Origin of the sequence: Actinopolyspora lacussalsi subsp. righensis (genome assembly GCF_900116555.1) — a bacterium.
Taxonomy (GTDB): domain Bacteria; phylum Actinomycetota; class Actinomycetes; order Mycobacteriales; family Pseudonocardiaceae; genus Actinopolyspora; species Actinopolyspora lacussalsi.
Genome location: NZ_FPAT01000002.1, coordinates 1 through 114,046 on the forward strand (window position 1 = coordinate 1; position 114,046 = coordinate 114,046).

Consider the following 114,046-nt stretch of genomic DNA (forward strand, 5'->3'; position numbering starts at 1 on the left):
ACAGCGATGTGTTCAGTGGACGGGTACTAACCCGCCGAACGGCGACACCCCCACAACACACCGCCCACCCGCGCACCGAACCCGCAAGCACACGCGATCTCGCCACCACTATACGGCTCCCAACACAGCCACCAGCCCCTATCAACTAACTACATACCGGCTGACCCAGTCGGCCCCATGGTTGTTTGGGTCGGTGGCCACAGCGGAGGAGACACGCCCGGTATCCATCCCGAACCCGGCAGCTAAGCCCTCCAGCGCCCCAGGTACTGCACCCCCACGGGTGTGGGAGACACGGACACCGCCGACCCATTCCCCCACAGTGTGGCCCGGACACCCCCGTGGTGTCCGGGCCACACAACTATCACCCACCACCCACGTCGCGATTTCGCGCGAAATCGCGACCCGGCCATCGGCACTCACCGACCGGACTCGCCACTACCGCACCGGTTCCGTGCCGTGGACCCCGCTTTTACCGCTGTTCGCATACCATTAACGTCCTTTCCCGAGTCACTTTCGGCGGTGTCGCCGACAGGTGCCGACGTTTCCCCGTGGAATGGCGGAGTTGATGAATCAGGACAGTGACGCGGGTGGTTCAGCGGTCACACCGGAAGTAGGGGAGACCACCGAACCCACCAGAGTTTCCCGGCGTGCCTGGATCGGCCGGTTCCTCGGGCCGCTGCTCGCTATCGCCGTCTACTTCGTACTCCCCGGTGGAGAGAACGGAGTCACCGACGCCGGGCGCGGTGTCGCCGGTGTCGGAGTGCTGATGGCTGTCTGGTGGGTAACCGAGGCACTGCCGCTGGCCGCCACCGCACTGCTGCCGATCGCGCTGTTCCCGCTGTTGGGTGTGGGGGATGTCGAAGCGGCTACCACGCCCTACGCCAACGACATCGTCTTTCTGTTCATGGGCGGTTTCATGCTGGCGTTGGCGATGCAGCGTTGGGGACTGCATCGCAGGATCGCGCTGCGGACCGTGCTGGCGGTCGGCACCCGTCCGGTGCGGGTGGTCGGTGGCTTCATGCTCGCCACCGCGTTTCTGTCGATGTGGGTAAGCAATACGGCGACCACTGTCGTCATGCTCCCGATCGGCATGTCCGTGCTGACCCTGGTGTTCGAGCATCTTCGTGGTGATTCCGGCGACGAAACCGTGCGGCGCGCGATGAACGAGTCGGCGGACGACGGCGCCGGAAGGTTCGCGACCTGCCTGATGCTGGCGATCGCCTACGCGGCCAGCATCGGTTCGCTGGCGACGTTGATCGGGACTCCGCCCAATCTGTTCATGGCCGGTTTTCTGTCCGAGAGCTATGACATCCGGATCGGCTTCGGGCAGTGGATGATCTTCGGGTTGCCGTTGGCGGCTGTGTTGCTGCTCCTCAGCTGGTTCTTGCTGACCAGGGTGGTCTATCCGACGACCATCACCGACATCCCCGGTGGTCGTGAGCTGTTCCGGAACGAGCTCGCCAAGCTCGGCCCGATGAACCGGGGCGAGCGGGTGGTACTCGTGGTGTTCGTGCTCACGGCGTTGCTGTGGATTCTGCGTGAGCCGCTGACGAGTCTGTTGCCGGGGCTCGGCCTCTCCGACGCCGGCATCGCGATATTCGCCTCACTGGTGCTGTTCGCGATTCCGGTCGACGCGCGGCGGGGAGTGTTCACACTGGACTGGGGTTCGGCGCTGAAGCTGCCGTGGGGCGTGCTGCTGTTGTTCGGTGGTGGGCTCTCGCTGGCGTCCGCGGTCGGTTCCAGCGGGCTCGACGCCTTCATCGGCAACCGGGTCGGCGCGCTCGGCTGGATCCCCACGATCCTGCTGGTGCTGGTCACCGTGGCCGCGGTGATCTTTTTGACCGAGATGACCAGCAACACCGCGACCGCGGCGACCTTCCTGCCGATCCTGGCCGGGGTGGCGCTCGGGCTCGACATGGATCCGTTGCTGCTCGTGGTGCCCGCGACGGTGGCGGCGAGCTGCGCGTTCATGCTCCCGGTGGCTACCCCGCCGAACGCCATCGTGTTCGGCTCCGGCTACGTGACCATTCCGCAGATGGTCAAGGCGGGTTGGTGGCTGAACCTCACCGCGATCGTTCTCATCCCGATCGCGCTCTACGGTCTCGGCGCCTGGGCGTTGGGAATCGCCCTCGGCTGACTCCTACCCGTGGGGCCGGGACGACCCGCAGAACCGGCCCCACCGCGCGGCGATTTCGCGAGAAATCGACGCCCATCCGGGCCGCGCCCGATCACCGCAGGCGGCGCGCCCGCAGCACGGTGTCGTGGGTGTGCGGGGTGCCTTCCGGCGGGGGAGTGGTTCGTGGTCGGGTTTCGTTGACCAGCACGATCCAGTCGTCGTCGAGCAGCTCGGCGATGTCGGCGGGTTGGTAGTAGTCGCCCGGATCGAAGCCGTGCTCGTGATCCGGAGGCAGCTCGGACATGTCGTGGCTGCCGTAGAGCAGCGTGCCCCCGGGTGCCACGGCGGCCAGCAGGTCGTGCGGCGTTTCGTGGTCGGGCTGCCGTTCGAGCGGGAAGTACTGCACCGACACCAGGTCGAACGCGCTCGCGGGAGGCGGTGTGCCGGTCGGGTCGCCGTGTTGCCAGGAGATTCGGTCGGCGAGGTCCGGGTCCGTGGCATCGGCGGCGCGTCGCAGCGCGGTGCGCGAGATGTCGATCGCGGTGACCCGCCAGCCACGTCGTGCCAGCCAGCGCGCGTCGGCGCCCTCACCGCATCCCACTTCGAGTGCCTGGCCGGGTGGCAGCTCGGCCGTCTCGGTGACTAGCACTCCGTTCACGTTGCCGCTGAAGAGCTGTGCGGTGCCGCTGTACTTGTCTTCCCAGAACTGTTCGTCCATCGTCGTTGCTTTCGGTAGGGGGTCGGTGATCGGCGACCGCGCTGTCGGTAGCCCAGCGGCGGCCGCGGCGTCCGCTCGTGGTGGTGACCACCGTGCGTCCGCGATCGGAGCATCGGAGAGCCGTGGTCACCTCCGACACCAAGCTGCCCTCACCAGCGGCATGACGACAAAATTATTTGCTGATAACGCAAAGAGCGCGGGGTGAGGAGCCGTCCCTGCCGCCGTTCCCGCGATTTCGCGCGAAATCACCGGTTGCAGCGGGACGGCACCCTGACGTCAAACCCTGCTGCGGTAAGCCCACAGCGCGAGGGGGAAGAACACCACCACCAGTGCGACCATCCACACCAGCGTGGCCGACAGCGGCCCGGCCACCGGTCCGCCGATCATCAGTCCCCTGGCGGTGTCGGCCAGCTTGCTCACCGGGTTCACGCTCACCCAGGCCTGCAGCCATCCCGGCATGGTTTCGGTCGGTGCGAACACGTTGCTGCCCATGGTCAGCGGGAACATGAACGACATCGCCACACCGGGCAGTGCCTGCTGACTCCTGACCAGCATCCCCAGCAGCACCGAGATCCAGCACACGCACAGCGCGAAACCGATGACCAGCACGATCGCCGCTGCCGCCGAGAGCACGTTGGTCTCGATGCGAAAGCCCATCAGCGTGGCCACGATCAGCAGCACCGCTATGGAGACCGCATAGCGAACCACATCACCCAGCACGGCCCCGATCAGCGGAGCCGACCGCGCCACCGGCAGACTCCGGAACCGGTCGAACACGCCCTTGGTGATGTCGTTGTTCAACTGCATCCCGGTGCCGAGGCTGCCGAAGACCATGTTCATGGCCATCACGCCCGGCAGGGTCCGTTGCAGGTATTCCCCGGTGTCCCCGGCGATGGCGCCACCGAGCAGGTAGACGAACATCGCCAGGAAGAGGATCGGCTGCAGGGTGACGTCCAGCAGCCCCTCCGGCGACTTGCGGATCTTGAGGACGCTGCGCCCGGCCAGCGTCAGGCCGTGTTGCATCGTCCGCAGCGGACCGACACGGCGTGGTGCGCCGTGTGGTCGCGGGTCGGCCTGTTCGGCCCGCTCGACGGTCGGCGTGCTCATGCCGCGTCGTCCTCCTCTTCGCCTTCCCGCGCCGAGTCCTCGGCGGTGGCCGGTTTCCCGGTGATGGACAGGAACGCCTCGTCGAGGCTGGGCAGCCGCAGCGACAGCTCGTCGGCGACGATTCCGGCCTCGTCCAGCCTGCGTACCAGCGTCGACATCAGCACCGGATCGTCGGCGGGGGTGGTGAGCAACCCGGTGTCGTGGTTCGCCGCGGGTGCCTGCTCGGTGAGTTCCCGCAGGATGGTCTCGGTGGCGCTGACGTCGTCGGGATCGCTCAGCCGAACCTGCAGCGTCTGGCTTCCGCTGTGGCGCTTCAGTTCGTCGGCGCGTCCCTCCGCGACGACCCTGCCGTGGTCGATCACGCTGATCCGGTCGGCCAGCTGGTCGGCCTCCTCCAGGTACTGCGTGGTCAGCAGCACCGTCACGCCTTCGGAGGTCAGCGCGCCGGCCATGTCCCAGACCTGGTTGCGGCTGCGTGGATCCAGCCCCGTGGTCGGCTCGTCCAGGTACAGCACCTCTGGGCGGCCAACCAGGCTCGCCGCCAGGTCCAGCCGTCGACGCATCCCGCCCGAGTAGGTCTTGATCGCCCGGTTGCCCGCGTCGGTGAGGCCGAAGCGCTCCAGCAGTTCCTTCGCGCGGGACTTCGCGCTGGAGCGCGTCATCTCCAGTAATCGACCGATCAGCACCAGGTTCTCCGTACCGGTGAGTTCCTCGTCCACCGAGGCGTACTGCCCGGTCAGCCCGATCTTGCCGCGCACCCCGACCGGATCGCGCAGCACGTCGTGTCCGGCCACAGTGGCGTGACCACCGTCCGGCTGGAGCAGGGTCGCCAGGATTCGTACGCTGGTCGTCTTGCCCGCGCCGTTCGGCCCCAGTACCCCCAGGATCGAACCCGCCGGTGCGGCCAGGTTCACCCCGTCCAGTGCCTTGGTCGTTCCGAATCGCTTGACCAGGCCCTCGGCCTGGACCGCCAGTGTCATGCGACCTCCTCGTCTCGACACCCCAGCATGACCCGATCCACTGACAAAAGACGCACAATCGTCGCACAACACCGGTGAGGTGCGACACAGCTTCAGTTACCCTTGGTTGTTTTCCGGTAGGTGTGGCGGTATGGGGCGTGAGTCGGCGGATATGCGACAGGGTGATCTCGTAGCGGACGAAGCGATGTCCGAACAGCCGGAGTTCTCGGGTAGGCGGAGAGCTCCCGGTGGGCGTGTCGTCACGCTGCTGTTATTGCTGCTCGCGGCGTTCCTCTGCGGTGTGGCACTGGGCAGGTTCGGCGGGCTGGAACGCGGCCAGATCTCCTCGGCGCTGATCGCGTTGACGCCCTACGTCACGGCGGGCGGAGGAGTGTTGTTGCTGCTCACCCTGGCGCTGCGACGCTGGCTGACCGCGCTGGTGGTGGCCGTGGTGACCGCCGTGCTCGCCGTCAGCGTCGCGCCGCGGGTGCTTCCCGACGAACAGGCAGGCGGTGTGCGGGGGGACTCGTTGAACGTGCTCAGCGCCAACGTGTACTTCGGCGAAGCCGATGCGGATCAGCTGGTGCGGCTGGTGCGGCAGAACGACGTGGACGTGCTGAGCATGCCGGAGCTCGACTCCGGCATGGTGAACGAGCTGCGCCGGGCCGGATTGTTCGAGACGCTGCCGCACCGCGTGCTCACGCCGGAGGGTGATGGTGATGGTTCGGGGATCGTCTCGCGCTATCCGCTGCGTGAGCTCTCGCTGGCTTCGAACACCACCATGCGGCAACCCTCCGCGCTGATCGATATGCCCGGGCAGCGGGACGTGCAGTACGTCGCGGCGCATCCGGTGGTGCCGGTGGGAGGGGACACCACGGCCACGTGGAAGCGTGAGATAACCACACTGCCCGCGCCGACCACCGGTGGGGACCAGCCGGTCCGGATACTGGCCGGTGACTTCAACGCGACCCTGGACCACACGCCGCTGCGGAAACTGCTGGGACGGGGCTACTCGGACGCCGCCGAGACGACCGGCGACGGGCTGGCCCCGACCTGGCCCGAGTTGGGACGGCCCTGGGCGCCGCCGGTCACCCTCGATCACGTGCTGGTCAGTGGTGACACCGCCGTACACGACTACCGCACCTTCAAGGTGGACGGTACCGATCACCGGGCCGTGTTCGCCCAGCTCACGATTCCGTCTTGAGTGAGGCGGCTCGGGCTGCTTGGCGGTGCGGGTGGCGGGTTCTCTCGCGGGCTCTCGCTGCGGTGAGGCCCGACATCGGGTAGGTACTACACAACGTCGGGCCTTCCTCGCGAGAGCACCACGAGAGAACCCGCTGCGGTGTCGGTTGCGGGCGTGGTGGGAGTTCGGCCTGCGTGTTCCGCAGCGGCGCGGCGATTTCGTGGGAGATCGACGTCGCACGAGCGGAGAGCAGCCGACCGCGCCGCTCAGCCGCCTTGGGCGCCGAACGAGGGCCCGGCCCTGCTCACTGCTCGGGGTAGGACTCGGTGACCAGTTCGAACTCGAGCAGGTTGGCCCCGCTGGAGACGGGGTCCTTGCTCTCGGTCTCGTGCGCCGCTTTCGCGGGGCCGTCGGCCCAGGCGCGGAACGCCTCCTCGGACTCCCACTTGGTGTAGACGAAGTAGCGGTTGTCGCCCTTGACCGGGCGCAGCAGCTCGAATCCCAGAAATCCGGGGGTGCCGTCCACGGCGCCGTGGCGCTGCGCGAACCGGCGCTCCAGCTCCTCGCCCTTGCCTTCGGGTACCTCGATAGCGTTGATTTTCACTACGGCCATAACTCCACTCTACGACTCGTCCGGCGGTTTCCGGAGCGGTGAAACCGCTCCGGTCGGCAACGTGGCGTCGGCAACGTGGCGCCGGAACGATCACCGGTTCGTCGCGTCGAACGCGACCGCCGCTGATGCCCTTCGGGCCGTCAATTTCTCGCGAAATCGCCGCGCGGCTCTAAAGCTCCACGGCGGGGTGGAGTCTGGAGATGCTCCAGGTCCGCTGTCGCCACACCACCAAGGTGGTCAGCACCAGCGGTATCACCAGGAAGCCGCCGAGCACGATGAGATCCCGGACCAGGTGCTCGTTCAGACCGCCCGAGATCGTCACGCGCAGCCCGTCCACCAGGTAGGTCATCGGCAGGTAGGGATGCACCGCCTGGAAGGGCGTCGGCGTGGTCTCCATCGGATACAGCCCACCCGATGCGGTCAGCTGCACTATCAGCAGCACCAGCGACAGCCCGTCGCCGATCGCGCCGAAGGCGGTGCGCAACAGATGGTCGATCGCCACGAACGCGGCGGTGGCGAGCGCGAGCAGTCCTACCGTCGGCCACAGCCGCACCGGATCCAGCCCGAGACCGAATCCGACCACGGTCAGCAGCACCCCGGCGCCGAGCATCCCCAGCACTGTGGCGGGCAGCCAACCCGCCAGCGCCACCGTGGCGGCGCGGGGCCTGCCCGCCAGGGCCCGCAGGTTGACGGGTTTGAGCAGCAGGTAGGCGAACAGCCCGAACACCCACAGTGCGATGGCGAAGAAGAACGGCGCCAGCCCCCGCCCGTAGACGTGCGCGGGGTTGAGGTTGCGCTCGGTGATCGTGGTGGGGGAACCGAGCACCTCGGCGGCCTGGGCCACCTGCCGGGGATTGGTGGGCGGAATCCGCGACAGGCTGTCGTCGACCAGGTTCGACAGTTTCGTGGCCCCGTCGTTGAGCTGCCCCGCACCGGTTCGCAGTGTCTGACTGCTGGAGGCGAGGTTGCTCAGGCTGCCGCGCAGCGACTCCGTGCCGTTGGCCAGTTGTGTGGTGCCCGAGGCGAGCTGGTCGGCGGGCTCGGTCACCGCGAGGGTTCGCTGTCGGAGCGTTTCGAGGCTGCCGCGCAGCGCCACCGCCTCGGAGTTGGCCTCGCGGGCCAGGCTCAGCACCTCGTTGGCACGCTGGTCCGCGTTCTCGGTGGTTCCGGACAGCTGTCGCGCGTCGCGCAGGGCGCGCTGGTAGACCGGGTCCCCGGTTAGTGCCGGGTATTCGTCCCCGAGTTCCCGCAGGCTCGCCACGCCTTGATCGGCGCGGTCGGAGATGAAGGCGGTCGCGGTGGCCAGGGTGGTGAGCCCCTGCACCACCGAGCCGCTGGCCTCGGCGGCGCCGTTCACGGCGGTGGGGAGTTGTTCGGCGGTCAGGTTGGTCAGCGCGGTGAGTCGTCGGTCGAGTTGATCGGCCGCGTCGGAGAGTTCGCCGACGCCCCGTGAGATCTCCCCAGTCGACGAGGCGGCGTCCGAGAGCCCGCTGCGCAGCCCTTCCGTGCCCTGTTCGCCGAGTTCCGTGCCCTCGACCAGTTGCCCGGCGGCCTGCGATGCGAGTCGCAGTTTCTCGCGTACCTTGTCCACCTCGTCGTACAGCGCCCGCGCGTAGGCACTGTGCGCGGCCGCGTTGACCTGGTTCTGCAGCTGGGCCTCGACGGTGTCGGCCATGATTCCCGCGATGTAGCCGTTCGCGTCGTTCTTGGTGATGTGCAGCGAGGCCCGTTGCGGGAATCTGCGGGTGGCGGTGGCGAGTTTGCCGCTGAAATCACTCGGAACGGTGATCGTGAAGTAGTAGTCGCCCTCGCGGAGCCCGCGTCGCGCCTCACCTGAGTTCACGAAGTGCCAGTCGAACAGGTCCCGTGCGCGCAGTTGCTCGGTGAACTGCTCGCCCGCGTCGATGAACTGCCCGGATGCGCGCACCGGGCGGTCGTTGTTGACCACGGCCACCGGGACCCGGTCCAGCCTGCCGTAGGGGTCCCAGTTGGACCACAGGTACAGCGAGCCGTAGAGCAGCGGCACGAGTACCAGCGCCACCAGCACCAGCGGGCGCAGCTTTCCGCCTCGGAACCTGCGCAGTTCCAGCAGCGCGAGTTTGACGATTTTCATCGCGGATCTCCGTCGTCCTCGGAGTCCGAATCGGTCGGTTCCGCCTCGGGTGATGTCTCGTTGGTGCCGGAGTCCGTCGAGTCGGTCTCCGCCGTGTCGGGCTCCGGTGGAACCGCGGGAGCGGGCGGTTCGAACAGCGCGAGCTGCGCCGGGTCGGGTGAGAGCACCTCGGTGCCGAAGGTGTGGGGTTCGGTGATCGCGTCCTCACGCGGTGTTCGCGTCGTTTCGGCGTCGAATTCGACCGTGTTCGGTTCCTGGCCGGGCAGCAGAGCGGTTTCCGGTGCGGTTCCCCCGGCGCGGTGGGGTGTCTCCCCGTTCGGCCCGGGCAGTCTGATCACCGGGCCCGCCGCGAACCGGGGCGGGTCGGTGTTGCTGGCCAGCACCGTCGTTCCCGCGTCGGCGATCGCCTCCAGCGCCGCCCACACCCTGGTACGCGCTGCTTCGGGGAGCCCGAGTTCCACGTCGTCGACCAGCAGCCCGGCGGGCAGTGCCGCCATGCCGAGCGCGACGGCCAGCAGCAGCCGCTCGCCGGGATGCAGCGAGTCGATCACGGCTTCGGGTTCGGGGTCTATGCCGACCAGGTCGAACGCGTCCGAGATGTCGTCGTGGTCCACCTTGGTGGTGATGCGCCGCTCGCGTACGGCTTCCCGCACGCGCCAGCGCCCCTCCAGCTCGAACCCGGGGCGCAGCCGTGCCGGTGCGATCAGGGTGCGTGCGCGCTTCGCGCCCTTCGGCAGTGACCGCCCGTCCACCTCGATCGTGCCCGTTATCGGGCGGAGCCTGCCGGACAGCGTCAGCAGCAGTGCGGTTCTGCCGGTTCCGGACGGCCCCGTCACGGTGGCCAGCTCCCCGGGACGGATCTCGGCGTCGACATTGCTGAAGACCGGCCCCAGCGGTCCGCGCACGCTGATCCCGCGTGCGGTGATGGCCACCCCTGCGGTGCTCATCGACCCCCCTGGTGAACGGATCGGCTGCTGATCCAACGTGGACCCCAGCGCGATCCTCGGCAACTCGAGATCCGCCGGATCACGTCCGCGAACCCGTTGCCGGGGTGGTCGTCAGGTCCCGACGCCCCCGGGGCACTTACCTCTCGGAGGGCTCGATCGTCCTTCTGGCCAGCAGGAATGCCTGCCGGGTGTCCTCGGGGAAGTCGCCGTTCTCGTCGGGTTCGCGCAGCAGCCGTGCTCGTGGGGCGAGTCCGGCCCGGCTCAGCAGTTCGGCGACGTGCTCCGGCCGCCGCCGGTGGAAGTCCAGCGAGACCTCGTGGCCGCCCGCCTCGGTACGGTGCTTGATCCGGTCACCGACCTGGAAGGCGAGCTGGATGTACCCACCGGGCGCCAGCACGCGGTGGAACTCGGCGAACACCTCCGGCAGGTGCTCGTCCGGAACGTGGATGATCGAGTACCAGGCCACGATGCCGCCGAGCTCGCCGTCGTCGTGGCCCAGCGCCCGCATCGATCCCTCGGTGAATCGCAGCCCCGGGTGCGTCCGTCGTGCCGCGGCGATCATTCCCGGTGACAGATCCATGCCGGAGACGTTCAGGCCGTGATCGGCCAGGTAGGCGGTCACGCGTCCCGGGCCGCATCCCACGTCCAGCACCGGTCCGCCCGCGCCCCGCGCGAGCTCGGCGAAGCCGTCCAGCATCGCGCGGTCCAGCGGTTTGGCGGCCAGCTCGCCCCGGATCCACTCGGTGTAGGTATCGGCAGCCGCGTCGTAGGACCACCGGGTGCGATGCACGAAGTCGTGATCGGTCATGCCGGAATCGTAGTGGGCGAAGATCGGCGAGCGAGTCGTCCGAGCGATCGTGGCCGATCTCGGTTCGCGGGTGGCGAGGAGTCGTCCCACCATCGCCGGGGCCGCGCGACGACGCGCCGCGCCGTCATTCCTCGCCGGGCAGCCCGAACCTGCCGTCCTCGGTCTGTTCCAGCAGCCCGTCCACCAGCAGCGAGTCCAGCGCCCGATCGCGTTGGGCGGCGTCGTGCCACACCGCGTCCAGCTCGGGGCGTTGCACCGGTCCTTCCGAACGCCGCAGCACGTCCAGCAGCAGTCCGCGCACCTGGCGGTCGGTCCCGGCGAAGCGCTGCACCTTCTTCGGAGGTCCGGCGTAGGCGGGACGACCGGCGTGCTGCCAGGCGCAGTCCGCGACGATGGGGCAGATCTCGCAACCCGGCGACTTCACGGTGCACACGGTCTGTCCGAGTTCCATCAGTGCCGCCGACAGCCGTGCCGCGTCGCGGTCGTCCGAGGGGAGCAGCGCGTCGACATCGGCCAGATCCCGGTTGGGTGAGGGATTGCCCGCGTCGCCCTCCCCGTGCACGGCGCGCGCGACGACCCTGCGCACGTTGGTGTCCACCACCGGGGCCCGCTTGCCGTAGGCGAAGGCGGCCACCGCGCGAGCGGTGTAGGTTCCCACGCCGGGCAGCGCCAGCAGGGTGTCCACATCGGAGGGGACGGTGTCGTCGTGTTCCGATGCGATGGCGCTCGCGGCCTCGTGCAGCCGCATCGCGCGACGCGGATACCCGAGTTTGCCCCAGGCGCGCAGCACTTCGGCCTGGCTAGTCGCCGCGAGGTCGGAGGGCTTGGGCCAGCGCGCCATCCACTCCCGCCAGATCGGCATGACCCTGGCGACGGGGGTCTGTTGCAGCATGGTCTCGCTGACCAGCACGCCCCAGCCGTCGACCTCGGGGCCGCGCCACGGCAGGTCGCGGGCATCGGCGGCGAACCACTCGATCAGATCGTCGGTGTTGATCGTGCTGGTCCGTCCGGGTGCGGCGTTCTTCGCGACGGATTCGGCCGATCGCGCGTTCTGATTAGTCATGACCCCTCGATAGTGCCATGACTCGGATTCCCACCAACCACGCCTCGGCAGCGACAGATCCTCGGCATCGGCGCTGCCCGCCGCCGAATCGCCGTCGGCCACCGCACGGCGGTGGCGCCGTCGATTTCCCACGAAATCGTCGGCCGCTAAGGCGACACGGCCCCTGCCGGCGTCGATTTCTCGCGAAATCGCCGCGCCGCTTCGACGTAGGGCGAACTCCGACCAACCCGGCAGCTGGCGCCGCCGCGGGTTCTCCGGTGCGGCTCTCGCGAGGAAGGCCCGACGTGGCGTAGGTGCCTACTCGATGTCGGGCCTCCCCGCAGCGAGAGCCGTGCCGGAGGTTCCGCCAAGTGAGCACCCAGGCAACCCACTCCGGGCCTCTCCCGATTCAGGAGGCGGTGTCGACTTCCTGCAGCTCGTCGGTGTCGATGTCGTGCACGAACGCGCGCACACTCGTGGTCTCGGTCAGGAAGGGGCTGTTGAGCACCCGCCGGACGGACTGGCGCAGGTCCCGCTCGGTGTCGGTGAAGGTCTCCACCGACCAGCTCGGCCGCTGCCCGGTCGCGTCCTCCAACTCCTGCTTGAAGTCGGCCTCGGCGAACGTCCCCATGCCGCAGCGGGTGTGGTGCATCAGCATCACCTCGGTGGTGCCGAGCTTGCGCTGGCTCACCGACAGCGAGCGGAGCACGTCGTCGGTGACGATCCCGCCCGCGTTGCGCAGTACGTGTGCCTCACCGGAGCTCAACCCCAGGGTGCGGACGGGGTCGATCCGGCAGTCCATACAGGTGACCACCGCGGTGCGCAGCTCGGGAGCTCCGGGGACCTGGCCGTCCCACTTCTCCTCGTGCTTGCTGTTGCGTCGCAGCAGTTCGTCGGTCGCGGTCATCGGGCAGCTCCTCGAACCGGTAACACCGACCCCGGGCGGTCGGCTGTGCGGGAAGTTGTCGCCGCGTACACGCACACGGGCTCTCGCGGTCGAGCATACCCGCCGAGATCGTCCGTGTCCGCGAAGACCTCGATCGGGTCGGTCAGCTCCGCAGTGCCCGCAGCGCGCCACGCAGGTCGCCGACCTCGACGGCCTTGATCCCCGCGGGTGGTTGTCCGCTGTCCGGTGGCACCAGCGCGTACTCGAATCCGAGCCGAGCGGCCTCCGCGAGCCTGCGTCCCACCGCGTTGACCCGGCGCACCTCACCGGCGAGCCCGACCTCGCCCACCGCGATCGTGTTCGCGCGCGGCGGCACGTCCAGTTTCGCGGAGGCCACGGCCAACGCGATGGCCAGGTCGATCGCGGGTTCGGTGATCTTCACGCCGCCGACCGTGGCGGCGTAGACGTCCTGGTCACCGGTCTTGATGTTGCCGCGTTTGTCGAGCACCGCGAGCATCATCGACAACCGGGCCGAGTCCAGCCCGCTCACCGCCCTGCGCGGCATGTTCATCTGGGTGGGGCTGACCAGCGCCTGCACCTCGGCGAGCAGCGGACGTTTGCCCTCCACGACCACCGTCACGGCGGTACCCGGCACCAGGTTCTGCCGTCCGTTGACGAACAGTCCGGACGGGTCGGTCACCTCGGCGATCCCGTCGTCGCCCTGTTCGAAGCAGCCGACCTCGTCGGCGGGGCCGAACCGGTTCTTGACCCCGCGCAGCATCCGCAGCGTGGAGTGCTCGTCCCCCTCGAACTGCAGCACCACGTCGACCAGGTGCTCCAGCACCCGCGGACCGGCCACCGCACCGTCCTTGGTGACGTGCCCCACGAGGATCACCGGCAGGCCGCGCTCCTTCGCCAGCGCCACAAGCGCGGTGGTCACTGCGCGCACCTGGGTGACTCCGCCGGGTGTGCCATCGGTCTCGCCGGACTGCACCGTCTGGATCGAGTCCACGATCAACAGTCCGGGGCGCAGTTGTTCCACGTGCCCGACGACGGCGGAGAGATCGCTCTCGGCTCCCAGGTAGAGCTCGTCGTGCAGCGAGTCGGTGCGTTCGGCGCGCAGCCTCACCTGGCCCGCCGACTCCTCCCCGGTGACGTACAACGAGCGGCCCCCGGAGCCGCCCGCCGCCCAGCGGTACGCGGTCTCCAGCAGGAGTGTGGACTTTCCCACACCGGGCTCGCCCGCGAGCAGGACCACGGCCCCCGGCACGATGCCGCCGCCGAGCACCCGGTCCAGTTCGGCGATCCCGGTGGGGACCGCGCGGGCGGACTCCAGATCCACCTCGGCGATGGGGCGGGCGGGGGAGCCGGGCTCGGCGCTGCCGACTTTGGACAGTGCGGCGGGCTGGACGGAGGCTTCCTCCAGCGTCCCCCAGTTCGCGCAGTCCGGGCACTGGCCGACCCACTTGGTAACCGTGCGGCCACACTCGGTGCACCGATAGCCGTTTCCGGCGCGCGCGTTCTTGGTAGCCACGTGGGCAGACTAACCGGTGGTCACGACACGTTCGGGACGGCCCGCGCGACGCGCGGCAGTCCGCCGCGCGTCGGGGACGTCGAGTCTCACGCGCCGGTGGACTGCCCGGTTTCGGCGTTCTGGTCGGAACCGCTCGAATCGCCGGAGGAGTTCTCGTCGCTCTGGTCGGAGTCGCCGGACTGCTCGGAGCCACTGGACTCGCCGGACCCGCTCGATTCGCCGGACCCGCTCGATTCGCCGGACCCGTGGGACTCACCGGATCCGCTCGACTCACCGGAGTGACCCGACTCGTCGCCGGTGCCCGTGCCACCGCCACCGTGCGGGCTGCCGTACTCCGGCCTCGGCTCGGGGCTGGCGCCGATCGGGACCTGCAGGGTCACCGCGCCCGCGTTGGCGAAGGTGAACTCGACCGGAATCGTCACCCCCGGCCGGATGCCCTGGGTCAGCCCTTCGAGGGAGATTCGTACCGTCTCGCGCTGGTCGCCGCCGGTGGCCTCGGCAGCGGTGAGCTTGCTCGAATCCGCGGTGTCCGACACCGCGTAGAGCCTGGTTCCCGCGGGGATCCGCTGGGTTCCGCTGATCTCTGCCGACCGCGCGTAGCTACTGCTGACACCGACCAGCCTGTCCTGCTGCTCGCCACCGTTGATCAGAACGGTCTCGATCGGTGCGTTCGACCCCTCCGGGTAGACCGCTTCCCCTTCCGGGTAGCTCAGGGTCGCGTCCCGAACGGCCATGGTCTTCGCGTCGGCGCTCGCACCGTAGATGGCGGCGACCTGCTGCGAGGTCTCGGCCTGCTGGCCGGTGGCGCAGCCGGAGAGCGCGGCGACGGCGCCCAGGCCGACGACCGCGGGTACCAACCGCTGGCGAACTGCCTTGCTGTGCTGTGGGCGGCTCACGGATGCAGCGTCCTTCCTGCTTGCCGGACAACCGGGTATGAGCCTAAACCGTTGTCGTCGGCGATGTTGGTCGCACCCCGGCGGATGTGCCGTGGGTCCCGTTCGCGGGGCCGTTCCCGGGCACGGAAACCCTGCCTTGCGCACCGGGGAAGCCGCGCCGCATGCACGGGGGAAGCCGGGTTGTCAACCCCCTGATCGTCGTCTGACCTGCAACGAAGATGTCGAGCCCGTCGAAGTGGCGTTGCTGACCATGCTAGACTGGACACAGCGAAAGGGGCAGAGGACACATGGTTTTCAAGGTCGGAGAGACCGTCGTCTACCCGCGTCACGGCGCTGCGCTGATCGAGGCAGTCGAGACACGTGTAATCAAAGGCGAAGAAAAACAGTACCTCGTACTTCGGGTCGAAAAAGACAACCTCACCGTTCGTCTTCCCGCCGAGAACGCCGAGCACGTCGGGGTGCGAGACGTGGTCGGCCAGGAGGGTCTCGATCACGTTTTCGACGTGCTGCGTTCTGATCATACCGAGGAGCCCACCAACTGGTCGCGTCGGTACAAGGCGAACGTCGAGAAGCTCGCCTCCGGTGACGTGAACAAGGTGGCCGAAGTGGTACGTGATCTCTGGCGGCGCGAGCAGGATCGCGGGCTGTCCGCGGGCGAGAAGCGGATGCTGATGAAGGCCCGGCAGATCCTGGTCAGCGAGTTGGCGCTGGCGGAGGGCACCGACGAGGGCAAGGCCGAGAGTCTGCTGGACGAAGTCCTGGCGACGACGGTCTGACGACTATCCGAGCAGTGTGGACACCGTAGCGCTGGTTCCGGCCGCCGGGCGGGGTACCCGTCTCGGTGCCGGTGTTCCCAAAGCACTGGTTCGAGTTCTCGGGCATTCCCTGCTGTCGCGCGCGGTCCGTGGTCTGTTGGATTCGGGGAGTGTGGGGCACGTCGTAGTGGCCGCCGCACCGGATCAGCTCGACCCGATGGGCCGCGAGGTGCGAGACCTCGGTGAACGGGTGCACGTCGTTCCCGGTGGCGGTGAGCGCACCGACTCCGTTCGTGCGGCGTTACGTGCCGCGGACCGGTTGGTGCCTTCGGCGGAGGTCGTGCTGGTGCACGACGCCGCTCGTGCGTTCACTCCCGCGAGGGTGATCCGCGACGTGGTCGCCGCGGTCGAACGGGGCGCTCCTGCCGTGGTGCCGACGTTGTCCGTGGCGGACACGATCAAGCGGGTCGACGACGAGGGCGTGGTGGCCGAGACCGTGGACCGCTCGCGGCTCCGCACGGTGCAGACCCCGCAGGGCTTCACCGTCGACGTTCTCCGCGAGGCTTACGGGGCGGCCGGGGAGGTTGCCACCGACGACGCCGGTCTGGTGGAACGACTGGGGTACCCGGTGGAAACGGTCGCCGGTCACACCAACGCCCTGAAAGTGACGACTTCCTTCGACCTGGCCGTGGCCGAGGCCGTGCTGGCCGCCGGGCCGGTCGAACTGCCCGAATCCCGGGTGGACACTCTCGGTCGTTCGAACGACACGGGAAGTGACACTTCCGAAAGGTGCGGTGACGAGTCGTGAGTGCCGAGCCGTCACCGATCGGGCTACCCCGTATCGGTCAGGGTGTCGATGTTCACCCGATCGTGGCGGGCAGGCCGTGCTGGATGGCCGGACTTCACTGGCCGGACCGCGACGGCTGTTCCGGGCACTCCGACGGTGACGTCGCGAGCCACGCTCTCTGCGACGCGGTGCTGTCCGCGGCGGGGCTGGGGGATCTCGGTTCGGTGTTCGGCACCGGCGATCAGCGGTGGTCCGGGGCGCACGGCGTTGATTTCCTGGCGCACGTGCGTGGTCTGCTCGCCGGTGAGGGGCGCAGGCTCGGCAACGCCTCGGTGCAGGTGATCGGCAACGCCCCCCGGATAGGCGACCGCAGGGCGGAGGCCGGTGCCGTGCTCGGCGAGGCGCTCGGTGGCGAGGTCTCGGTTTCCGGAACCACCACCGACGGGCTCGGACTCACCGGAAGAGGTGAAGGGATCGCCGCCATCGCCACCGCTTTGGTCTTCTGAGCGGTCCCCTTGCGTAGCTGGTTGGGTAGCCGGCACGTGAGTCGGCGCCTTGCGGCGTTGGGCCGGCTCTTGAGTAGCGACCTACGCGGCGAGCGGCCCGGCCTTGCAATGCATCCGACTCACGCACCGGGGACGCCCGCGCTGCGTCGCTCATGGTCGCTTCCCGACGGCAGCCCCCCGGGGGGCGTCAATTTCTCGCGAAATCGCCGGGCCATCGACGCAGGCCGCACTCCGACCACCCTCGCAGTCGGCACCGCCGCGGGTTCTCCGGTGCGGCTCTCGCGAGGACGCCGGAGACGTTGTGTAGGTCGCTACCCGATGTCGCCGGACCCGCAGCGAGAGCCGTGCCAGAGGTTCCGCCAACCACACCGCCAGGCAACCCGAGCCGCCGACCGAACGAAAGTGGTGATGTTCACCGCATCGGCGGGACGATGAGGTGGTGTGCACCAGTACCGTGGAACGGTGACCGTGCGCGCAGTGCTCTTCGACTTTTCCGGCACCTTGTTCCGGCTGGAGCAGGACGAGTCCTGGTTGGCCGGGGTGACCGACGAGTCCGGGAAGCAGTGGGACCTGGAGGCCCAGACCGAGCTGATGCGGCGGATGACCGCCCCCACGCAGCAGGTGGTCAAGCTCTCCCAGGAGTACCAGCAGGCATGGGACGAGCGGGACCTCTACCCGGACCAGCACCGCAAGGTCTACCTGGAGGTGCTGCGCAGCTCCGGCCTCACCGATCCGGCACAGGCAGAGGCGCTCTACTCGCGGTTGATCGATCCGGACTGCTGGACTCCCTATCCCGACGCGGCTCCCGTGGTGCGGCGGCTGAACGAGGCGGGTATCCGCACCGCGGTCATCAGCAACATCGCCTTCGACATCCGACCCGCGCTGGACCGCGTCGGTATCGGTGATCTCTTCGACTCGGTGTTGATGTCCTACGTCGAAGGTGTGATCAAGCCCGATCCGAAGCTGTTCCTGCGTGCCTGCGAGCGGATCGACGTCGAGCCGGAGCAGGCACTGATGATCGGTGACAGCGTCGAGGCCGACGGCGCCGCCACCGAGGTGGGCTGCCGGTTCGCCCACGTCGAACCGTCCCCGACCGACGAGCGGCCGGACGCGCTGCTGCGGGCCGTCGCCGATCACGGCGTGTCGCTGTAAGCCCATCGGTGGTCGCTGTAACCCCACCGGATTTGTGATCCGCACAGGTCTTGCCCGTATCATCACGGTGTGAGCCTGTACCTTCATGACACCGCGAGTCGCACCACACGTGAGTTCCAGCCCCGCCAGGAGGGCCTGGCGACGTTGTACCTGTGTGGGGCCACGGTTCAGGACCTGCCGCACGTCGGTCACGTGCGCAGCGGGCTCAACTTCGACGTGCTGCGGCGCTGGCTGACCCACCTCGGCTACGAGGTGCGGCTGGTGCGCAACGTCACCGACATCGACGACAAGATCCTGGCCAAGGCAGCCGAGGCCGGGCGCCCCTGGTGGGAGTGGGCCGCCACGCACGAGCGCGCGTTCGAGGACGCCTACGACCGGCTCGGTTGCCTGCCGCCCTCGGCCACCCCCAGGGCGACCGGGCACATCACCCAGATGGTCGAGCTGGTGCAGCGGTTGATCGACCGGGACCACGCCTACGCCGCCGACGGCGACGTGTACTTCTCGGTGCCCTCCTTCCTGGAGTCCTACGGCAGGCTGTCCGGGCAGCGCCCCGAGGAGATGCAGCAGGCCGAGGAGGCGGTACCGGCGGGCAAGCGCGACCCGAGGGACTTCACGCTGTGGAAGTCGGCGAAACCGGGTGAACCGAGCTGGCCCGCCCCGTGGGGGCGGGGTCGGCCGGGCTGGCACCTGGAGTGCTCGGCGATGTCGACCTACTACCTGGGGGAGGAGTTCGACATCCACGGCGGCGGGCTGGATCTGGTCTTCCCGCACCACGAGAACGAACTGGCGCAGTCCAACGCGGCCGGCGACGGGTTCGCCCGCTACTGGCTGCACAACTCCTGGGTGACCGCCAGCGGCGAGAAGATGTCGAAGTCGTTGGGCAACACGCTCGGCATCGCCGCGCTGCTGCAGCGGGTCCGACCCGTTGAGCTGCGGTATTATCTGGTCGTACCGCATTACCGGTCCACGGTGGAGTTCTCCGACGAGGGGCTCGAGGAGGCGGTCGCGACCTTCCGCAGGATCGAGTCGTTCCTGCACCGGGTGGTGCGGCGCACCGGCGAGGTCGCACCTTCCGAGGTGACCGAGGAGTTCGCCGCGGCCATGAACGACGACCTGGGGACACCGCAGGCCATCGCGGCCGTGCACAACGTGGTTCGGGAGGCCAACTCCGCGCTGGACGCCGGCGAGGACGAGGCGGCCCGCGAGGGCGCGGCACGGGTGCGTGCGATGCTCGACGTCTTCGGGCTCGATCCGCTGGCGCCGCACTGGGCCGGTCGGGAGGGTGCTTCCGACGAGGCGCACCGGGCGCTTTCCGCGCTGGTCGACGATCTGCTCGAACAGCGTAGTCAGGCACGGGCCGACCGGGATTTCGCCACCGCCGACGCGGTTCGGGATCGGTTGCACGCCTGCGGTATCGCCGTCGAGGACACCCCCGACGGTCCGATGTGGACTTTGAAGGACGGATAGCTCGTGCCGGGAAACGACAAGCGCAGAGGCGCGGTACGCAAGTCGGGCACCAAGAAGGGCATGGTCGTCGGATCAGGTGGCCAGCGCCGCAAGGCTCTCGAGGGCAAGAAACCCACCCCCAAGGCCGAGAACAGGTTCAACCACCCCGCCAAGCGCAAGGCGGACGCGCGCAAGCAGGCGCAGCAGCAGCGGGACAAGCGCCGCAAGGAGTCCGACAGCGCGGGTGAGCTCGTGGCGGGCCGCAATCCCGTGCTGGAGTGCGTCCGCGCCGGGGTGCCGACCACCGCGCTGTACGCGGCGGAGGGGATCGACACCGACGAGCGGGTGACCGAGGCGGTCCGGCTCGCCGCGGACCAGGGGATCTCCGTGGTGGAGGTGCCGCGCGGTGAACTCGACCGGATGACCTCCGGCGCGCTGCACCAGGGGCTGGCGCTGCGCATCCCGCCCTACGAGTACTCCGAGCCGGAGGATCTGCTCACCGCGGCCCGGAACTCCGGGTTGCCGCCGCTGCTGGTGGCCGTGGACGGGGTGACCGATCCCCGCAACCTCGGGGCGGTGGTGCGTTCGGCGGCGGCGTTCGGCGCGCACGGCGTGCTGCTGCCGCAGCGGCGCAGCGCCGGGATGACCGCGGTGGCGTGGCGTTCCAGCGCGGGCACCGCCGCTCGGATACCGGTGGCGAAGGCCACCAACCTCAACCGCACGCTCAAGAACCTCAAGTCCGAGGGGCTGATGGTGGTCGGTCTGGACGCCGACTCCGACGTCACCTCCGACGAGCTGGAGCTGGCTACCGATCCGCTCGTGGTCGTGGTGGGGTCCGAGGGCCGGGGGCTGGCCCGGTTGACCAGGGAGAACTGCGATCAGACCGTCTCGATTCCGATGAGCTCCGGGGTCGAGTCGCTGAACGCCTCGGTCGCGGCCGGGGTGGTGCTCGCCGAGGTCGCGCGCAGGCGCAGGCTGAGCTGACGCCCCGCTCCGGGGCGCGGCGCGTCGATCCCGAAGTGGGAGCCGAACTCGTCGCTCCGATGTGGACGGTGAACCACCGGTGCGGTGCGGACGGGTTGTGTCGGTCGTCTCACCGCCGAATTCAGCGGTTCCGCGCCCGTGCTCGGTGCGGCTCGGTTAGAGTCTGACGGACCGCAGGCCGGCAGCCGCGCTGCACGCCGAACCGAGCTCGGACCCACATGTCGTTCGCAACTCCGCTTTTCCTCTGGTACTTCCTGCCCACGGTGCTGCTCGCCGTGCTGCTGGCGCCGCGTTCCTGGCGCAACGCGGTCGTCGCGGTGGCCAGCCTGGTGTTCTACGCCAGCGGTGCGGGCGGCACCACGATGCTGCTGCTCGACTGCATCGTCGTGAACTTCTTCGTGGGCCGGAACCTGGAGCCAGACGAGTGGCGGCTGGACGGCAGCCGCCGCAGACTGCTGCTCACCGGGGCCGTGGTGCTCAACCTGGCCGTGCTGGGGGTGTGGAAGTACGCGGGCTTCGCCAGTGAGCAGGCGGCGGTGCTGGCGGGGTGGTTCGGCGGTCACCTGCCGAAGTTCGAGGTCATCCTGCCGATCGGGATCTCGTTCTACACGTTCCACCACATCTCCTACCTGGTCGACATCTACCGTGGTGAACGCCCGGCGCTGCGGGAGCCGGTGGCCTTCGTGGCCTACATCGCGATGTTCCCGCAGCTGGTGGCAGGGCCGATCGTGCGCTACCACGAGATCGCCGACCAGCTGCCGCAGCGGCGTACCCACCGGCTCGACGACATGGCGGCGGGCTTCCCCCGGTTCGCCTGGGGGTTGACGAAGAAGGTGGTCATCGCCGACAGCCTCGCGCCGGTGGCCGACGCCTGCTTCGCGACCCCGGGGTCGGAGATGACGTTCGCGATCGCCTGGCTCGGCGCGATCGTCTACACGATGCAGCTGTACTTCGACTTCTCCGGGTACTCCGACATGGCGATCGGACTGGGGCGGATGTTGGGGTTCCGGCTGCCCGAGAACTTCGCCCGCCCGTACTCCTCGGTGACGGTCACGGAGTTCTGGCAGCGCTGGCACATGTCGCTGTCGCGCTGGTTCCGCGACTACGTCTACATCCCGCTCGGCGGCAACCGCGACGGCACGTTCCGCACCTACCGGAACCTGACGATCATCTTCGTGCTGACCGGGTTCTGGCACGGCGCGGCCTGGACGTATCTGGTCTGGGGGCTGTTCCACGGGGGGCTGCTGGTGCTCGAGCGGGCCACCGGGGCCTACCGGATGCCGGTCCGGCCCGGGACGCGCGCGGCCCGGCGAGCGGCGACGATGCTGCTGGTCACGTTCGGCTGGGTGGTGTTCCGGGCGCCGGACCTGGGCACCGCCGGGATGATGCTCGGCCACATGCTGCTTCCCGACCTCGGCGGGGTGACGGCGGTGGTCGACGCGGCACTGACCAACCAGCGCACGCTGCTCCTGCTGGTGGCCCTGCTGGTGGTGCTGCTGCCCGCCGACGACGCGACCGGCACCTACATCGAGTCGGCCCGCGGTCGCACGGCCACCGGCGTTCGGGTCGGGGTGATGACGGCGGGCACCGTCTACTCCGGACTGCTGGTGGCGGCGGGCTCGTTCAGCCCGTTCCTGTACTACCAGTTCTGAACCGTGACCCCGACAGCCTCTGGTGACCCCGGTGCCAGGCCGCCGTCCGTTTTTCTTCTGAGCCGGAGGCGATCCCCGGGGCTCGGGTACCGCGTGGACCCGTAAGGCTGCGAGTCCCCCCTCGATCTCGGGTGTGTCGTGTATTCGACACAGTTCTCCCGGGATCGAGGGGGAGGTGAAGCTTCTCGGTATACCGGAATTGTGACTTCGGAGCTTCACCCCGCGCGGGGTGTTACACCCGCGCCGAGCCGGGGGTTACGGGCAGAGCGGCGATGATGGGCCGATAGTGCCCGAGCATGAGCGTCAGGGCTTACCAAGGACACGGCCGGGTTCGCCTAGATCGTGCGTTGCCTGACGCGCGGACTTCACGCCCTCTGACGGCGGTCCGCACGGCTGTGAACCGTGGCCAGGACTTGTAACCCTGCCCACATGCTGCCTGGACCGCATGCGGAGGGAGCCTATTCCGTGCTAGACTCAGCACTGCTTTATTTCTCTTGGCAGATGGAATATAGCACGGGCCCTCTGATTCCGATCAGGGGGCTCTTCTGCGTGCGTAGTCATGGTGATTCCTCGTTCGCCATCCGGTCGAGCAGAGTCCGGATACGCCTGTCCAGCAGTTAACGCCTTCCAGAGTGACTAGATAAGTGTGGAGTTCGTCCGGGAACCGTTCACCTGATCACTGCCCGGGTTATGGTTTTCCTGTTGAGAGGCCGCGCCAGAAGGGGACTGAATTCTTTGCCGTCACTAGGGCGTCTTTGATGTTGGTCGGGCGAATATTCGTCTCGGTGAGCTGACCCAACGGCACCCAGTGGAATTCGAGATGTTTCTTCTGGCTTGTCGGTTCCGGAACATCGAGGGTCACGGTGAACAGTAGCGAGGCCACGTACTGGGCCAATTCAGTAGAGACATCGAGCACGGTGGACAATCACGGAGAGCCTCCGGTGTGGACGGGTTCTGTGATAAGACCAGCCCTACCGGGGGTTCTCCGTCTACTTTCTCTCCCCAGCGACGTCGCCAGCACCCACCACTGAGGTCACCTCAGTGGGACGATTTCAGCCACCACGAACACACCCCACCGATGAGCGCCCCGGATCCGTACGGCCGGGCTCAGAATCGCAGGTCACTGATTTCGGCCAGATCGATGCCGTAGCGGGCGTATACCTTGGTGGTGTTCTCGCCGGTGAGGTCGCCCTCGGTGTAGCCCAATCGAGAGGCCACGGCCATGACCCGCTCCTTGCTGTCGGCTTCGATTTCGACGTAAGTGGGGATGTGGGGCCAGCTGTCGATCTCCACCTCGGCCCCGTCGAGGTGGAAGCTGACACGCCTGTTCTCCTGATAGGCCTTGGGCTGATAGCCGAGCTTGCCCAACAGGGCGTTCGTGGCTTCGAAGTCCGAGACGGCCACTTCGGTTTCCCGCGTGCCGTCGATGGCATCGTTGGTGATCTCTTTGATCGTCAGTGTGGTGGCACTGCCGGTGTCGCGCAGGCGAATCCACCGGGATTGATCACCCGGGGTGATGTCGTAGACGTAGCGACGTTGCAGAGCCTGTCCACGTTTGGTGCCGCCTGCCTGCAGGATCTGCTTTTCCATTGTGTCGGGGTCGATGTCGAGGATCTTGGCTTCGTGCTCGATGGGCACCGGTGTTCTCCCTTGCCGTTGTGATCGTCGAGGTTCAGATTAGGATGCCGCGAGCGGTGCCAGTCGGGCGTATTCGTCCGCGCGGAAGGCGGTGATCTCGGTGGCCAGCGAGCCGTGCAGGAATTCCTCCAGAGGTTGGCACAGGTCCATGCGTTGCAGGCACACGCCGACCATCCAACGGCCGTCGGTGGCTCGGTACAGTCGCAGTCCGTAATAGCCTTCCTGGCAGTCGCTACCGTTGTTGAAGCGGCATCCGACACACGTGTCGGGCAGGCGCACCGGTCGAATTCGCTTGACGAAGATCCGCCGACCGTCCTCCAGCCGGTATGCGGTCCGAGCGCCGCTCACACCGGCTGTGACGTAGTGCGCTTCGGCAACGGCGCCTCTGTCGGTGAGGATCCGGTCGATCGCCTGCAGGGACGGTTGGCCGTGGTCGAGGGAATTGAGTAGGCGTACCGACAACATCGGCGAGTACTCATCCAGCACGCGGTGCACCCGATCGATGTGGGCCTCGTCGAGGACCACGAGATTCACGCTGGCGACGATGCCGTGTTCCACGCAGACCGCGATGGACTCCCGCAACGCGTCGATCTTGTCGCCAGCGCGGGCGGTGTTGCGATAGCGGGCGTGTTGAACCTCGGCCAGTTCGGCTGGAGTGGTCCCGAAAACGGAGAAGTTGACCCGATCCAAGCCTGCTTCAGCGCAAGCGGGTAGGACGCCGGCCCCCTGCTCGCCATTGGAGGTCATGCACACCCGATATCCGGCCTCACGACCGCGAGCGATCAGCTCGGCCAGCCGGGGGTGCAGGGTGGGTTCACCTCCGGTGAGGTGGAGCTCGGCCAACCTCATGGCTGCTCGGAGCCTCGCCACCACGTCAGTGAACTCCTCATCGGGAAAAATCGTTCGCGGCAGGAACGTGGCCCCGTTGCTACCGGTGTAGATCGACACGCGGCCCGACCGCCCCCTGGGCGTGAAGGCCTCCGCGATCCGTCTCCGGTTGTCCGCTGCGACCGGTGTTCCTTCGTTATGACAAAACGTACAGGTCATCCCGCACGCATCGATGATCTTCACGCGAAGGGTTGCGTCGCGCTGCACGTAGGTCGGTATGTCCGAGCGTGCGAAGTCGTTCACCACTGACACCTTCTTGTCGAATGGGCCACTCCTGCGTCGCACCCAGCCGGCGACGCCTCACATCGAAACCCGGGAACTCCGGTCGGACCGGGGTGCGGGCTGGTGACGGTCGGAGGACGCCATCAGCCCGCGCACGGCCGGACAGCTCGGAGTCATCCGGATCGCGTGGTACGACTCGCCGGCTGGACACGGATCACGCTAGGAACGTGCGAACGCGTGGAGTAACAGCGAAGTGACAGTGCGACATGGCAGCATGGACGGTGCTGATCGGACACTGCCGCGTCCTTTGAGGAGACACCGATGCCAGCCAGTGCTACCGAGAGCTCGATCGGCGAGCGCATCGCCGTGGCCCGCAAGGTCGCGGGGCTCAACCAGTACGCATTGGCGCAACGGGCCAGCTACAGCACCAGTATGGTGCGCGCGGTCGAGCAGGGGCGCGAACCGGCCTCGCCCAGCTTCGTCGCGTGTGTCGCACGCGCGCTCGGTGTCGAGATCGAGGAACTCTACGGCCGGCCCTACCGAGAACTCCTCGAGGACGATGGTGGCCTGCCCGGTGTCGAAGAGCTGCGCACGCTGTTCGCGGAAGGCCGCCATGTCACCGCGCTGCAGCCGTCTTCGCTCGACGAACTCGCTGCCGATCTCGAACGCGCCCGCACGCTGCGCCACAGCGACCGGGCCCGCCGAGCCATCGCGAGGACCCCGGTCCTGCTCCGGCAGCTGCACGGTGCCGTCCGCGACGCCCCCAGTGATGCGGATCGCGCACGGGCTCACCGGCTCCTGGCACAGTGCTACGCCAACGCCGGGCAACTCGTGTTCCGTTTCGGCTGGCTGCCCCTGGCCACCCAAGCACTGGACCGCGCCGAGACCGCCGCCGAACACAGCGACGATCCGCTCCTGCCCGCCCACGCCCTGCAGCAACGCGTCCTGCTGCTGCTCTCGCACGCCGCCTATGACACCGCCACTGCGCTCGTCGACCAGTCCCTAGATCTACTGCCCAGCAACGACCGGGAAGCCACCCTCGCGCTCCGCGGGGCCGCACACCTACGCGGGGCCATCACCGCTGCCCGCAACTGCGACACCGACCGGGCCCACGGCCACATCGACACCGCCCGCGACATCGGAGCCCGTCTCGGTCACCAGTCCACCGCCTACGACACCAACTTCGGGCCCGGCAACGTCGAGATCCACCACACCGCCGTGGCGTTGGAGTCCGGTGATCCTGACAGAGCGGCCCGCACCGGTTCCCAGCTGCGCCTCCCGGCCAACATCCCTGCCACCAGAGCCGGCCACCACTGGCAGGACGTCGCCCGCGCCTGGGTGCTGACCGGCGATCACGGACAGGCACTCCACTCCCTGAACAACGCCCGCCGCGTCGCGCCGCAACAAACCCGCTACCACCCCCAGGTGCACGAAACGACCCGCGCGATCGCACAGACCGAACGCCGCAAATCCGACTCCGTCGCCCACTTCGCCTACTGGCTCGGACTCAAACTCTGAATCGGCCACGCCCCGACCGTTTCCGCCCACCCGCTACCGTGGTCGGTTGTGAGGCCAGCAGACAACACGCCCGGACATGGTCAACGGCAACCTGTCATCGGTGTCGTCGGCTGCGGTGCCGGAGGAGTCAACCATCTCCGTGAGTACCTGGTCACGCCGCTTCTCGACCACGGCTACCGCGTCACGGTCAGCCTGACCCCCACCGCCGGACGATGGCTGTCCGAATCCGGCGAAGCCGACAAGCTCGAATTATTGACCGGATTGCCCGTGCGCTGGACCTCCCGGCTGCCCACCGAACCCAAGCCACACCCAGCCGCCGACTGCTACGCCGTCGTACCCGCCACCGCCACCAGCGTCGCCAAGCTGGCCCTGGGCATCGGCGACAACCAAGCCCTCACTCCCGTCTGTGAAGCCATCGGGGACCCGGCCACTCGCGTCGTCGTCTTCCCCAAGGTCAACGCCGCCCACGCTGCCCATCCCGCGTGGAACACTCATCTCGACGCGCTTCGCGACGGCGGCGTCGAACTCGTCTACGGCGACCATGTCTGGCCGCTCTACCCCGTCGGGCACGAACCCAAGCGTCCCTACCCCTGGGAAACCATCCTCGCCGCAATCGAACAGTAGCCCTCCGGCAACCGACACACCCGGTGGGTACAGGTCGTTGTTGTTCGATCTACCCCACCGGAGATTCACCGTCACTACTGCGCCAGTGGGTGCTCTTCGCTCGTCAAGACAGCCAGGGCTCGTAGAGATTCGTCGGACTCGGCGGGTAGGGATCACTGGCGGCGAGCAGATACTCAGTACACACCCGGCAGTAGTGATGCCACCCGCCCAAGATGCGTTCCGGCGGGTGCGGGGCGAGCTCGATCACCTGGCCGCAGAAACAGGCCACGAATCCCCGGCCCGCACGAGCGCTGGCCTCGCGTGTGGAGGGCGCGGTGGCATGAATCGTGCCCGAATCGGTGCCGGTCACGAACCGAGGCGGCGGCACGGACAGCTCAGCCAGCGACGGCATGGCGCACCACCCGTCCCCGCAGACCCGACCACGCGATCATGGAACAACACTGCGAACACAACTCCGGATCGGCCTCCGGCTCGCCGAGCGGCGTGACCTCGCCCAACCCCAGATAGACCTGGCACAGCGACAGCACCCACGAGGCCGTGTACTCACCCGGATGACGCTCGATCGCATGCAGCCTGGGGACCTGGCCATGCCGGTGGTCGGCCTCGGTCGCGGCCAACACCACAAACACCAGGCTGCGCGGAAACAACGCCCCCACCTCACACCACCCCCACCAGGCAGCCGAGGTGCGGCGAACCGAGACGCGCAACGACACACGTCGCACAAGGCGATAGCATCAACAACGCTCCACTTCAGTAGTGACTGGATGAAGGAGCCACCCCGCGTCCGAGGCCGCCAAGCACACGACGCGGGAAGGGCTACTCGTCCGGTGGTCGCCACCGGACGAGTGGTCAGAAATCCTCCCTGCCTCCCTCTCTTCCTGAGTTCGTTCAATATGGCTGGTCACGTTCCGATGATCGCTAGTATGCTAAAAGTGACTGCAACTTGCAAGCAACATGTTCTGGTGTTCCACGAAAGTTGCATAGCCAGCGAGTTCGACCGGTCGGACGACGAGAGAGTCGTACGCGCTCACGAGACGTACACGGATAGGCTGCCCACGAGAGGAAAACTATGGCTTTGCGCAAGACAGTACGTTCGCGTCGCCTCGGTAAGCAGCTGCGACGCCTCCGTGAGGAAGCCCGACTCAGTCAGGACGACCTGGTCGGTCGAGTCAACGAAGATCAGCCCAAACAGCGAAGGTTGTCCACCACGCATCTGTCGCGTTTGGAAACCGGGTTGGCCAGGATCACCCCGGAACAGCTGGATCGTGTAGCCGAAGCTCTCAACGTTGATGCCGAACACCGGAAGACTCTCGACGAACTACGTCATCGCGCTGATGAGCGTGGCTGGTGGCAGGAGTACGCCGACATCGTTTCGCAGGATGTCGAAATGCTGGTGGAAATCGGAGAAGATGCCATTACCGCACGCAGCTACGACAACGCCTTCATCCAAGGGCTGTTGCAAACACGCTCCTACGCGGAGGCCGTGATCGGCAGTGGTCGCGCGTTCGTCTCGCCAATCAGCGTTGACCGTATGGCGGACATGCGGTTGCGCCGCCAGGAACGACTCGCCGACCCTGACTTCGAGGGACTGACCGCGGTGATGAGCGAAAGTGTCATCCGCACCGTGGTCGGTGGGCCGGACGTGATGCGAGAGCAGCTGCAATACCTCACCGAGGTGGTTCAACAGCTACCTGTCACGATTCATGTCCTACCATTCAGTGCTGGCGCCCTGCCCGGGAGCGATAACTTCGTGCTGTTCGGGTTCCCTCACGAACTGGACGGCGATGTGGTGTATGTGGACAGCGATACAGCGCAGCGGATCTACGAGGATCGCCTGGCTGTTCGTCAGTGCACGTATACGTTCGATGCGGCTCTGGCCCTGGCTCTACCGGCACGGGAGTCACAGGACCTGATCCGCTCGGTGATGAAGGAGCTACCATGACAGCACAAAACCCCTACCGCGAGCTGGACGACGAACGCTACGAAGCTCTACTGCGCGAGCCACACGTCAAATCGAGCTATTCGAATGCCAACGGCGGATGCGTGATGCTGGCCTCGGACGGTCAATTCATCAGTATCCAGGACGACAAGCTCCCGGAAGCCGAGCGTCGTTCCCGCGCGCAGGTCTATACCCGCACGGAGCTACGCGCTTTCATCGACGGCGCGAAAGCAGGAGAATTCGATCACCTCGCATAGCAGCCCCGCGCAAGGCCCCACGATCCTGGGGCCTTGTGCTTCCGCAACGGAGTTGCTCTCTGGGACAGAACCGCGACAGGATAAACAGGAGAACCAGTGAGCGAGTTCGCCAACTGGCGTAGATCCAGTCGCAGCGGTACTGGAGGAGGCAACTGCGTCGAGGTCGCCCAGAACCTACCGGGGACCGCTCTCCTCCGAGACAGCAAACTCGGCACCGACAGCCCCGTCCTCGCGGTCTCCCCGCATCGCTTCACCGCCTTCGTCGAGGCGATCAAAAGCGACCGCCTCGACGGCTGAACCGCTGCCGTGAAGTCCCGCTCGGTATCGTCGGGCGGGACTTTCGCGTCGCCTTCCGCGACACGAGAGACTCCTGCTTCGCAACCGAACGATTCGGCGCCGGACCGTCCTCGAAGTTCCCCGGCAGCTGCCTAGCTGTGCGGCGTTTCGTGCGCTGTCTTGGCCGAGCGACGAAACAGCGACTACAGTTCGTCGTTCTCGGCCCCGGACGCGAGGTCCGACCAGTGCGCTACCCATCGGTGTGACCGCGTGTGCTCGTGCGGTGTCGCCGACCGATGGAACTCGCGGTGCAGGTAGTCGACCAGATCGACTCCGTAATGGATGACATCGGTTCGGTGGACCGAGAGAACTGGGTCTCCGCCGCACGCCGGTGCGGCGGGCATGTACCGGTGGGAGTAGAGGGGGATCAGCTTCGGCCAACGTTCGAGATGTTCACGAGCCCGGCGCTCGGCCAACCGATCATCGACCGGGCGCGGCCCCCAGGACACCGGCCAGAAATCATCGTGCAGCACGTCGAGAACCGCGCCCTCCACGGGCCACGTCAGGCGAGTCGACAGCTCCTCGCATGTGTCGTGTCGCCAGTCCGGCCAGCCGTCTCCCACCGGCACAGCGCTGGCCAGCAGTGCCGCATGATCCGGGCTGAACTCGAATCCGAACCGCCGCTGGACCGCACGGAGTTCGTCTTGGTGCAGGCCGTCGTGCAACGTGACGCCCACTCGACGCAGCAGGGTGATCGCGGTGTTCGCGACATCGACAGTCATCGGAATAGCTCAGCGTACCGAGAAGTGACGAGCAACCGATGCGGGCGGAGCCGGTCGCGAGACCGCCACGCGGCTCAGGTGTTGGTCACCGCGACGAAGGCACCCGCCGTCGTGGCGGTCTGGACGGCCACCCGCACCTGCTCCACGACCTTGCCGACGACCTCGCTCACCGCTTTTTCGATGCCGCCCCCGCCCAGGCGGCGTGCCACCTTCACGGGCGTTGACCTCCGGGGCGCACTACGCGGACACGGGCCTGCCTGTTCGGTGCGTTCGCGGCGACCGCTCCGGAGCACTTCGACGAGCTGATAGCCGTCGCCTTTGAATCGGGATCCGGCACCGCGCTGCGGTGTCTCCGCCGCGGACAGTTGCTTGAACCGTATTCAAGTACTAGTCTCCCGTTCAAGTGAACGGAGGAGTGGCTGTGGACAAGAGCTCATCGCACGAGATGCCCCCGGACGAAGCGCTCGGACGGGCGGGGCACATGAGCGAGCTCGCTCGTGACGGCTCCCGCTGGTTCGGTTACATGCTGATCCTGCTCGGGCTCTTCACGACCGGTTTCTTGGTCGGTCAGGCACTGAGCGAGGGCTGGATCGCCACCGTGGTGGCGTGGTTGTTCGCGGGCTGCATCGCGGGACTGTTCTGGTACGTGAACCGGCAACGAGTGCTAAGCAGGACGGCCGCACGCATCATTTGGAAGTTCACTCTTGTCTACATGGCGCTGGCGGTCGTCACCAGCGTCGTCACCAGCACCTGGTTGGACGACGAACCGCTGTGGCAGTGCCTGCTCGCGCTGCTGCCCGCACTGCCGTGCTGGGTGTCGGCCTGGTGGGTGCTACGTCGATGAGCGAGTCGGGAAGTCATCCGCGCCACGCACTGGACCAGCTGATCCACACCCCGGTGCGGTTGTCCATCGTGTCCGCCCTGGCCGAGGCCGAGCAGGTGGAGTTCCGCTTCCTGCGGGACAGCATCGAAGTCAGCGACTCGCTGCTGGCCAAACACCTCGCCACGCTCGAGGAGGCGGACTACATCACAGCGGTGAAGGGACACGTGCTGCGCAGGCCGCGTACGTGGTACTCGCTCACCGCGAACGGCAGGCGGGCCTTCGACGACTACCTGGCCGCCCTGCGCCGAATCGTCGACCACCACGCCGAGGAGGAGAGGTCTTGACGTCCGAGCGGGTGTCCGGTGTGGCGTTCTCCCCGTCACTCGGCTTCGTGCTCGCGGTGGTGCTCACCGCGCTCGCAACCCGGGTGTTCAGCTGGGACACCGACAACCGCTGACCCGCGGCCGAACCGGTTCCCCGGGAATCCCGACCGAGCCGCCCGGCGGGTCGTTACGGTGTGAACGTGTCCGGCAACCAGCCCAGCGCTCCTCGTACGGCCGATCGTGACGCCCCGTCGGCGACTCCGACGGAACTGCCCGCCGTGCACGAGGCGTGGTTGCCCAGGGAGCACCCGCTGCACCGCCCCCGACACGGTGCCAAGCAGTACATCGCGCTGGCCTGTGTCTTGCTGTTCTTCGCCGCGCCGGTGCTGTCCTGGATCCTCGGAGCCCGGGCGGAACGAATCGAGAACCGCGAACTCGCCTCCTTCCCCAGCGTCACCGAGGGATGGGGGTTCTTCACCGGGCTGAACGACTGGGCGAGCGATCGCCTGGCGTTCCGAGCCCAGGCGGTCGACGCCGTCGAGGGAATCAGCGAGGGGGTGTTCGGCGAACCGGCCCCGCACGGCTCCGACCCCGGTGGTTCTCCGCTCGGAGGCGGTGGCGCGGACCAACAGCGTTCCGGCAAGCCGGACCCCGAGCTCTTCCCCGACGTGGTCCGGGGCGATGACGGGTGGCTCTTCCTGGGCCACGACGTGTCGTACAAGTGCCTGCCCGACATGGAACTGGACCGCGTCATCGCCGGGCTGCGCCGCTGGCGTTCGGTGGTGGAGGAGTCAGGCCGCGAGTTCCGACTGGTCATCGCCCCTGACAAGTCCACCGTGTACTCCGAGCACATGCCCGACGAGTACGTGGGGCGTGACTGCATGCGAGAGCTGCGCTCGGAGTTCTGGCGACGCGTGCCCGAGGCCACCGGGGCGATCGACATGCGCCCCACGCTGCGCGAGCTCGACCGGCGCCGCGACGAACCCGTCTTCACCAAACTCGACACCCACTGGCGGCACGCGGGCGGGCTGGCGATGGTTCGACGGTTGGCCGAGTCCCTGCGGCCCGGAGTGACCGACAGCTGGGAGGTGGAGCCGGGCAGGACCTATCAGCACCGCGCGGACATCCCCGAGCTGGTGGGCGAGAACCGGGAATGGACGGTGCGGTCCTATTCGCTGGCGCCGGACGGCGGGGCCGACAACACGCGGTTCGTCGGCAGCGACTTCCACGAGCCGCTGCACCTGGAGTCGAGCGCACGACCCGGAATGATCGACGAACCCACGAGGATGATCGCGGACTCGTTCACCCAGTTCGCCAGTCCCTACCTGGCGGCGTCCTTCTCCGACCTCACCATCGCGCACCCGAACAACGTGCTCACCGACCCCGAGCGAACGGGACGCATGCTCGCCGAGGGCGAGGTGGTCACCTTCGAACTGTCGGAGCGGTTCCTGGCGGGTGGGCGGTACGCGATGCTCGCCCCGGACATGGCCGAGCAGGTAGGCGAGATCCTCAAGCGCAACCCCGTGTGAGGGTCCGTCGGGTCGGCCTGTGGGGCGGTGCGAGTAGCGGAACCTCGCGCACGGCTCTCGCTCCGGGAGGCCCGACATCGGGTAGTCACTACACAACGTCGGGCCTTCCTCGCGAGAGCCGCACGGGAGAATCCGCGGCGGTGCCGATTGCGTAGGTGGCTGGAGTTCGGCCCTCGTCGGCGCTGATGGCGCGGCGATTTCGCGGGAAATTGACGGCCGCGGGGCCATACCGGAGTGGCGGTACGGCTCCGGACGGCGTCGATTTCTCGCGAAATGTACGCGGGAGCGGTGACCAACCACGCGGATCGATCCCACGAGGCCGACCGCGCGAGGTCGAACACCCCGGCCGAGTTCCCACACGAACTCTCGGTCACACCGCGGCGGCGGAGCTACCCCTGGTCAACCGGTTCACGCGCAGGCCGCCGACCACCCGGCACACCAGGTAGATGCCGAACGAGACGGCCGTGACGAACGCGCTCACCGGCACGCCCGGGGCCAGCGACAGCAGGATCCCGCCGACGGCCGCGACCTCGGCGAAGACCACCGACAGCAGCGTCGCCTTCACCGGGCTGGCCGTCACCCGCATGGCCGCCGCACCGGGGGTGACCATCAGCGCCATCACCAGCAGCGCCCCCACCACGTGCACCCCGAGCGCGGTGGCGATCCCCACCAGCAGCGCGAACACCGGTGTCAGCAGTCCGGTCGGCACGCCGCGCGCCGCGGCCACCTCCGAGTCGACGCTGGCGAACAGCAGCGGGCGGTACAGCAGGGCGGTCACCAGCAGTACCACCAGCGCGGCCACACCGAGCAGGGTGACGTCGGCCGAGCTCACCCCGACGATCTGCCCCACCAGCAGGGTGAACTTGTTCGAGGCGCGTTCGGGATTCATCCACAGCAGCAGCACTCCCAGCCCGAGCCCGAACGAGAGCACGGCGCCGATCACCGAGTCGCGTTCGGTCTCGCGTTGCCCCAGCAGCCCGAGCAGCAATGCCGCGACCACCGCCCCGGTCAGCGCGCCCACCGTCACGCCGACACCGATCAACAACGCCGCGGCGGCTCCGGTGAACGCGAGCTCGGCGGTGCCGTGCACGGCGAAGGACATCTTCCTGGTGACCACCAGCGGCGCCAGCACACCGGAGACCAGTCCCAGCGCCGCCGCTGCCAGCAGGGCCTGCTGCACGAAGGGGTAGCCGAGCAGCTCGCCGGTGAGGCCGAAGTCGAATATCCTGCTCAGCGCGTCCAGCAGCCGGTTCATGCCTCGCCCCCCTCGTGCACGTGGTGGTCCTGCTCGTTCTCGGCCCCCGCCACGACGAGGCGGCCTCCGACCCGGGCGACCTCCACCTCGGTTCCGTACAGTTCGGACAGCGTCGTCGAGTTCATCACCTCGTCGGGGGTGCCGATCCGGAATCCGCCGTTGACCAGGTACAGCACCCGGTCCACCAGCGGCAGCACCGGGTTGATCTCGTGGGTCACGAACAGCGCCGCCGCCCCGGTGGTCCTGGTCTGGCGGCCGATCAGTTCACTGACCCGGCGCTGGTGCGAGGGGTCCAGCGAGAGCAGCGGTTCGTCGCACAGCAGCACGTCCGGTTCGGACACGATGGCCTGCGCGATCCGCAGCCGTTGCTGCTCCCCGCCGGAGAGCAGCCCCAGCGGGGTCTTGGCGTAGTCGGTGGCATCCACGGCGCGCAGTGCCTCGCGCACCCGGCGCGTCCGCGCGGCGCGGTGCCGCAGACCGATGCCCCAGCGGTGTCCGTCCAGCCCGAGCCCGACCAGGTCGTTGCCGCGCATGGTGAGGCTGTTCTGCAGTGAGCGTTGTTGCGGGATGTAGCCGATCCGGTCGTTGCCCCGGTACGCGGGTTCGCCCGCGATCCGTACCGAGCCACCACTCAGCGGGGCCAGTCCCAGCAGCACGCGCAGCAGGCTGGTCTTGCCCGCGCCGTTCGGGCCGAGCACCGCGAGGAACTCGCCGGGGGCCACGTCGAGATCCAGGCCCCGCCACAGCTCGCGCGGGCCGTAGGAGAGCGCCGCGTCGCGCAGCCGCACGGCGGGAGGTCGCTCCCGGCCGGTCGTGGTCTCGTCGGCTCGTGTCTCGTCGGTGCGGTGCTCGGTCGGCTCCGTCGACGGCTGCGGTCGCTGCACTTACTGCCCCCCGGTTCCCGCGGTGTTGTCGTCGAGCGCGGTGTCCAGCGCGGTCACCCGGCCGGACAGCCACTCCGAGTACGTCCGGTCGTCGGGCAGCGTCTCCGGCATGGCGACCACGGGGATGCCGTTGTTCCGGGCGCGCTCGGTGATCCGTTCCGTCAGCGGGGAGGCGGTCTGCGGGTTGTGGATCAGCGCGGCCGGCCTGCCCGAGCCGACGAGTTCCTGCAGCTCCGCCACGGTGGCCGCCGCCGGGTCGTTGCCCGCCTCCACCGTGCGCACGAACGAGTCGGGTGTGATGTCGGTCAGTCCCGCGTTCTCCAGCAGGTGGTCGGCCACCGGAGCGGTGGTCAGCACCTCGGTGCCGTGGTGCTCGTTCCGCAGCTCGGTGATGTTCCGCTCGATCTCGTCGACCCTGTCGCCGAACTCGGTGGCGTTGCGCTCGAACTTCTCGGCCCGATCCGGGCGGAGTTCGCCGAGCCGAGCGGCGATGCGCTCGGCGACGAGCCGCGCGGTCTCCGGGTCGTACCAGACGTGTTCGTTGCCGGAGTGCTGGTGGCCGTGCCCGGATTCGGCGTGCTCGTGGCCCTGTTCGGACTCGGTGTGCTGGTGTTCCGATTCGGTGTGCTCGTGGCCGTGCTCGTGACTCTGCTCGGATTCCGCGTGCTGCTGGGCGGAGCCGGTGGGTGAGCTCGATTCGCTCTCGGAGTGGCCGCCCGCACCGGAATGGCCGCCCGACCCGGCGTCGCCGCCCGACCCGGCGTCGCCGCCCGACCCGGCCACGCTCACCGCTTCGATGCCGTCGGTGGTCCCGTCGCCGTCGCTGAGCAGTTGGCTGACGAAGGCGTCGTAACCACCGCCGTTGTAGACGACGAGGTCGGCGCGGTCGAGCCGGGCAGCGTCGCGCGGGGTGCTCTCGTACGAGTGGGGATCGGCCTCTTCGCTGTCGATGATCGACTCGACCTCGGCCTCGTCACCGGCGACGGCCTTCGCCACGCCCGCCCACATGTCAGTGGAGGCCACCACGGTGGGTTTGCCGCCCTCCGAGGTGCCGCCGGTGCCGCTGCCGCAGGCACCGAGCAGCAGCGTAGCGGCTGTCAGCCCGGCTAACGCCGTTACGCCGCCCGCGCGATGGCTTCCGGCACGTCCGAGGTGGCAACTACGCGGTGTGTTCACGAAGACTCCTGCTTGCCGGATCGTGTCAACCGACTCGACCGCTAATGGAAATCATTATCGATTGGAGTCTACGCGCCGTTGTGGGCGGGCTTCCACCCAGTACCCGTTCGGATGACATGAGCACGGACACGCGTGCCCGGTGGTTTCGATTCGAGCGGGCACGCGAGTTCGGCCACGGGAGTCTCAGCCCGCCAACCTGGCCCCCGTGCTCGGGTCGAACAGGTGCAGCTCGTTCGGATCCCGTGTAACCACCGAGACCCGCTCACCGAGCGTGGGCGGCTCGCGACCGTCGATGCGCACCACCAGCCGCGCGCCGGAATCGGCAGTGTCCGGACGCGCGTGCACCAGCGCGTCGGCCCCCAGCTCCTCCACGAGTTCGACGGTCAGCTCCGCGCCGTCCCCACCGGGTGCGCCGAGTCGCAACGACTCCGGGCGCAGGCCCACCGTGACCTCACCGAGGCCGCGCGCGGCGGCCTCCGAAACCGTCTCACGGGGCAGTGGCACGGTCTGCCCGTCGAAGCTCGCGCCCTCTTCGGTGAGTCGCGCCGTGCGCAGGTTCATGGCCGGGGAGCCGATGAACCCGGCGACGAAGGAGTTGGCGGGTCGTTCGTAGAGTTCGCGCGGTGTGTCGACCTGCTGGAGCTTTCCGTCGGCCAGCACGGCGACCCGGTGCCCCATGGTCATCGCCTCGACCTGGTCGTGGGTGACGTAGACCGTCGTGGTGCCGAGTCGTCGCTGCAGCGCGGCGATGTTGGCCCTCGTCTCCACGCGCAGTTTCGCGTCCAGGTTGGACAGCGGTTCGTCCATGAGGAACACGCTCGGGTCGCGCACGATCGCCCGACCCATCGCGACTCGCTGGCGCTGCCCGCCGGACAGTTCCCGTGGTTTGCGGTCCAGGTACTCGCGCAGGTCGAGCATGTCGGCCGCTTGGGTGACCTTCTCCCGGATGACGTCCTTCTTCGTCTTGCGCAACCGCAGCGCGAAGCCCATGTTCTCGGCCACCGTCATGTGCGGGTAGAGCGCGTAGGACTGGAAGACCATCGCGATGTCCCGTGACTTCGGGGGAACGTTCGTGACATCGTTTCCGCCGATGTGGATGGCACCCTCGTCGACGTCCTCCAGCCCGGCGACCATCCGGAGTGCCGTGGATTTGCCGGATCCGGAAGGTCCGACGAGCACGAGGAACTCGCCGTCACCGATCCGCAGGTCCAGTTCGTCCACCGCGCGAACCGGTTTCGTGCCCGGGAATACACGTGAAGCGCCGTCGTACGCGACCTCGGCCATGTGTGACACACCTTTCACCGAAGGATTGGTCTGGACAAATTATCCTTCGGTGGATCGTGCCGCCACCCCCGAATGTCGGAAAGAATTCGGTTTTCAGTGTTCGGCCGCGTTCCGACGGGCCGGGTTTCCAGCGGAGTTCCCAACGGGTTTCCAGTGGGCAGCGGCGTTCCCATCTCCCGCGTCGAACCCTGGTCGGGAGGCTCGAAACGCGGCGCGCGTGTCCGCTCGGAACCTTCGGCACCAGGGGCTGGAGCGAGTTGGAGGTTCCGCCTGGCGGCCCGCCGCGGTGGGGGTGTGCGAAACTTCGGCAAAATGGTTGTGGGATCTGGGTCATCAAAGCTTCACCCACACTTACTGAACCGTTACGGTTCCCGCATGGTGCGGTCTACGAATTCGAGGCGACCCGCGACACTGGCGTCGCTCGCCGCGGAACTCGGCGTTTCCCGGACTACGGTCTCCAACGCCTACAACCGTCCCGACCAACTTTCCCCGGAACTGCGCAAACGCGTACTCGACACCGCCCGCCGACTCGGTTATCCCGGTCCGGATCCGGTGGCGCGCTCGCTGCGCACCCGCAAGGCGGGGGCGGTCGGACTGCTGCTCACCGAGAACCTCTCCTACGCGTTCCGGGACCCGGCCGCCGTCGGTTTCCTCGAAGGGCTCGCGTTGGCCTGTGAGGACGCCGATCACGGGCTGCTGCTGATACCCGCGAACCCGGAACACGAGGACGTGGCCTCGGTGCACAGCGCCGGTGTGGACGGTTTCGTGGTGTACTCCGTGCCCGATGACGATCCGCACCTGGCCGCTGTCATGGAACGCCCCGTTCCCACCGTGATCTGTGATCAACCCAGCCTGCCCGAGATCGACCGGGTGGGGATCGACGACGGCGCCGCGATCAAGGAGCTGGCCAGGCACCTCATCGAACTCGGTCACCGCAAGATCGGCGTCGTGTGCATGCGGCTGGCACGGACCCGCAACGACGGGCCGGCGTCCCCCGAACGGCAGGCCAACGCCGGCTTCCACGTGCAGCGGGCCAGGCTCACCGCGTTGTCCGAGGCGTTCGCCGAGGTCGGGGTGGACTGGGAGCAGGTCCCGGTCATCGAGCGCTTCGACCACACCACGGAGTCGGGTGGCTCGGCCGCCGCCCGGCTCATGGAGCTCGACCCGGAGATCACCGCGATCATCTGCACCTCCGACATCCTCGCGCTGGGTGCGCTCACCGAGGTCAGAAGGCAGGGCAGGCGGGTGCCGCAGGACATCACCATCACCGGTTTCGACGGCATCGACGACGCCGAGCGGGTCGAGCTGACCACCGTGCGCCAGCCGGTGCTGGAGAAGGGCAGGGCAGCGGGCAGATTGCTGCTGGACGCGAGCGAGTCGACCGGCAAGCCGCGCGAGGTGCTGCTCGACACCCAACTCATCACCGGTTCCACCGCGGGATCGCCCCGTTCGGTGGAGGAGCGCTGGTTCGGGCCCTGACCGGTTCGCGGCGGCCACACCGGTCTCGTCGCCGGGCGTTTCGGCACGGTGGTGTCGGGGTCCGGACCGGCTCCCGCCCACCGATCCGGACGGAGGCTCCCGGCCAGCCCCGCACTGATCAGCCCCGCACCGGGCCGCCCTGCAACGGGTTGCGCCGCAACAGGCCGCGCCGCGCCGGAGGGGAGAGCTCTCCCCTGTCGAGCAGTTTGTAGGCGTCCCGCGAGACCGCCAGCAGTTCCTCGGTGGGCAGCTGGGACTCCGGGACCTCACCGGCCGCGGTCTCGTAGGCGTCGTGCAGCTCGATCAGCGCCTTTCGGAGGCGTTCCGGATCGGTTCGCTGCGGTTCGGTCAGCTCCCTGACCCGCGCCAGCGAGTCCCGCAACCTGGCCAGCCAGGCCCCGTGCGGGGCGAGCCAGGCCACCAGGACGGCCACCGCCGCGCCGAGCAGGGTCGCCCACAGCCTGCTGCTGACCAACTGGGCCGGGCTGGCCTGGGTCATCATCCCGCTGACCAGCAGCGCCACCGGGGTGGCGAACAACAGTCCGAACGCGTAGTTGACGGGCATGGTCGCCTCGACGGCCCACTGCAGCGCGGCCAGCAGCAGAATGATCACCCACACGGCCGGATGCAGCGACAGCAGCACCAGCCCGAGCAGCACGCCTCCCACCGTTCCCGCGACACGTTGCAGCATCCGCGGTACCGAGCGCGAGGTGCTGGTGGCCTGCAGGACCGATACCGCCGAGACCCCGGCCCAGTAGATGTGTCCGGTGTCGAGCAGGTCGGCCAGCACGCCCGCCAGCAGCGCGGCGACGCCCACCCGCAGCGCGAACGGCACCAACCAGCTGCCGGAGCCCTTGCCCGGGCGCACCGCGGCCAGCAGTACTCCCCGGATCGTGCACCACCGGGAGGGCGGTAGCGCCGGTACGACCGCCGATTCCTCGCGGGCGTATCCGGGGGCGGCGGGGGAGTCCCCCCTGCGGATCCCGGCGGCCGTTTCGCGCAGCGACCGGATCGTCTCGCTCGCCGCTCGCCCGGACCCGCCCAGCACTTCGCAGATCTCGGTGGTCTGGATCAGCCTCTGGTGCTCCGTCGTGTCACGCTGTCGTCCCCCCACCAGCGCCAGACGTGTCCACGCGGTCTCCACGGCCACGGCCGATCGGTGCCTGGCCAGCACGTCGGAGCGGTTCGACAGATAGGCGGCGGTGGCTTCCAGGGCGGAGGCCACCGCCCTGCGCTGCGGGCGCAGCCCGGCGAACGCCGCCCCCACGGTGCAGATGAGCCAGGCGAACGCGCCGCTGACGGCGCAGACGGCCAGCTGGGGCGCGACGTCGGCGGGGGTGATGGCCAGGTTCGCGCAGGCGCCGGTGGCGAACGAGAAGATCAGCCCGCCGGGAGCGCCGAGCTTGACGGCCGTGGTGGCGGCGGTGGCGACCGCTCCGACCACGGCGGTGCCGGTCACCACCAGCAGTCGGTGTTGCCACGGTGCCACGTCGGCCAGCGCGATCGCGTCGCCCAGACCTACCGCGATCACCATTCCGGCGGCGACCGCCGCCAGCGAACGGGTCTGGTTGCGGTACGGCTCGCTGCGGCAGTAGACGCTGGTCAACGCGCCGAACACCGCTCCGGCGACCAGGTCCAGCCGGTCGAGTCCCAGCAGCACCAGCAGCGGTGTCAGTACCGACAGGAACGCGCGCAGCGCGGGCCACAAGATGGGGCCATGCCGGTTGATGTGAATGGCCTCACGCAGATGACGTGCCAGTATCGTCGAGGACACGTTCTATTGTAATACACAAGTATTTTACTAGTGAAGTGATGGTGGGATGAGACGCACGCCGGACATCATCAGTGCCGCACGCGGGCAGTGGAAGGAGATCCACCCCGAGCTGGACACCTCCAGCATGGAGATCGTCGGGCGGGTGCTCCGCACCGCCGCCGTACTGCGGCAACGATTGGACACCGTCCTCGGTGACGAGGGGCTCAACCGGGCCGAGTTCGATCTGCTCTCCGCGCTGCGCCGCAGCGGGGAACCGGTCACACCGGGGAGGCTGAACGGCCTGATGGTCGCCTCCGGAGCGGCGACCACCAAACGGGTGCAGCAGCTGGCCGAACGCGGTCTCCTCGAACGCATCCGGGACCAGCACGATCGCCGCAGCGCGCGGGTGCGGATCACCGACCACGGTGCTGAGCTCATAGACAGGGCGTTCGCCCGCAACCTGGAAGCCGAGCGCGAGCTGCTGGCCGGGATGAACACCAAGCAGCGGGAGGCGGTCTCCGGTGGGTTGGCGGAGCTGTTGCGCTCCCTGGAAGGTCCTCCCGCGCCCGCGCCACCCGCGTCCTCGCAGCCTGACTGACGCGGCCTGACCGAGGACCTCCGCCCGGGTGTCGCAGGGGAGCGCGCTCGGCGGAAACCGGGGGAACCGGTCAGTAGTTCCGCCAGGCCCCCCGCTCGTACCGCACGATTCTCGGGTGCATCAGAGTGGACGGTTCGATGTCGGCGATCCGGTCCCGATCCGGCGGGAACACGGTCGCCGCGCGCAGCGTCCGCTCGTCCAACGTGCGCAACCCCGGCACCTCCTCGGGCAACCGCGGTGACGGCGCCGAGTCCCCCGAGACACCCAGCTGGAAACCCCACTGCCCGAAGCTCGGGATGGGGCGGGAGTACGGCACCGTGGCCAGTCCCGCCTGCCGCATCGATGCCTCGACGCACCAGTAGGCCTCCGGCGCGAAGTACGGCGACCCCGCCTGCACGTTGACCCTGGCCCCCTCGGCCATCGAGCGGCGCACCAGCGAGTAGAACTCCGTGGAGTACAGCTTCGCGGTCTCGGTGGAGTCCGGATCCGGCATGTCCACCAGCACCGTGTCGTAGCGCCGCTGATTGTCGCGTAGCCAGCTGAACGCGTCCGCCGAGACGGTGTTCACGCGGGGATCGTCGAAGGCGTGCTCGTTCAGCGAGGTCAGCCGCGGGTCCTCGCGCCCCAACCGCAGCACCGCGGGGTCCAGCTCGACCAGGGTCACCCGCTCCACGTCCGGATAGCGCAGCACCTCGCGCAGCGCGAGCCCGTCACCGCCACCCAGGATCAGCACCTCGGAGTGATCGCCCGTCATGGCCGGATGCACCAGCGCTTCGTGGTAGCGGCGCTCGTCCACCGAGCTGAACTGCAGATCGCCGTTGAGGAACAGCCGGGTGTCGGTCCTGCCGGACAGCGATTCGGAACTGGTGAGCACGATCTCCTGGTACTTCGACCGCTCCGCGTGCACCACCGGATCGTCGTAGAGCGCCTGGCGCGCCGTCGTCTCGAACCGGTCGGAAAGCGCGAACGCGCCGCCCAGCACCCCACCGATCAGCACCACCGAGGCCGTCAGCAGCACGACGAGCCGCTTTCCCAGCTCGACGCGGTACACCGTCAGGATCAGGCCCAGACCGGCCGCCGCGTTGAGCATGCCCACCAGCAGGGCGCCCCGGACCTGGCCCAGCAGCGGCAGCAGCAGGAACGGAAAGGCCAGCCCGCCGATGAGGGCTCCCACGTAGTCCGCGGCGAACATGTCGGCCACCGCGGAGCCCGCTTCCTGCCGCCTGATCCGCTGCAGCAGCACCATCAGCAGCGGAATCTCCGCGCCGATCAGCGTGCCCAGCACCAGCGAGGTCACGATCAGCATCGGCATGTACATGCTCAGCCACGCGAAGGCGGCGTACAGACCGAGCACGCTGAGCCCGCCGAGCAGCGCCAGCACCAGCTCCACGGCGACGAAGGAGACCGCCGCCCAGCGTTGCAGCGGTTTGGCGAGCAGCGCGCCGAGGCCCATGGCGAACACCATCAGCGACAGCACGATGGAAGCCTGCCCCACGCTGTTGCCGATCAGGTAACTGCCGAGCGCGACCAGCGCGAGCTCGTAGACCAGCCCGCAGGCCGAGCAGACGAACACCGCCAGCAGCACCGTGAACCGTGCCATGCCGGGACGACGGTACCGGTGCTGCCGGGGTGCCGCGGTGTCCTCGGCCGCTCCGTCCGGTTCGGAATCCGTCGTCCCGTCGAGGTGGTCGTCCTGCGCGGTGCTGCTCATGGCGTTTCGCTGCTCTTCGATAGGGAGCGGTGGGTCACCAGATCGCCGCGGCGATGATCGTCGCGATCACCACGTGCGAGGAGGCCGAGACCCAGGTGCCCGGGTGGATGGACGCGGTGGAGAGCTCGTCACCGAGCCTTCCCGGCGTGATCGCGTCGATGAGCAGGAAGGACAGGCCCATCAGGATCAGACCGAGCAGCCCGTAGGCCAGCGTGCCGATCAGTCCGTAAACCAGGTCGTTCGAGCTGGCGGCGATCGCGGTGGTGAGGATGATGCCCACGCCGATGAGCCCGGACACCAGCAGGATGGCCGCGTTCGCGTTGCGGTGCACCCAGATGAGGTCGCGGAGCTTGCCCGGAGTGGCCAGGTCCACGAGAACGTAGCCGAGGACCATCAGTACGGCCCCGACGATGCCGTAGGCGATCGCCGCGGACAGGCCGAAGAGCAGTTCCTGGAACAACTGTTGCGCCTTTCGGGTCGTGATGTGAACGGATCACCGGTCACCGCTGTGTTGGGGCGTGGCCGGGTTCTCGTGGCCGGGTTCTCGTGGTCGGGTTCTCGTGGTCGGGTTGTCGTGGTCGGGTCACTGCTGTGGTGGCCACCGTGGACCGGGGGATTGACCGGGTGGAGGAGGTTGCGGCGGCTGCTGCCCGGGTGGTGGTGCCTGCCCCGGAGGTGGTCCCTGTTCGGGAGGACCGCTCGGTGGCCCGTCCGAGCCACCCCCGCCCCGTTGCCGTACGAGACCGATGGTGCCGAGCACGATTCCGAGCACCGTGACGATTCCGAGCACCACCAGCCACACCCAGCGCCACAGCCCGGGAATCCCGGTGTCGGCGCTCGGTAGCGGTTCCGCGGCGCGGGTCTCGGTCCGGCTCTCGGCCGCACGGGCGGGCAGCGATCCTTCCTGGGTCAGCAGCAGTGGCAACGCGATCGCGGCCTGGCCGGTGGTGTCCACCGGGGTCTCGATGAACCGCTCGGCAGTGATGCCGAGCTCGGCGAAGTCCGAGTCGTACGGCAGGTCCATGTTCGAGTCGGAGTCCTGGGCGACCTCCAGCTCGACAGCGCTCCACTGCTCGCTGGTCGCCGAGGTGTAGGCGACGGTGGCCCGCAGTTCGACCCACTTCTCGCAGGTGCTGGCCGGGGTGTTCGGACCGCGGCTGGACCCCTGGTCGTAGCTGTGCGCGGGATCCGCCGGGGAGTTGGACTCGTCTGACTGAGATGCCTCGGAATCCTCCTCATCGGGCATACCGATGTCGTAGTCCGGTTGGGACTCGTAGAGTTCGGAGTATTCGAGATCGTCGCTGCCGTCGGTCAGCTTCCACCCGAAACAGACACCGTAGCGCCGCTCCTCCTCGGCGAGCTCCTCGGAGAGCTGGCGGGACTCGGCGTCGGTGAACCGGGGGATGGACTGCCCGCCGTAGCTCTGCGCCCTGGAGTACCTGTCGCTCTCCTCGCCGTAGAACGACTCCGAACCGTCCTTCCCGCCTGTGCCCAGGACGATCAGGGTGAGCACCAGGGCCGCGATCCCGAAGAACGCCAGCAGCCCGACTGTCTTTCCGGTCTTGTTGTCGTTCGTTCCGCTGTTCCCCGTGCTCATTTGCCCGATCCCGGTCCGCCGCCACGGAAGCTCTGTCCGTGCGGTCCGCCCCAGCCCCAGACGCCGCCGACGACGTGGTGGTAGTGGTTGTTGGCCTCGTCGAGTTCCATGACGTGGATGACCGAGCCTCGGTTACGCGGCTGAACGATCACGGCGTCCTCGCTGTAGCGCAGGTAGATGCCGCTGCCCTTCGCGTACTGCGAGACCGGTTCCCAGGTGTCGGTGATGTCGTCGGCCACGGCGGACGGTTTGAGTTTCGAGGTGTAGGCCTTGTTGTCGTCGTCACCCGGTTTGTCCAGCTGGACGGCCCTGGTGTAGTTCTTCGCCACGTAGGCCCGTGGCCCCGTGCCGGTCGAAAAGATCATGACCATCGCGATGATCAGCGCCAGAAACGCCGTCATACCCGCGATGACGAACCAGAATTTCGGTTTCATCGCCTCGCCCGGTTCCTCCCGTCAGGCCGAAGCCGGATAGATACGCACGTCGTAGCGGGTGAGTTCCTCGCCCAGGGTGGCTTCCCAGTCGGCGCCGTCGAAGGACTCGAAACCGAGCATCGTGCCGTCGGAGGCTTCGTAGTCGTGGTAGCGCACGCTGCCGCTCTCGTCGAGGCCGGTGGTCGCCTCGCTGCTGAACCGAGCCGTGCCGGACTCCTCGGAGCGGAACTCCCGTTCGCCGAATCCCAGTTTCGCGGGTCCCGGTGTCGGTACCTCGTCCGTTTCCACGGGTGTCCACTGCGTCAGGACCAGGTCGGGATCCTCCTCGACCCCCAGCCACACCTGGGTGCCCTTGGCGTCGTCCAGCAGGTGTTCCGACCAGCGCCAGCTGCCTTCCGACAGTCGCAGCGTTCCCCGCACCGTGTAGGACATTCCCCGGACCTCCACGATGTCGCCCGCGGTCAACGAGCGCGGGTCGCCGCGCAGCGCGTCCTGATCGGCGGTGTCGAACGGGTCCTTCGGTCCCCGTTCGCCGTGGCGGGAGCCGCCCCGCCGCGAACGCCGACCCCGGAGCACGAGCGCGATCACGACCGCCACCAGTGCTACCAGCAGGATGAGGATCGGAAGGATCACGAATATGTTCAACTAAGCCCCCTGAGCGATTCCCGAGCACCACCGGCCGATCGGTAGCGTATCGGTAGTGACGTGTGGTTGTCCGCCGTTCGGGTGAAAAAACGTGTCACCGAGTGTGATTCGTGACCCGTTCGGGAGATCAGTACGTGATTCCCGCTACCAACGATGCCACGCGGGAGGGACTCGCCGGGGCTCTCGAACATCTCGGGGATGACTTCGGTCGAACGGTGCCGCGTCGACCTAACGGTGGCGGAACGCGGTAGCACGCGCCCCGCCACCGACGGTGTGAACCGGCGTGAACACCGGTCAGCCGATCGCCGCTCGGCTCATTCGTCCAGCAGCTGGGCGCAGCGGATCAACCCGAGGTGGGAGTACGCCTGCGGGTGGTTGCCCAGCGAGCGCTCCGCGATCGGGTCGTACTCCTCGGACAGCAGGCCGGTGGGGCCCGCGTTGTCCACGATCTGCTGGAACAACTCCTCCGCCTCGGTACGCCTGCCGATCAGCAGGTAGGACTCGATCAGCCAGGTGGCGCACAGGTGGAACCCGCCCTCGTGGCCGGGCAGACCGTCGTCGCGGCGGTAGCGATACACCGTCGAACCGCTGCGCAGCTCCGACTCGATCGCTGTGACGGTGGACCTGAACCGCTCGTCGCTCGGGTCGATCAGACCGGAAAGCCCCACGTACAACGAGGCCGCGTCCAGGTCCGAGCCCTCGTAGGCGGTGGTGAACGCCTGCACGTCCGGATGCCAGCCGTTCTTGAGCACGTCCTCGGCGATCTGCTCGCGCAGCTGCACCCACCCCGGCTCGGCCGTCCGGTCGTAGTGCGCCGCCAGCTTGATCGCCCGGTCGATCGTGACCCAGCACATCACCTTGGAGTAGACGTGGTGCCTGGGAACGTCACGTTCCTCCCAGATGCCGTGGTCCGGCTCGAACCAGCGCCGGGTCACGGCCTCCGCCATGCCCCTGACCAGCTCCCAGTCGGCGTCACGCAGCTTGCCGTGCGCCAGCGCCAGATCCGTGGCCAGCTCCACCACGGGGCCGAACACGTCCAGCTGCACCTGCTGATCGGCCAGGTTGCCCACCCGAACCGGTCGGGAACCCGCATACCCCGGCAGGGTGTCGATGACCGCCTCCGGGCCGAGCGTGCCACCGGCCAGCGAGTACAGCGGGTGCAGCCGTTCCGGGCCGGGCAGGGTGTCCATCACCCGGTGCAGCCAGTCCAGGAACGCCTCGGCCTCGGCGGTGGAGCCCAGTGAGACCAGCGCGCGGGCGCTCATCGCACCGTCCCGCAGCCAGCAGTAGCGGTAGTCCCAGTTGCGCACCCCACCGATCTCCTCCGGCAGGGAGGTGGTGGCCGCGGCCATGATCCCGCCGGTGTCGGTGTTGCAGAGCCCCCGCAGCGTCAACGCCGAACGCACCACCAGGTCGGTTTCCAAGTTCGGCAGCCGCAGCTGCTTCACCCACTCCGACCAGTACCGGTTCGCGATCGACCGCCGCTCCGGCTCGGCGAGATCGGAACCAGCCAGCGTTTCCGTACCGCAGCGCAGCTCCAGCACCACCGGGGAATCCTCGGACAGGTCCAGCTCCGCGTGCGCGGACTCGTGCATGCCGTCCGAAGTGATCCACCACTTCACCGAGGGCGAGTACAGCACCATCGGTTCCGAGGTGCCGTGCACCCGGATGCCCTCCGATTCGGCGGTCATCCGCACCGGGACCTGGCCGAACTCGGGACGGGGCGCGAACTCCACCTCGGCCTTGGTGCTGCCGCTGATGACCCGGATCAGGTCCGTGCGGTGGGAGTCGCCGCCGTGCTCCAGGTAGTCGGTCACCAGCAACCGCGACCAGCGGGTCTCCACCGTCATGGTGCCGGGTATGTAACGCTGCCCCAGCGGCAGCGTGCTGCGCGGTGCGCCGTTGCTGTTCTCCGGCTGCGGCTGCGCGGGCAGCACCGAGAAGTGCCCGGCACCCTGTCCGCCCAGCAGATCGGCGAACACGGCGGCGGAGTCCGGGCCGGGGTGGCACATCCACGTCACCCGGGCGTCCGGCGTCAGCAGCGCCACCGTGCGCTCGTTGGCCAGCATCGACAGCCGCTCGATGGCCGGGGCCTGCTCGCCGTACAACCAGGTGCGGCGTTCCTCCATGAGCAGGGCGAGCACCGTCGCCACCCCGGGTGTGTCCGGCACCCGGTAGTGGCCCAGCGTGTCGCCCTCGCCGACCTTGATGCCCAGATCGGGGCCGTGCAGTTTGCTGAAGACCTTCTCGTCGGTGACGTCGTCACCGAGGAAGATCGCCCCGGTACAACCGGTCTGGTGCCGCAGCGCCTCGAAGGCGTTGCCCTTGTCGGTCTCCACCACGGCGAGCTCCATCACCGACTTGCCGGCGGTGACCTGCACGCCTTCCCAGGTGGCCGGTCCGGAACGGACCGCGTCGAGAACGCTCTCGCTGACCTCGGGGTCCGCCCTGCGGACGTGCACGGCCACACTGGCCGGTTTCGCCTCCAGCGTCACCCCCGGCTGACCGGCGGTGATCTCCTGCAGGCTGCGCTGCAGCTGAGTGCGCAGGTGCGTGGTGTCCGGGTCGAGCTCGTGCACGAAACCGACGTCGAACTCGGAACCGTGGCTGCCCACCAGGTGAACCTCAGCGGGCAGCCGGGACAGCGTGGCGAGGTCCCGCAGCGCCCTGCCCGAGATGACCGCGGCGGTCGTGGTGGGCAGCGCGGCCAGCGAACGCATCGCGTGTACGGATTCGGGTAGTGGTTTGGCCTGACTCGGATCCCCCACGATCGGGGCCAGTGTGCCGTCGTAGTCGCAGGCGACCAGTAGGCGAGGTGTGCGCGCGAGCTGCACGATCGTGCGACGAAGCTCGGCGGGGAGGGCTTCGGCGGTCAACGCCACACTCCTGTTGAGATCTCGGGATGGTCGGAAGGCGGGTCGAACACACGGGCCGCGGGTGTCGGCCCCACGATTCGTGGTGGCCGCTTACGCGTGCCGCCGGTCGACCGGTGTATCGCTATTGAAGTGGTCGGGCCGCCGGCCCCGGAGCCGCGCCACAGCCCGGTCCGGTGCCCGAGTCGGCGCTCGGTGACGTCGCGGTCCACATCGAGCGGACGATCACGTCACGTGCCCCGCCGACCCGCCGGTCGTTCGGCTCGACAGCCGGAGTACCCCGGTGCGGCCGGGTCGGACACACCGTACCCGGCTCCGGAACCGACACGGACCCTAACGGCACCTCGTGGCGAGGCCGTCCGCCACGCTCCGGGCGGCGACAGCACTCGGCCGTGGCGGGGGATCTCCCGCGAGCCGTGCCGTAGCCCATGCGTCCACCCGGTTCCGCAGTGTCGAGGTCCGCCGTCGACCGATTCCTACTCCGTCGGCGAAGCTCCCAGCGCCTCGAGGAACGACCGCGCCCAACGGTCGACATCGTGCGTGAGCACTTGCCTACGCAATGCGCGCATCCTACGGCGTCCCTCGGCCTGGTCGATATTCAGGGCCGCCAGCATCGAATCCTTGACCCCGTCCAGATCGTGCGGATTCACCAGTAGCGCGCTGGTGAGTTCGGCGGCCGCTCCGGCGAACTCACTGAGTACGAGGCTACCTCCGAGGTCGCCGCGGCTGGCCACGTACTCCTTGCAGACGAGGTTCATCCCGTCACGAACCGGCGTAACGATCATGACATCGGCCGCGCAGTAGAACGCGATCAGGTCCTTTCGGTCCACCGAAGTGTGCAAATAGTGCACGGCCGGGTGACCCACTCGACCGAATTCGCCGTTGATACTGCCGACCTTGCGCTCGATGTCCTCGCGCATCTGCTTGTAGTGCTCCACCCGCTCCCGGCTGGGGGTGGCCACCTGGATCATCGCGACGTCCTCGACGGTGGCGTGCCCCTCGGACAGCAGCTCGTACATCGCGTTGAGCCGCACGTCGATCCCCTTGGTGTAATCCAGCCGGTCGACACCGAGCATGATGCGGCGCGGATTGCCCAGTTCGGAACGAATGGCCTTGGCCCGCTGCTGCACCTCCCTCGTGCGGGCGAGCTGGTCGAGCTCCCCCGAGGCGATGGAGATGGGGAACGCGCCGACCCGCACGACCCGATCACCCACCTGCACCACACCGGGACGGGAACGCACCCCCACCTGGGCGCGGCTGGGTTCGAAACCGGCCAGCCTGCGGGCCAACCACATGAAGTTCTGCGCACCGCCGGGACGGTGGAAACCCACCAGATCCGCGCCGAGCAGCCCCCGCACGATCTCGGTCCGCCACGGCAGCTGCATGAACAGTTCCACGGGCGGGAACGGGATGTGCAGGAAGAACCCGATGCGCAGGTCGGGGCGCAGTTCGCGCAGCATCGCGGGGACCAGCTGCAACTGGTAGTCCTGGATCCACACGGTCGCGCCCTCGGCGCTGACCTCGGCGGCCGCCTCGGCGAACCGCTGGTTAACCCGCTGGTAGGAGTCCCACCAGGAGCGGTCGAACACCGGTGGGACCACCACGTCGTGGTACAGCGGCCACAGCGTGGCGTTGGAGAACCCCTCGTAGTACTCCCGGAACTCGGCGGTCGACAGCCGCACCGGGTGCAACCACATGTCCCCGTCCGCGAAGGGGTCCACTTCGACGTCGGCGACGCCGGGCCAACCGACCCACGCCCCCTGCCGGGCACGCAGGAAGGGCTCCAGTGCGGTCACCAGCCCGCCAGGGCTGTGCTTCCAGCGCTGGGTCCCGTCCTCCATGCGTTCCAGGTCGACCGGTAGCCGGTTGGCGACGACGACGAAGTCAGCTTTCCTGGGCTCACTGCCCTTACTCACCGGTCTTCCTCCTATGGTCCGGTTGCGGTTCGGATGCGGGCTCACGTGCCCAGTCGAGCAGCGCGAGCGGAACCGGCTGCCGAGTCGGACGCGTCCGCGGGGGATACAGGGCACGTGGCCGTTCGCTCGACGTGCCTCGCGACGCCGCGGACTTTCGACCCGGACCGTCCGGTTCCGCCACCGCCCGGTCGAGCCGAAGAGTTCCGGGAGCGGCTCCCGAAGTCGGTTACCCGTGGTCGAGGCTAGTCAATCGTGATCCACTTCGCGTGGTTCGAGCGTCGCAACGCGGTTGGTCGGGTCCGATCATCCTCGCAGGGTGCGCGCGGGGCAGGAAGCCTCGCGCGGCCGGACTTTCCGGAACGGTGGTGCGAGATCGCGCCTTTGGACGCGGATTCGGTGGACGGAACCTCAGTCCAACCTGCGGCTGGTGGGGCGCAGCGGTCCCGACATGCGGGGACCGGACATCCGCCGTTCCAGCCTTCCCAGCCCGGTACGCACCGGTTGCGAGAGGAACTCACCGAGCACCACGCCCGCACCGAGTGCCAGCCCCGTGGCCGCCGCGATCATCAGGGTGGACAACCCAGTCGGGTTGCCCTGCACCGACAGTTCGTACAGCGCGCGATAGGTGGCCAGCCCGGGCAGCAGCGGTGCCACGCCCGACACGGCGACGACCAGGACCGGGATGCGGAGTCGGCGTGCGATGACCCCGCCGATGAAGCCGACGATGGTGGTGGCGATGGCCGAGGCGAAGATCGGGTTGAACTCGATCCTTGCCATGACCTGGAAGACCAGGGCGGCGATGGCTCCGCCGCCCGCCGCCATGATCAACGGGCGCGGCGGGGAATAGCTGGCCACCGCGAAGCACGCGGAGGTGGCGGCCCCCGCGAGACCCTGCAGCGGCAGTTCCAGCAGGCCGGGGAACGGCAACACCCCGCCGCCGAGTTCCTGCACGTTCAGCCCGCCGCCCAGGGCGTCGGCCCCCAGGATGCGCAGTGCCATGTACAGCGCGAGCACCACGCCCGCTATCAGCCCCGCCGAGGTCAGCGCGAGTTCGGCTATTCGGCCCGCGGCGGTGACGTTGTAGCCGGTGATGGCGTCCTGCATCGAGCCGACCACGGTCATGCCCGACAGCAGCACGATGATGTTCGCGGCCACGGCGAGCGCGGCGGTGGGCAGGATGTCCGTGGCGAAGCAGGCCAGCGCCACGCTGGTGGCCAGCGCCCCGCCCACGGTCTGCTGGAAGAACACCGGCAGGCCGCGTTGGTTGAGCAGCCGCCCCACCCGGTCGACCAGGGCGGTGGAGGCCGCGGCCACCAGCGGCAGCATCGGTGGGGTGGTGCCGCCGCCGAGCAGCACCGACAGCGCGGCGGCCATGCCCGCCCAGGCGAGGGTCGACACGGCGCGGGGAAAGGGGTGCGGGGCGCGGGCGATGGTCTCCAGCTCCGCGTAGGCGTCCGAAGTGGTGATCTCGCCCGCCACGATGCGGCGGATCAGGTGTTCCACCTCGGCGAGCCGGGTGTAGTCCAGCGAGCGGTTGCGCACCACGCGCAGTGAGGTGATGGGGAGGTTCTCCGTCCCCCGGTAGCAGGAAACCGTGATGGACGTGTAGATCACGTCCACTTCGCAGTGCGGCAGCCCGTAGGCGTCGGTGACGCTGGTGATGGTGGCGCTGACGTCCGAGGCGCCGACGCCGCTCGCCATCTGGATCTCGCCGATGCGCAGCGCCAGTTCGAGTACGAGATGGACCGTCGAGTCGTCGGGCAGGGCGGGGCCGTAGACGACGTTGCGAGTCCCGACGGTTTCGGAAGGGTCGCGTCGCCGCAGCACACCACGTGCGCGCTGCGTGATTCCCACTGCCGCTTTTCCTCCTTGCATGACCTTCCGCGTGAAGCGCGGTTCGTGCTGTTCACCCCTGGAATCGCCAGCCACGTACGCACCGTTGCACTCCCCCGGGGTGGCGTCCATCACTGGTCGCCGGTGTGACTCGGCGTGTCGCTCTTCGGGCTCGCCGCCGTTCGGGGGCGTTGTCGTGCGGGGCCGTCGCCGTGCGGTCCCGCTCCGGCACGATTCGGAGCGACCGGTTCACGCCGCCGCGCCACGCTCGCCGGTGCGTTGCCGTGTCCGGCCCGCTCGGATCGATCCGGTTTCGGAGCGAGGGGCCAGGAACGGTGTTCGTTCCGGTGGTGCGGTGGGGTTTCGTGAACCGTGCTCCGCCGTCCGAGCCTACGCCCGGATTTTTCCGGGGAGTCGCCCGTTACCGCATCGTGGGATACGGCGGAGCGTGCGTCGTCACGTGGTCGGGTGGGTGAAGCGCGGGCTGGACCGTCGGTCCCCGGAGTCGGGGCAGGTGCGGGTCCGCGCGAGCTTCGGCCCGGTGCGGGCTCCAGGGCGCGATGCCCGGCCCGGTGCCTCCTCGCTGTGAGGGCGGGGATTACCATTGGGGCGTGTGGAGCTGATCCACACGCGCCGCTGTAGCTCAGTTGGCAGAGCGCCCGCCTTGTAAGCGGAAGGTCAGGGGTTCGAGTCCCCTCAGCGGCTCCGGTTCTCACCAGCGAAAACAGTCCTCTGGGGGCACAGTAAAGACTGTTTTCGCTGCTGGCCAGTCTCAGTTACCTCCCCAGAAGTACCGATTGAGTCGGTCGGCCACGTCCCGCTACGTGAGGGTCGCGTTGTAGCTTCTTTGGTCCGTGCCTCGAGACACACCAGATGTAGATCATCACGTTGGCGAAGCGTTACGTTGCTACCCGTGAATGATTCTCTTGTCTCGAAAGCTTTCGCCGAGTTCAAGCTCAGTATCACGCGCGCGATGGCTGACCAGCTCGCGGAGGCACTTGACCAACTTGAGCCCGCTCCCCTGACCAAAGAGAACGTGGAAGCTCTTGAAGCTCGTCCTGGTGTGTATGAGCTGTATCTGCGTGGTGAACGCGTGTATGTAGGTAAGGCCAGCAAGAGCAAGTCGAGCAAGGATCTTCCCGGAAGACTCGGAGACCACATTCGGAAGTTGTCGGGGCGTCAGGGAATCACGCTGGACGACATGAGCTTTCAGTGTCTGTACGTCGATGAGGACTTGGAGGCCGCAGCGCCGGAAACGATGCTGATCAACAAGTACAAGGACAAGGCGAAACAGACACTGCCGTGGAACTTCAACGGGTTTGGCAACAACGATCCGGGGCGCAACCGCGACCATTCACTGGTCAAATCCAACCACTTCGACGCGTGGTATCCGGCGGACCTCGATGTGATCGTCTCCACGGGACTCGAGCCGGGCGCGCATCACGTCACGAAGTACTTGGAGGCGGTTAAGGCCGCCTTGCCCTTCAACCTGCGCTATGACAGCAAGGCGTTGTCGCCACGGAAAACAGACATGCCCTACGTCGTGGAGATGCCTGATCGCGAGGTGTCAGCGCGAGAGCTCGTGCGTAGGGCGGTCGAGGCGTTGCCGCAGGAGTGGCAGGCCACCGTTTTGCCTGGTTACGTGATTCTTTACCAGGAGGAATCCTATTACAGGAGCGCTCGACTGTACTGGAGTAAGGATCACGACGAGTTGGTCGAGACGGAAGGAGCGAACCTCCGTGACCCCAAGGGCGAGGTAATCGAAGAGTCCTACCTGAACGAGTGACCATCATCGAGGCTTATCGCACGTGCGTTCGAATCATGACCGCGGTATAGTCCATTCGTGTTCACCGAATCCGCCGAGCAGATGACCTTGCCCCTGCCGAGTCAACCCGAGCTCGGGACCAGTGTTGAGCTCTTCACCGGCGGTGGAGGTTTGGCTCTGGCGATGCACGACGCGGGGTTTCGTCATCTGATCGCCGTGGAGTCGGATCGGCGCGCGTGCGAGACGTTGCGTACTAACGTGGCTGAGTCGTTCGACCCCGACACGCTTCAGGCGGAGGCCCTGAACTCCGAATGGCCGTTGATCGAGGGAGACATCCGTGCCGTGGACTTCAAGCGGTGGGGCGGTGAGGTCGATGTCGTCGCTGGTGGCGTTCCCTGCCAGCCGTGGTCGCTCGGTGGTGCTCACAAGGGGTACGAGGACGATCGCAATCTGTGGCCCGAGTTGTTTCGGGTGGTGCGCGAGACACGTCCACGAGCGGTAGTGGCCGAGAACGTCAAGGGCCTGCTACGCCCTTCGTTCAAGCCGTACTACGACTACATCCTCAATGAGCTCCGCGCTCCCTTCGAAGAGCGAGTCGACGGGGAAGACTGGCGCGACCACGACAAACGCCTGCGGAAGGCGCTTGCCAAGGACAACGCTGATCCCACCGAGCGCTACGACGTGGCCCACTTCCTGGTCAACGCCGCGGACTACGGTGTGCCCCAGATCCGCTGGCGCGTGTTCGTTATCGCCTTCCGGCGTGATCTCGGTTTGGAGGGGTGGCAGTTCCCGAAACCGACTCACTCGGAGGGCGCTCTGCTGCGAGCACAGTCGAATGGCGCGTATTGGGATGAGCACAAGGTATTCAAGAAGAATCGCTACTTCCCGGAACTCTCTTCACGAAACCTTGAAGAGGCCGAAAGTACTCATCGATGGCGCACGCTGCGCGACGCGCTCACCAAAGATCCCAAGCTCGGTGAACCGGTTCACGAAAAGATCGAGCACGAGGACAACAAGTTCTGGCACCATTACGCTTGGCCAGGTGCTCGCGAGTATCCTGGACACACTCCCAATCTGCTGGACAGGCCGGCCAAGACCATCAAAGCGGGGGTGCACGGTGTGCCAGGCGGTGAGACAGTACTGCGCAAACCCGATGGGTCGATTCGGTACATGACCGTACGGGAAGCCGCGCGTGTCATGACCTTCCCGGACGATTGGAAGATCGCGGGTCCGCGGGGAGAGAAAATGCGTCAGCTTGGTAACGCGGTTCCGGTGGAGCTAGGCCACGTCGCTGCCAACGCGGTCGCCGAAGCACTTAAACCGCATCTTCGCTCTCGTGTCGCGTCATGACGAAACATCCCCTGTGGAAAGAATCCAGACCGCCTGACCTGGCATGGCGAACCCCCAGCGGACGGACACGAGCCGAGCGTGTAGCCGAACAAGACGATGCCGCTGGTAACAGGCAGGCGCGTGAAATGCGATTGTCCGATGGTCGCCGCGTCCACGGTTCCATCGCGCTACGTGTGTTGCCGCGAGGACGTCGTATCTACGCTTACCTACGTTGGTCAGTGCGCGGAAAAACCAAAGAAAGTTTCGTCGGTGAAGTCTCCCGGGATACCCGCTCAGCCAACCTCGCCGAGGCGTGGCGCATGGTGCGCGAGGATGAATCGCTCGAAATGACAAGCAGCTCCGAGTCCGCTGAACGTGCTGAGGCCAGTTCCTGGGCCTCGAGTCCTGCCTCGCAGGCGATCATGCGCGCGAACAAAGGGCGAGACACCCGTCCGGAGAAGGCTCTGCGATCGGCTGTCCACGCACTCGGATGCCGTTACCGAGTTGACACTCGCCCTATCAAGAGTGTGCGTCGAACCGCCGATCTCGTGTTCCCAAGGCAGAAGTTAGCGGTCTTCCTGGACGGTTGCTTCTGGCACGGCTGCGATGAACACTATCGCCCTGCCAAAGGTTCCACTTCCGAATTCTGGAACAACAAGATCGCCGACAACCGTCGACGAGACCGCGACACCGACCAACGTCTCCACCAAGCCGGTTGGGAAGTCATCCGAGTGTGGGAGCATGATGATCCGGCGAGCGCTGCTGAACACATAGCCCATCGGGTCAATCGAGCGAGGAAGTCGGACGCTTACTCAGATGATCCAATGGAATGCTCCGTTGGTGACGAATAGTCAGTCCTTTTGGTCATGGTTTCGTGGCATTACTCGTGTTGCGAGATCGCATATGCTTGGCCCCATGGCGAAGGCTGCGAACCGGCAAGCTATCTCGTAGCAGCGTCGAGAAGCTTCCGAATGGAGACCTCCGTGTGAAGGTGTACACGGAATTCGATCCAGTGACCAAGCGCCGCCATTGCCTGACCGAGGTCATCCCGTTCGGGGAGGGGAAGCTCAACCGGATTCCGATGGTACTCAGTTCGCCAAGCCGGATTCGGTGACCCAGCGCTATGACCGGATGGTGCGCAGACTCGGGATCTCGACCACACTGCACAAGCTGCGGCACTACTCGGCCACCGAGCTGATCTCGGCTGGCGTGGATCCGCGGACCGTGGCCGGGCGGCTTGGGCATGGTGGGGGTGGTGTGACCACGCTGCGGGTGTATTCGGCGTGGGTGTCCGAAGCTGATCAGCGGGCTTCGCGGGCGTTGTTCGAGCGTGTTCCGGAACGTCCGGACGGGCCGCGGTCTGTCGAGGAGCGTGCGAAGATCGCGCCGGAGAACCCGTACGAGCGGATCGCCTCCGAGCTCCGCGCACGAATCGTGCAAGGCGAGCTCGTCGACGGTGCCGCGATTCCGAGCCTGAAGAAGCTCATGGCCGAATACGACGTCGCCTCGGCCACCGCCAGCCGCGCCGTGTCACTGCTCAAGACATGGGGGCTCGTCGAAACCACCGGAGCCGGCCAGCCGAACACGGTCTCCGTCGGGGCATGTGAAGCTTCGGGAACGGGGGTTGAGGATTCGAACGGCGACATCCCCAGCTACTTGAGCAACCGCCCCACAACGGGGAATTAACGGCCGAGCCCGCTACCGCTCCGATCGAGGAAAGTCCGAGGATGTTGAGCTTCGAGCTCCGCTATCTCGGTGAACTCGTCCGCACCTTCACCGCCGAAGCCGACCCCGGCAGTGCCGATCACCTCAAGCGTCTGCTCACCGCCGCCGTCCGCCGCGACGGCCGCGGCGACGCCGAGATCCTCGACTACGAGCTCGACGTTCGCGATTCAGCTGGTGAACTGATAACCACCTTCGCCAAGATGGCGGCGTAGACGGGTGGGTTCTACTTCTCATCCCCGAACTTGACTGTCCATCGCGCTGTAGCTGAAATTCCCGCGCCTGCGGGGGAGTACCCCTCCCTGTGGATAAAGGGCACGGCAGCGGAGGGATCATTCCCCCTACGGGGAGCACGACGCGATCGATCGCCGTCAGGACATCGAAGGGTGAGAATCTCCACGTTTAAGTGGAGCACTTTCCCCACCGACCATGTAGATCCCGAACTCGGCTCCCCGCAGGGGCTGGGGTGATCCTGCTGGACACCAGATGGAGTCTGAGTAGTAGCGGTACAGAATCCTCCGTTAAGCGTTGAGGATGTTGTTTTCGTTTACGAGAGCTCACCAGTCTCAAGCCCTGGCTTCTGCGTCGATATGTTGTGGTCATTCGCGCGAAGGCGTTGAGGGGCTCTTTACTCGTCTGAGCGGGGTTTCCTCGCTGTCACGGTGATTGTGGCCATACCCAAATCGAGGAGACCCGGCTGCGACAACCGGTCGATCACGTCGGCGACCTCGTCCTCCCGCACATAGGGGAGTTCGGCGATGCCAGGCTTCAGATGCTCGAGAGTCAGGCGCCAGAAGGTACCAGCTGCTGTGCCATGTGTGATGGTCGGGCAGGTAACGTGCATGTCGATGTCAGTCAGGCCGAGGCTGGCCGATTTGGCGGGCAAGTTCAGTGCGCAGTCGGTGCAGTCCGTACCGAGGCGTTGTGCTAGCACTTCCAGTGCACCCAAGGAGACGCGCCGGTATGTGTCGTCCCGTGCTGAGTGCAGCGGGAACAAGGCCGGTTCCTCCAGTACCAGCCATCCTCCTGGACTCAGCCATCGTGTTATAGCGGCGTGGACGTGGTCGCGTTCCGGCAAATGGTGTAGCAGATATCGGGTATGAATGAGGTCCCATGAGGAGTCGGGAAACGAGTCTTGTGTGACGTCATGGCAGATGAACCACAGGTTGTCGTGCCCTCGCGAGTCGAGCAAGCGCAGGCTTCGGTCGGTTCCTGTCACGTGCGCGGAGGGGTGGCGTTCTGCCATCCAACGGGCGACTGAGCCGGTTCCGGCTCCCAGCTCCAGCCACTGGGGGCCGACCCCACTCGGAAGGGACTCCAGTACGGAAAGCGTTACAGGATCGAGCGTGTCGCTCAGTGCCTGCAGGCGCTCGTATTCGTTGTCATCGACGTGACTGAAGATCGTGTCGCCATACCCCTCGTTCGGAGTGCCCATAGCAGTCACCTTCGATCGCTGGAGAAGGACGCGACCAGGTCTGCTGGGGACAGGCTGCTGCAGTGACGATGGCCTGTCAGGGCGAGCGCGGCGGTGAACTCGGTGCGCAGACATTCCACGAGGTGTTCGACCCCGTCCTGTCCCCCGACGGCCAAAGCGAACAGCCAGGGGCGGCCGATCATGACGGCGCTCGCTCCCAGAGCCAGGGCAATCAGTACATCGGTGCCGGTGCGGACGCCGGAATCGAACAGGACTGGGATCCGTTCGCCGACCGCCTCCGAGACCGCAGGTAGGCACTCCAGCGCGGCCACTCCATTGTCGAGTTGTCTACCCCCGTGGTTGGAGACAACAATGGCGTCTGCTCCCGCCTCGCAGAGCCACGATGCTTCGGCTGGATCACACACCCCTTTGATGACGAGAGGCAAATTTGTCCACGACCGCAGAAGCTCCAGATCGTCGGGATGGAAGGTGGGTTTGGTGAAGACACGATTCCACGTTGAAGCCACATTCGCTACCGCGTCGGGAGCAAGGCCGTCGGATGTCCTCGGATTGCCATCGATTCCTGCCAGTTCTTGGAAACGCCTGTCGGAGAGGTAATTCCCCAGCCCCTGGGCAGATCTGAACGGGGAGAACCCGGCCGCAAGTTCTCGAGGTCTCCAGCCCGCCTGGTAACAGTCGCCCATCACCACGATCGCTCTGTAGCCTGCAGTTTCGGCACGTTGGACCAAAGACCGGGCCAGTTTCTCATCATCGGGCCAGGCGAACTGGAACCACTGATCACCTTCCGGAGCGGCCTCGGCCACGTCCTCCAACGGAGCGGACGTCATCGCCGACAGCACCGGAACCACTCCCGCCTTGGCCGCTGCACGCGCCGCCCCGCACTCGGCATCAGCGTGGGTCAGTTCAGCTACGCCAGCCGGCGCTAACATCACCGGAAGGCTCATCGCCGTTCCCAGCACCGTGCAGGACGGGTCCGCATCAGCCGCATCGCGGAGCACTCGGTAGACCAATCCTCGGCGGGTGAACGCGGTTTCGTTGGCCGCGCACGTCAATTCTCGTCCCGCACCACCAGCTATGTAGTCGAAATATCGGCGGGGAAGGACATTCCGGGCTTGCCGTTCCCATTCCTCCATCGTGATCGGATACTGACTGCCGCCTTCGGCGAAAATTCGCGTCTGGAAACTTCCCGTATACGCCACGGTGCGTACCCCTTCAAATTCCTAGTCGCGGCTCCTCGGTTCTCGGGAACCGGACCTGCATCGACGTCGAGCATGGGGCGGGGCTCCGCGCCGAGTGAACCGCCTGTATCGCTGTGCGGAACAGCGGCACACGACCAAAGTCGGACAGCTGAACGAGCTGGCTCCAGCGGTTCTACGGCGCCAACACCAAGATTGTGTCCCAGGTCGCCGAGCTACTCGGGATCCTTCTATCCTCTGCGGAGGACCCTGTACCGCTTCTACTCAGACCCCAGATCGTCCTACATCGCGGAAGGCGGTCCCCACGCCTGCGAGGATGAACTCTTGATGTCTGGTGTGGCGCAGTAGCAGTAGGGAAGGAGCTCCTCTCCCAGGAGTCCTGTCCCGGTGTTGAGCCGACTGGTCGGTTGCGCACTTCCAGACTGAAACGAGCGTTGAGCCCGTGGCGTGGCATCACTCGTGGTGCGAAACGGGGTCGGTGAGTGTGGTCGGAGTTGAGCGCGGTGGCAGGTTGTGTGGCCGTCGTCGCTGGTCGTTGTCATTGTTCATGCGGCTCAGGCGCCTTGTAAGCGGAAGGTCAGGGGTTCGAGTCCCCTCAGCGGCTTCATCTCTCACCTGGGTTTTCGAGGTCGGGGTTCCCGCTTCGGCGGGTCTTGTGACCCGGTTTGTGACCCGAACTCCGTTGTCGGGAGTCGGGCAGTGGTTCGTGAAGGCGGCAGGACGTGTCAGCTATCCCCGCGCCCGCGCAGAGCACTTGATTACCAGCCGCGATACAGCCCCGAGACAGCGAAACGGCTACGGTTTGTTGCGAGCATCCAAGTGGCGAATCCGCCCCAGTTCCGAACCACACGATCGACAGTCGTCCGCTTCTCCGTGAACCTTGATCCATTGCAAGAAGCTCGGTGACAACTGGGGTCCACTCGGGAACCAGCTGTGAAGTGGCCGATCGAATACATCCGCGACAACAGCGTTCGATTTCTGGACTTTCTTACCGCGACCGGGTAGAGCGGAAGCCGCTGCGGAGCTGACCGCTTGGAATCGGACTTTCAGCTCCGGTTGCTCCCCCGAGGGATGGTGGAGTGTGGCGAGCTGTCTGTTGTGCAGTGGGGCGCAAGGCGACCTCGACCTCATGCGTGTGCAGGTCTGGGAGGATCCCCACTGGCGGATGACCACCGCGTTGCTGGGTGAGGTGCCGGGTTTTTCGTTTCTGGAACCGAAGCGGCACATCCGCTACCTCCACGAACTGGACGGCGCGGAAGCGACCACCTTCGGCGCTGTTCTCGCCGAGTGCATGTGTGCGGTGAAGCAGGCGACCGACGCCGAGCTGGTTTACGTCTACGTTTTCGGGGGCTCGTTCGACCACCTGCACGTTCACCTGGCACCGCATCACGAGGGTGGTGCGCTCAACGACAGCATGATCAAGGGCGAGGTGGTGGAAACAGAGCTGGACAGCGGTGCGATCGTGCAGACCAGCGAGGACTTTCCGCTGCGGCCGGAAGTGGAGATGCGGAAGGTCGCCGATCTCATCCGTGGCTCCTGGGATTCTCAGCCGGCAGGGAGCTCTCCTGAACACCCCGAATCAGCCTCCGGGGAAGTTGAGACCAGGAGTGCGGCGATCGGCTCCGCTGGGCACACGCGCCTCCGCCGGATCACGGTCTCCTACACTCGTGGGCCGTGACCTGTCACCTCGTGCCCGGCTGAGCGTTCCGGCTCGCCACTGGGGGTTCCGTTATGGCGGAGAACTCGCTCGCGGCTGCGGCGAGCGACGTCGCCGCGTCCGCGCACGTCGCCTGCGCTCGGTTCCGCGGCACCGACCCGCTGCTGGTCGGGCGCACGCGGCGGCAACTCGCGGCCGAGATCGGTTACCCCGATGACTCGGGCCGCATCCCGGCCGCCCGCTGGATGCGTGCCGTCACCTTCGAGCACCTGGTGCGCACGGACCGCTTCGCGAGCGAGCTGGCGACCACCACGGTCGGCAGGCTCGGCCTGAACCGCCCCACCGACATCGTCACGGCCGACGCGCACGGCGACGCTGACAAGACCTCGGGCCTGCTGGCGGACGCGCACGCCAGAGCCGTTTCCGACGGCTCGGTGACGTTGCTGCACTCCCTCGCGCTGCCGTTCGCCGCACCCGTGGAAAACCCCGAGGACAGCGCGGCACTCCCGGACAGCGCGGCACCTCCGGAAAACCGGGCCGCGGCAGCCGAATCCGACGTGGAGTCGGACCTCGCCGTGATCGCCCCCGAACTCGACGCCGACGGCGGTTCCTGGCTGATCCTCGGCGCCGCCAAGGACTACGAACGGGTGAGATCCCGGATCGAGGACGCCAGACTGCTCAAGGGCTTCCTGCGGGTGGCCCTCGCGGCGGAGTCCGCCCGCTCCGCTTCGTCCCTGCCCACCGGCATGTCGGTCCACTCGCACGGTGTGCTCGCCGTCCCGCGCAACGCCTTCCTGCAGCCCGAGGCCCTGGTCGAAGCGCTCGACGACCACCGCGCCGAGGTGCGGATGCGGCTGGCGGAGCGGCAGCGCGAGTTCGAGCGGTCGTCCCCCGAGGAAACCGCGAACCTCGCGGACTACGTCGCGCACCTGCGGGCGACGTTCGACCCCGCCTCCTGCACCACCTGCACCCTGTTCTCCTACTGCCGCGACGAGCTCCGCACCTCTGACGATCCCACCGACCTGCTGGTCGAGCTGGGAATACCGCCCGACACGCGGCCCCAACTCGTCGGCCTGGTGGACGGCACGAACGAGATCGGCGACGCGCCCGCCTCGGTGGTCGCCAACGTGTCCGCGACGCTGGACGGGGTAGCGCGCCGCACCGGCCAGCGACGCGTCGACCAGGCGGGCCGCCCGGGCACCATCGACCTCGTACTGGCCAAATCGGACTCCGCTGTGCTGGGCATACACGGGATCGCGCTGCGGCGCGTCACCACCCACGGCCCCGAGCCGTGGCGGACCACCGTGTTCGACGACCCGCAGTCCGCGTGGACCCGGCGCGAGGTGATGCACCTGCTGGGCCGGGAACTGTCCGAGGCGATGGCCGAGCAGCGCCGCCTCGACGAGGAGAACCCCGGCCCGGTTCACCTCGTCGTCCCGGACCAGCCGACGGCCGACGTGCTCGTCTCGATCGCCGACAACCTGGCGGGCATCGAGCTCAGCGGACTGCGCTGGCGACGCGACGAGCTGATGGGCCGCACTCCGCTGACCTTCGACGGCGAGCCCGCCGAGATCCCGCACTCGTTGCCGGAGACGGCGCGCACCGCGGTTTCGTTCCTGTTGGAGGAGGACCGCGCCAGAGCGCTCACCCTCCGGTCCCCGATCATCGAGCTACGGGAGTCACTGGCGCGGCACGTGGTGGCGGGCGGACCACCGGTCGCCTCCCACCGGCTGGACTACCTGGTGCGCTGGACCGAAACCGCGACCGAGGGGGCGGTGAAGCCGCGCGAACTGGAGGACGAGATCGAAGCGGCACCGCACACCCCGGGCGCCCGGCTGACGAGCGGGAGTTCGGACGCCATCCACGAGGCGCTGACCCGAGTGGATGCCGAGCGGGCCGATCCGGGGCAACCCGGCTCGGGGCGGTCCGACCCGGAACAGTCCGGTACCGGGCGGCCGGGCTCGGCGGCGAGCGAGTACACCGCGCTGGTGACCGAGGAGCTCGACTACAAGCGTGGCATCCTCGACCGCGCCCTGGCCGTGCTGCACACCGTTCCCGACTCGCGGCTGCGTCGGGTGCACCGCGAGATCGAGGCCGACGCCCAGGCGGTCTGGCGGCGACGGCTCTCGTTGCGCGCCTCCGACCTGGTCCGGTTCGGACGTACGCACCGTTTCTGGCGCAACGCGCTCGTGGACGTCATCGAGAGCGACGGCAAGTGCCGGAGTCAGCTCCTGGCGCTGTCGAACCCGCAGGTCGCCGAGGAGCTGGCCACCGACGTCGGCACGCGCGAGGTCGCTGTCGCCACGGTGGTCTCGGTCCGGCCGCTGGTGCTCGACGTGGCTTCCCGCAGGATCCGCGCCGGAAGCAGGATCGTGCTGCTGCACGTCAACGGCGAATCCTGCGTGGAACGTCCGGAAGTCGAACTCACGGTCCAGAAGAGCAACTTCAAGTTCGCGGGGTTGTCGATCGGCCCGCTGTCCGATGTGGCTGACTCCGAGACGCAGCGCCGGTTCGGCTGGGAACCGGAGAACGTCCCAGGACTGGCCGTCGGCGACCGACTGCTCGTCGCCGATTTCGCGTGGTTCTCGACGAACAAGGGGAACGCGTTCCTCAGCGTCGCCAGACCCCGGGTGGACAACCTCGCGGCGCCGGAGCCGACGTGCGAGGCGGGCTCCTACGTCGAGGACCCCGAGACGCACGAGCGCTGCTGCCGTCCGCACGAGGACGTCGAGGCGGAGTGGTCCGACCAGCTCGCCGAGCGCCGCGCTCGTGGCGAGCTCAACCCGGAGGTGTGGCCGCCGATCGTGGACTCCGACGCGTTCGAGGTGGCCCCGTCCGGCGCGCCGGTCGGGGACGCCACCACACGGCCGGTGATGGTTCCCCCGGACGGCGTGACCCTCGACGAGCTGGAGTGACCACGTGCGAACTGGAGTGACGAAGTGACCGTCGAGTTCCGGCAACCGGAGGAGCGCGTTGCCGATCGCGTGCACCACGACCGGGCGGCGGCGGGCAACGCCGCCGTGGCGGACGAGGCGCTCCGGGTGCTGCGCGACACGCTGTCCGGCACCGCCCCACTGGATCGGCTGCTGCTCAAGGCCGCGGCGGGTGCGGGCAAGTCCTTCATCCTGCGGAAACTGGTGGCCGATGCCGTCGAGCGGCCCGAATGCGACCGCGTGGTCATCACCGCCTTCACGAACAAGCAGATCCACCCGCTCGCGGCCGCGCTGGGACGGCTCCTCGGGGCGGATCGGGTTTGCCTGTTCGTCGGCAAGGATCGTCACCAGGAGATTCCCGAGGAGGCTAGTTCCCACTCGACCGTGGTCAGCAAGGCTTCGGACATCCCGTCCGAGTGCGAGGTGGTGATCTCGACCGCGCACCGGCTCGGTACGCCCCGGGAGCTGGACCGGCTGGCCGAACACCTCGGTCCCGGACACAACGGCGAGACCGTGTTCGACGTGCTGTTCGTCGACGAGGCGTGGCAGCTGCCGCACCACCGGTTCGACAGGGTGGCGAAGGCGGCCCCGATCACGGTCGGGGTCGGTGACGTGGGACAGCTCCCGCCGCTGGAGGTGGGCGCGAACCCGTGGCGGGGCGACCCGGGGTTCAACCCGTACCGCGCCTGGCCCACCGACTACGACGGAGACGAACGCACCTGGTCCGTCGAACTACCGGCGGTCTGGCGCCCCGCCGCCGGTCACCTCGAACTGTGGCGGGCGTTCTACCCCGAGTGGAAGGAGCTCGACTGCGTTGCGGCGCCGGGGGACAGGGCGCTGGTCGTCGAGGAGCTCTCCGGCGAGTCGGCCGCGATCTGGCGGCAGGTCGGTAGCGGCGTGCCGACGCTGCTCGAGGTCGACGGGCTGCCCGAGCCGGAGGCGGCCGATGTGGACCCGCCGCTGCTGGCTACCGTCGAGTCGCTGCTCGACGAACTGTTCGCCGCCGGGTTCGTGCTCGAACACGCCGAGTACGACGGCGAGGGTGCTCCGACTGGAAGCACGCTCACGGCACGTCCGGGGGAGGATTCCGGTGATCCGCTGGTCGCGATCCTGGCTACGCGCAACCAGGCGGTGGACGACGCCACCGATGTCGCCGAGCGGCTGCGGAAGAAGTACTCGCTGCGCGAGAGCGAGATCGTGGCCTCGACGGTCGACTCGTGGCAGGGGCAGACCAACCGCCTCACGGTCGCGATTCACCCGTTGAGCGGGGCCTCGCGGCTGGACGAGTTCAACTCGGCCTTCGGCAGGCTGGCCGTGACCTGCACGCGCGCCACCCACGGGCTGCTGATGCTCACCCGGCCCGGCATCGACGGGCTGCTCGGCGAGGCCCCGGTCCGGCCCGGAACCCCGTTCGGGGAGCCGGGCAACCGTCACCTGCCGCGTCAGACCCACCAGCGCATCCTCGGCACCTTCGCACGCGGCACGCTCACCACGGGCTCCGGCCAGGAGTAGGGGGCGCTGTTCGTGCGACTCCCAATCGTGTTCTTCCGCCCGTTCAGCCCGCCGAACAGCCATACCGTCCACAGTGGTCTTACCGCGTCACGCGACTGACGGTGCCGGTTTTCCGCGTCCCCAGTAGAACGGCCCGGAGGTGGGGCGCACCTCGACGTCCCAGCCGAGCCGGGCCAGGCGGTCCCGCAGCTCGGCGGGTTCGTGCGGCACTTTCACCGCCCGGTGCCGGGTACAGTCGCTCAGTCTGCGGCGGATGGTCGAGGACTCCTCGCCCTCGATGAGCTCGTCGGCGGTCCGCTCCCGCTCCTCGCGCAGCATCTCGGGGGAGGAGTCGACGGCGGTCAGCGTGCTCGCGTGCCGCGCCAGCTCCGGAGTCCACGTGCCGGGGCCGCACGCCAGTTCCAGCACGTCACCGCTGGGCGCGAAATCTCGGCAACCGCCGTTACTCGCGCGACTGTCGCGGCTCGTTCCCTCGGCGCGGCCGACTCGCGGCAGGCCCGACCATCGGGCGATTGTCGGTTCCGCGCGCTAGATTCGCCGCATGGAACAGCGGATCAGCCTGGTAACCCTCGGCGTCGCCGACCTGCGGCGTGCTAAGGAGTTCTACGAACGATTGGGGTGGCGGGGGCAGGAGCTCGAACGGACCGTCTTCTTCCGCACCCCCGGCGGCGCGTTCGTGCTCTGGGGCAGGGACGAGCTCGCGGCCGACACCGGCCTCACCGGTGAGCGGGACGGCGGGTTCGGCGGTGTCTGCCTCGCGCACAACGTTCGTTCCGAAGCGGAGGTCGACGAGGTCCTGGAGACCGCACGGCAGGCGGGCGCCACGGTGACCAGTCCCGCCGCCGAGACGTTCTACGGTGGTTACGCCGGGGTGTTCACCGACCTCGACGGGCACGCCTGGGAGATCGCGTACAACCCGGGCTTCCCGATCGCCGAGGACGGCACGATCACCATTCCCGATCTCGTCTCCCAGTAGTTCCGCGGGCCCCCAGCAGTCCCGCGTCACGAGTGGTTCGCCGGAAGTGATCACCACGCACCACCGGAGCCGAACCACTCACTCGCGGGGCTTCAGCCGCGCGTTGGGAAGCTCCGGAGCTGGCAGGGTCTCCTCCCACCGCGCCGGGAATTCCCCGTACTGCCGCGACGCCCCGTACTGCCGCGACGCCTGGGCATCCCGGTGCTCCCCGGAATCCGGCTGCTCACGTTCGTGCTGCCACCGTTCGCGGAACGCCGCGATCTCCTCGTGGTTGCGCCCGATGAAGTTCCACCACATGACGATTCGCTCCCCGAGGGGCTCTCCGCCGAGCAGCAGCACCCGCGCCCGCTCAGCCGCTCCCGCACGCAACGTGAGCCGTTCCGGCCCGGTGTCCTGGCAGACCAACTCGCCCGCGCTCGCGGCCACCCCGGCCACGGTCACCTCGCCGGTGTCGACGAGCACGCCGTGCTCGAAAGCGGGGTCGATGTCCAGATCCAGGCTCCCGCCGGGCGGTAGCGTGATCTCGGCACCGAGCAGTGGGGTGTAGGTCGGAACCGGCGAGGTCCGCCCGAGCAGGCTGCCCAGGAAGACCGACACGCGCGCGTCGTCCCGCTCCAGGACCGGCGGTGCGTAGTTGTCGAACGCCGCGTCGGTGAACCGGTGGCGTTCGGGCAGCGCCACCCAGAGCTGCGCCCCGTGCAGCACGCTCGTGTCCGATGTGGAGTACTCCGAGTGGGCGATGCCCGAGCCCGCCGTCATCAGGTTGAGCTCACCCGGCCGGACGAGGGCGTGCGTTCCGAGGGTGTCGCGGTGCTCGACCTCGCCGCTGAACAACCACGAGACGGTCTGCAGCCCGGTGTGCGGGTGGCCGGGAACCCGCATGCCACCGGTCCCGGACACGTCGTCGGGGCCGTAGTGGTCGACGAAGCACCACGCTCCGATCAACGACCGTGCCCGTTGCGGCAGCGTGCGGCGCACCGTCATCGCCCTCGGCCCGCCCAGCGGGACCTCGCGGGGTCGCAGCAGCCACACCCGACCTGCCTGGTCGTCGGCGTTGGTGCAGGTCAACTCGGTCGGAGCTGTTTCGAGGTTGCTCATCGTCCTGTCGTGTTCCCTGTTGGAGTCGGCTCGTGTTCCACCCGAGTGTGCGGCATAGTGGCGGAATGTCCGAGGAACAGCGTGACAGCACACCGGCCGAGCCTCCGTCCGAGGTTTCGGTGCTCGACGTGCCGTCCCGGCACCGCTACGAGATCAGCCTCGACGGCGTGCGGGCGGGGCTCACGCGGTATCTCGATCGTGGGGACCAGCGGGTCTTCGTGCACACCGAGATCGACGACGACTTCGCCGGTCGTGGCCTGGGCAGTGAACTGATCTCGGGCGCGCTGCGGCGGACGCGTGCGGCCGGGATGCGGATCACCGCCGTCTGCCCGTTCGTGACCAGGTACCTCGACAACCACCACGAGTTCGACGACATCCGGGATCCGGTCACCCCGGACGTGCTGGCCGCCGTGCGGTCGGAGTAATATCGAGATCGTTCGCCGCTGCGTAGCTCGCGTACGTGCGGCCTCTCCGTGAACCCCGGAGAGTCTCCTCGCAGCACGGTTCGGAAGCGGACATCTCGTAGTCCGCCCACCGTGATCCCGATTGGCAGCATCCTGCTTACACCCCGTTCTTCACGCACGTCCCGGAACGGCAAGGGAGGTTTTCGGTGATCGAGGACGACACCGGCCGGTTCTTCGTGGTGACCGGCGGGCCCGGCTCGGGCAAGACCACGTTGCTGGACGAGCTCGCGCGCAGCGGCCTTGCCACCACGCCCGAGGCCGGGCGCGCCGTGATCCGTGACCAGACGACTGTCGGTGGAGCAGCACTGCCCTGGGGCGATCGTGCGCTGTTCGCCGAGTTGATGCTCTCGTGGGAGATGCGCTCCCACCACTGGGCAAGGCAGCGTCAGGGGGTCGTGCTCTTCGATCGTGGTGTTCCCGATGTGCTCGGGTACCTACGGCTCACCGGAACGGCGGTCCCGGAACACGTTCACGCCGCGGCTGAGAAGTTTCGTTACAACCACCGGGTTTTCGTTGCTCCGCCCTGGCCGGAGATCTTCGATCGGGACGAGCAACGTCGGCAGGATCTCGCCGAAGCAGAGCGCACCCACGAGATGATGGTCGAAACCTACACCGAGCTCGGATACGAACTAGTCACGCTTCCCCGCGTCGATCCGCAGGCCCGCGCCGATTTCGTCCTCCAAGAGCTCGACACGGCCGCTTACGCGGAGCGAAATCCCTGAACTGCCATCACCTCTACACTAGCGGAGTTCGGCCCTGATCGTTCTCCGCCCAGTTGGGAAGGCTCGGTTGGGAAGACGAGCTTCGTTCCCCTGTGTCTCCTCCGAGCCGTTTCGGCCACCGCAATCGTATAGACCTGTCCAAAATCAGAGGTGCAAGACGCGCTGTTGCTGCTCACGGGCCACGGCGAGCCCGCCGCCTTCCGGGAGGACTTGGTCGCTGTGCGACCGGACGCACGCGGCGATGGCGACTTGCTCATCGAGGCTTCGGCCGGAACGGGCCCGGGCTCGGCGACGGCTGGTGAAATCCCTGACCCCGAGAACATCAAAGCGCCGATCCGGGGCATGCTGTCCTCGTGACGGACGTGCTGCGCATCAGCGCCTTCCCCGCGCCTTCCGCGCGGAACGGTGGAAATCCCGCCGGAGTCGTTCTCGACGCGGCCGGGCTCGACGAGACCGCGATGCTCGCGATCGCCGCCGAGACCGGCTACTCGGAAACGGCGTTCGTGCTCGACATCCAGGAGCCCGCGGAGGCCAACGGTCCCGGGAGGGTCCGCATCCGCTATTTCTCGCCCACCGCGGAAGTGCCGTTCTGCGGCCATGCGACGGTCGCCACCGCCGTGGCACTCGCCGACCGCCACGGCACCGGGCTGTTGCTGTTCGACACAGCGGTCGGCGAGGTCGCCATCGAAACCGCCGAGACGGCGAATGGTGAGACCACCGCCTCCTTCACCAGCGTCGAACCCTCGGTGACGCCGATGGACGACGACGTCGTCGACCGGTTGCTGTCGTTGCTCGGTCTCGCTCGGGCCGATCTCGATCCGGCCTACCCGCCCCGGCTGTCGTTCGCCGGAAACGTCCATCCGGTCATCGTCCTGGGCAGCCGCGAGACCTTCGCCTCGTTCGACTTCGATCCGTCGCGGCTGCGAGAACTGATGGACGAACACGGCTGGGCGGCTACGGTGACCGTGCTGTCCCCCTTGGGGGAGAGCGAGTTCGCCGCACGCAACCTTTTCCCGGTCGGCGACATCACGGAAGATCCGGCAACCGGCGCCGCAGCGGCGGCGACAGGGGCGTACCTGAGAGCTATCGGTGCGGTAAAGCCGCCGGCACAGCTCCGGATCCAGCAGGGCGATCACGTCGGGCGTCCGAGCCTGCTGCGAGTGACGGTGCCCGGGTCGGGAGGCATCGTCGTTACAGGTGGTGCGGCACGGATCGAATGATCCCCGAGCGGCGCTGACCACTACTGGAGGCGTGCGCTGCGCAGACGTCTCCACGGCCCACGGTAGGCCGGGCACCCGCACGGTGCCCCTGGCCTTTCCCGCGTTCGGAGTCGGAGCTACTCGATAGTCAAGATCAACTCGATCTCGACGGGTGAGTCGAACGGCAGTACGGCCATTCCCACCGCTGAACGCGCGTGAACTCCCGCATCGCCGAAGATCTCCCCGAGAACCTCGGAGGCACCGTTGATAACGGCCGCTTGCCCGGTGAAGGACGGGTCCGAGGCCACGAATCCCACGACCTTGACGACGCGGGTGATCCGGTCGAGCGATCCGATGACGCTCTTCGCCGCGGCCAACGCGTTGAGGGCGCACCTGCGGGCGTACTCCTTGGCGTCCTCGGCCGTCACGAGGTCGGTGCCCTCGCCTACTTTGCCGGTCTCCGGCAGTGCCCCGTCGACCATGGGCAGCTGGCCGGAGACGTGGACGTGGTTACCGTCGACTACCGCCGGTGTGTAGGCGGCGAGCGGTGGGACGACGACGGGGAGCTCGATCCCGAGTTCGGCAAGACGAGCGTCGATCCTCGACAACAGTCGATCTCCTTCGGCTTTTCGGATGTCACCTGAGCGGTGCTCGCAGGGTACTCCGGGCGTTTCGTCGGATGGATCGGCGCTGTCGGCCTCCGAGTCGGCCGAGTATCGCGCGGCGAGTGTTCACGGTGCCCGGGCACTGGTCACACGTGGCAGTGACGTTCGGAGTCCGGTACGAGTCGCAAGCGGCTCCTGCCAGCTCGCCCGTTGGCCGGAGTTCGGCCCCGCGCGGAACGCTCTCGCGGAACGGCACCGTGCAGGACTTGGCTCCGGTCTTCGTTCGGAAGTCCCGCGTGTCGCGTGTTAGGCTGTTATAGACAGACCGGTCTAATCATTAAGGGTGCACGATGCGCGCTGTGCTGCTCACGGACCACGGCGGTCCCGAAAAACTCGAACACCGCGACGAGGTGGCGACCCCGGAACCCGGACCAGGGCGGCTGCTGGTCCGGGTGGGTGCCGGTGCCCTGAACAACACCGACATCTGGACCAGGGAGGGCGCCTACGGTCTGCCCGGCGACCCCACCGCGCTCGCCGGATGGCGCGGGCCGATCTCGTTCCCCCGCATCCAGGGCGGGGACGTGGCTGGAGTGGTCGAATCGGTCGGTTCCGGAGTGCCGAGCGAGCGCGTCGGGCGCCGTGTGCTGGTCGATCCGGCCGAATACCACGATGAAGGCCCTCATGCCCCGCCGGTCGGTCTGCTGGGCAGTGAGTACGACGGTGGTTTCGCCGAGTACGTGCTCGTCGCCGACCGGCAGGCCCACGACGTGACCGACTCGCCGCTGTCGGACGAGGAGCTGGCCGCGCTACCGATCGCCTACGGCACCGCGATGGGCATGTTGGAACGCGCCGGAGTGGCTTCGGGCGAGAAGATCCTGGTCACCGGAGCTTCCGGCGGGGTGGGGCTGGCCGTGGTCCAGCTGGCCGCCGCTCGCGGAGCGGAAGTGCTGGCGATCACCAGCGGCGGCAAGGAGGCCGAGATCCGTGCTGCCGGGGCGAACCGGGTGGCGCTGCGGGACGCCGCCGATCTCACCGGCCGGGTGCGGGAGTTCGCTCCCGAGGGGCTCGACGCGGTGGCCGACGTCGTCGGCGGCCCGCAGCTGGGACGCCTGCTGCCGCTGCTGCGGGACGACGGCCGCTGCGTCGTCGCCGGGGCCATCGCCCAGGCGGTGATCGAATTCGACCTGCGCCGGTTGTACCTGCACAACCTCAGCCTGATCGGCTCCTCGATGCACACCCGCGCGCACTTCGCCGAGCTCGTGGCGGCCGCACGCTCCGGCGAACCGCGTCCGCGCGTCGCGGAGCGCCACTCGCTCGACGAGATCCACTCGGCACAGCGGCGGTTCCGCGAGGGCGATTACGTCGGCAAGATCGTGGTGGTGCCGTAGCCGACGTTCCCGCTTCGGTTTTCGCGGGCGATCGGGTGTCCCGTACGACCGAGGGTGCTCATTCCCCGACCTCGCCGTCGATCAGTTCGCGGACTATGTCGAGGTGTCCGAGGTGGCGGGCGTACTCCTGCACCAGGTGGAACAGGATCCGTTCCAGGCTCGCCGGTTCCTCGCCGTCCCATGCGTCACCGGCGCTGCCTGTATCGGAGAGCTCGTGGGCTCGTATGATCGCGTCGCTGCGCCCGGCCTGCTCGTGTAGCGAGCTCACGAGCTCGTCCAACGTCTCGTCGTCCGGGACGTACCAGCGTCCCCGCGACCACTCCGGCCACGGTCGCCCGACGTGCTCACCGCCGAATCGCCACACCAACCACCTGCGTTCGACGTTGGTGAGGTGCTTCAGCAGCGCGATCGGGCTCCAACCGGACGGCAGCCTGCTGGAGCGCAGCTCCTCCTCCGGAATCCCGCGTAGCTTGTCCACCAGCGCCGCGCGGAAGTAGTCGAGATACCCGATGAACACCTCGGTTCGGGATTCGCGGGAATCGGTTGGTTCCGGGAACGGCCGTCTCGTCATGGTCGGCAGTCTTCCACCACACCGACGTTCGATCCACTGTGTACTCGAAACTGCTCGTGGAACCGCCCCGGCTACCGGGACTGGGGTCGCGCCTCGCGGGGCCTCGGGTCCGAGTAGAACCGAGAACCGGAACTATCCTCACCCGCGTGACCGAGACGCGACAGTGGCAGCTCGAAACCGCCGCCCCGGAGGACGCCCCTCCGATACACGGCCTTCGCAGGCAGCTGGAGGACTGGCTTTACGACCGGGGGATCGAGCAGTGGCCGCGCGGTGAGGTCTCGTTCGACAGGATCGCGAGCGAGGTCGAGCGCGCGGAGTGGCGCCGCGTGCGGCTGCCGGATCTCGGTGTCGTCGCGGCGATGCGGGTGCTGTGGTCCGATCCCGACTTCTGGGGTGCGGACCCCACGCCCGCGATCTACGTTCACGGGCTCATGGTCGACCGGTCGATGGCCCGAACCGGGATGGGCACCTTCCTGTTGGAAAGCGCCGCCGAAATCGGCCGCGCCGCTGGACTGCACACCTTCCGGCTCGACTGCGCCGAGTCCAACGCCACGCTGCGTTCCTACTACGGGGCGCGGGGCTTCCACGAGGTGGGCAGGCACGTCATCCGTGGTCTGTTTCCCGTGGTCCTGTTCGAGAAGCGGATCTGACCTCGCTCGGAGTTCCGGTTCGCCGGCCGAGACGGAATCGGAAATCGGTTCTCGTCCCAGCTCAGCGTTCACAACCCCTCGGCCGCTTCCAGCACGTCGTTAACGAGATCGGCGCTGTCCTCCACCCCGGCAGCCAGCCGGACCAGACCGGGCGGAATGTCGGCCTCGCGCAGCTGCTGCTCGTCGAGCACTCCACTCCACATCGCGCTGGGATGCACGGCCAAGCTCTCCACACCGCCGAGGCTGGCCGCACGCCTGGGATAGCGCATCCGGTCCAGAAAAGTATCCGCGGCCTGGTGACCACCGTTGAACTCCACTGCCACCACTCCACCGAAACCGTCCATCTGTTCCGCCGCGAGCTCGTGCTGCGGGTGTTTCCGCAACCCCGGGTAGTGCACCACCGCCACGCTCGGATGAGTCTCCAGCGCCTCGGCGATGGCCTGCCCGTTCTCGTTGTGCTGCCGCATCCGCAGCGGCAGCGTGCGCAGTCCGCGTAGCAGTAGCCACGCGTCGAACGGGCCGAGAGTCGTCCCGGTGATTATCCCGGTCTCCCAGATGCGGTCCACCAGTTCGGTCGGGCCGGCCACGATTCCGGCGGAGACGTCCGAGTGGCCGTTGAGGTACTTGGTCGCGCTGTGCCACACCAGGTCCGCGCCGAGATCGAGCGGCCGCTGATTCACCGGGCTGGCGAAGGTGTTGTCCACAAGGGTCAGTGCTCCGTGCCGCCGGGCCAGTTCGGTCACCGCGTGCAGGTCGGTGATCCGCAGCAGCGGGTTGCTGGGAGTTTCGAGCAGCACGAGACGGGTTCGCGGTGTCATCGCCCGCTCGAAAGCCTCCGGATCGGTCTGATCCACCCGCGTGGTTTCCACCCCGAACCTCGGTAGCAGGTTCGTCAGCAGCGAGGCCGTTCCGCCGTAGGTGCTTTGTTGGCCGATCACGTGGTCACCCGCCGAGACGAGGCCGAGCAGACTCGTGGTGACCGCGCCCATCCCCGATGAGGTGACCAGTGCGGCTTCGGCGTTCTCCAGTTCGGCGAGCACACTCGCCACGTGGGTGTGGTTGGGGTTTCCGTAGCGGGTGTAGAAGTCGTGGCCGCGGGGTTCGTTCGCCGCCGCGCTGAAGGATCGCTGGTCATCGGAGTGGAAGTTCGCCGACTGGTGGATCGGCGGCACCACGGTACGAGTCCCGTCAGAGATGCCGCGATCCACGTGAATCACTCGTGTGCGCTCTTCCTCGGTCATAATTCTCCCATCCGGCGGCGACGTCCGGCTCCATCGTGCACGAAATGTGCTCTTCCGGGTACATCGTGTCTCCGGCTGCGAAACGTTTCGAAACCACATTGTGTTCCAGCGCGGCGCCGAACCTCCTGCCCGGACCTGCGACACCGACGACATGCCCGGTGGAGCCGCGAAATCGATGCTTGCCTGATTCCCTACCAGCACTGATCTGACACCGGCACGTTTGAAGTGGGGTTACCGCGTGCCGACTATCCCCGGCGCGCCAGGAGCAGCGCAGGCTGGCCGAGCTCCTGCTGTACCCCTGGGAGGAAGTGGCGAGTTGGTAATGAGCACGAGGCGTCGTCGCGGAAAAGCTGTGTCGTGCTTTTCGCGCTGATACGTAGTTTCGCCATATGAAGTTACTAGTTCGATGGAGCGGTCGTGCACCGGCTACCGTTCGACATGAACCAGCAATTACTACTATACGTAGTTTTGTTGCCCTAGGGGTTCACTCTTTCGGGGGCAAACTGGCTCTTTGAAGGAGCAGAGTTGCGCTGTGTTATAACATGATGGCTAATTTCACTCAGAAGGTGACTTCTTGGGAGAGTCATGTCGAACAATCCGATCCAGCGGACGGTTTCGTTCTGGAGGATGCTCCGGTCGAGTGATCGCAGCCCTGTGGAACCTGCCGATTGGGAAGGTGTACTGGCTAAGTGGGGACATCAAAGTACTCATGGGCCTGTGGAGCACGAGATAGAGGGCGGCGATGTACTGAGAGGAAAAATATTCACCCACGAAAATATAGACCACTTGGTGCTGACTAAGGGGCGTGATGACGTGCCAAGGCAGCAGCATCTGAGTACCGGGGAGGTGGCCGAGGTTCCCGTGGATGTGGAAGAGTGGCAGGTCATCGAGTCCTCGTTCGTTTCTTTTCTGGATTTCGGGAATGTATTCGGCTTCATGCGGTCGGCTGGTACTTCGCCGTCTCCGCAAGCTGTGGCTAAGTGGATCAACGAGAGTGGTGTTTTCGAGGAGAAGCTCATAGCGGAGCCGGTCATAGATCGTGAGAAGTGGGAAAGGGTTCGCAAAGCTGGCGGTGTGTCCCGTCTGGAGATAGCGGGCCCTACGAGCCTGGCTCCCAGGCTGTCCGGCGGGCCGGTGGAACAGCTGGCTGCTCTTGGGGGGGTAGGTGAATTTCGATTCGAAATCAAGCTCACGGCTGAACGTTCCAAGAAGAGGAGTCGTGAGGAGCGTAACAAACTGCTCCGTATGGTTGACTTCTTGTGTCAAAATGTTGGACTCGGTGAGTTGGAAAAGGCAAAAGCGCAGGTCTTCGACGAGGAGGGCAATAATTCCGAGGACGGGGCCGTGGATCTGTTGAAGCAGCGCTTCAGCCAGCAGTGTTCCGTGGATGTGACGGGAAGCGGATCTGTACGTTCGATCACCGAGTTGTCGGCCTTCGATGCGATTATGACCGTGTCGAAGGAGTTCAGGGAGGACTTAGCCAGTTCGGTAGGGGCAGAGTTCCTCCCGTGACGCGATGGCGGTGTCTGATGAAGAGCGTGTGGAGCTTACTGGACCGACCCTCTCTGGACTGGGTACTCGTTGTCATCCTCTTGGGAGGAAGTGCCTGGAGCCCGCTCGACGAGTGGTTCACCGCAGCCTCCGATTCGGCACAGCTGCAGGCTATGGCGACGACGAGTCAGTTACTCGGGACTTTGTCCGCCTTCGCGACAGCCGCTTTGTTCTTCTATGCCGGGTTGGACAATCCTGCTACCCGATCGGTACGACGTCGTTGGGGGGATCACCTGGCGGGCGTGTTCCTTCGGGCACTCTTACTGATGTTTCTCGGTTCATTGGTGTGTGCATTCACAGGACTCGGGGTTCCCACGAAGAGCGCTACTCTGATTTTCTTTGCCGCGTTGACAGTCTCATTGATAAAAATGATTCGACTTGCTCTGGTGGTATTTTTGCTCATGCGTGGTCAATCTTATGACGACGAGGAGTTGCCGAAGCTCACCGCAACCGGTCGATGAGAGAATTTGCCGCGATTACTCCGGTACGAGGTGGTCACCGTCGGACAGTGGTGCTCATTCCTTGGAGTGGTCTGTCCGAATCACTTCGGGAAGAGGATCGATATCCGTCCCGCCCCGTTGCGCATCTCCGGTCGGGGCCGGGCAGGCTGGAACCGTGACAACTCATTCGGATGTCGAGAAGGCAAGGCAACGAATCTCGGCCAGTGTCCGGCGTACCCCGATCGTCGACCTGGATCCCGAGTTGGTCCCCGGCGCGGCGAGCGTCCGGCTCAAGCTCGAACAGTTGCAGCACACCGGCTCGTTCAAGGCGCGTGGCGCTTACAACCGGGTGGTTTCGGCCCTTGCCGAGGGCAGGATCGGCGAGGCGGGAGTGGTCGCGGCCTCCGGCGGCAACGCGGGCATGGCCGTGGCGCACGCCGCTTCCCGGCATGGTGTTCCCGCCCGGGTCTACGTCCCGGCCAACGCACCGGCCTTCAAGCAGGCGAAGCTGCGGGAACTGGGTGCGGAGGTCGTGGCGGTCGGTGAGGTCTACGCCGATGCCCACCGGGCCGCCGTCAAGGACATCGAGGAGAACGGCGCGGTGTTCTGCCACGCCTACGATCAGCCCGCGATGTGCGCCGGTAACGGCACGCTGGGCACGGAACTGCTCGAACAGACCGAGGGCGAACTGGACACCGTGCTGCTGGCCGTCGGCGGGGGCGGGCTGATGGCCGGTGTCGCCGCCGCGCTCGAATCCCGTGCGCGGGTGGTGGGGGTGGAACCGACCGACATTCCGACGCTGCACACCGCGCTGGCCGAGGGAGGCCCCACCGACGTGGCGGTCTCCGGTGTCGCCAAGGACTCGCTCGGCGCCACCCGCCTCGGCGAGATCGCCTACGAGGTGGCGACGCGAACGGGAGTGCGTTCGGTGCTGGTCGACGACGAGCACATCGTCGCGGCGCGGAAGTACCTGTGGCAGCGCTATCGGCTGGTCGTGGAACACGGCACGGCAGCGGCGCTCGGGGCGCTGTTCGCCGGGGCCTACCGCCCCACCGAGGGGGAGCGCCTCGCCGTGGTGCTCTGCGGTGCCAACACCGACCTCACCGACCTCGGTTGAAACCCCGCCATCCGAACACCGTCGATTTCTCGCGAAATCGCCGGGCGTCTTCGACGTGGGACGAACTCCCACCACTTCCGCAGCGAGAGTCGTGCGAGATGTTCCGCCAAGCGACCACCCACGCGACCCACTCCGGGACATCCACTAGCGGAGTGAGAAACCCGAATACCCGTTGTCGGCCACTTGCTCGCACCACTGCCGGTAGGCTGCGACTCCGCCCACGTAGGCCAGCAGCACGCGGGGTTTGCCCGGCACGTTGGCCCCGGTGTACCACGAGTCGGCGGTTGGGTAGAGCGTGGCGTTCCCGGCTTCGGCGGCGTGGTTGAGCCACTCCCGCTCGGCACGCTCGGTCGCCTCGACCTCGGTGAGTCCGTTGGCCGCCAGGTACGAGACGCAGTCGGTGATCCAGTCCACGTGCTGCTCGATGGACACGATCATGTTGCTCAGCACCGAGGGGCTGGTCGGTCCGGTCACGGTGAACAGGTTGGGAAAGCCCGACACGGCCAGCCCCAGGTAGGTCCGCGGTCCGGCGGACCAGTACTCCCGCAGCGTGCGTCCGTCCCTGCCCCGGACGTCGACCGCCTCCAGCGCGCCGGTCATGGCGTCGAACCCGGTGGCGAACACCAGCGTGTCCAGTTCGTACTCCCGTCGCGAGGTGCGCACCCCGGTTTCGACGATCTCGGTCAGCGGGGTGGACCGCAGGTCGACCAGGCGCACGTGCTCCCGGTTGAACGTCTCGTAGTAGCCGGTGTCCAGGCAGGGCCGCTTGGTTCCTATCGGGAAGTCGCGCGGCGAGAGCGTCTCGGCGATCTCCGGGTCGTGTACCTTGTCGCGGATCCTGGCTCGCACGAACTCGGCGGCGGTCTCGTTGGCGGCCGGGTCGACGAGAATGTCGGCGTAGCTGCCCGGGATGCCGAACAGGCTGCCCTCCCGCCAGCTCTGCCGGTAGGTTTCCTCGCGTTGCTCCGGCGAGTCCTCGAACGCCGAGCGCTCGGCGGGTTGCCGCGGCACTCCCGCGTACGAATCGCGCTGCGCCGCGCGCCACTGCCGGTAGTTCGCCTTCCGCTCGGTGATCTCGGTTTCGCGCAGCGGCCGGTTGAAGGCGGGCATGCTGAAGTTCGGGGTGCGCTGGAACACCGTCAGTTCGGCGGCCTGTTCGGCCAGTTCCGGGATCACCTGGATACCGGAGGATCCGGTGCCGATCACCCCGACCCGTTGCCCGGTGAGGTCCACTCCCTCGTGCGGCCAGCGGCCGGTGTGGTGCACCGCGCCGCCGAACCGTTCGATCCCCGGCAGTTCCGGCGGTTTGCTCGCGGACAGGCAGCCGGTCGCCATGATCAGGAATCGTGTCGACACCGACTCACCGGTGTCGGTGCGCACCAGCCAGCGGTGCGCGTTCTCGTCGTAGTGCGCCTCGGTGACCCGGGTGTCGAACGTGATGCCGCGCCGCAGGTCGAAACGCTCGGCGACGTATTGGATGTAGCGCAGGATCTCGGGCTGTGCCGCGTACTTCTCCGTCCAGGTCCACTCCTGCTCCAGTTCCGGCGAGAAGGAGTAGGAGTAGGACATGCTCTCCACGTCGCACCGTGCGCCGGGGTAGCGGTTCCAGTACCAGGTGCCGCCCACGTCGGAGCCGTTCTCGAACACCCGCACCCGTAGTCCGAGCTCACGCAGTCGGTGGAGCTGGTAGAGCCCGGCCAGACCCGCTCCCACCACCACCGCGTCCGGTTCGGCTTCAGGAAAGTTCGGTTCCGGTGAGTCCGATCCGGACATTGTCACCTCCGGCGCGAGTGTGCCCGTCTATGTCGGGTCCGTGCCCTCGGTGACGTGAGCGCTTACCGGGGCGGTTCGACTCTGTACTTCTTTCCGGACCACGGTGAATATGCGACGCGTATGTCCGTTGTGTAAATACAACTTTCAAGTGAGTGAGTTCGATCCGCCGGGTGGAGTAATCGGCTGTCAGGAGCGTGCGGCATGCACTACTCTCGCGATCACCCCGAGCCACACCCGTAGCCACCGAGTGGAACCGAGTTGTTGCTAAACCACGGACGAGAGTTGCCGACATGGCCGAAGAGATCAGTGTGGAACTCGACTGCGAACCGGAACAAGTGGCGGACTTCGCGAACACGGTGTGGATGATGATGCGAACGGCCGGGATCAGTGGAACCGTCCACATCAACGAGGTGAAGCTCGATCCGCAGCGGGTCTGGGACGGCTACAACACCGATACCTGGCAGGACGGCTGATCGACTCCTACCGAGCGCGACGCAAGGCAGCGATCGAGGCGCCGTACGACTGGGCTGCCCGGATGAGTTGCTCCTCAGCGCCAGGTGGTGGTCTTCTCGGCGGCCAGCCGGATCTCGGCCGCCAGCTGCGAGATCGGCATCGCGACCATGTTCTGCGAGATGTTGACCGGTGTCCCCATCATCCTGGCGTTGCCGCGCACCAGGAAGCCACGCCAGCCCGTGGTGCGGTCGAGCACCGCGCTCGGGTCGAACAGTGTGACGCTGAGCACGCGCTGCGTGCCGTCGTTGTCGGCCATGGCCCCGGAGACCTCCCGCCAGGCCACGAATCCCACGCCGGTGAACGAGGCGTGGTCGTACAGTCCCTCGTTGTCCAGCACCACCACCGGTTTCGGCTTGGCCAGCCGCACGGCGCCGTAGATCAGGCAGCCGCCGAAGAACACGATCGCCAGCGCGCTCAGCGCGAGGAAGACCCCCGCGAGCGGGGCCGAGCTCATGGCGGTGACGGCCTGGTAGCACATGAACACCCCGAAGAGCACGAAGACCAGCGCACCCAGGATCACCAGCCCCAGCCGGATCCGGTTCGGGTAGATCGCTAATCGGTAGTCCCGTTGACCGGGCTGTCCGTTGCGCTGGACCCCTCTCATCCGTTCCGCTCCTCCTGTAAGGCTGCGCACTCCGCCGCGGGACCAGGGTCGTCGGCGGAGCCCTTCCGAGAAGTAGAGCCTGCCATGTCGGCCGGGCGGGTCGAGCATCGCGGTTGAGGATCACGCTTCGGTCGAGGTCGGAAGCGTCACGGCGCGGTGTTTCGGTTTCGGCTCGGGAAACAGCACGTGGACCGAGCGAGGCCCGGCCCACAGCCGCGATCGAAACCGCCACGGCGCTGCTCGGGCGCCTCACCGGGGGTAGTGCAGCTCGCGGACGCGGTAGTTCCCCTCGGTGTCGACCACCAGAATCGGTGCTCGCAGCACTCGCCCACCGCCGAGGTCGACGGTGCAGCTGAACGATGCCTCCGGTTTCACTCTCTTCCCCGCTGGACAGGAAACCTGTTTCACGTTCCGGTAGGCGTATTCCTCGGTGAGGATCCGCTCGGTGGCCTTTTCCACGGCCCGCGGATCGAACACCCGCTCCGCCCCTGCGGTGTTGGCGTACAGGGTGATCCCTCCGGCGCCGAGAACCACGAGCACCCCGAGCGTGATCAGCGTGATCTTCATTCCGGTTCGTTTCCGACGCGGATATCGCGTCTCGGCCCCGGCCGGGCGAGGGTAGTGGGGTAGTCCGGGCTGTTGCGGGGACGGCGGGCCGTACCAACCCTGCGGTGGCTGGTTGGCTGGTGGTTGGTGGGGTGGTGCCTGGTTTGGCTGGGGCTGTCCGGGTGGCGGCTGGTCGAACGGTGGCTGGTTGGGTGGCGGACTGCCGGGCGCGGGCGGCGGAGTTCCGTTGTTGGGGTTGAAGTAGGGCTGGGGATGGTTCACGAGTTCTCCCGATCGAGATCGCCGAGCGGCCTGGTTCGGTGTGGAAGTTGTCGTCTCCCGAGAGGAACGGCGCGAAGCACGGCTCCACTCGCGTCACGGCAACCGCTGGACCGGCTCGGCGAGGTCATTTCGGTGTGGGTCAGCCGAACAGGGCCTTGGTGTATGCCTTCGCGATGGCCTTGTGGGTGGAGTTCATGTGGCTGTAGTCGAGTTCTTCGTCGGTCAACAAGCCGCGCGCGCTGTCCGTTTCGGCCTTGACGAACAGCACCCCCCCGGCGTTCTCCAAGGTGCCGGTGGCGATGGTGTACTCGACGTAGTGCCGCGCGCCACGATCCTGATGATTGACCCAGGCGGGGTGCCCGGCCACTTTGGTGCGCTCGTTGCCGTCGATTTTCCCGTAACCATGCATGGGTTGTGGGAACAGTTTCAAACTGATCGAGAACCGCTGCGTGTCGTCCGGCCCGGACTGCTCGGTGGTTATGCGGCAGGCTTTGGACTGGTCCCTGGTGATGTAGCGGTAGTACTCGTTGCCCTCGCCCATGAGCCGGTCCAGCCGGTTGGTGTCCAGTGTCGAGCACAGCATCGCACCGGCGGCTCGGGCGCCCTGGTTCATCCAGACCCGCATTATGTTGTTCGCCGGTTTCGTCGGGGTGAAGTCCCGGCAGTTCGACAGCCGGTGCGTGGCACAGACCGAGGTGTGCGCCGTGCCGCTGACTTCGGGTGTGCAACCGGCGGTGACGGCGCCGAGTAGCAGCGCCAGCGCACTTACCAGCAGCCTGCGGAAGGTCGATCCGTTCGTCTTCATGAGGCGGCCCTGTCCAGCACGATCTCGGCGAATTCCCGGCTCCGGTCACAGCTTTGGGTGGTGACGGAGATGTTCTGCGTCAGTGGGCCCAAATCGCCCTGGATCCCGTGCGGCTGCTTCAGGTAGGGAACGGACAGCTCGCAGGTACCGTTCCGGGGATCTTCGTGCAGGAATCCGGGGCGCCCGGCGAATGTGATCGAGCTGTAGTCCTCATCCGGGTTCGTCTCACCTGGTGGGCTGGAAACGGTGAACTCCACAGCGGCCCGTTTCTGCCTCGAGAAGTCCTCGCCCGAGTCCTCCAGAGTGCAGTCAGCCGGGTCGTGTCGAACCATCTCGGTTGCCCGCACCGGAGTGATGGCGGGTTTCAGGTTGTTCACCGCCCAGCTCATCGCCTCGCACGGCGACTGCGTTCCGAGCAGCAACGTGGGCTCCCTCGGGTGCTCGTCACGCATCGGGGGGTCGAAGAACAGTGGTGCGACGGCCTTCAGATACTTCTTCCCGAACTCGCAGTTGTGGCTTTTGAACTCCTTCTCCCGCTTTTCGTTCACGATGTATACGGAGGAATTGACATCGAGTTCTATCGCGCGGTGCGCGGTGATCGGAAGCAGATAGCTGCATTGCCGGGTCTTGTGCTCGCCCACTATCATCGTTTGCTGATAGAAGCGTCCGTCGCTCGTGCGGACCAGCTTCGACTCCTGCCGATCCTTCGGCGCCCACTTGGCGCCCACGGTGATGTCGAAGACCCAGTCCCGGCTGAAGGTCTCCATCTCCCGCCACACTCGCAGCGTGCATTCGTTGATCTTGCCGCCCGGCGCGATCCGCTGGTTCGGCAAACCGGTGATATCGCTCGCCGTCTTCGGTTTGTGCAGTGCACAAGGTGCTATGGGCAGGATTTTCCGATCGATTCGTGTCGACTCGACCGCTTCCCGTCGTTTCGAGAACGGCAGCGCCTTCAAGTATTGCGGTACTTGGACGCTCGACTTCTGTTGCTCGGTCTCGGCTCCGGTCGATGCGCAGGAAGCGAGCGTCAGGCTGACCAGTATCGCTCCCACAGCCGGAGCCCATCGGCTCCGTCCGAACATGTTTCCCCCTGTTGTTGTGGTCACAGCGCTCGTCGATCGCGCGAGCCGTCCCCCGAGACGCGCTCCGAGTGCCCCCACCGCGCGATACGAGCTCGATCTGTCGCGCTCACGTTATAGATCGGACGAGCGGCTTGTCCCGAGGGATGCGGAAAATGTGTCGTGAGTATCCAGGGTGGACGTACCGAAACGACCGGTAGCTCCGAGGTATGTGCTCCTCGCCGACTCGTCGGCAGGGTTCCCGCGGTGGTCACTTCATGACGTGTGACGTCGGGATGCGTCACGTAACCCGCGGTACGACTGAACCGAAGGGAATCACGGCTTGCGTGCTCGCGCGAAATGGCTCGTCGTGCTGGGGGTGTTCCTGATCCTGCTCGGGCTGCTGACGTGGTGGGGGTGGAATGCCTTGCAGGAGTTCGAGTACGATATGCGTCATCCCGAGCAGAGCGGCTGGATGGACTGAACTCGCGCTCGCCGAGCGGCTGAACCGTCGATTCGCCGAGCCGCGCCGCTCAGAGCGCGGTGTTCCCGCCGAGCAGCAGCGCGAACGATCCGCCGCCGATCACCGCCCCGGTCAGCGCGCCGACGGTGACCTGGGCCGGGGTGTGGTCGTCGACGGCCACCCGGGACCACGCCACGGCCAGTGTCACCAGCGCACCCCACCACAGCGCGGGTCCGTAGAGCAGCGCCAGCACGGTCACCGCGCCCGCTGCCACGGCGGTGTGCATCGAGATCTTCCAGAAGACCGTGATCGTGCCGGTGACCAGCAGGCTGATGATCATGCTGATGTCCAGCGCGATCAGTTTCTCCGGCGCACGGCCCGCGATCAGCAGCGCGAGCCCGAGCAGGCTGAGCACGATCAGCGCGGTGAACGGAATGAGCCTGCCCTGGCGGTCGCGGACGTGGTGCCCGTCCCACCTGCCGGTGCGACTGCCCCACACCACCACGCCCATCGGCAGCACGCTGCTGGTCAGCGCCACGACCATTCCCCACAGCAGGGTGGAGCCGAACTCCGCCGTGGCCTGACCGGCCACCACCAGTGGCAGCACCAGCACGATCACCCAGGGGGCTAGAACCTCGGTGACGACACGGGCGAGCAGGTGCTTGCGCTCGGCCTGGGAACTGGTCTCGCGGGTCGACATCGGCACATCTTACGTCTTACGCCGTGTTGTCGCGGTTGGTTTTGCGACGGGTGCGTTGGTGGCGGGGGCGTGCGTTGTAGGCGTCGAGGCTGTCGATGAGGTTGGAGACGGTGTTGCGGTCCCGTCGGTCCAGCCCGGCGAAGCGCTGGGCGATGTCGCGTGCCTCGGTGTCGCGCCAGGTCTTCAGGTCGGCGATCTGCGCGTCGATGCGTTCGGTGACCTCGTCGTCGAAGAAGTATCCCGCGGGCACGCCGAAGAACTCCGCCAGCGCCTCCACGTAGTGGATCTTGGGATTGGTTCGTGTCCCGGTTTTGAGCTGGCTGATGTACTGCGCCGACATCGCCCCTGGCAGGTGCCGGATTCCCGCCTCGATCTCGCGGTAGCTGTAGGTGCCGCGGTCCGGTGGATGCACCGTGGCGATGAGATGGGCGAGCTTGCCCGCGAAAGTGTTTTCGCGTCCGGCTTCGTTGGCACTCATAGCGTTCTTCTCGTCCGCCAGTTTGTTGGTGAGTTTCCCCAGGTCCAAGCACCGTAAACGGCTGTTGACAGTGTTTCACCGTGATGGTTTACAGTGATGATGCTACTGTCAACAGTAGCAAACGCCGATCCGGGATCATAGCTTCCGGAGCCCAGCGCCCCGGTGGAAACGCGAAATATTTCCGGGGAGTTGACCAGCGGTAGCGTGCTCGCCCCGTTCTGGGGGTACGGGGCGAGCACCTCCGTGGCCGCTAGCTTCTCTTGTCCGGTACTCCCGTGTGCTCCGGTGTCCCCGCTCGGCACCCAGCGACCCGTGCTCCACTCCCGGATCTCCGCTGTCCGGCGTCCGGTGCCCGGCGATTTCGCGAGAAATCGACGCCCGCAGAGCCAGGATGGGCGCCAGACCAGCAAGCGTCCACAGTGCACAACAGCGCGAACGGTCACCGTGCGAGCGCTCGATCTCCGCGGATGACCCCACGCCGTCGTTGATCGCGGATACCGTGTGGCTGTCCGTGACGCGACGAGCACCTGGTGTGCGCGATCCGTTCGCGCTGCTGGGATGGTGAAACGATGAACTACCTGTCCCGCATCCGAATCAACCCGCTGCGCTCGGGCAGCCGTGACCTACTCGGCAATCCCCGCAGGCTGCACGGGGCGGTCATGGGCGGACTGGCGGACGATCCGGAACAACAACGCCCGCTGTGGCGGCTGGACAGCGACAACCCGCACCGACCGAAGCTGCTGGTGCTCTCCGAGTCCAAACCGGACTGGACGCACCTGGTCGAGCAGGCCGGTTGGCCGCACGCCGAAGGCGAGCACTACGAGCTGCGCGAGTACGAACCGCTGCTGAACCGACTGGGAGTGGGGGAGGAGTTCACCTTCCGCGTGACCGCGAATCCGGTGCGGAACATGGTCGAGGTCGCGAGTCCGACCAAGCCGAACGATTCGGGGAAAGGTTCGCGCGGGCGCTCGCCGCGGACGGCTCACCGTACCGCCGAGGCCCAGCTGGATTGGTTCCTGCAACGCACCGAGAAGTGGGGGTTCTCGGTGCCGGGAGCTTCGTCCGGAACGGGCGCGACCGAACACCCCAGTGTCGCGGCCACCGCTGATTCCACCGACGCGACCGGCGGCGCCGTGACGGCCGATCCTGCCTGTGCTGGTACTGTCGAGGCGCTGGAGTCCGGGGGAAACGTGCGGATCACCGCACGTGAAAGGCACTCCTTCGCCAAGAAGCGGGGTTCGAAACCAGTGGTGCTGCACACCGCGACATTCGAGGGGCGGTTACGAGTGACCTCGGTGGAGCTGCTGCGACGGGCGCTGCTGCACGGCATCGGTCCGGCCAAGGCCTACGGTTGCGGGTTGCTCACGCTCGCGCCGTTACCGGAACACTCGATGCTGGATGGCTGACTACGTGCCACCGGAAGGGACATACTCCGCAGAGCCGACGAACTCGCCGCACCACGCCTGACGACACGCAGCTGGTGCTCCGCCACCGCCGGGCCGCTTGAACGAGCCGAACGGCGCACGGTGAAGCAGCTTAATGACCGCTTCTACCGGTGCGCCCGGTGCGCGAGGTGGCGTCGCCGGGTCGGTTATCGCGGCCAGTCGTAAACGACCCGCGACAATGCCGTACTTCGCGCGATCGGGCGTCTCAACCCCGCTGCCGTGCTCAGCCGAGTCCGAACGCGATGCCGACTCGTCCGTGCCGGCGACGCCGCGCTTGTCCATCACGGCGATCAGCTTCAGACCAGGAACGTCTCAGGGGGCCCGTCCTCCTCGTCCTCCTCGTCGGAACGGTCGACCACCTTTTCCTCGGGTTTCTGCTCCGGTGGTTCCAGGAGGGAAGTCTCGTTGTCCAGGAACTCCTGCTCGGTCAAGGAGTTCATCTTGTCAACGACTTCCTGGAAGAAATCCGCGTACCCCGGGTTCCGGGCCAGCTCGCCGAAGGTGTGCGAACCGGTCTCGACGGCTTCGCCGATCTCGCGCAGTTCGTCGCGATTCGATTTTCGCAGCTCCCGGGCGATATCCCTGAGTACTTCGGTTTCACTCTGCGGATTTTCGCTCATGATGATCCTAACATTTCTCTCGTAGTTACAGTTCGTCGTACTTTTTCAGCACAGGGGGAACACTGTCGGGTGATTTCGGTTTCTCGAACTCCGCGCCGATGCTTTCCAGATCGGCGCTGATCGTGTTGATGGTGTTTTGCAGAAGGGATATCAGTCCCATTATGTCGTTCGTTTTCTCGGTGAAGAGTTCTATCCCGTTTTTTATTCCCTGCCCCGCCGCCTTGGCCAGGCCGAATCCGCTCGCCATGTCGGTGATGCTGCGGACCAGCGGTTCCAGCTCCTTGTGGGTGTCGTACGTTTTTTGGGCGGCTTCCTCGTACTTGTCGGCGAGCTTGCGCAGCACGTCCGCGGTGCCGTCCTTGATCTCGTTGGCTCCCCGGTGCAGGGCGACGTTGCAGGCGGCGTAGGCATTGCCGGACCACCCCTGTTCGAGCTGGTCGACGTGATCCCCCAGGTTGTACGCCATCTTGTCGACGCCGTCGGCCAGGTTCCGGAACGCCTTGCCGCATTTGGCGATCTTGTCCCAGTCACCGGCCAGCTTCTTTCCCAGTGATTCGGTCGGATACCACCCGCAGAGCTCGCAGATGGACTGTATCGCGTAGCTGATGCTGAAGAGGTCCAGCACTCCGGGCGGGTCCATGGGTTCGCGGAAACTGTCCGACCCGGTGAGTTCGACGTCCTCGAAGCTGCTTCGGGGGTTGTGGTTCGCGCGGAACGGATCGGATGAAGTGCCGGTCGCGGGGTCCTCCTCCTCGGCTTCTCGGCGTTCGCTCATCATTTCACTGTCGGCGGAAAAATAATCCTCCAGTTCGCGAAGTTTGTTCCCGTTTTCTTCGTCGTCTTTCTTGTAAAGTCGAAACGTGTCGGCGAGGTTGTCGGAGATCGTGGTGCGGAAATACTTGTTGAGCGTGTCCATCTGATCGGTCACCTTGGTGGTGATGTCGGCGTGCGCGCCGGACAGCAGGTTGATCACGCCCTGGTCGTAGAACGGCATCGCCGTGTACTCCGATACGTACACGCTCCCCTTCTGGGCGTCGTCCCCCAGCTCCTCCAGCGCCTTGAAAATCTTGCCAGCCGTATCTCCGTCGAATTCGAAGGACATGGCACGGGGCTCCTGTCGTCGTCAGTCAGCGTCGGCCTTCCTGAGACGCCGCACAGCGCTTGTCGGTTCCCCTCAATGGCCACGCCTGTGGGGTGTCCGGAGTGGTCGCGTTGAGCAGGAAGCACGGACCTGCTGGTGGCACCGTCTAAGCGCCCACGCCTCGGGTCGACACACCCCCAGCGGCTTCCCGGCGCCTCGCCGGTACGTCGAACAGGAGGTGGCCGCCGCGACCAGCTCTCCGGCCGGATCGGAACGATCCGGCGATCCCGCGTTCCGAGGTTCGTGTTTTATCCGAATCGGAGTGCCGCTGACCGGCGCACGAATCCGGTCGCCGTTTCGGGAACGACGGTCGAGGGTGGTAGCGCACAGGAGTGGGCCGATGCTCGAGCCGTCCCCTGTCCGGTTGCGGGAGGGGAACTCGTAGCTGTGCCTTGCTCAGCCGAAGTGGTCGGCCTTCAGTGCTTGCAGGAAGGTTCGCCACTGATGGTGGGTGGTGGTGATGTGTCCGGCTGTGCGGTCTTTGCTGTCGCGGACGGCGGCGCCGTCGGTGGTGCGGCCGACCTCGACGCACGTGCTCGTGTTGGCGCTGTAGCTGGACTTCCGCCAGTCGTGGGGCTCATGTGATGCGTTCATCGGTGGGGCTCCGGGGCGTCGAGGTCGCTGGCGAGCTTGAGTCTCGCGCCGGGAGTGGGGAGTTCGCCACGTCTGAACGGGTGGTTTCAGCGGCCGGAACGGCACCCCTGTCCGATTACAGGGATGCCGCGCTCGTGGCTGTGCTTCGCTCAGTCGAAGTGGTCGGTCTTCAGTGCTTGCAGGAAGGTTCGCCACTGGTGGTGGGTGGTGGTGATGTGTCCGGCTGTGCGGTCTTTGCTGTCGCGGACGGCGGCGCCGTCGGTGGTGCGGCCGACCTCGACGCAGTTCGTCTGCGTGCTGCTCCGGCTCGACTTACGCCAGTTGACTGGCTCCTGGGACATGCTCATACTGATTTCTCCAGCTCTGTTATGACGTTTGCGATGAGCGCGGTGGACTCCGCTGCCGTCATCGAAACCTCTTTCACCTTATCCACGGCAGTGCGGTATGCCGCTATGTCGTCGGCTTCGTGGAAGAAAAGCGCCGCACGCCTGTTCTCCAGGTGCACGATCGGTGAGTCGGCGTCGAAGTCGATCAGCACGAACGGACCTTCCAGCGCTGGGGTCCAACCCGCGGAAGCCGGCACGATACGCAGATCGACGTTGGGCATCTCAGTAGCACTCATTAGGTACTTGAGCTGGTCGAGAACGACCTCGCTGCCACCTATCTCTTGATGAAGAGCAGCTTCGCCGATCAGCGCCAGGAAGCGCGCTGGATTTCGCCTTGTGAGTGCTTCACGGCGTCCAACACGTACCACTACGCGAGTTTCAACTTCCGACTGTGGGACTTCGCCTGCGATCATGATGGCTCTGGCGTAATCAGCTGTTTGCAGCAGACCAGGTATCAGCAGTGGAGACACATCGGTGATGTGGCTGGCGTTGCGTTCGAAGTCGATCAACGCCGCCATCTGTCGCTCACGGTCGCCACTTCGTACTGAGAGCCACTGTGGATCGTCGGTTCCACGGGCCATTTCCAGCAGTTCAGAGCGTTCTCTGCCGTTTACGCCCGTAGCGGCGAGTATCGAAGCTACGTCTTCCGTTTCCGGTGAGCGCGTGCCGGTTTCCCAACGGGAAATAGCGCTGTGGGAGAGCTCAAGTTGGTCCGCCAGTCCTCGAACCGTGTAGCCAGCAGCTTTGCGTGCCTCTCTGAGACGAGTGCCCAGTGCTTTGGCCTTTGGCGTGCCGTTGGTGCCAGCCATGCACCACATCCTAGGTGAATGTGCGGTGCCTACAGGTATCACCTGATCGAGGCATTGATCGTTTGGTGACAAGGTGACAAATTTTGGAACCAGTGGCACCAAAACGCCGCTTCGCTGATTCTGATTTTGGAGGCAACCATGTCCCACCCCTTCACCTGGGTTCCCGCCGAGGAGCAGCGGCACGCGAGCAGGGATCCGGTGCCGCCGCCCGCCCTGGAGTTCCCGCCCGAGTTGACTGTCTCCGCGCTGTGTGGTCGGGAGGTGTTCACGGCCACCGGCGACATCCCCTGGTTGTGGCCGACCTGCCCGGACTGCGACCGCACCACCCGCGAACTGGTCGGTGCCCCGCCTCGCCATGACGCGGACGAAGGTGATGCGCGATGAGCAGTGACCACATCCGGTTGGCCGGGTTCCTGCGGCTCTGCCAGTGGCGTTGTGACGAGGCCGCCTTCGCGATGGGCGGCGGGCGCTTCGGCGCCGACCGCTGCCGCGAGCTCGCGGAGGAACTCTCCGAGACGGCGATCGCGCTGCGGCGCTACGCCGACTCGCACGACAGCCCGCCGAAACCCGCGCTTCCCGAGGGGTGCGGAGCCGAAAACCGCATTGTCGAGGGCGATCCCGATGTCTGACCCGCTGCTCGTGCCGATCCTGCTGGTAGCGCTGGCGATGCTCCTGGCGCTCTGGCCGCAGCACCCCGAGCCCGCGCCGCGCCCGCACACCAGGCACGGCGGCGCCGGACCGGGCACGCTGACGGTCCGACAACTGCAAGCCCAACTCGCCGGTGCCGCCGGTGATTCCAGTGGTGCCACTGGCACCGAGCTCCGGGCCGCAGCCACCGCGAGCGCGACTACTGGTTCCAGCGGCCTCCCCGAATCCGGTGCTGTCGTGCCGACACAGTCGCGATCCGAACCCGAACCGATCCGCTGGCCCGAAACCGACCCCGACGAACAGCTCGAATCCCGCGTGAGTGTTCACCACGCGCTCCGGGATCGCGACGACGAATCCCACGCGGTCCCGGCGACATCGAATTCCCCGGCGACTCCGAACACCGAAGCCCTGGCCGCATGGCAAACGGCCTCCCGCCACACCACGCCGCGCGGCACCGCCGTTCGCCGCGCACCCGGCCCGCACCACCGCCACACTTCCCGGTGCCAACCGGCACCGACGACCGTGGGCGCCTTACCCGACTCCGATCCGAACCTGGCGCTGCTGGGCCGCGTCCTCGAAGGACTGCGCCGCCTCTGAAGCCTCGCCCGTCTCGGCGGCGCCGCGCCGCCACTTCCGCACTCGGAACGGCCGCCGACCTCGGAACGGCAACCGAACCGCCCCGTTGACCACGGGCCACGGCGACGATCCCCGACATTCCGCCGTGGACCCGTCCGCCGTCTCGCCTCGCGCGGCTCCCTCCCCCACTCGCCGTGCGGGGCGGGGCGGCTCCCCGTCAATTTCTCGCGAAATCGCCGCGTGACGAGCCCCGGCAGAGTCGACCGAACAGCCCCGAACGAGATGATCGGCTTGGTAGTGTCTTGCCGGCCGGGCTGCTGTGAATCAGGACAAGGGGAGTAGTCGTTGACATCTTTTGTACTGGTTTGGGTTCTTCCGGGGATTTTTGCGCTGATACCTATATTCGGCATGATCCTGTTGATCAGGGAGCGTTTCAGGCCGTTGGGGACGCGCATAGCCCGGCTGCGTGCTGATCTGGCTTCACGGGAAAAGAATGGTTCCTCCACGTTGCTGTCCGGATATTATCCAAAGATCTCGGACGAGATGATGCGTGACTTGGCCGAACACGAGGGGTTCGTCTTCCTGGGCAGTACTGGCAGGAACATGAACTTCCGGCGTCCGGTCGTCTCCGACGGAGAGCCGGGTGAGGTGCCGGATACCTGGAAGGGACGGATCGAACCACACGGTGGCATGGGGTCGGGCAAGCACCGGCGGTTGTTGCGGGAGTGGTTGGACGGGGCTTCCGTCGACGACTCCTCGCTGACGTTGCGTCGTGATCAGCTGGGTGCGTTGCCGAAGGCGGAGATTCTGGAGGTGGCGGCCGAGTACGGTTGGTCGTTCGAGTCGGAGGAGATCACCGACACCGAGTGGCGACTGACCTTCCGCCCTGGCGCGACTGAGCATGAGCAGGACGAGAGGCGGTTGTTCGCCGATGACGGATGACGCGGGAAGCCCCACCGAAGCGGAGTTCCTGCGCCGCCTCGAGAACGCGCGCATCAACCTCGCCGGTGTGGCCTATGTGGACATCCCCTACAGCGAGAAGAAGATCTCGCTGCGACACTACCGCGGTCTGGTGCGGGAGCGGGGGTGGCGGGTCACCGGTATGGAGCGCGGCGACGAAGGGACGTTCCGGCTCGTGCTCGAACGATCCGACTCCACTTCCGCCCCACACATCCTCGGCCCCACCTTCATCGAAGGGCCGAGCCTGGACGAGCTGCGCGGCAACGAGGCCGCCCTGCTGGAGGCCGAACGCGTGCGGCGGGAGACCGGAGTGGACGTGCTGTCCGAATCGGTGCTCGACGGCGTGCGCAGCGAGCACGTGCGGCTGCGTCGTCGCTATGCCAGATTGCTCTGGCTCACCTCGCTGCCCGCGCTGGTCGCGTTCGTCACGCTCATGCTCTCGCTGGTGGCGCTGGGCGACGGCAATCCCGAGGCGGCCGATACGCTGCTGCTCGTCTCGGCGGTCTCGGCGGTGGTCTTCGCGCTGTCACTCTGGCCGACGATCCGTGCCGCCAGAGCACGTACGGCGGTCGTGGCCGACTACAAGGCCGGTTACGAACGCGTCGTCGCGGCGGCGCTGGGCACCAACACCACACTGGGCAGTAGCACCACGATGGGCAGCAACACCACGGAGCGAAGCTGAACCGCTTCCCACGTTCAGTACCTCGCGGCCAAGAGGCGGCCGTCGATTTCTCGCGAAATCGCCGCGCGGCTGGAAGGTGAGCGGATGACCTCCTCCGCGACGGAGACAGCCGGAGGTGGATTACGTGGAGCTCCTTGAAGCCCTCATCCTCGTGATGTCCCCGCTGCCGGGCGTCATGCTGCTCGGTGCGGTCACCGTGCACCTGGTGCGCCATGCGAACAAGCCGTGGCGCCCCGAGCTCGAACGCGCCCGGAAGGATCTGCACGGGCGGCGTGATTCGGCGGATCTGGTGTGGCTGGACGCCGACGACTACGAGAAGGTCTCCACCGAGATGTTGCGCGAGCTGGGACGGCACGAGGGATTCACCCTGTTCGAGCGAACGAAGTACCACGATCTCGGATTCCGGCCCACCGGTAGCCGCGAAGCGCTGCGGGAACGGCGGCACGGAGCCGCGGAAGCCCCGGTCGGTCGTGACAGCGGTCGCCCGTTCGCGCGCTGGAGACTGCGCCGCATGCTGCGCGGCGCTCGCGCGGCCGAGCCCGAACTGGTGCTGCGCCGGGAGAGACTGGCTCCGCTGTCCAGAGGGGAGATTCTCGATACCGCCTCCGCTCACGGCTGGGAGTTGCACGCGGAGGAACTCGTGGCGGACGAATGGCGGTTGGTCTTCCGACACGCCGGTACGGCATCACGAGCGGACAGGAACCGATCCCACGACGGGTGAGAACCCGACCGTGCCGTGGTGTGCCGCCGATCGGCGACACGCCAGGCCCCGTGCTCCTGAACCGTGACCCGAACTGTGATGATCGGTGATGCCATCGAGCCTGCTCCGTTTGGGTGATTACCAACCGGGGTAGTGATCGAACAGGCGGAGAGACCCCACCCTCGACAAGGAGTTCGCCGTGAGCATCCTCAGTTGGATCCTGTTCGGTCTGATCGCGGGAGCAGTGGCCAAGCTGATCCTTCCTGGCAAGGATCCCGGCGGCATCATCGTGACCATCGGCATCGGCATAGTCGGAGGTCTGCTCGGCGGCTGGCTGGGCAGCTCCTTCTTCGGCGGCGGCGGGATATCCGGCTTCAATCTCGCCAGCTTCGGCTGGGCGGTGCTCGGCTCGCTGATCCTGCTGCTGCTCTACCGCCTCGTCTTCCACAAATCCCGAGGCTGATCCCACGGTCGGTCACCTCGCGTGGGAGGCCGGGCAATCGGGTGACTGTGTAACCGAGTCGGTGCCTCGCGGCGTCGGGCCGCTCCTGGAGCAGCTGCGGCCCACGTCGTGGCACGGCTCCCGCTCTCTTCTCGCACGCCGTGCGTCCCACATACCGCCCTTCCGGCAAATCCGGGAAACGGGGGTATCGGATCGTCCGTTTCGGGGCACTTCGACCTCGACTGTTGCTACTCGTCAGTAGAACGGTGTCTACTGACCGGCCTGTGTGATGGATCACCACAAGGCCGTGGCGGCCCCTCCGTCGCGGCCGGAAGGGCCAGGCAACGGTGCGCCGAATACTCTCGACAGCCGCCGCGACCCTCATCGCCGCACTGTGCGGTTCCCTGCTCGCCCCGGCCGCCACGGCCGAGACGAACGGGGTGACCGTGCACCGGGCGAGCATTCCCGGGTCGGGTGGTATCACGCTGCGAGCCAAAGTCATCGAACCCACCGGCGAGTCGGCCGAGCCACGACCGCTGCTGGTCATGCCCGCCAGCTGGGCCACCCCCAACATCGAGTACGTCGGGGCCGCCGCCCGGCTGGCCTACGAGTCGGGCTACGTGGTCGTCAGCTACACCGCCCGTGGGTTCTACGCCTCCGGCGGTGAGGTCGAGGTCGCGGGCGAGGAGGACGTCGCCGACGCCAGCGAGGTCATCGACTGGGCCGTGGCCAACACCTCCGCCGGGGACGAGAAAGTCGGCATGGCCGGTATCTCCTACGGCGCCGGTATCAGCGCGCTGACCGCCGCGTCCGACTCCAGGGTGGACGCGATAGCGGCCATGAGCGGCTGGGCCGACCTCGTGGCTTCGCTGTACCCCAACCGCACGGTCAACGCCTCCGGCGCGGAACTGCTGCTGGGAGTCGGCGAGCTCACCGGAAGGTTCGGCGACGACCTCACCGAGCTGGAGAACGCCTACCGCGAGCACCGCACCGAGGAGGCGCTGCATCTGGCAGGGGAGCGTTCCCCGATCAACGAGATCGACGAGCTCAACGCCAACGGCACCGCCGTGATGCTCGCCAACTCCTGGCAGGACTCGCTGTTCCCGCCGAAGCAGATCACCGACCTGTTCAGCGGCCTGAACGGCCCCAAGCGGCTCATGCTCGCTCCCGGTGACCACGCCACGGCCGAGCTCTTCGGGGCGGCGGGCCTGCCCAACCACATCTGGGACACCGCGGCCCGCTGGTTCGACCAGCAGCTGCGCGGTGTGGACGAGGGAATGGCCGACAGCGCCGTGGAGATCCAGCCGTCGAACGGCTCCGATTGGAAGCGCTACCCCGATTGGCAGTCGGTCACCGACCACACCTCCACCCGCGAACTCACCGAACCCACCCGGCGGCACCTGTTCGCACCCGAGACCGGCGGGCTGAGCACCGAGAGCGACACCGGGTGGCGGCATTCGATCGACAGCGGCGATCCGACCCTGGCCAACAGTGGCCTCGTCCTGGTCAGTGGCGCGCTGCAGGGCTACGCGCGGATCCCGGTCGGAGTCTCGGTGCCGTTCGTGGACCGGGACGACGCCGCGGTGTGGGCGACCGAGCCCTACGCGGACGGCGTCAACGTCACCGGAACCCCGCGACTGCGGGTGAACGTCACCCCTGAGGACGAGAGCGTGTCGCTGTTCGCCTACCTCTACGACGTCGGACCCGCGGGCAACGGAAGCCTCATCAGCCACAAGCCAGTGACACTGCGTAATGATTCCCCCGGGGTACGGAGTCGGGTGGACATCTCGCTGCAACCCACTTCCTGGCAGGTGGACGAGGGGCACCGGCTGGTGCTGGTGGTCGACACCGTGGACGCTCGTTACCGCGACGAGAGCTCCGGTGGCGAGGTGACGTTCGGTTCCTCGGCCGAACAGCCGGCCAAATTGCGAATTCCGGTGGGTTGACACCGTTTCCGCTCCCACGAGCGCCTGCTGTTCGGCTCTCCGGTGGTGCCCGTGTCGGATGGTGCGGGCACCACTGTGACCGGCCGAAAACCGATCCGAAAAACCGACTGAACTGTTCGGATCCGTTCGGTTGTGCTATCAGGATTCGATCGAATACGAATAGTGTCCAAAAAGTAGCGCAACGAAGTTTTTCTCGCTGTTCGCGGTATGTTTTCGCCACGGGCGGGAACACTGCTCCACAATCGCCCTCTTCGGCTGTACCGTGGCGTATATGACGGATGTTCGTCCACCGGACGCGTTACAGCGCGAAGGTGCCGATGATGAGCCACCGAGAAGACCCTTAAGGCGCATATCGGGAGATCTGCAGGTCAGGGGCGTGGACATGCAGCGCCCCAATGCCGCACGCATGTTCGATTATTACCTCGGGGGTACAGCCAATTTCGCGGCGGACAGGCAGGCCGTCGACCGGCTGGTTGCCGATGTGCCCGAGGCCCGGGTTTACGCACGTGCGACGCGGGCTTTTCTCGGACGATTGATCCGTTTTCTGAGCCATCGCGGAATCGATCAGTTTCTGGATCTGGGATCGGGAATGCCGACCGTCGGGAATGTGCACGAAATAGCCCGCCGGTGCCGTTCCGACGCACGAGTCGCCTATGTGGATGTCGAGCCCGAGGTCGTGGCGCACGCCAGGCAACTGCTGCGCGGAGTCGACAATGTGACCGTCACTCAGGCCGACATCCGGGAGCCGGAGACGGTGCTCTCGGCACCGGAGGTCACCGAGCTGCTCGACTTCACCCGACCGGTCGCGGTGCTGGCCGTGTCGATCCTGCCCTACGTTCCGGACGCCGACGACCCCGCCTCGCTCGTGGCCGCCTACCGGGACAACTGCGTGCCGGGCAGCTACCTGGCCGTCTCGCACAGCACGCCGCTGACGATGACCGAGGAGCAGGTGCGCCACAGCGAATCGGCCTACCAGGGAACCCGCACGCCGCTGGCCGTGCGTGAGATCGAGCGGATCCGCGAGCTGCTTCCCGGCTACTCGCTGGTCGAGCCCGGACTGGTCCCGCTGCCGCAGTGGCGGCCGGAGCCGGACATCAACGCCCAGCAGGACGCCACCGCCTCCGCCAACGCGGTAGGAGCGCTCGGCTACCTTCCTTGAACTTGTACTCCCGTTGTGTAGCTGGTCGGGTAGCCGTCACGTGAGTCGGCGCCTTGCGGCGTTGGGCCGGCTCTTGAGTAGCGACCTACGCGGCGAGCGGCCCGGCCTCGCGATGCATCCGACTCACGCACCGGGGACGAGCCCGCTGCCGCGCTCATGGTCGCGTCTCGACGGGCTGCCCGGCGATTTCGTGAGAGATCGACGCCGCGCCGAGCGGGCGCCCGAGGCACGAGCGGGGGACACGTGCGCGGTTCGTGGGGGCAGCCCGGCGCCGGGTCCGGTTCGGAACGGTCGAGGGCAGCCCGGCTTCGAGTGGTTACCAAGCCACGTACCGCGTTGGCGATTAGTGACCAATTTATTGATTTTGCTACTCGATCGGGTGACTTTGGGATGCGTCCTGATCACGCAGCGACACAGCTGCTGTCCCAAAAGGAGCCCCAGCTTGTCACTAGCAAGAATCTTCACCCGGACTGCCGCCGCCGCGCTGATCGCGGTCGGCATGGCCGCTCCGGCCCAGGCAGCCGTCTCCGCTCCGGTCGCCAACGACGACTCCGGCCCGGAGACGATGATCATCGACGGTGGTTACGCCGACGACGCCCCGTGGGCGGCGCGGATGTTCGCCGACGGCAGGCAGGCGTGCAGCGCCTCGGTGATCGGTCCGAAGTGGGTACTCACCGCACAGCACTGTGTCCAGGGCGCCAATCAGGTCAGCTTCCGAGTGGGCAGCCTCGACCAGACCCAGGGCCGTGAGGTGTTCGCGGTGCCGGGCGGGGTGCACGTCCATCCCAGCGCGGACCTGGCACTGGTCAATGTGGGCAGTTCGGTCGACGTCGAGTACGCCCCGATCGGCGCCCCGGGTGCCGCCGAGGTCGGCGAGACCGTGCAGACCTACGGCTGGGGTGCCACCTGCACCGACCGTCCCGAGATCGAATGCCAGTCCCAGTGGTTGAAGGTCGCCGACGTGACCGTGACCGACACCTCCTGCTCCGACTACCGCGGCGGTACCGCGATCTGCGCCTACCGCGGTGACGGCATCCCGGCGGGCGGTGACTCCGGCGGCCCGATGTTCGCCACCGCCGCCGACGGTGACTACGTGCAGGTGGGAGTGGCTTCCACCAGCGACCGCTCCTCGCGTACCGCCTACACCAACGTGACTCGCTACAGCAGCTGGATCGGTTCCCTGGCGGGCGTGTGACGCGGCTTCCTCCCGTCGTGGCTACACCCGGTTTCCCCGTCGCCGTTCACGGCGGCGGGGAAATGTGTCTGGAAGCACACGTGGGGCGACTTCTTTCCGTGTCGCTTCGGGTTCGGGCATTGACCGCTGCCGAAGTCTCGGTGCATCGTGACCGACGAAATCGATCACAGGGTGAGATCGTGATCGTATTCGGCGCGAAAAATAGATCGTTTCGTTGTTTTCGCAGTTCATGGCGCTGATATTGGCCTCTTCAGAGGTGGAGTGAATCGCTGCTAGCGATTCTTTCTCGGCGTCGCAAGAAATTTGTTGTGCTTGTCACGGGGTATTTTGCTTCGCGCCTGGTGGAGGAAATGTCGATCTTTTCTCGCCTGGCGATTTCACCGGTGCGTGGTTAGTTTCGTGAGACATGACCGGCGAAAAACCTGGCCATCGTGGCGCACGGTCCGATGGCGTGAGTGGGTCAGCCGGGCGGGTGGAGATCGACACTCCGGCCGTCGCGGACGGCCCGGAGCTGTACCGGATCACGCGTGATTCGGGGGTGCTGGACGTCAACTCCCCCTACGCCTACCTGCTGTGGTGTCGCGATTTCGCGACCACCTCGTTGGTGGCGCGTTCGCACGACGGAGTGGTGGGCTTCGTGACCGGATACGTCCGGCCCGACGCCGGGGACACCCTCGTGGTGTGGCAGATCGGCGTCGACGCCGCGCTGCGCGGCCACGGCGTGGCGAGTCGCCTGCTGGAACGGCTGCTCGACACGGCCTCGCGGGACGGTATCCGCTACCTGGAAACCACCATCACCGCCGACAACGCGGCCTCGATCAACCTCTTCTCCGCGCTGGCGCGCGACCGCGGCGCTCCGCTCGAGGTGAGCCCGCTGTTCCCGGCCGAGCTGTTCCCGGACTCACACATCGGCGAGGACCTCTACCGCATCGGACCGTTCGCCGCTGACGGTGCCACGGCACACGGCACTCTCGCGGCGTCCGTCTCGTGAGGCTCCACGCCCCACAAACCCGACCCGGTTCGCGGTGAAACCCGAGCCGCGAACCATCCAGCCGTGTCACCGCACGGCGCGACACGTAACCGGCCCGGCGGGCGAGGCGTCACGAGCGCTTCGAACCGGACCGAACGGAGGATCGTGAAAGACGTCTTCGCAACCCAGGAATCAGAAGTCCGCAGCTACAGCCGAACCTGGCCCGCGACCTTCGACCGCGCGCTGGGCAGCTGGCTCTACGACGAGAGCGGGAACGCCTACCTCGACTTCTTCGCCGGGGCGGGCGCGCTCAACTACGGGCACAACAACCCGCTGCTCAAGCGCAAACTGATCGAGTACATCGAGCGCGACGGGATACACCACGGCCTCGACCAGGCCACGGTCGCCAGGGGCGAGTTCCTGCGCACCATCGACGAGAAGCTGTTCCGACCGCGTGGGCTCAACTACAAGGTGCAGTTCCCCGGCCCTACTGGCACCAACTCGGTCGAGGCCGCGCTGAAGCTGGCACGCAAGATCACCGGACGCGAGTCGATCATCAGCTTCACCAACGCCTTCCACGGCATGACGCTGGGCTCGCTCTCGGTCACCGGCAACTCGATGAAACGAGGCGGGGCGGGCATCCCGCTGGTGCACGCCACGCCGATGCCCTACGACAACTACTTCGACGGCCAGGTCGACGACTTCCTCTACTTCGAGTCGCTGTTGCGGGACAGCGGCAGTGGCCTGAACGCTCCCGCCGCGGTGATCGTGGAAACCCTGCAGGGCGAGGGCGGTATCAACGACACCCGCGCCGAGTGGCTGCGCGGACTGTCCGAGCTGTGCGGGCGGCACGGCATCCTGCTCATCGTCGACGACGTGCAGATGGGCTGTGGCAGGACCGGCCCGTTCTTCAGCTTCGAGCACGCGGGCATCGAGCCGGACATCGTCTGCCTGTCCAAGTCCATCGGTGGTTACGGGAGTCCGCTGGCGCTGACCCTGATCAAGCCGGAGCACGACGTCTGGGAACCCGGCGAGCACAACGGCACCTTCCGTGGCAACAACCCCGCCCTGGTCACGGCGACCGAGGCGCTGCGGCAGTACTGGAGCGACGACGAACTGGAACGCGCCACCCTCGCCAAGGGCGAGCGCGTCGGCGAGGCGCTGCTGGAGCTCTGCGCCGACCACCCCGGGCTGCTGTCCAAGGGACGTGGCCTGGCACGGGGCCTCGGTTTCGCCGAGCCCGAGATGGCGGGCAAGGTTTCCAAGGCCGCCTTCGATCGGGGGATGATCCTGGAGACCTCCGGCCCCAGCGACGAGGTGGTCAAGGTGATGCCCCCGCTGACGATCACCGAGGACGAGCTGGAGCGAGGGATCCGGATCATTCGGGACTCCGTGCGCTCGGTACTGGCCTGAAGCACTCACAGGCGCCGAAGCGCCCGTCGCGAGCCGGGGCGTGCGCGAACACGCTCCCGCGCACGGCGCCCGCCGCGTCCGGCCCCTGAAACGTCCACCCCGAAACACCGAGGAGAAGACTTGATCGTTCGTACCGTCCGGGACGTCGAGAACACCGAATCCGACATCAGGACCGAGAACTGGCGCAGCAAACGGATCATCCTCGCCAAGGAGAAGGCCGGGTTCTCGGTGCACGAGACGACGCTGTACGCGGGCACGGTCAATGAGTTCTGGTACGCCAACCACATCGAGGCCGTGTTCGTGTTCGAGGGCGAGGGCGAGATCACCGATCACGCCACCGGTGAGACGCATTCCCTCGGGCCAGGCTCGGTGTACCTGCTCGACGACCACGACAAGCACCAGGTGCGCCCCAGGACCGACATGCGCACGGTCTGCGTGTTCAACCCGCCGGTGACCGGCAGGGAGGTGCACGACGAGAACGGGGTCTACCCCCTGGTGACCGAGGAGGAGTGAACCGCGAGGGCACCTGACGACCTTCCCGGGCTGACCTCAACCCAGGGTCAGGTATCGCCGGTCGTTGAACTTCTCGCCCACGCAGGACGCGCCGAGGTCGTGTCCGATGCGCTCTATCACGTCGGCCAGCTCCAGCCGGTTGAGCCAGTCTCGCGGCAGTGCGGCGGTGCCGTGCCTGGCGCCCAGGATAGCCCCGGTGATGGCCGCCGTGGTGTCGCTGTGTCCCGAGTGGTTGGCGGCCAGCCACAGCGCGTCGCGGAACTGTTCGCGCTTGGGCAGGGCCAGCGCGCAGTAGGCCCCGATGGCCAACGCCTCCGGGCCGACCCAACCCTGTCCCAGCCGCTGGACGTACGCCGTGCGCACGTCGATGCGGGCGAGAGTCGCCGCGTCGGCCAGTCCCGTGGCCGTTTCGCCGTCCTCCCGCAGCACTCTGCCCGCCGCCTGGTCCACCGCCTGCGGAATTCGCCTGCCCTGCACCGCGAGCAGGTGGATCAGCGCGGCCATGGCTCCCGCCGCCGCCCACCCTCCGGGGGCGCCGTGGGTCAGCGCGCCGAACTGGCAGCCCAGTGTGTAGGACATCTCGACGGTGGGAGCGAAGCCGGCTCCGGCCGCGCGGTCCACCGCGCCACACCCCTTGGAACTGTTGATCGGCTCCTCGGGAGTTCCCAGCAGGTCCTCCTGCAGCGCGCGCAGGCTGGTCAGCCCGGGGGAGCGGTTCACGTAGAGCTCCGGCTCGGCCAACAGGCCCGTCGCCCCGTAGTGCGGTTTGTCCTCCTGCTGCGTCAGCAGCCACCGCCGATAGGCGGCGCCCGTGGCTTCCACCGGGCGCCACCGGCCGCCGTGGTTGCCGGTCGCCCAGGCGTGCAGGTATCCCTCGCCGGTGAACAGCAGCATCTGCGCGGCGTCGCCGAGTAGCGCCTGCGGTGGTGGTTCGGTTACTCCGTCGGGGCCGTAGCGCGCACGGATGTCACCGTGCTCCTCGAACTCGACCGGAACTCCGAGGGAGTCGCCCAGCGCCGCACCGAGCAAGCACCCCACGGCACGATCCACCACCGTGGACGACGTCGACACCCGGGATACCTCCACAGTGGTCTTGCGCGCGTTCTGATCCTCACCCGACTCTACTGGCCCGCCACAGCCACTTGGCAGCGATCTGTGCAATTGCACGGCGGAGTTTGCTCACAGATCGTGACATTCGTCGAATAATAAAAGTTGATCTTAGTCTGTTGGGGTGAAGCCAGGTGAATCCGAACACGTTTGTCGGTTTTAGTGGTTAACGTGGATCGGTTTCGGGACGTTTGTGCGTAGGGCGGCACCCTGCGGCCGCTGTCACGGAACCGGGAAAGATGTACGCGAACGTGGGATCGAGCTTCGGGGGGATATGCCACCGCACGACAACCTGGCCGAGCACCCGAAGAGCGGCTACGAGTTCGGACTACTCGGGCCGCTCGAAGTGCGTCACGACGGGCGACTGCAGCCGTTGGGCAACTCGGCGATGCGCAGTGCGTTGGCCTGCTTGCTGCTCGAACCGAACCAGGTCGTGTCGATGGACAGATTGATCGACACTCTTTGGGGGGAGCAACCACCGCCCACGGCGCGGACCATCATCCACGGCTACGTGTCGCGTATCCGCAAGCTGTTCACCCCCGAAGCGGGGACAGCGGATCCGGAGAATCCCGCACTGGTCACCCGTGCCCCCGGCTACCTGCTCCAGGTGGACAGCGACCGGATCGACGCGCACCGGGCCCGAGCCCTGGTCAACCAAGCCGGAAACCTCGAACCCCGGGAACGTTCCCGGACGTTGGCCCGCGCGTTGACGCTGTGGCGTGGTCCGGTGCTTTCCGACATCTCCTCCGAGCGACTGCACCGCATGGTCGCCCCCAACCTGGACGAGCTGCGCATGGTGGCGCTGGAGGAGCGGATCGAGGCCGACCTCGAACTGGGCGAACACCACGGTGTCGTGGTCGAGCTGTCCGAACTGGTCGAGCAGTACCCGCTCCGCGAGCGGCTCACCGGCCAGTTGATGCTCGCCTACTACCGATCCGGACAACGGGCCAGGGCCCAGTCCTGCTACCACACGTTGCGGGAACTGCTGGCCGACGAACTCGGCATCGATCCGGGGCCGGAACTGCGCTCGCTGTACGAACGACTGCTGCGCGACGACGAGACACTGGCCGCCCCGAACCGTGCCGTGGCAGGCTCCATCACCCCCGCCAGTGACGTGACCCCGATACAACCGGCGGAACTACCTCCGCCCGTGGCCGGTTTCGTCGGAAGGGCCACCGAATCGGCGGCGCTGGACCGGATGCTGTCCGAACAGGATAGCGACTCCGCCAGCGTGCTCGCCGCCATCACCGGAACCGCCGGAATCGGCAAGAGCGCGTTGGCGGTGACCTGGGCGCACCGCGTCGCGCATCGATTCCCGGACGGCCAGCTCTACGCCTCGCTGCGTGGGTTCGACTACGAGCGTTCGCCACTCTCACCGGGCGAAGTGCTCACCGGTTTCCTCAAGAGCCTGGGGATCGCCGACGACGCCATACCGATCGACCTGAACGAACGGGTGGCCCTGTACCGCTCGCAGCTGGCGCGGCGCCGCGTGCTCATCCTGCTCGACGACGCCAGGGACGCCGACCAGGTGCGTCCGCTGTTACCCAGTAGCGACGGTTCGCTCGTGCTGGTCACCAGCAGGAAACGGCTCGACGGTCTGGTGGTGCGCAGCGGGGCCAGGGCGTTGCCGCTGGAGAGCCTGCCCACCACCGCTGCCGTGGAGCTGCTGGATAGGGCCGGTGTGCCGGGCAGATCCCGCTCCGAGCCGCAGGCCGCGCGGAAACTCGCCGACCTGTGCGGCGGCCTGCCACTGGCGTTGCGCATCGCCGCCGCGCGACTGGCCGCCAACCCGGGCCGCGCGGTGGACGACCTCGTCGGCGAGCTCACCGACGAGCACAACCGGCTCACCGGACTCGACATCGACGACACCGACATCAGCGTCCGTCGTGCCTTCGACATCTCCTACCGCAACCTGCACCCCAGTCAGGCGTGGACCTTCCGGCTGTTGGGGTTGGTTCCCGGCCACACCTTCACCGCGCACGCGGTGGCCGCACTGTGCGGCACCGACTCCGAGACGGCTCGTCGCAGACTGCGAGCGCTGACACTGGCCCACCTGGTCAGCGAGCCCAGACCGGACCGGTTCGCGATGCACGACCTGTTGCGGGTCTACGCGCGCGAACTCGTGTTCGCCGCCACCGACGAAACCGGGGAGGAGTCGGAGACCGCGCTGCGCGGACTGCTGGAGCACTACCTCACCGCCGCCGACCACGCCAGGAGGTTCCTGCGCCCACCGCGTGACGAGTTGGACTTCTCGGCGACCGAGTGGGAGGTTCCGGACATCACCGGCAGGGCCGAGGCACTGGAGTGGTTCGACGCCGAATGGCCCAACCTGGTGACCGCCATCGACACGGCCGCCGACCGGCGATGGCACCGGATGGCCTGGTGGTTGGTGCGCCTGCAGTTCAACTACCTCATGGTTCGGTGTCCCTGGGAGGAATGGGTCACCATCTACACCAGAGGACTCGAGTCGGCGCGTCACATCGGCGACGACACCGGCACGGTACTGATGCTCGCCGGGCTCGGAGTGGTGCACTCCCGTTCGGGCAGCCCCGAGGTGGCCCTGAAGTACTACGCGGAGTCGCAGCGGGTCGCCACCAAGCTGTCCGAGCGCGGCGAGCTGGCCATGACGCAGGTCAACATGGCCAGCGCGCTGTTCCGGTTGGGACGCTACTCGGAAGCGCGACAGCACTGTGAGGACGCGCTGCGGACCTACCGGTCGTTGGGGGACCGGTACCGGGAAGCGGGAGCGCTGAACAATCTGGCCCAGGTGGAGCAGGTGATCGGCAACCGTGCGGAGGCGTTGGCATACCTGCACGAGGCCGAAAAGCGCTACCGGGAAGCCGACGATCTCGAAATTCTGGCCATGGTGCTCAACAACTGTGGTGAAGTGAGTGTCGAACTGGACAGGATCGACAGCGCGCGGCGCTACTACGGGGAGGCGCTCGAAGTGGCCCAGCGCTGTGGCTCGACCATGCGCCAGGCCGCGGCGTATCTGGGGTTGGGTGATGTCGCCTCGCTGCGCGAGGATCACCAGGTGGCTCGGCGGCGGTGGGAGACGGCACTGTCCATTTTCGAGTCCGGTGGCTCACCGCGTGCCGCGGAGCCGCGTGAACGGTTGCGCCTGGGTGCCGCCGCCACCGAGGCACCCGAGGTGCGGCGCTGTTCCGGCGTTTAGTCAGCGTTTAGCGTGCTCTTAGTGGTGCCTGCCAACGTGTGAATGTGCGTTCCGGCCGGCCGTTGCGGTGCCGGTCACGATCGCACCGCGGCGACTCTCGGGGGGTCGTGAGTGGCCGAGAAGGGGCGGTGCGGAGAGCTCGACCCGTCGAGTTGTCCACCGCCCGCAACAAAGGGGTCAGGTTATTCCCGGCGTCTTCGGCACCGGGAAGGACATGGGGGTGGGTGCGGACTCCGTGTTCTGGGGGATTCCACAACGACACGGGGTCCGCGCTCGTGTTCCCGCCCGGCCCGTCCCGAGGGCCGGGCGGTTCGACCCACCGCCGCTGCGCCCCGGCGGCGATCAGTAGTGCTTTCCCGGATCCGGGGGCGTCCGGGTCAGCCGTGCTCCGAAGCGCCCTGGAGCGGGCGCGGTGAGGGCCGTTTGGGTTCTCTGCCGTCCCCCGAGGACGTGCCGCGCAGCCGCCGACCGACCCACGGGCCCAGGTGTTCACCGATCCAGCGCAGGTCCGCACCGCGCCGTTCCGACCAGGAGCGATCGGCCCGAGCAGGAAACGGCTGCCGCCAGTCCTCGTCCACGCGCAGCCCCAGGATCTCCGCGGCGTGCAGCGCCACGCGGTGATGTCCCTCCTGGGACAGGTGCAGTCTGTCCTCGCTCCAGGCACGCTCATGCTGTAACACCCGCATCGACCAGAGGTCCACGACATAGCAGCCGTGTCGCCGCGCGATCGCCCAGAGGTGTGAGTTGTAGGTGCCGACCTTGCCGCGAACCAGCCGCATCACCGCCGTCCGCCGAGTGTCGAAACCGGTGCCGATCAACACGTCCGCCCCCGTCGCACGCAGTTCGGCCACCGCGGTCTCGAACCGGCTCGCCAACTCGTCAGGGTCGGCGAACGGTCGGATCATGTCGTTGCCCCCGGCGCTGAACGCGGCGAGGTCCGGCCGCATCTCCACGGCACGTGGCAACTGATCCCGCAGGATCTGGTCGAGCAGTTTCCCCCGAACCGCTGTATTAGCGTAGTGCAGCCCGGGGTTCTCGGTCGCCAGCCGTTCCGCCAGCCTGTCGGACCAGCCCCGGAAAGTCGCGCCGTCGGGGGCCGGATCGTTCAGCCCCTCCGTGAAGCTGTCACCCATCGCCACGAACGTCCGCCACTCCCGATCCCCGTTCCCGGCATCGTTCTCCGGTGCGCGCTTTCCCGAGGTCGGTGACTCCTCACTCATCGGGGCCGCCTTTCGTACTAGCTCGTCTTCGCCCGCGGTGTCGTAACCGGAAAACACATTGGACCTCGGTTGGTCACCTACGCCAGCGTCGGTGACCGCCCCAGTGACCAACGGCACTTATGGCACTGTTCGGTCTCGGTTTTCGTGGGTGGTCGCTTGGCGGAACCTCTGGCACGGCTCTCGCTGCGGGGAGGCCCGACATCGGGTAGCGACCTACACAACGTCGGGCCTTCCTCGCGAGAGCCGCACCGGAGAACCCGCGGCGGTGCCGATTGCGGGAGTGGTGGGGGCTCGGCCTGCGAGGGTGGTCGGGGTTCGGCGCTGCGTCGTAGCGGCGCGGCGATTTCGCGGGAAATCGACGCCGACCCCTGGGGAGCGCCGAGCCACGCACGGGGCGCGAGCGTGGCCCCACGGCACACGGCGGCACTCACGCGGAGTGCGCCGTGTTCCCACTCGTGAGTGGTGGTTGTGTTCGGCTGAACAGTTCGTTTCGTATCGTTGAGTCGGTATAGTGTTCCGTCGGTTACAGCAAAACTCCACGCGCGCGCGGCGCGGCTGCTAACGTCCGGCGGGAAAACGAGACGATCAAGGGGATATCGACGAGCGGAAGTGGTCGGTGGTGCTGCCTCGATCACTTGAATGGGGAACGCGAAGCATGCCTGCTGACGTCGGAGCGAGTGTGTCTGCCGACAGCATCGAAGCTCTGGGGGAGTCGTGACGAGTCCGCGGGAACCGATGCCCGGGTCGATGGAACGGCACGAGGCTCGGCCGGGGTTTCCGCGGTCGGAGCAGCCGCCTGCCTCCGCACCCTCGGCTACCCCCGCCACCGGGACGACGCCGCCGGAGGGATCGCGCGGTACGAACTCGGCCGCTGAACCGGTGCGGCCCGATTTCGCGCAGCCGAACGACCCCGACCGCGCGCACGAGCACCGATCCGCGGTGCCCGGTTCGGCGTCCGGGGCGGCCGGGTCCGCGGCTCGGTTCGACCTGCGCGCGGAATTCGCCACTGCCGCTGCCCAGTCCGACCCGCTCGCGCTGTACAGCCGCCTCGACCGACTGCTGGAGCGTTTCGAGCACGAACGGTCCCGCTCCCCGCGGCGGCCCAGGGGCCGGGTCGAGCAGACCGAGAACGCGGGCGCCGCCATCTCGGGGGAGCTCGACGGGGCGGGAGCGGTGGCACCGGCACGCGTCGAACCCGTCTCGGGATCGCTACCACTGCCGCACGCGGTCAACAACGGTGAACAGCGACGCCACGCCGCTCCCGAGATGCCACCACATCAGGGGAAATCCGAGTCCGCCAACGGCACGTTCAGCGGCGCCATACCGCTTCCCACCGAGCAGCGTCGTGATGTCGAGCAGCACGCCGCACCGGAAGCGGGGGGCGAACCGGAGCCCGAATCATCCGATGCCGTGCGGCTCGCGGCGGAACGTCCTGCCGCGGCAGCCGCCGCACCGACTCACCGGGACGAATCCGCGCCACGGGACGGTGACTCCGCCGAGGAGCGGGAACAATCGCGGGGAAGGCACGCCGGGATGACCGGCTCGCTGGAAGCCGGGGAGCCCACGGCTTCCCCCGCCCCGGAGCAGGGACCCGCGCGGTTCGAACGCGAGGACGAAAACCCCACCCTGCCGCTGGGCAGTGCGGCGGACATCCTCGGCCTACCGTCGGAGCAGTCCGCCTCCGACGAGTCCGCGGTCGAGAACGGTACGGACGGCTCCGACGAAATCGCGGAGTCCGGGCGGCACGCTCCCGTCGTGGCACAGGAGCAGCCGGCCGCTCGGTCCGGCCCTGTTGTCGAATCCGGCCCCACCATCGAACCCGGGCCCACGGCGGCGATGCCGCCGTCCCATCCGCCGCGTGAGCACGGGGGCCAGCCCGCGCCGCGGACCGGTCCCGCCAGCGGGCCGTTACCCGCGCCGCCCCCTCCCGGCGCACCCCCTCCCGCTCCACTGCCTCCCGGATCGCGGCCACCCGTCGAGCCGCCGCGCCGGGGGAATGCTCCGCACGGGGGCCAGGCCCCGGTACGGCCACCGGCGAATCCTGCCAGCGGGCCGTTCCCAGTGCCGCAACCTCCACGGCAGCCGATGCCTCCCACCCCTCCGCCGGGGCAGCCTGCTCCGGCACAGCCCGCACAGCCCGCGCGGCCACCCCAACCACCCCCTGGCAACGGGAACACCGGACCTTCGAGCGCTCCGTTCCCCGCTCCCGCGGCGGCACCGTCCGTTCCGGAGGGCGCCCCCGCGACACCCTCGCGCCCATCTCCGCGGCAGTCCCAATCGCAGCAGCCCCAATCGCGGCAGCCCCCACCGCGACCGCTCGCGGCCGTTCCGGAGGACCGGGACGTCCGCAATCGGCCGTCGGAGCCCTCGGCCGCTCCGACGCCCCAACCGCCCAGGTACGAACCGCGCCCCGACGGAGGATTCGGCCCCATGGGCTCCGGTGGTTGGTCCGGATCCGGAAACTCCAACTACACCGCCAAGGGCAAGTTCCAGCAGGATCCTGCCGAGCAGGGTGGCGAGGAGCGTCCCAGGACGAACGAGCTGCGCAGCGGGCAGGGCTACAACCGGGACGACGACGAGGAACAACCGAGGTTCCTGGTGCAGGCGGACGATCTCCACGGCACCGACTTCGGGTCCGACCGGCTGGTGGCACCACCGGTAATCGGAGAGGGGCCGCCCGGCTACCCGGGCTTTTGATACCGGAATTCTCCGGTTGTCCTGCCGTGAGTTCTCCCTCGGTGGAACCTCTCGTACGGCTCTCGCCGCGAGAGGTTCCACCGAGCGCGTACCCCGCAAACCGAGACGACAAAGTCATACTAGGAACCCCGAATGGTCGACACGATCACTCTTTCGCTGCCCGCGCTGGACGTGCTTGGCGAGCACCTGCGGCTCGATGTGCGGCGCTATCCGTTCGAGATTCCCGACATCGCCGACTCGCGGGCGGAGCGGGAGGACGTGGTCCGGCGGGTCTGGAGTGAGTTGGAGACCGCGGGGTTGGCCGTGGACGGTCGGCCCGAGCCGGAAGTGGCCGACGCCCTCTACCTGATGTCCAGTTCCGAGACCTCGATCGCGGCCGCCGGGTTGCTCGACGTCCGAAACGGCCAACGGATGGCGGCGCGAGCCGTGGCCACCGGGGAGGTGGGGGTCGCGGGCGTGATCACCGCTCGCGGGCTCCAGCTCGACTTCATGGCGCCGGAAACGCTGCCCGAGGTATGCGCGCGGCTGCTTCCCCCCGCTCGTCCCGGACCGGGACGGGAAACCAGTGTGTCGCTGCGGCTGCTGCGCGACGCGGAACACCGTTCCGCCGAGGGGGTGTCGGGCGCTGCGGACTCACCTTCCGAGGTGGAGGAGATCACGAGGCTGCACAAGTACCGTCTCGGTCACTTCGTGGTGGCGGGCACCGGCGGGGACGGCAATCGATTCCGCATGCCCACGTTGACGTGGTTCGACACCGATCGCGGTCGCTACACCATGTGCTACGGGCGTTCGGAGGAGGACGAGACGCTCGTCTGCGCACCCGCCGACCAGCGGGGTATCGCCGCACGGCTCGGGGAGCAACTGCGTTCGGTCCGGGGAAGTTGAGACGTCGAGCACGGGTGTAAGGCACCACACGTCGATCGATGTGTGCGTGCGGCGGCGCGGGTAAGGCAGGCTTAAGTCGTGGACAGTGACAGCACCGGGCGCGGTACGGAAGCGAGCGGGACCGAGCGCGACTCGTTGCTGCGGCTGCTGGGAGGTCGGGCCAGTGCGCTCGACGCGAGCCTGCCACCGGTGGCCTTCGGGCTGGGGTGGGTGCTCAGCGGTGAGTCCGTAGCCGCCGCCGGGATCTCCGCCGTCGCGGTGGGAGTCGTGATCGGTGTCTGGCGACTCCTGAGCGGTGCGCGTCCGCTGGCTGTGCTGTTCAGCCTGCTCGCCGTGCTGGTGGGGTCGATCATCGCGCTGCGCACCGGGCAGGCGATCGATTTCTACCTCGTTCGGCTGGCTTCCAACGCGGCCAGCGGACTGGCCTGGATGATCAGTATCGCGGTGCGCTGGCCACTGCTCGGGCTGGTGGTGGGCACGCTGCTGGGGCAGCGCACGCGGTGGCGGCGCGATCCCGATCTGCTGCGTGCCTACAGCAGGGCCAGCTGGGTCTGGGTCGGACAGTACGTCACGCGGCTGGTGGTGTTCATTCCGCTCTGGATGATCAACGCCGTGGTGCCGTTGAGCATCGCCCAGGTGGTACTGACCTGGCCGTTGGTGGTGCTCTGCGTCGTGGCCAGCTGGTGGGTGCTGCGGCGTACGCTTCCGCCGGACCACCCCGGTATCCGGCACGCCCGCGGCCCGGAGGACGTGGTGCGCCGGATCTCCGGTCGCTAGACCTCCGCTGGCTGGAACTCCGCCCGCTGGAACTCCGCCCGCTGGAACTCCGATGGTGCGGGGCCGAGCCGCGACCGTTCCTCTCGCGCGAGGACGGTGAAACCGCTCGCGGATCGCTCCCGGTCAGCGGTAATCGCCGGTCAGCGGGTTTCCGGCCCCAACAACCTGCCGTGCAGCCACCGCGCGTGCTCGTCGTCGACCAGCGATTCGGCCGCCAACCACGCCGCTCCGGCGGCGCCGGGGCCCGCCTTGGCCAGCGGCGCGGCGCTCCGGGCGCGCAGTTCCCGTCGCACGGCCTCGTCGAGCGTTCCCTCGCCGGAGAGCAGGCTCCCGGCCAGCACGATCGGTGACTCGTCGGGCTCCTTCCGCACCGACAGCGCGTCGGCGGCCAGCAACCGCGCCCCCTTCGCCAGGATCTCCGCGGCTTTGCCGCCTCCTTCCGAGGCCGAGGCGGTGACCAGCGGCGCCAGCTCGGCCAACCGTGTCGGCGGGCCGTTGCCGAGCAGCGCGACGAGCCTGCGCACCAGCACCGGATCGGGGTCGGCCGCCGTCGCCGTTCCCGGAAGCAGCTCACCGAGCACCGAGGCCACCAGCGGGTCGTGCCGCTCCTCGCCGTGGTCGAGCGCACGCAGTGTCGTGCTCACGGCCTCGCGCCCGAGCCAGAACGCCGATCCCTCGTCGCCGAGCAGCCAGCCGTAACCACCCATCGTGCGTTCCAGGCGGTGCCGCTCGATCCGAGCCGTGATCGAACCCGTTCCCGCGATCAGCACGGTGCCGTCGGGTTCGGCGGTGCCCGCCGCGAACGCGACCTCGCTGTCGCTGACGGTCCGCACCGCACAGCTCAGACCCAAGGTGCGCCAGGCCTGCTCGAACAGCCCGGAGACGACCGGGTCGGTGAGCTTGCTGATCCCGGCCATCCCCAGCACCGCCGCGCTCACGCGTTCCGGAACCGTGTCCGACAGCGCGGTCCGGGCGGCACGTGCGACCTGTTCGACGGCCCGCTCGGGGGGATGGGTGTTGGGGTTGCCGCCACCCGCGTGCCCGGTTCCGAGCGTTCGTCCGCTCGTGTCGGTGAGCAACGCACGACTGGAAGTGCCACCCACGTCGAGCCCGAGCAGCAGCGGACCGGCCGCGTCGTCGATATCGGTCAACTCTGTTCCCCTCCGAACCCGGTGCTCCCCGCGCTGCGCTGATCGGAGTAGCCTGACGGTGCCCGTCTCACCCCCGCCCCCTCGGTGAGGCGGGCTTTTCGGTGTTCGAGGTGGTACCGCCGGGTGATCGGCTCCGGTGCGGGTACGCGAGGTCGTGTTGTGCGGCCACGAATCCGCGATGTGGTGATCCTGGCTCGGCGAGGTGGATTCCGCCACGTCCCGCTCCGGTGTGTCACCGGGTGCGGGTCACCTTGTTCAGCCCGCGCGGGCTGTCCGGGTCGGCTCCCCGCTCCAGCGCCAGTGCCAGGGCCAGCCGCTGCACCGGCAGCACCTCCAGCAGCGGGGCCAGTTCCTCGGGAGTCTCCGGCAGACCGATGCTGTGGGCGCAGGGCATGCCCGCCGCGGCCGAACCGATCGCGCAGATGTCGGCTCCCCGCTCGTGCACCGTGCTCAGCACCTCGTTCATGGCCGTCCCGCCCTTCCCGGCGCTGCACAGCGCCAGCACAGCGGTCTCGGAGTCCACGGCCGCGACCGGGCCGTGCAGCAGGTCCGCTCCGCTGTAGGCCCGTGCCGAGAGGTAGCTGGTCTCGGCGAGCTTGAGCGCCGCCTCGGCCGCTGTCGCCGAGGAGTAGCCCCGCCCGGTGGTCAGCATCCGGTCGGCGAAGCGGTAGCGCCGTACCGCCTCGTCCAGCTCGTCCGAGGGCTCCAGGGCGCGCCGGGCCAGCTCGGGCAGCTCGCTGGCTCGTTCCGCCTTCCCACCGCGTATCGCGTCGATCAGCAGGTACAGCGTGAGCAGCGTAGCGCTGTAGGTCTTCGTGGCGGCCACGGCCCGCTCGGTACCCGCGCGGATGTCCGCCGAGAGCTCGGCGGCGTGGTTCAGGGCGGAGTCCGGGTTGTTGGTCACCGCCACGGTGGTGGCGCCGTCGCGACGCGCGGCCTGGGTGACTTCCAGCATGTCGGGGGAGCCGCCGCTCTGGCTGACCGAGATCAGCAGTACTTCGCTCAGATCGGGCCGGGCGTCGTAGAGCGTGGTGGTCGACGGGGAGACCAGTCCCGCGGGCAGCTGCAGCAGCACCTCGACCAGGTACTTGGCGTACAGCGCCGCGTGGTCGCTGGAGCCGCGTGCGGCCAGCAGCGCGAAGCGGGGTTTGCGTTCCGCTATGCGCCGGGCGACCTCGGCCAGCTCGGGGCGGTTGCCGAGCAGGCCGTCGAACACCGCGGGCTGTTCGGCGATCTCGGCGCTCATGTGCCTGCCGGGATGCTGAGTCCGCTCGTCGGCCCCGGCTCCGGGGTCCTCGCTCATGTCGTGGTCCGTTCGTGGTCGTGCGAGAATTTCGGTCTAGACCAATGCTACCGATAGCTCCGGCGGGCCGACAGCCCCGCTTGTCCACCGAACTCGCGGGCCGCACGACGGGTTGTGACCCCGGGCATATCGACAAGGGGGCGGCGGGATGCGATTCCTACTGTGCCGTGAAACTCCGGCATGCTGGAATCGGTAGTGCTGATCGCCCCGTTCGCAGGCGCGACGGTAGGAGGAAACATGCTCGAAGCGTCGGTGCCCGGCGGGGCCGACATGCCGAC

General features: G+C 67.3%; 112 protein-coding genes, 1 tRNA gene and 1 rRNA gene (1 of these 114 cut by a window edge). 60 read left to right on the forward strand and 54 right to left on the reverse strand.

Going from position 1 to position 114,046, the window contains the following annotated elements; all coding sequences use genetic code 11:
• Window positions 1-189: 189 nt before the first annotated feature.
• Both rrf and BM394_RS03460 read left to right on the forward strand, forming a co-directional pair.
• A 5S ribosomal RNA gene (rrf, locus tag BM394_RS03455) occupies window positions 190-307 on the forward strand.
• A gap of 258 nt (window positions 308-565) precedes the next feature.
• Complete coding sequence (locus tag BM394_RS03460) at window positions 566-2,137, forward strand: SLC13 family permease (protein WP_092974928.1); 1,572 nt, start codon at window positions 566-568, stop codon at window positions 2,135-2,137.
• 91 nt (window positions 2,138-2,228) lie between these two features.
• Here the strand turns inward: BM394_RS03460 and BM394_RS03465 are convergent, their stop codons facing one another.
• The 3 genes from BM394_RS03465 to BM394_RS03475 all read right to left on the reverse strand — a co-directional run bounded on the left by BM394_RS03465 (window position 2,229) and on the right by BM394_RS03475 (window position 4,921).
• Window positions 2,229-2,834, reverse strand: a complete 606-nt coding sequence (locus BM394_RS03465; protein ID WP_092973788.1) for a class I SAM-dependent methyltransferase — start codon at window positions 2,832-2,834, stop codon at window positions 2,229-2,231.
• Window positions 2,835-3,110: 276 nt separating this feature from the next.
• Window positions 3,111-3,941: an ABC transporter permease gene (locus BM394_RS03470; protein ID WP_092973791.1), complete on the reverse strand. Its 831-nt coding sequence runs from the start codon at window positions 3,939-3,941 to the stop codon at window positions 3,111-3,113.
• Window positions 3,938-4,921 carry an ATP-binding cassette domain-containing protein gene (locus tag BM394_RS03475; RefSeq protein ID WP_092973794.1) on the reverse strand — a complete coding sequence of 328 codons (984 nt, stop codon included), beginning with the start codon at window positions 4,919-4,921 and terminating at the stop codon, window positions 3,938-3,940. Before BM394_RS03475 ends, BM394_RS03470 begins: the two co-directional genes overlap by 4 nt.
• 130 nt (window positions 4,922-5,051) lie before the next feature.
• Between BM394_RS03475 and BM394_RS03480 the strand changes: the two genes are divergently transcribed.
• Window positions 5,052-6,104, forward strand: a complete 1,053-nt coding sequence (locus tag BM394_RS03480) for an endonuclease/exonuclease/phosphatase family protein (protein ID WP_092973797.1) — start codon at window positions 5,052-5,054, stop codon at window positions 6,102-6,104.
• A 283-nt stretch (window positions 6,105-6,387) separates the two neighbouring features.
• Here the strand turns inward: BM394_RS03480 and BM394_RS03485 are convergent, their stop codons facing one another.
• The 8 genes from BM394_RS03485 to BM394_RS03520 all read right to left on the reverse strand — a co-directional run bounded on the left by BM394_RS03485 (window position 6,388) and on the right by BM394_RS03520 (window position 14,922).
• Window positions 6,388-6,696 (reverse strand): antibiotic biosynthesis monooxygenase family protein, encoded by a 309-nt coding sequence (locus BM394_RS03485; protein WP_092973800.1) that lies wholly within the window; start codon window positions 6,694-6,696, stop codon window positions 6,388-6,390.
• A gap of 169 nt (window positions 6,697-6,865) precedes the next feature.
• Window positions 6,866-8,809 (reverse strand): YhgE/Pip domain-containing protein, encoded by a 1,944-nt coding sequence (locus BM394_RS03490; RefSeq protein ID WP_092973802.1) that lies wholly within the window; start codon window positions 8,807-8,809, stop codon window positions 6,866-6,868.
• Window positions 8,806-9,756 carry an ATP-binding cassette domain-containing protein gene (locus BM394_RS03495; protein WP_092973805.1) on the reverse strand — a complete coding sequence of 317 codons (951 nt, stop codon included), beginning with the start codon at window positions 9,754-9,756 and terminating at the stop codon, window positions 8,806-8,808. The genes BM394_RS03490 and BM394_RS03495 overlap by 4 nt, the downstream gene beginning before the upstream one ends.
• 136 nt (window positions 9,757-9,892) lie before the next feature.
• Window positions 9,893-10,564, reverse strand: coding sequence for a class I SAM-dependent DNA methyltransferase (locus BM394_RS03500; protein ID WP_092974931.1), 672 nt, complete (start codon window positions 10,562-10,564; stop codon window positions 9,893-9,895).
• Window positions 10,565-10,688: 124 nt separating this feature from the next.
• Entirely contained in the window at window positions 10,689-11,729 is a 1,041-nt protein-coding gene (locus BM394_RS03505; RefSeq protein WP_245779946.1) for an HhH-GPD family protein, read from the reverse strand.
• Between the two features lie 286 nt (window positions 11,730-12,015).
• Window positions 12,016-12,513: a beta-class carbonic anhydrase gene (locus BM394_RS03510; protein ID WP_092973808.1), complete on the reverse strand. Its 498-nt coding sequence runs from the start codon at window positions 12,511-12,513 to the stop codon at window positions 12,016-12,018.
• Between the two features lie 142 nt (window positions 12,514-12,655).
• Entirely contained in the window at window positions 12,656-14,026 is a 1,371-nt protein-coding gene (gene radA, locus BM394_RS03515) for a DNA repair protein RadA (RefSeq protein ID WP_092973811.1), read from the reverse strand.
• A gap of 86 nt (window positions 14,027-14,112) precedes the next feature.
• The gene (locus tag BM394_RS03520; RefSeq protein WP_175529948.1) at window positions 14,113-14,922 is read right to left on the reverse strand and encodes a copper chaperone PCu(A)C; all 810 of its coding nucleotides are present in this window, start codon (window positions 14,920-14,922) and stop codon (window positions 14,113-14,115) included.
• Window positions 14,923-15,209: 287 nt separating this feature from the next.
• On the opposite strand from BM394_RS03520, the gene BM394_RS03525 reads away from it, so the two are divergent.
• From BM394_RS03525 to BM394_RS03555, 7 genes are all read left to right on the forward strand, one after another.
• Complete coding sequence (locus BM394_RS03525) at window positions 15,210-15,698, forward strand: CarD family transcriptional regulator (RefSeq protein WP_043576289.1); 489 nt, start codon at window positions 15,210-15,212, stop codon at window positions 15,696-15,698.
• A 16-nt stretch (window positions 15,699-15,714) separates the two neighbouring features.
• The gene (ispD, locus tag BM394_RS03530; RefSeq protein WP_092973813.1) at window positions 15,715-16,485 is read left to right on the forward strand and encodes a 2-C-methyl-D-erythritol 4-phosphate cytidylyltransferase; all 771 of its coding nucleotides are present in this window, start codon (window positions 15,715-15,717) and stop codon (window positions 16,483-16,485) included.
• On the forward strand, window positions 16,482-16,970 hold the full coding sequence (gene ispF / locus BM394_RS03535; protein WP_245779947.1) for a 2-C-methyl-D-erythritol 2,4-cyclodiphosphate synthase: 489 nt from the start codon (window positions 16,482-16,484) through the stop codon (window positions 16,968-16,970). The genes ispD and ispF overlap by 4 nt, the downstream gene beginning before the upstream one ends.
• Window positions 16,971-17,432: 462 nt before the next feature.
• Window positions 17,433-18,122: an HAD family hydrolase gene (locus tag BM394_RS03540; protein WP_092974939.1), complete on the forward strand. Its 690-nt coding sequence runs from the start codon at window positions 17,433-17,435 to the stop codon at window positions 18,120-18,122.
• Between the two features lie 69 nt (window positions 18,123-18,191).
• Window positions 18,192-19,589, forward strand: coding sequence for a cysteine--tRNA ligase (gene cysS, locus BM394_RS03545; RefSeq protein ID WP_092973816.1), 1,398 nt, complete (start codon window positions 18,192-18,194; stop codon window positions 19,587-19,589).
• A gap of 3 nt (window positions 19,590-19,592) precedes the next feature.
• Complete coding sequence (gene rlmB / locus BM394_RS03550) at window positions 19,593-20,552, forward strand: 23S rRNA (guanosine(2251)-2'-O)-methyltransferase RlmB (RefSeq protein ID WP_092973818.1); 960 nt, start codon at window positions 19,593-19,595, stop codon at window positions 20,550-20,552.
• A gap of 218 nt (window positions 20,553-20,770) precedes the next feature.
• On the forward strand, window positions 20,771-22,204 hold the full coding sequence (locus tag BM394_RS03555; RefSeq protein WP_092973821.1) for an MBOAT family O-acyltransferase: 1,434 nt from the start codon (window positions 20,771-20,773) through the stop codon (window positions 22,202-22,204).
• Window positions 22,205-22,892: 688 nt separating this feature from the next.
• Here the strand turns inward: BM394_RS03555 and BM394_RS22285 are convergent.
• The 3 genes from BM394_RS22285 to BM394_RS03565 all read right to left on the reverse strand — a co-directional run bounded on the left by BM394_RS22285 (window position 22,893) and on the right by BM394_RS03565 (window position 24,973).
• On the reverse strand, window positions 22,893-23,129 hold the full coding sequence (locus tag BM394_RS22285) for an NUDIX hydrolase (protein ID WP_139235124.1): 237 nt from the start codon (window positions 23,127-23,129) through the stop codon (window positions 22,893-22,895).
• A 182-nt stretch (window positions 23,130-23,311) separates the two neighbouring features.
• On the reverse strand, window positions 23,312-23,842 hold the full coding sequence (locus BM394_RS03560; RefSeq protein WP_092973824.1) for a class IV adenylate cyclase: 531 nt from the start codon (window positions 23,840-23,842) through the stop codon (window positions 23,312-23,314).
• 39 nt (window positions 23,843-23,881) lie between these two features.
• A complete protein-coding gene (locus BM394_RS03565; RefSeq protein WP_217643338.1) occupies window positions 23,882-24,973 on the reverse strand; it encodes a radical SAM protein in 1,092 nt (363 codons plus the stop codon).
• 300 nt (window positions 24,974-25,273) lie between these two features.
• Between BM394_RS03565 and BM394_RS03570 the strand changes: the two genes are divergently transcribed.
• Together BM394_RS03570 and BM394_RS03575 are read left to right on the forward strand one after the other, a co-directional pair.
• A complete protein-coding gene (locus tag BM394_RS03570; RefSeq protein WP_092973827.1) occupies window positions 25,274-26,470 on the forward strand; it encodes a helix-turn-helix domain-containing protein in 1,197 nt (398 codons plus the stop codon).
• A gap of 48 nt (window positions 26,471-26,518) precedes the next feature.
• Complete coding sequence (locus BM394_RS03575) at window positions 26,519-27,094, forward strand: flavoprotein (protein ID WP_092973830.1); 576 nt, start codon at window positions 26,519-26,521, stop codon at window positions 27,092-27,094.
• A gap of 103 nt (window positions 27,095-27,197) precedes the next feature.
• On the opposite strand, the gene BM394_RS03580 is transcribed toward BM394_RS03575, so the two are convergent.
• Together BM394_RS03580 and BM394_RS03585 are read right to left on the reverse strand one after the other, a co-directional pair.
• Entirely contained in the window at window positions 27,198-27,485 is a 288-nt protein-coding gene (locus tag BM394_RS03580; RefSeq protein ID WP_092973832.1) for a hypothetical protein, read from the reverse strand.
• The gene (locus BM394_RS03585) at window positions 27,469-27,750 is read right to left on the reverse strand and encodes a hypothetical protein (protein ID WP_092974945.1); all 282 of its coding nucleotides are present in this window, start codon (window positions 27,748-27,750) and stop codon (window positions 27,469-27,471) included. Before BM394_RS03585 ends, BM394_RS03580 begins: the two co-directional genes overlap by 17 nt.
• Window positions 27,751-28,163: 413 nt before the next feature.
• On the opposite strand from BM394_RS03585, the gene BM394_RS03590 reads away from it, so the two are divergent.
• The 3 genes from BM394_RS03590 to BM394_RS03600 all read left to right on the forward strand — a co-directional run bounded on the left by BM394_RS03590 (window position 28,164) and on the right by BM394_RS03600 (window position 29,587).
• Window positions 28,164-29,036, forward strand: a complete 873-nt coding sequence (locus tag BM394_RS03590) for a helix-turn-helix domain-containing protein (RefSeq protein ID WP_092973835.1) — start codon at window positions 28,164-28,166, stop codon at window positions 29,034-29,036.
• Window positions 29,033-29,290, forward strand: a complete 258-nt coding sequence (locus BM394_RS03595; protein ID WP_092973838.1) for a DUF397 domain-containing protein — start codon at window positions 29,033-29,035, stop codon at window positions 29,288-29,290. Before BM394_RS03590 ends, BM394_RS03595 begins: the two co-directional genes overlap by 4 nt.
• A 96-nt stretch (window positions 29,291-29,386) precedes the next feature.
• A complete protein-coding gene (locus BM394_RS03600; RefSeq protein WP_092973841.1) occupies window positions 29,387-29,587 on the forward strand; it encodes a DUF397 domain-containing protein in 201 nt (66 codons plus the stop codon).
• A 182-nt stretch (window positions 29,588-29,769) separates the two neighbouring features.
• Here BM394_RS03600 and BM394_RS03605 read toward each other — a convergent pair whose 3' ends face one another.
• A complete protein-coding gene (locus tag BM394_RS03605; protein WP_092973844.1) occupies window positions 29,770-30,348 on the reverse strand; it encodes a hypothetical protein in 579 nt (192 codons plus the stop codon).
• Window positions 30,349-30,422: 74 nt separating this feature from the next.
• Window positions 30,423-30,563, reverse strand: coding sequence for a hypothetical protein (locus BM394_RS22665; RefSeq protein ID WP_175529949.1), 141 nt, complete (start codon window positions 30,561-30,563; stop codon window positions 30,423-30,425).
• A 206-nt stretch (window positions 30,564-30,769) separates the two neighbouring features.
• Between BM394_RS22665 and BM394_RS03610 the strand changes: the two genes are divergently transcribed.
• The 3 genes from BM394_RS03610 to BM394_RS03620 all read left to right on the forward strand — a co-directional run bounded on the left by BM394_RS03610 (window position 30,770) and on the right by BM394_RS03620 (window position 33,023).
• Window positions 30,770-31,192, forward strand: a complete 423-nt coding sequence (locus BM394_RS03610; RefSeq protein ID WP_092973846.1) for a hypothetical protein — start codon at window positions 30,770-30,772, stop codon at window positions 31,190-31,192.
• On the forward strand, window positions 31,189-31,515 hold the full coding sequence (locus BM394_RS03615) for a winged helix-turn-helix domain-containing protein (RefSeq protein WP_092929775.1): 327 nt from the start codon (window positions 31,189-31,191) through the stop codon (window positions 31,513-31,515). Before BM394_RS03610 ends, BM394_RS03615 begins: the two co-directional genes overlap by 4 nt.
• A gap of 179 nt (window positions 31,516-31,694) precedes the next feature.
• On the forward strand, window positions 31,695-33,023 hold the full coding sequence (locus BM394_RS03620; protein ID WP_245779948.1) for an alginate O-acetyltransferase AlgX-related protein: 1,329 nt from the start codon (window positions 31,695-31,697) through the stop codon (window positions 33,021-33,023).
• A 370-nt stretch (window positions 33,024-33,393) separates the two neighbouring features.
• Here the strand turns inward: BM394_RS03620 and BM394_RS03625 are convergent, their stop codons facing one another.
• The 4 genes from BM394_RS03625 to BM394_RS03640 all read right to left on the reverse strand — a co-directional run bounded on the left by BM394_RS03625 (window position 33,394) and on the right by BM394_RS03640 (window position 37,622).
• Complete coding sequence (locus tag BM394_RS03625) at window positions 33,394-34,278, reverse strand: metal ABC transporter permease (protein WP_092973849.1); 885 nt, start codon at window positions 34,276-34,278, stop codon at window positions 33,394-33,396.
• Entirely contained in the window at window positions 34,275-35,066 is a 792-nt protein-coding gene (locus tag BM394_RS03630; protein ID WP_342752635.1) for a metal ABC transporter ATP-binding protein, read from the reverse strand. Before BM394_RS03630 ends, BM394_RS03625 begins: the two co-directional genes overlap by 4 nt.
• A 96-nt stretch (window positions 35,067-35,162) precedes the next feature.
• Complete coding sequence (locus BM394_RS03635) at window positions 35,163-36,338, reverse strand: metal ABC transporter solute-binding protein, Zn/Mn family (RefSeq protein WP_092973855.1); 1,176 nt, start codon at window positions 36,336-36,338, stop codon at window positions 35,163-35,165.
• 183 nt (window positions 36,339-36,521) lie between these two features.
• Window positions 36,522-37,622 carry an ABC transporter ATP-binding protein gene (locus BM394_RS03640; protein WP_092974951.1) on the reverse strand — a complete coding sequence of 367 codons (1,101 nt, stop codon included), beginning with the start codon at window positions 37,620-37,622 and terminating at the stop codon, window positions 36,522-36,524.
• 375 nt (window positions 37,623-37,997) lie between these two features.
• On the opposite strand from BM394_RS03640, the gene BM394_RS03645 reads away from it, so the two are divergent.
• Window positions 37,998-39,101, forward strand: coding sequence for a LacI family DNA-binding transcriptional regulator (locus BM394_RS03645; RefSeq protein WP_092973858.1), 1,104 nt, complete (start codon window positions 37,998-38,000; stop codon window positions 39,099-39,101).
• 118 nt (window positions 39,102-39,219) lie between these two features.
• On the opposite strand, the gene BM394_RS03650 is transcribed toward BM394_RS03645, so the two are convergent.
• Window positions 39,220-40,875, reverse strand: coding sequence for an FUSC family protein (locus BM394_RS03650; protein ID WP_175529950.1), 1,656 nt, complete (start codon window positions 40,873-40,875; stop codon window positions 39,220-39,222).
• A 46-nt stretch (window positions 40,876-40,921) separates the two neighbouring features.
• Between BM394_RS03650 and BM394_RS03655 the strand changes: the two genes are divergently transcribed.
• Window positions 40,922-41,452, forward strand: a complete 531-nt coding sequence (locus tag BM394_RS03655; RefSeq protein ID WP_092973861.1) for a MarR family winged helix-turn-helix transcriptional regulator — start codon at window positions 40,922-40,924, stop codon at window positions 41,450-41,452.
• A gap of 70 nt (window positions 41,453-41,522) precedes the next feature.
• Here BM394_RS03655 and BM394_RS03660 read toward each other — a convergent pair whose 3' ends face one another.
• The 8 genes from BM394_RS03660 to BM394_RS03695 all read right to left on the reverse strand — a co-directional run bounded on the left by BM394_RS03660 (window position 41,523) and on the right by BM394_RS03695 (window position 52,482).
• Complete coding sequence (locus BM394_RS03660; protein WP_092973864.1) at window positions 41,523-43,163, reverse strand: polyamine aminopropyltransferase; 1,641 nt, start codon at window positions 43,161-43,163, stop codon at window positions 41,523-41,525.
• A gap of 34 nt (window positions 43,164-43,197) precedes the next feature.
• Window positions 43,198-43,623, reverse strand: coding sequence for a DUF350 domain-containing protein (locus BM394_RS03665; protein ID WP_092973867.1), 426 nt, complete (start codon window positions 43,621-43,623; stop codon window positions 43,198-43,200).
• Between the two features lie 123 nt (window positions 43,624-43,746).
• On the reverse strand, window positions 43,747-44,760 hold the full coding sequence (locus BM394_RS03670; RefSeq protein WP_092973869.1) for a hypothetical protein: 1,014 nt from the start codon (window positions 44,758-44,760) through the stop codon (window positions 43,747-43,749).
• Window positions 44,757-45,194 carry a DUF4247 domain-containing protein gene (locus BM394_RS03675; RefSeq protein WP_092973872.1) on the reverse strand — a complete coding sequence of 146 codons (438 nt, stop codon included), beginning with the start codon at window positions 45,192-45,194 and terminating at the stop codon, window positions 44,757-44,759. The genes BM394_RS03670 and BM394_RS03675 overlap by 4 nt, the downstream gene beginning before the upstream one ends.
• A gap of 21 nt (window positions 45,195-45,215) precedes the next feature.
• Window positions 45,216-45,839, reverse strand: a complete 624-nt coding sequence (locus tag BM394_RS03680) for a DUF4178 domain-containing protein (RefSeq protein ID WP_092973875.1) — start codon at window positions 45,837-45,839, stop codon at window positions 45,216-45,218.
• A 314-nt stretch (window positions 45,840-46,153) separates the two neighbouring features.
• Window positions 46,154-48,715: a trehalose-phosphatase gene (gene otsB / locus BM394_RS03685; RefSeq protein ID WP_092974956.1), complete on the reverse strand. Its 2,562-nt coding sequence runs from the start codon at window positions 48,713-48,715 to the stop codon at window positions 46,154-46,156.
• A 473-nt stretch (window positions 48,716-49,188) separates the two neighbouring features.
• Window positions 49,189-50,628 carry an alpha,alpha-trehalose-phosphate synthase (UDP-forming) gene (locus tag BM394_RS03690; RefSeq protein WP_092973878.1) on the reverse strand — a complete coding sequence of 480 codons (1,440 nt, stop codon included), beginning with the start codon at window positions 50,626-50,628 and terminating at the stop codon, window positions 49,189-49,191.
• 408 nt (window positions 50,629-51,036) lie between these two features.
• The gene (locus tag BM394_RS03695) at window positions 51,037-52,482 is read right to left on the reverse strand and encodes a threonine/serine exporter family protein (protein WP_092974959.1); all 1,446 of its coding nucleotides are present in this window, start codon (window positions 52,480-52,482) and stop codon (window positions 51,037-51,039) included.
• Window positions 52,483-53,093: 611 nt separating this feature from the next.
• On the opposite strand from BM394_RS03695, the gene BM394_RS03700 reads away from it, so the two are divergent.
• The 6 genes from BM394_RS03700 (at window position 53,094) to BM394_RS22670 (ending at window position 57,492) form a co-directional block, all read left to right on the forward strand.
• Window positions 53,094-53,166 (forward strand) — tRNA-Thr (locus tag BM394_RS03700).
• Window positions 53,167-53,374: 208 nt separating this feature from the next.
• The gene (locus BM394_RS03710; protein ID WP_139235125.1) at window positions 53,375-54,247 is read left to right on the forward strand and encodes a GIY-YIG nuclease family protein; all 873 of its coding nucleotides are present in this window, start codon (window positions 53,375-53,377) and stop codon (window positions 54,245-54,247) included.
• A 162-nt stretch (window positions 54,248-54,409) separates the two neighbouring features.
• Window positions 54,410-55,576, forward strand: coding sequence for a DNA cytosine methyltransferase (locus BM394_RS03715; RefSeq protein WP_425427646.1), 1,167 nt, complete (start codon window positions 54,410-54,412; stop codon window positions 55,574-55,576).
• 218 nt (window positions 55,577-55,794) lie between these two features.
• Window positions 55,795-56,406, forward strand: coding sequence for a very short patch repair endonuclease (locus BM394_RS22970; protein WP_245779950.1), 612 nt, complete (start codon window positions 55,795-55,797; stop codon window positions 56,404-56,406).
• 259 nt (window positions 56,407-56,665) lie between these two features.
• Window positions 56,666-57,241, forward strand: coding sequence for a GntR family transcriptional regulator (locus BM394_RS03730; RefSeq protein WP_217643339.1), 576 nt, complete (start codon window positions 56,666-56,668; stop codon window positions 57,239-57,241).
• Window positions 57,242-57,282: 41 nt separating this feature from the next.
• Window positions 57,283-57,492 (forward strand): hypothetical protein, encoded by a 210-nt coding sequence (locus BM394_RS22670; RefSeq protein WP_092973889.1) that lies wholly within the window; start codon window positions 57,283-57,285, stop codon window positions 57,490-57,492.
• A gap of 413 nt (window positions 57,493-57,905) precedes the next feature.
• Here BM394_RS22670 and BM394_RS03740 read toward each other — a convergent pair whose 3' ends face one another.
• Window positions 57,906-58,712, reverse strand: a complete 807-nt coding sequence (locus tag BM394_RS03740) for a class I SAM-dependent methyltransferase (protein ID WP_092973892.1) — start codon at window positions 58,710-58,712, stop codon at window positions 57,906-57,908.
• A gap of 5 nt (window positions 58,713-58,717) precedes the next feature.
• Window positions 58,718-59,911, reverse strand: a complete 1,194-nt coding sequence (locus tag BM394_RS03745) for an alpha-hydroxy-acid oxidizing protein (protein WP_092973894.1) — start codon at window positions 59,909-59,911, stop codon at window positions 58,718-58,720.
• A 1,078-nt stretch (window positions 59,912-60,989) separates the two neighbouring features.
• Here BM394_RS03745 and BM394_RS03750 point away from each other — a divergent pair.
• The 3 genes from BM394_RS03750 to BM394_RS03760 are packed head-to-tail and all read left to right on the forward strand — an operon-like array spanning window position 60,990 to window position 66,010.
• Complete coding sequence (locus tag BM394_RS03750; protein ID WP_217643340.1) at window positions 60,990-61,586, forward strand: HIT family protein; 597 nt, start codon at window positions 60,990-60,992, stop codon at window positions 61,584-61,586.
• Window positions 61,587-61,639: 53 nt separating this feature from the next.
• The gene (locus tag BM394_RS03755) at window positions 61,640-64,480 is read left to right on the forward strand and encodes a hypothetical protein (RefSeq protein ID WP_092973897.1); all 2,841 of its coding nucleotides are present in this window, start codon (window positions 61,640-61,642) and stop codon (window positions 64,478-64,480) included.
• 24 nt (window positions 64,481-64,504) lie between these two features.
• Entirely contained in the window at window positions 64,505-66,010 is a 1,506-nt protein-coding gene (locus BM394_RS03760) for a DEAD/DEAH box helicase family protein (protein ID WP_092973899.1), read from the forward strand.
• A gap of 87 nt (window positions 66,011-66,097) precedes the next feature.
• On the opposite strand, the gene BM394_RS03765 is transcribed toward BM394_RS03760, so the two are convergent.
• Window positions 66,098-66,418: a methyltransferase domain-containing protein gene (locus tag BM394_RS03765; RefSeq protein WP_217643341.1), complete on the reverse strand. Its 321-nt coding sequence runs from the start codon at window positions 66,416-66,418 to the stop codon at window positions 66,098-66,100.
• A 133-nt stretch (window positions 66,419-66,551) separates the two neighbouring features.
• On the opposite strand from BM394_RS03765, the gene BM394_RS03770 reads away from it, so the two are divergent.
• Window positions 66,552-66,986 (forward strand): VOC family protein, encoded by a 435-nt coding sequence (locus BM394_RS03770; RefSeq protein ID WP_092973904.1) that lies wholly within the window; start codon window positions 66,552-66,554, stop codon window positions 66,984-66,986.
• A gap of 78 nt (window positions 66,987-67,064) precedes the next feature.
• Here the strand turns inward: BM394_RS03770 and BM394_RS03775 are convergent, their stop codons facing one another.
• Window positions 67,065-68,084, reverse strand: coding sequence for a pirin family protein (locus BM394_RS03775; protein WP_092973907.1), 1,020 nt, complete (start codon window positions 68,082-68,084; stop codon window positions 67,065-67,067).
• 65 nt (window positions 68,085-68,149) lie between these two features.
• On the opposite strand from BM394_RS03775, the gene BM394_RS03780 reads away from it, so the two are divergent.
• The 4 genes from BM394_RS03780 (at window position 68,150) to BM394_RS03795 (ending at window position 70,490) form a co-directional block, all read left to right on the forward strand.
• Window positions 68,150-68,509 carry a GNAT family N-acetyltransferase gene (locus tag BM394_RS03780; protein WP_092973910.1) on the forward strand — a complete coding sequence of 120 codons (360 nt, stop codon included), beginning with the start codon at window positions 68,150-68,152 and terminating at the stop codon, window positions 68,507-68,509.
• Between the two features lie 188 nt (window positions 68,510-68,697).
• Entirely contained in the window at window positions 68,698-69,270 is a 573-nt protein-coding gene (locus BM394_RS03785; RefSeq protein WP_092974971.1) for an AAA family ATPase, read from the forward strand.
• 150 nt (window positions 69,271-69,420) lie between these two features.
• A complete protein-coding gene (locus BM394_RS03790; protein WP_092973913.1) occupies window positions 69,421-69,627 on the forward strand; it encodes a hypothetical protein in 207 nt (68 codons plus the stop codon).
• A complete protein-coding gene (locus BM394_RS03795) occupies window positions 69,624-70,490 on the forward strand; it encodes a PhzF family phenazine biosynthesis protein (RefSeq protein ID WP_092973917.1) in 867 nt (288 codons plus the stop codon). The genes BM394_RS03790 and BM394_RS03795 overlap by 4 nt, the downstream gene beginning before the upstream one ends.
• Before the next feature lie 116 nt (window positions 70,491-70,606).
• Here the strand turns inward: BM394_RS03795 and BM394_RS03800 are convergent, their stop codons facing one another.
• Window positions 70,607-71,077 (reverse strand): RidA family protein, encoded by a 471-nt coding sequence (locus tag BM394_RS03800; protein WP_092973920.1) that lies wholly within the window; start codon window positions 71,075-71,077, stop codon window positions 70,607-70,609.
• Between the two features lie 347 nt (window positions 71,078-71,424).
• Here BM394_RS03800 and BM394_RS03805 point away from each other — a divergent pair, with 347 nt between their 5' ends.
• A complete protein-coding gene (locus BM394_RS03805) occupies window positions 71,425-72,462 on the forward strand; it encodes a zinc-binding dehydrogenase (protein WP_092973923.1) in 1,038 nt (345 codons plus the stop codon).
• Window positions 72,463-72,520: 58 nt separating this feature from the next.
• On the opposite strand, the gene BM394_RS03810 is transcribed toward BM394_RS03805, so the two are convergent.
• The gene (locus BM394_RS03810; protein ID WP_092973925.1) at window positions 72,521-73,033 is read right to left on the reverse strand and encodes a DinB family protein; all 513 of its coding nucleotides are present in this window, start codon (window positions 73,031-73,033) and stop codon (window positions 72,521-72,523) included.
• 146 nt (window positions 73,034-73,179) lie between these two features.
• Between BM394_RS03810 and BM394_RS03815 the strand changes: the two genes are divergently transcribed.
• Window positions 73,180-73,683, forward strand: coding sequence for a GNAT family N-acetyltransferase (locus BM394_RS03815; protein WP_092973928.1), 504 nt, complete (start codon window positions 73,180-73,182; stop codon window positions 73,681-73,683).
• 68 nt (window positions 73,684-73,751) lie between these two features.
• Here BM394_RS03815 and BM394_RS03820 read toward each other — a convergent pair whose 3' ends face one another.
• On the reverse strand, window positions 73,752-74,924 hold the full coding sequence (locus BM394_RS03820; RefSeq protein WP_092973931.1) for a trans-sulfuration enzyme family protein: 1,173 nt from the start codon (window positions 74,922-74,924) through the stop codon (window positions 73,752-73,754).
• A 717-nt stretch (window positions 74,925-75,641) separates the two neighbouring features.
• Here BM394_RS03820 and BM394_RS03825 point away from each other — a divergent pair.
• From BM394_RS03825 to BM394_RS03835, 3 genes are all read left to right on the forward strand, one after another.
• On the forward strand, window positions 75,642-76,436 hold the full coding sequence (locus BM394_RS03825) for a hypothetical protein (RefSeq protein ID WP_139235126.1): 795 nt from the start codon (window positions 75,642-75,644) through the stop codon (window positions 76,434-76,436).
• 17 nt (window positions 76,437-76,453) lie between these two features.
• Entirely contained in the window at window positions 76,454-76,936 is a 483-nt protein-coding gene (locus BM394_RS03830; protein ID WP_092973936.1) for a hypothetical protein, read from the forward strand.
• A 154-nt stretch (window positions 76,937-77,090) separates the two neighbouring features.
• Window positions 77,091-78,032 carry a threonine/serine dehydratase gene (locus BM394_RS03835; protein ID WP_092973939.1) on the forward strand — a complete coding sequence of 314 codons (942 nt, stop codon included), beginning with the start codon at window positions 77,091-77,093 and terminating at the stop codon, window positions 78,030-78,032.
• A 144-nt stretch (window positions 78,033-78,176) separates the two neighbouring features.
• Here BM394_RS03835 and BM394_RS03840 read toward each other — a convergent pair whose 3' ends face one another.
• On the reverse strand, window positions 78,177-79,805 hold the full coding sequence (locus tag BM394_RS03840) for a flavin-containing monooxygenase (protein WP_092973942.1): 1,629 nt from the start codon (window positions 79,803-79,805) through the stop codon (window positions 78,177-78,179).
• Between the two features lie 290 nt (window positions 79,806-80,095).
• Between BM394_RS03840 and BM394_RS03845 the strand changes: the two genes are divergently transcribed.
• Window positions 80,096-80,278 (forward strand): hypothetical protein, encoded by a 183-nt coding sequence (locus BM394_RS03845; protein WP_092973945.1) that lies wholly within the window; start codon window positions 80,096-80,098, stop codon window positions 80,276-80,278.
• Window positions 80,279-80,352: 74 nt separating this feature from the next.
• Here the strand turns inward: BM394_RS03845 and BM394_RS03850 are convergent, their stop codons facing one another.
• The 4 genes from BM394_RS03850 to BM394_RS03865 all read right to left on the reverse strand — a co-directional run bounded on the left by BM394_RS03850 (window position 80,353) and on the right by BM394_RS03865 (window position 83,388).
• Complete coding sequence (locus BM394_RS03850) at window positions 80,353-80,922, reverse strand: STM3941 family protein (RefSeq protein WP_092973948.1); 570 nt, start codon at window positions 80,920-80,922, stop codon at window positions 80,353-80,355.
• Between the two features lie 249 nt (window positions 80,923-81,171).
• A complete protein-coding gene (locus BM394_RS22290) occupies window positions 81,172-81,750 on the reverse strand; it encodes a DUF4333 domain-containing protein (RefSeq protein ID WP_139235127.1) in 579 nt (192 codons plus the stop codon).
• Between the two features lie 139 nt (window positions 81,751-81,889).
• A complete protein-coding gene (locus BM394_RS03860) occupies window positions 81,890-82,555 on the reverse strand; it encodes a hypothetical protein (protein WP_092973953.1) in 666 nt (221 codons plus the stop codon).
• A complete protein-coding gene (locus BM394_RS03865; RefSeq protein WP_139235128.1) occupies window positions 82,552-83,388 on the reverse strand; it encodes a hypothetical protein in 837 nt (278 codons plus the stop codon). Before BM394_RS03865 ends, BM394_RS03860 begins: the two co-directional genes overlap by 4 nt.
• A gap of 568 nt (window positions 83,389-83,956) precedes the next feature.
• On the opposite strand from BM394_RS03865, the gene BM394_RS22675 reads away from it, so the two are divergent.
• Window positions 83,957-84,097 (forward strand): hypothetical protein, encoded by a 141-nt coding sequence (locus tag BM394_RS22675; protein WP_175529951.1) that lies wholly within the window; start codon window positions 83,957-83,959, stop codon window positions 84,095-84,097.
• A gap of 49 nt (window positions 84,098-84,146) precedes the next feature.
• Here BM394_RS22675 and BM394_RS03870 read toward each other — a convergent pair whose 3' ends face one another.
• Both BM394_RS03870 and BM394_RS03875 read right to left on the reverse strand, forming a co-directional pair.
• Entirely contained in the window at window positions 84,147-84,776 is a 630-nt protein-coding gene (locus BM394_RS03870; RefSeq protein ID WP_092973959.1) for a phosphatase PAP2 family protein, read from the reverse strand.
• A gap of 16 nt (window positions 84,777-84,792) precedes the next feature.
• Window positions 84,793-85,254, reverse strand: a complete 462-nt coding sequence (locus BM394_RS03875; protein WP_092927733.1) for a helix-turn-helix domain-containing protein — start codon at window positions 85,252-85,254, stop codon at window positions 84,793-84,795.
• Window positions 85,255-85,823: 569 nt separating this feature from the next.
• On the opposite strand from BM394_RS03875, the gene cas6e reads away from it, so the two are divergent.
• On the forward strand, window positions 85,824-86,660 hold the full coding sequence (gene cas6e, locus BM394_RS03880; RefSeq protein WP_092974974.1) for a type I-E CRISPR-associated protein Cas6/Cse3/CasE: 837 nt from the start codon (window positions 85,824-85,826) through the stop codon (window positions 86,658-86,660).
• Between the two features lie 335 nt (window positions 86,661-86,995).
• On the opposite strand, the gene BM394_RS03885 is transcribed toward cas6e, so the two are convergent.
• From BM394_RS03885 to BM394_RS03905, 5 genes are all read right to left on the reverse strand, one after another.
• A complete protein-coding gene (locus BM394_RS03885; RefSeq protein WP_092973962.1) occupies window positions 86,996-87,319 on the reverse strand; it encodes a hypothetical protein in 324 nt (107 codons plus the stop codon).
• A gap of 25 nt (window positions 87,320-87,344) precedes the next feature.
• Window positions 87,345-88,421 (reverse strand): WXG100 family type VII secretion target, encoded by a 1,077-nt coding sequence (locus BM394_RS03890; RefSeq protein ID WP_092973965.1) that lies wholly within the window; start codon window positions 88,419-88,421, stop codon window positions 87,345-87,347.
• 435 nt (window positions 88,422-88,856) lie between these two features.
• Window positions 88,857-89,054, reverse strand: coding sequence for a DUF397 domain-containing protein (locus BM394_RS03895; RefSeq protein WP_092973968.1), 198 nt, complete (start codon window positions 89,052-89,054; stop codon window positions 88,857-88,859).
• Window positions 89,055-89,203: 149 nt separating this feature from the next.
• On the reverse strand, window positions 89,204-89,395 hold the full coding sequence (locus BM394_RS03900; protein WP_092973971.1) for a DUF397 domain-containing protein: 192 nt from the start codon (window positions 89,393-89,395) through the stop codon (window positions 89,204-89,206).
• Between the two features lie 2 nt (window positions 89,396-89,397).
• Window positions 89,398-90,249, reverse strand: coding sequence for a helix-turn-helix domain-containing protein (locus BM394_RS03905; protein ID WP_092973974.1), 852 nt, complete (start codon window positions 90,247-90,249; stop codon window positions 89,398-89,400).
• 138 nt (window positions 90,250-90,387) lie between these two features.
• On the opposite strand from BM394_RS03905, the gene BM394_RS03910 reads away from it, so the two are divergent.
• The 13 genes from BM394_RS03910 to BM394_RS03970 all read left to right on the forward strand — a co-directional run bounded on the left by BM394_RS03910 (window position 90,388) and on the right by BM394_RS03970 (window position 101,453).
• Window positions 90,388-90,633, forward strand: a complete 246-nt coding sequence (locus BM394_RS03910) for an HC3 family zinc finger protein (protein WP_092973977.1) — start codon at window positions 90,388-90,390, stop codon at window positions 90,631-90,633.
• Entirely contained in the window at window positions 90,630-90,878 is a 249-nt protein-coding gene (locus BM394_RS03915) for a hypothetical protein (RefSeq protein WP_092973980.1), read from the forward strand. Before BM394_RS03910 ends, BM394_RS03915 begins: the two co-directional genes overlap by 4 nt.
• Window positions 90,871-91,494: a hypothetical protein gene (locus BM394_RS03920; RefSeq protein ID WP_092973983.1), complete on the forward strand. Its 624-nt coding sequence runs from the start codon at window positions 90,871-90,873 to the stop codon at window positions 91,492-91,494. Before BM394_RS03915 ends, BM394_RS03920 begins: the two co-directional genes overlap by 8 nt.
• 387 nt (window positions 91,495-91,881) lie before the next feature.
• Window positions 91,882-92,415 (forward strand): hypothetical protein, encoded by a 534-nt coding sequence (locus tag BM394_RS03925; protein WP_092973986.1) that lies wholly within the window; start codon window positions 91,882-91,884, stop codon window positions 92,413-92,415.
• Window positions 92,405-93,115 (forward strand): hypothetical protein, encoded by a 711-nt coding sequence (locus BM394_RS03930; RefSeq protein WP_092973989.1) that lies wholly within the window; start codon window positions 92,405-92,407, stop codon window positions 93,113-93,115. The genes BM394_RS03925 and BM394_RS03930 overlap by 11 nt, the downstream gene beginning before the upstream one ends.
• A 124-nt stretch (window positions 93,116-93,239) precedes the next feature.
• Entirely contained in the window at window positions 93,240-93,836 is a 597-nt protein-coding gene (locus tag BM394_RS03935) for a hypothetical protein (protein ID WP_139235129.1), read from the forward strand.
• Between the two features lie 178 nt (window positions 93,837-94,014).
• Complete coding sequence (locus tag BM394_RS03940) at window positions 94,015-94,278, forward strand: GlsB/YeaQ/YmgE family stress response membrane protein (RefSeq protein ID WP_092973995.1); 264 nt, start codon at window positions 94,015-94,017, stop codon at window positions 94,276-94,278.
• Between the two features lie 326 nt (window positions 94,279-94,604).
• The gene (locus tag BM394_RS03945; RefSeq protein ID WP_092973998.1) at window positions 94,605-96,203 is read left to right on the forward strand and encodes a CocE/NonD family hydrolase; all 1,599 of its coding nucleotides are present in this window, start codon (window positions 94,605-94,607) and stop codon (window positions 96,201-96,203) included.
• 382 nt (window positions 96,204-96,585) lie between these two features.
• The gene (locus BM394_RS03950) at window positions 96,586-97,362 is read left to right on the forward strand and encodes an SAM-dependent methyltransferase (RefSeq protein ID WP_245779952.1); all 777 of its coding nucleotides are present in this window, start codon (window positions 96,586-96,588) and stop codon (window positions 97,360-97,362) included.
• 442 nt (window positions 97,363-97,804) lie between these two features.
• A complete protein-coding gene (locus BM394_RS03955; protein ID WP_217643342.1) occupies window positions 97,805-98,557 on the forward strand; it encodes a S1 family peptidase in 753 nt (250 codons plus the stop codon).
• A gap of 406 nt (window positions 98,558-98,963) precedes the next feature.
• Entirely contained in the window at window positions 98,964-99,548 is a 585-nt protein-coding gene (gene ectA / locus BM394_RS03960) for a diaminobutyrate acetyltransferase (protein WP_092974003.1), read from the forward strand.
• Between the two features lie 144 nt (window positions 99,549-99,692).
• A complete protein-coding gene (gene ectB, locus BM394_RS03965) occupies window positions 99,693-100,940 on the forward strand; it encodes a diaminobutyrate--2-oxoglutarate transaminase (RefSeq protein WP_092974006.1) in 1,248 nt (415 codons plus the stop codon).
• 120 nt (window positions 100,941-101,060) lie between these two features.
• Window positions 101,061-101,453 carry an ectoine synthase gene (locus tag BM394_RS03970; RefSeq protein WP_092974009.1) on the forward strand — a complete coding sequence of 131 codons (393 nt, stop codon included), beginning with the start codon at window positions 101,061-101,063 and terminating at the stop codon, window positions 101,451-101,453.
• Between the two features lie 36 nt (window positions 101,454-101,489).
• Here BM394_RS03970 and BM394_RS03975 read toward each other — a convergent pair whose 3' ends face one another.
• A complete protein-coding gene (locus BM394_RS03975; protein WP_245779954.1) occupies window positions 101,490-102,524 on the reverse strand; it encodes an ADP-ribosylglycohydrolase family protein in 1,035 nt (344 codons plus the stop codon).
• Between the two features lie 310 nt (window positions 102,525-102,834).
• Here BM394_RS03975 and BM394_RS03980 point away from each other — a divergent pair, with 310 nt between their 5' ends.
• Window positions 102,835-105,735: an AfsR/SARP family transcriptional regulator gene (locus BM394_RS03980; protein WP_092974012.1), complete on the forward strand. Its 2,901-nt coding sequence runs from the start codon at window positions 102,835-102,837 to the stop codon at window positions 105,733-105,735.
• 377 nt (window positions 105,736-106,112) lie between these two features.
• Here the strand turns inward: BM394_RS03980 and BM394_RS03985 are convergent, their stop codons facing one another.
• A complete protein-coding gene (locus BM394_RS03985) occupies window positions 106,113-106,955 on the reverse strand; it encodes an SGNH/GDSL hydrolase family protein (protein ID WP_092974015.1) in 843 nt (280 codons plus the stop codon).
• Window positions 106,956-107,894: 939 nt separating this feature from the next.
• Between BM394_RS03985 and BM394_RS03990 the strand changes: the two genes are divergently transcribed.
• The 3 genes from BM394_RS03990 (at window position 107,895) to BM394_RS04000 (ending at window position 111,314) form a co-directional block, all read left to right on the forward strand.
• Window positions 107,895-109,652 (forward strand): hypothetical protein, encoded by a 1,758-nt coding sequence (locus BM394_RS03990; protein ID WP_175529953.1) that lies wholly within the window; start codon window positions 107,895-107,897, stop codon window positions 109,650-109,652.
• A gap of 132 nt (window positions 109,653-109,784) precedes the next feature.
• Window positions 109,785-110,537 (forward strand): ESX secretion-associated protein EspG, encoded by a 753-nt coding sequence (locus tag BM394_RS03995; RefSeq protein ID WP_092974022.1) that lies wholly within the window; start codon window positions 109,785-109,787, stop codon window positions 110,535-110,537.
• Between the two features lie 78 nt (window positions 110,538-110,615).
• Window positions 110,616-111,314, forward strand: a complete 699-nt coding sequence (locus tag BM394_RS04000; RefSeq protein ID WP_217643344.1) for a DUF3159 domain-containing protein — start codon at window positions 110,616-110,618, stop codon at window positions 111,312-111,314.
• A 140-nt stretch (window positions 111,315-111,454) separates the two neighbouring features.
• On the opposite strand, the gene BM394_RS04005 is transcribed toward BM394_RS04000, so the two are convergent.
• Together BM394_RS04005 and BM394_RS04010 are read right to left on the reverse strand one after the other, a co-directional pair.
• Window positions 111,455-112,465, reverse strand: coding sequence for an N-acetylglucosamine kinase (locus BM394_RS04005; protein ID WP_245779955.1), 1,011 nt, complete (start codon window positions 112,463-112,465; stop codon window positions 111,455-111,457).
• A gap of 232 nt (window positions 112,466-112,697) precedes the next feature.
• On the reverse strand, window positions 112,698-113,768 hold the full coding sequence (locus BM394_RS04010; RefSeq protein WP_092974025.1) for an SIS domain-containing protein: 1,071 nt from the start codon (window positions 113,766-113,768) through the stop codon (window positions 112,698-112,700).
• A gap of 237 nt (window positions 113,769-114,005) precedes the next feature.
• Between BM394_RS04010 and BM394_RS04015 the strand changes: the two genes are divergently transcribed.
• Window positions 114,006-114,046, forward strand: the 5' end (the start) of a protein-coding gene (locus BM394_RS04015; protein ID WP_092927799.1) for a GntR family transcriptional regulator. It continues 718 nt past the right edge of the window; 41 of the gene's 759 nt are visible here — the first part of the coding sequence; the start codon lies at window positions 114,006-114,008; the stop codon falls past the right edge of the window.

Excerpts from the sequence above, each read along its gene's own strand:
- BM394_RS03460 (WP_092974928.1), top strand. The coding sequence starts at position 566 with ATGAATCAGGACAGTGACGCGGGTGGTTCAGCGGTCACACCGGAAGTA.
- BM394_RS03465 (WP_092973788.1), bottom strand. The coding sequence starts at position 2,834 with ATGGACGAACAGTTCTGGGAAGACAAGTACAGCGGCACCGCACAGCTC.
- BM394_RS03470 (WP_092973791.1), bottom strand. The coding sequence starts at position 3,941 with ATGAGCACGCCGACCGTCGAGCGGGCCGAACAGGCCGACCCGCGACCA.
- BM394_RS03475 (WP_092973794.1), bottom strand. The coding sequence starts at position 4,921 with ATGACACTGGCGGTCCAGGCCGAGGGCCTGGTCAAGCGATTCGGAACG.
- BM394_RS03480 (WP_092973797.1), top strand. The coding sequence starts at position 5,052 with ATGGGGCGTGAGTCGGCGGATATGCGACAGGGTGATCTCGTAGCGGAC.
- BM394_RS03485 (WP_092973800.1), bottom strand. The coding sequence starts at position 6,696 with ATGGCCGTAGTGAAAATCAACGCTATCGAGGTACCCGAAGGCAAGGGC.
- BM394_RS03490 (WP_092973802.1), bottom strand. The coding sequence starts at position 8,809 with ATGAAAATCGTCAAACTCGCGCTGCTGGAACTGCGCAGGTTCCGAGGC.
- BM394_RS03495 (WP_092973805.1), bottom strand. The coding sequence starts at position 9,756 with ATGAGCACCGCAGGGGTGGCCATCACCGCACGCGGGATCAGCGTGCGC.
- BM394_RS03500 (WP_092974931.1), bottom strand. The coding sequence starts at position 10,564 with ATGACCGATCACGACTTCGTGCATCGCACCCGGTGGTCCTACGACGCG.
- BM394_RS03510 (WP_092973808.1), bottom strand. The coding sequence starts at position 12,513 with ATGACCGCGACCGACGAACTGCTGCGACGCAACAGCAAGCACGAGGAG.
- BM394_RS03525 (WP_043576289.1), top strand. The coding sequence starts at position 15,210 with ATGGTTTTCAAGGTCGGAGAGACCGTCGTCTACCCGCGTCACGGCGCT.
- BM394_RS03555 (WP_092973821.1), top strand. The coding sequence starts at position 20,771 with ATGTCGTTCGCAACTCCGCTTTTCCTCTGGTACTTCCTGCCCACGGTG.
- BM394_RS03570 (WP_092973827.1), top strand. The coding sequence starts at position 25,274 with ATGCCAGCCAGTGCTACCGAGAGCTCGATCGGCGAGCGCATCGCCGTG.
- BM394_RS03580 (WP_092973832.1), bottom strand. The coding sequence starts at position 27,485 with ATGCCGTCGCTGGCTGAGCTGTCCGTGCCGCCGCCTCGGTTCGTGACC.
- BM394_RS03590 (WP_092973835.1), top strand. The coding sequence starts at position 28,164 with ATGGCTTTGCGCAAGACAGTACGTTCGCGTCGCCTCGGTAAGCAGCTG.
- BM394_RS03595 (WP_092973838.1), top strand. The coding sequence starts at position 29,033 with ATGACAGCACAAAACCCCTACCGCGAGCTGGACGACGAACGCTACGAA.
- BM394_RS03605 (WP_092973844.1), bottom strand. The coding sequence starts at position 30,348 with ATGACTGTCGATGTCGCGAACACCGCGATCACCCTGCTGCGTCGAGTG.
- BM394_RS03615 (WP_092929775.1), top strand. The coding sequence starts at position 31,189 with ATGAGCGAGTCGGGAAGTCATCCGCGCCACGCACTGGACCAGCTGATC.
- BM394_RS03625 (WP_092973849.1), bottom strand. The coding sequence starts at position 34,278 with ATGAACCGGCTGCTGGACGCGCTGAGCAGGATATTCGACTTCGGCCTC.
- BM394_RS03640 (WP_092974951.1), bottom strand. The coding sequence starts at position 37,622 with ATGGCCGAGGTCGCGTACGACGGCGCTTCACGTGTATTCCCGGGCACG.
- BM394_RS03645 (WP_092973858.1), top strand. The coding sequence starts at position 37,998 with ATGGTGCGGTCTACGAATTCGAGGCGACCCGCGACACTGGCGTCGCTC.
- BM394_RS03655 (WP_092973861.1), top strand. The coding sequence starts at position 40,922 with ATGAGACGCACGCCGGACATCATCAGTGCCGCACGCGGGCAGTGGAAG.
- BM394_RS03660 (WP_092973864.1), bottom strand. The coding sequence starts at position 43,163 with ATGAGCAGCACCGCGCAGGACGACCACCTCGACGGGACGACGGATTCC.
- BM394_RS03670 (WP_092973869.1), bottom strand. The coding sequence starts at position 44,760 with ATGAGCACGGGGAACAGCGGAACGAACGACAACAAGACCGGAAAGACA.
- BM394_RS03675 (WP_092973872.1), bottom strand. The coding sequence starts at position 45,194 with ATGAAACCGAAATTCTGGTTCGTCATCGCGGGTATGACGGCGTTTCTG.
- BM394_RS03715 (WP_425427646.1), top strand. The coding sequence starts at position 54,410 with ATGCACGACGCGGGGTTTCGTCATCTGATCGCCGTGGAGTCGGATCGG.
- BM394_RS22670 (WP_092973889.1), top strand. The coding sequence starts at position 57,283 with ATGTTGAGCTTCGAGCTCCGCTATCTCGGTGAACTCGTCCGCACCTTC.
- BM394_RS03740 (WP_092973892.1), bottom strand. The coding sequence starts at position 58,712 with ATGGGCACTCCGAACGAGGGGTATGGCGACACGATCTTCAGTCACGTC.
- BM394_RS03755 (WP_092973897.1), top strand. The coding sequence starts at position 61,640 with ATGGCGGAGAACTCGCTCGCGGCTGCGGCGAGCGACGTCGCCGCGTCC.
- BM394_RS03770 (WP_092973904.1), top strand. The coding sequence starts at position 66,552 with ATGGAACAGCGGATCAGCCTGGTAACCCTCGGCGTCGCCGACCTGCGG.
- BM394_RS03775 (WP_092973907.1), bottom strand. The coding sequence starts at position 68,084 with ATGAGCAACCTCGAAACAGCTCCGACCGAGTTGACCTGCACCAACGCC.
- BM394_RS03780 (WP_092973910.1), top strand. The coding sequence starts at position 68,150 with ATGTCCGAGGAACAGCGTGACAGCACACCGGCCGAGCCTCCGTCCGAG.
- BM394_RS03805 (WP_092973923.1), top strand. The coding sequence starts at position 71,425 with ATGCGCGCTGTGCTGCTCACGGACCACGGCGGTCCCGAAAAACTCGAA.
- BM394_RS03810 (WP_092973925.1), bottom strand. The coding sequence starts at position 73,033 with ATGACGAGACGGCCGTTCCCGGAACCAACCGATTCCCGCGAATCCCGA.
- BM394_RS03820 (WP_092973931.1), bottom strand. The coding sequence starts at position 74,924 with ATGACCGAGGAAGAGCGCACACGAGTGATTCACGTGGATCGCGGCATC.
- BM394_RS03830 (WP_092973936.1), top strand. The coding sequence starts at position 76,454 with ATGAAGAGCGTGTGGAGCTTACTGGACCGACCCTCTCTGGACTGGGTA.
- BM394_RS03840 (WP_092973942.1), bottom strand. The coding sequence starts at position 79,805 with ATGTCCGGATCGGACTCACCGGAACCGAACTTTCCTGAAGCCGAACCG.
- BM394_RS03845 (WP_092973945.1), top strand. The coding sequence starts at position 80,096 with ATGGCCGAAGAGATCAGTGTGGAACTCGACTGCGAACCGGAACAAGTG.
- BM394_RS03850 (WP_092973948.1), bottom strand. The coding sequence starts at position 80,922 with ATGAGAGGGGTCCAGCGCAACGGACAGCCCGGTCAACGGGACTACCGA.
- BM394_RS03860 (WP_092973953.1), bottom strand. The coding sequence starts at position 82,555 with ATGAAGACGAACGGATCGACCTTCCGCAGGCTGCTGGTAAGTGCGCTG.
- BM394_RS03870 (WP_092973959.1), bottom strand. The coding sequence starts at position 84,776 with ATGTCGACCCGCGAGACCAGTTCCCAGGCCGAGCGCAAGCACCTGCTC.
- BM394_RS03875 (WP_092927733.1), bottom strand. The coding sequence starts at position 85,254 with ATGAGTGCCAACGAAGCCGGACGCGAAAACACTTTCGCGGGCAAGCTC.
- cas6e (WP_092974974.1), top strand. The coding sequence starts at position 85,824 with ATGAACTACCTGTCCCGCATCCGAATCAACCCGCTGCGCTCGGGCAGC.
- BM394_RS03885 (WP_092973962.1), bottom strand. The coding sequence starts at position 87,319 with ATGAGCGAAAATCCGCAGAGTGAAACCGAAGTACTCAGGGATATCGCC.
- BM394_RS03890 (WP_092973965.1), bottom strand. The coding sequence starts at position 88,421 with ATGTCCTTCGAATTCGACGGAGATACGGCTGGCAAGATTTTCAAGGCG.
- BM394_RS03895 (WP_092973968.1), bottom strand. The coding sequence starts at position 89,054 with ATGAACGCATCACATGAGCCCCACGACTGGCGGAAGTCCAGCTACAGC.
- BM394_RS03900 (WP_092973971.1), bottom strand. The coding sequence starts at position 89,395 with ATGTCCCAGGAGCCAGTCAACTGGCGTAAGTCGAGCCGGAGCAGCACG.
- BM394_RS03905 (WP_092973974.1), bottom strand. The coding sequence starts at position 90,249 with ATGGCTGGCACCAACGGCACGCCAAAGGCCAAAGCACTGGGCACTCGT.
- BM394_RS03910 (WP_092973977.1), top strand. The coding sequence starts at position 90,388 with ATGTCCCACCCCTTCACCTGGGTTCCCGCCGAGGAGCAGCGGCACGCG.
- BM394_RS03915 (WP_092973980.1), top strand. The coding sequence starts at position 90,630 with ATGAGCAGTGACCACATCCGGTTGGCCGGGTTCCTGCGGCTCTGCCAG.
- BM394_RS03920 (WP_092973983.1), top strand. The coding sequence starts at position 90,871 with ATGTCTGACCCGCTGCTCGTGCCGATCCTGCTGGTAGCGCTGGCGATG.
- BM394_RS03925 (WP_092973986.1), top strand. The coding sequence starts at position 91,882 with ATGATCCTGTTGATCAGGGAGCGTTTCAGGCCGTTGGGGACGCGCATA.
- BM394_RS03930 (WP_092973989.1), top strand. The coding sequence starts at position 92,405 with ATGACGGATGACGCGGGAAGCCCCACCGAAGCGGAGTTCCTGCGCCGC.
- BM394_RS03950 (WP_245779952.1), top strand. The coding sequence starts at position 96,586 with ATGCAGCGCCCCAATGCCGCACGCATGTTCGATTATTACCTCGGGGGT.
- ectA (WP_092974003.1), top strand. The coding sequence starts at position 98,964 with ATGACCGGCGAAAAACCTGGCCATCGTGGCGCACGGTCCGATGGCGTG.
- BM394_RS03980 (WP_092974012.1), top strand. The coding sequence starts at position 102,835 with ATGCCACCGCACGACAACCTGGCCGAGCACCCGAAGAGCGGCTACGAG.
- BM394_RS03985 (WP_092974015.1), bottom strand. The coding sequence starts at position 106,955 with ATGAGTGAGGAGTCACCGACCTCGGGAAAGCGCGCACCGGAGAACGAT.
- BM394_RS03995 (WP_092974022.1), top strand. The coding sequence starts at position 109,785 with ATGGTCGACACGATCACTCTTTCGCTGCCCGCGCTGGACGTGCTTGGC.
- BM394_RS04010 (WP_092974025.1), bottom strand. The coding sequence starts at position 113,768 with ATGAGCGAGGACCCCGGAGCCGGGGCCGACGAGCGGACTCAGCATCCC.